Consider the following 115343-nt stretch of genomic DNA (forward strand, 5'->3'; position numbering starts at 1 on the left):
GATACTTGAGAAAAATGTGCCCGTGCCGATGCGGGACGGCATAAGGTTATACGCGGATATATACCGGCCCGATGACGGAAGGCGGCATCCGGTATTACTGCTTAGAACGCCGTATAATAAAGAGGATGCCCAGACGATGAATTATGCGCATCCGAGCTGGTATGCCCGCCACGGATACGTGGTGATCGTCCAGGATACAAGGGGCAGATGGGTATCCGAAGGGGACTTCCAACCTTATGCGGATGACGGACAGGACGGATATGACACGATCGAATGGGCGGCGTCTCTTCCGTACACGGTTCCAAAGGTGGGCATGTACGGATTTTCCTACGCCGGAGCCGTGCAGTGGCTCGCTGCGGCGAATCGCCCGCCTCACTTGACCTGCACAGGCTGGATATTACAAGTTCATTGTTTCCGACATATGATCGAAATCCAAATCGCGACGGCCGCCGACCTTCCAGGATTTGGCTGCCTATCTTGCGCGAATAAAAGTAAAGGCGGTGTAAAAAAGAATGCCCGTTTCCTTTGTTTGGTTCGATCTAGGCTATACGCTTGTGTACCAGGAAAGAGAAACCGTATACCGCCAGTTTTTGCTGGAGCAAGGCATCGATATCGGTTTGGAAAGCATTGAGCATGCCTATCATTTGACCGACAAGTTGTTCATGCGCGAATATCCGGGAGCCTTGGGTCAGGAGATGCATACTTTCTACCCATGGTACATCGGTGTGCTGAACTATACGCTGCAATTAAGTTTTCCTTTAAGCGATCAGTGCGAACGTCTCCGCCAAATCGAGAAGTGTCGCGGCTTATTCTGGAGGGCGTATCCCTTCGTTCCGAGCGTGCTGCAGCTGCTGAAGGAACGGTCTCTCGGGCTCGGTCTGATCAGCAATTGGGACCTGACCGCAAGGAAAGTGCTGGAGGAAAACGAATTGTCGGAATATTTCGATCACATTATCGTTTCATCCGAGGTTGGCGTGGCGAAGCCTGATGTAGAAATCTTCAAAAAAGCTTTACAAGTGTCAGGAGTTGGGCCCGAGCAAAGCTTGTACGTGGGTGACAACTACTACGACGATGTCATCGGCAGCTCGAAGGTGGGCATGGAATCCTGCCTGATTAACCGGTTCGGTAACGTTGGGATCGAGGAGATCGATTCGGTTCGTACGATTTCTTCCGTTGCGGATCTGCCCAGGCTGCTGGTCGCGGCAACGATGCATATTTCTTGAATTTTCAATGGGAGGCGGAAAAAAATGAAGAAATCCGTAATGAAATTCAGATTCACAAACTTACTTGCCATTGCAATGGTGACGTTATTTGTTTCGGCTTGCAGCGCCGGTACACAGACGTCTTCACCCCCTTCCGCCGATTCCGGGGCTAAAACAAGTCCTTCAGAGCCGGCAGGAACAGAGCAAAGCACAGAGCAAAGCGGGAAAAAGAAGGCGGGGGGGAATGTCGTCGTCATTATTCCACAGGATTTGGACTATTTGGACCCTCATCTTGCTGTGGCGGCGGGGACGGCGGAAGTGCTGTTTAATGTATTTGAAGGCTTGCTGAAACCTAATGAGAAGGGAGAACTGTATCCCGCCATCGCCGAATCGTATCAGGTATCGCAGGATGGATTGACTTATAGCTTCAAGCTTCGAAACGGGGTGAAGTTTCATAATGGCAATCCGGTTACGTCCGAAGATGTGAAGTTTTCGTATGAACGGCTGGCCGGAACGGCTACGGGGAAACCTTTGTCGTCGGCGTTTTCCAGCGTTCAATCGATCGAAGCTCCCGATGCGTCCACCATTGTTATTAAGTTGAAGGAAAACAACTCGTCGTTTCTGACCTCTCTGACGTCCGCAGTCATTCCAAACGGCTATGAGGACAGCAATAAAAAACCGATTGGAACCGGTCCGTTCAAGTTCAAGGAATATTTGCCCGGGCAGCGGTTATCCGTCGAGAAATTCGAGGATTATTACGTGCCGGATGTTCCCTCGCTTGACAGCGTTGAGTTCCGTATAATCACCGATGCCGAAGCCGCATTGATCGCCTTAAAATCGGGTGAGGCCGACATTTATCCAAGGATCGGCACGGAACGGCTGGAAGAGGTTGCGGATCGTTTTCATTCCGTCAGCGCCCCGCAAAATCTCGTGCAGCTCATGACATTTAATTTGGCCAAGAAGCCGTTTAGCGACATTAAAGTAAGACAAGCGATAAATTATGCGATCGATAAAGATGAGATTATCGCCGGCGTCGCCCTCGGTAAAGGAACGAAGCTGGGCTCCAACCTCAGTCCTGTTCTGGCCAAATATTATCAGCAAGGTCTTGAGCAAGCCTACGAAACCAACCTGGAGAAGGCAAAAAGCCTGCTGGCCGAGGCTGGCTACAAAGACGGATTTGAAACGACGCTTTCGGTTCCATCCAACTATCAATTCCACGTCGACACCGCACAAGTCATTGCCCAGCAGTTGGGGAAAATCGGCATTAAGGTGACGATCAAGCCGGTAGAGTGGGCGGTGTGGCTTGATCGTATCTATAAAGGAAGGGATTACGAGCTGACGATCATCGGTCTTGACGGGAAGCTTGATCCGTATCAAATCCTTAATAAATACTTGTCCGACGCGTCCAACAATTTCTTTAATTATAAAAATGCGGAGTTCGATGCTGCGCTAAAAGCGTCCGTCACGGAAATCGACGATGCGAAGCGGGTTGAGCTGTACAAGAAAGCCCAAACGATCCTCACGGAGGATGCGGCTGCCGTATACATTATGGATCCGAATTTGAATGTGGCTTTAAACAAAAAGCTTGCCGGGTATAAGCAGTATCCTTTATACGTGCAAGACTTGTCGGTCGTTTATTATACCGAGTAACGGGCGAAGGGGATAGATCGGATGGAATATCTCATACGCCGATTGCTGACTCTCCTGCTTACCGTGTTTTTTGTTGTCGTGATGACCTTTGCTGTCTTTCGCATCATTCCCGGCAACCCGGCTCTGGCTATATTGGGGGCGGAAGCGACCGATGAGCAAATCGAAATGCTGGAGGCCAAACTGGGCACGAACCGTCCGCTGCACGAGCAATTTGCGGATTGGCTCGGCGGTGTCTTTGTCCTGAATTTCGGAGAATCGCTGCGGTTCTCCGAACCGGTGCTGGATCTGATCGCGAGCAGGTTCCCCGTGACGCTCTCGTTGGCGCTTATGGCGTTAACGATTACCGTAGTTACGGCGGTTCCGCTGGGAATCATTGCTGCACGGTCGCGCGGGAAGGCGATGGACATGATCATATCGGTCGGGACGCAGTTCGGCCTGGCCGTACCTTCGTTCTGGATGGGGATCATGCTTATCCTGCTGTTCGGCCTCATCTTAAAATGGTTCTCGGTCAGTACCTATGTGCCTTGGTCCGAAAACCCGGGATTAGCCTTCAAGTCCATGATTCTGCCCTCGGTCGCATTGGCGATTCCGCAAATCGCGGTCGTCGTCCGGTATTTACGGACGACGATGCTTGAGCAGTTGAGCCTGGACTATGTTCGTACCGCAAGAAGCAAGGGTCTGTCGGAAACCGTCATTCAGTATAAGCATGTGCTGAAAAATGCGTTGCTTCCCGTTATTACCGTCGTGGGCATTAATTTCGGAGAAGTGCTGGCGGGAAGCCTGGTGATTGAGCAGGTTTTCACGCTTCCGGGATTCGGCAGCCTGCTCATTACGTCGATTGGAAACCGTGATTATCCGTTGGTCCAGGGGCTGGTCATGCTGATTGCTTTCATCGTCATCATCGTCAATTTTGTAGTCGACCTTTCGTACCGCTGGCTGGATCCCAAAATTCGTATCATGTAGAGGGCCATTTGCCATGAACACGAAATATAATTACAGTCTTATCCTCGGCCTCTCCTTCGTATCTTTTTTATTCCTGATGATGCTGATCAGCTTGGTATATACGCCTCATGAAGCCAATGCAATGAACATCGCCGCCAGGCTGCAGGCCCCGAATGTCACCTATTGGCTCGGTACGGATCATTTTGGAAGAGACATCCTGAGCCGGGTGATGATCGGAGCGCAGACGGCATTTACGGTCGGCGCCGTTTCTGTGGCCATCGGGCTCGCATGCGGGCTGGTGATAGGCACCCTCTCCGGATATATCGGCAAATGGGTCGATGAGCTCTTCATGCGGGCAACGGACGCGCTGCTGGCCTTTCCTGGAATTTTGCTTGCGCTGCTGCTCGTCACGATTTTTGAACCGAGCATGTTTCAAACGATGGTCGCGATAGGCATCCTGTCGATTCCGTCGTTTTCCCGGGTGATTCGAAGCGGGGTGCTGCAGCATAAGGAAGCGGAGTACGTGAAGGCGGCCAAAGGCATCGGGGCGGGGCATGCCAATATTATTTTCAAACAAATTTTGCCGAATATCGCCCCTACGATCGTTACGACGGCGGCATTAAACTTTTCAGCGGCCATACTGATCGAAGCTGCTCTCAGCTATTTGGGGCTTGGCGTTCAACCGCCCGATCCCAGCTGGGGCAGGATGCTCAACGAGTCCCAAAGCTATTTGGGCAAAGCTCCATGGTATACGTTGGCGCCCGGCATTTTCATTACATTGTCGGTATTGGGCTTTAATTTGCTGAGCGACGGGATCCGGGACATACGGGATAAAAGGGGGTAGAAGGCGTTGAACGACGGGGTCAAGACGGGAAAACAACAACCATTGCTTGAAATACGCAATTTGCGGGTGGAGCTAAACCAAGCCCGCGGCAAAGGGAGGTTATCCGTACTCGACGGCGTCTCTCTTTCCGTGTCAAAAGGGGAAATTGTAGGGATCGTTGGTGAATCGGGCTGCGGGAAAAGCGTATTGTCGCTTTCCGTGCTGGGTCTTCTGCCGAATGCCATGCAAATGACCGAAGGCGAAATCTGGTATAAAGGAAAGCACCCGCTTCATCAATTACGAGATAAGGAGCTTCGGGGATTCCGGGGAAAAGAGCTATCCATGGTGTTCCAGGATCCCATGAGCTCCTTAAATGACGGCTTAACCGTGGGGACGCAAGTCATAGAGACGTTCCGGCTTCATTTGGGCTGTTCGCGCAAGGAAGCGGTCGAACGTACGGTCCGACTGTTTCGTAAAGTGGGTCTTTCACGGCCGGAAGCGCTGTTATCCGAATATCCGCATCAGCTCTCCGGAGGCATGCGCCAACGGATCATGATTGCGATGGCTGTTTCCTGCAATCCCGGGCTGCTGATCGCGGATGAGCCGACGACAGCTTTGGACGTCACGATCCAAGCTCAAATCCTGGACCTCATGAAGAAAATCCGGGAAGAGGATGGAACGTCCATCATTCTCATTTCGCATGATTTGGGCGTCGTTGCCGATATGTGCGACCGTATTGCCGTCATGTATGCGGGAAATATCGTGGAAGAAGGGACGGTCGACGATATTTTCGAGCGGCCAAGGCATCCTTATACGATAGGGCTTCTTCATTCGATTCCGACACCCGCCAAGAAACAAAAGGCGCTTTACTCGATACCGGGAACCGTTCCCGCTTTGCAGGATCGGGGGACAGGCTGCCGCTTCGCTCCCAGGTGCGCGTATGCGACGGAACGCTGTACGGCGGAAGCGCCTGCTTTCTTGAGTATCGATGAAGCCCACAGGGCAAGGTGCATTTTGGCTGCCGGGGAAGGAGTGAAGGCCGATGCCGTCAGCTGATCGACTGATCGAGTTAAGGCATATTCAAAAGCATTATTTGCGGAAATCATGGCCGTGGAAAGCTCAAACTCTTCGCGCGGTAGACGGTGTATCTCTCTCCATCGGGAAGGGAAAAACGTTAGGGCTTGTGGGCGAAAGCGGCTGCGGGAAGTCGACCGTCGGCCAAATCGCGGCCAGATTATTGGAGCCAAGCGGCGGAAAACTCATCTATGACGGCACAGAGCTTGACGGCAGTCATTCCATGCACCCGCGGAAGATTCGCCAACGCATTCAGTACGTTTTTCAAGATCCTTATTCGTCGTTAAATCCCAGATTTACTATAGGCCGGTTATTAGAGGAACCCCTGGCGATCCATCGGCTGGGGGACAAAAAGGAGCGGAGACGCCGGGTTGACGAGATGCTTGAAACCATTGGATTAGACTCCTCCTTTGGGAGCCGTTATCCGCATGAATTAAGCGGCGGACAGCGCCAGCGAATCGGCATTGCAAGAGCGCTGATGCTCCGGCCGGAATTTGTCGTGCTCGATGAACCGGTATCGGCCCTGGATGTTTCGGTTCAGGCGCAGATCCTGAATTTGCTGCGATCCCTGCAGCGGGAGCTGTCGCTGACCTATTTGTTTATTTCACACGATCTGAATGTTGTTCATTATATGAGCGACCGGGTGGCCGTCATGTATTTGGGGAAAGTGGTGGAGATCACGGAGGTGGAGGAATTGTATGATCATCCTCTCCACCCCTATACGGAAGCTTTGGTATCTTCCATTCCAACGGATGCCCGGCATGCGAAACGGGAAAAAATAATATTAAAGGGCGACTTGCCCAATCCGTTGGAAGTTTCGTCGGGTTGTCCGTTTCAGTCACGTTGCCGGTATGCGTTCTCGCGCTGCGAGGCAGAAGCTCCGGTGCTAGCTCAGTGGAAGGAAGGGCATGCGGTAAGCTGCCACTTGTATATGAAGTAAATATGGCATAAGCCGATAAACGCAAAGAGCCCGGAGCATTCCGGGCGTTTATGATTTGACGGGTGCAAAATACATTCAGGCTTCAAGCGGATAATCGGCTCTTTTAATTTCAATCCTGTAGCCTTTGACCAAGGTGCTTCCGTTATGCGTATCGGTCTCATAGGCGCGTTGGAAGCCCAACCGTTCGTACAGTTTTATGGCAGCAGCCATCATGTCCGATGTGTGTAAATGCAGAGAGTCGGCTCCAAGCGATCTGGCGCGTTCAATGATTTCCTTGACCAGCAGTGCGGCAATGCCTTTTCCTCTGACGCGTGGCGACACGGCTAACAGGCGCATAACGGGTGAAGGAATGACGATATCGGGGTTACCGTAAGCAGAATCCGCCGAGTCATAGAGCAGGGCGCTGCCGATAATTTGTCCGTCGATCTCGGCTACAATTCGTACGAGAGCGCCATCCTGATAGACGGAATCGTATATATTTTGCCGGTAGGCTTCCCATTTATCAGGAATAACGTCTGCGTATTGCCGGTAGGCCTCGAGTAAAACCGCCCACAGCTGTTCTTTCTCCGAATCCTTCGCATCGCGTATGACAACCTTGGGTTGAAGTGTCATATACCTGCCTATCCTTTCTGTTTGGAATGTGTTCATTTCACGCCAAATGATGTCTGGTTGATGTCTGGTAACAAATTCATTATAAACGCAAAATATTACTATTCATATCGGGTTTATTAGAGAAATATTCTATTTTGATATAAAAGTTTTCAATATCACATGATTCCAGGAAGGACACACCTTCACCCGGAGACATTTGCCTGTCTGAACGGACAAACTAAAAATCTTCCTGATATAAAAGCAGAAGCGGGGAATGAACGTTAGATCCCCTATTTGTGCTGAAAGAACTAGATTGGAATCGTGAAGTATACCGCATTCATGCCAATTTGGGAAAAACTGAGATTTCCATTGACATACCTATTCATCCATCATATACTTCATACAAAACCCAGTATGTGCATCGGAAATATCGTAGAAATGACCTGATACATTCGAAGCATTCAACGATGGGTTACAGGAGGGATCAAGTATGGCAAAGCAATTCAATGTCAACGAACTGTGGAACGAGCGTATCGCTCAAAGCTTAAATGGTTTGGAATACGGATCCGTTCAAATTGTTGTTCATGACGGTCGTATTGTGCAGATTGAAAGAACGGAGCGCAAGCGTTTTGAAGCCGATTCAGACCGCAGCAGCGCGGTCATCCGGCACAGCAAGCCCATACAGGGCGTCGGCAGATAGATGCATTTCATATAAACTAAAGTGCAATTACATATCGACCGGATGACCGGAGACGAAGCCTTGTGTGCTATCGTCTTCTTTTTTTATGCTAAAGCATTCCTGTCTGCGGAGCAGCCGGCGACGTTTGCCGGCATTCGGCTGCGCCTTCTCGCTCCTGCTGCTTGCAGGCGCAGCGTCGGGAACCGTTCACTCTATTGTCTGCATTGGCTGCTGTAACCGAACGCATCGGACGGTTTAAATGTGATGCCCCCATATTTTCCCGGTGCATTGGAAGATTTCGTGGATAAGGTTGTGCCCGAGCTGCAGCGCAGAGGGTTATTCCGTACGGAATACGAGGGAACGACCTTACGGGAGCATTTCGGTTTGGCCAGGCCGTCAGGGCGAGGACAATACGCCAAAGCGGTTAACCGGTAGGAGGCTTATGAAGAGCGGCAGTCATCGTCGGCCGCAGCGGCGGCCGGGAAGCCGGATGAGGTTACATTGAAGCCGTGAGGAGGCGGGCTGATGAACAAAAGTGTAGAAGACGGCAAACAGCTCGCGGATGTTTTGGTTATCGGCGGGGGGCCGGCCGGTGCATGGGCGGCATGGAGCGCGGCTGCTCAAGGGGCGAGCGTTATCCTGGCGGATAAAGGCTATTTGGGCACAAGCGGCGCGACGGCACCGGGCGGGACGAATTTATTATACCTGCCGCCGGACCGCGAGCTTAGGGAGCAGGCTGTGCAGCAGAGGATGAAGGGGGGCGGCTTCTTATCCGAACCGGACTGGATTCATCGTGTACTGGACCTGGTATATCAAAGGCTGGAACTGGTCGAGTCCTGGGGATATCCGTTTCCCCGCGATGAGCACGGCACCCCGATGCGGGATCATCTGCAAGGTCCCGAATATATGCGGCTGATGCGCCGTGCGGTCAGCCGGGCGGGTGTTCGCATTCTCGATCAATCGCCGGCGCTGCAGCTGCTGGTCGATGAGCATGGCGTCGGTGGCGCCAGAGGCATCTCCAGGCTGGATGGCTGTACATGGGAGGTGCGGGCAAACGCCGTGGTCATCGCGACCGGCGGTTGCGCCTTTTTGAGCAAAGGGCTTGGCTGCAACGTCTTGACCGGCGACGGACTGCTGATGGCCGCCGAGCTCGGCGCCGAGCTTTCCGGCATGGAGTTCAGCAGGCAGTATGCGCCAAGCGCCGCCTTTGCCACCAATACGCGCGGACGGCTGTTAAACTGGGCTACCTTCAGCGCGGAGGACGGAACGATACTGCACACTCCGGGAACCCGGCGTCCTCATGATTTTTTGCCGAAGATGCTGAGCAAGGGTCCGGTATATGCCGTACTCGACCAGGCAGATACTGAAGAGAAACGGAACATGTTGCGAAGCTCGCACGCCATTTTCTTTCTTCCGCTCCTTCGCGCCGGCATCGATCCGTTCACGCAGCGGTTCCCGCTCACGCTTCGCTTTGAAGGTACGGTACGCGGAACAGGCGGGATCCGGATCGTCGGCGACGATTGCTCGACGACGGTGAACGGCTTGTATGCGGCAGGCGATGCGGCCACAAGGGAGCGGGTGACCGGGGGACAATCCGGCGGCGGAGCGTTCAACGCATCGTGGGCGATCTGCTCGGGCAGTTGGGCAGGGGAAGGCGCAGCGAGGCATGCGCTCACGCAAGGCAAGTCAGCGGCTGCGCGCCATCTGAAACCGGCGGGACGATCAGGGATTGAGCCCGACAGCGGTCCGATCCGTCCGGAAGCGGATACGTCCAATTTGGTGGAGGCGGTGCAGCGCGAAGTGTTTCCGCTCGAAATCAATTATTTCCGCAGCGTTCCCGTATTGCGCGAATCGCTGCAAAGGCTCCATAGGCTGTGGCGGCAGACGTATGCGCAAGCTCCGCAATCGATACAGGCGAAGGTGCGGGCGAGAGAAGCGTCGGCGATGATCGCCACCGCCCGCTGGATGTATACCGCAGCGTTGACCCGTACGGAAACCAGAGGAATGCACACGCTTGCGGAGTATCCCTTCGCTGATCCCCATCAGCAACGCCGGTTGATTGTGTCGGGGCTGGATGAAATTCAGACCCGGTTTGACCAGGTGCCCGGGTCATATGCCCAGCCGGCTGCGGACAGCGGTCTGTTCGGAGCGGCAAGGGAGGTGCAGATCCGATGATTGAATGGGTCAGTGCCGACCGCTGCGTGCAGTGCGGTATATGCGTCAAAGTCTGCCCGACCCATGTGTTTGACCTGGGCCCGGACGATACCCCCGTTATTGCCCGGCAGGAGGACTGCCAGACGTGCTATATTTGTGAAGCGTATTGCCCGGCCGATGCGCTGTACGTTGCCCCATATGCCGATGAGAAGGTGAAGGTGGAGGAGCAGGAACTGATCGCTTCCGGCATATTGGGAAGCTGGAGAAAGACGATCGGCTGGGGGCCCGGACGAACGAAGCTGGCCGCCATGGACCAAACGCCGTTTATCGACCGAATACTTCCGGCAAATTTTAATGACAAACCGTAAGAGAGGAGAAAACAGAAGATGAGCATCCCGCTGCTGAACATTTCGAAGCTGAATAAAACATTTCAGACGAATAAAGGCCCCGTCCATGCGCTTCATCAAATCGACCTGAACATTAAAGAGGGCGAATTGATCACCGTCATCGGGCCGAGCGGCTGCGGCAAGAGCACGCTGCTCAAAATTATCGCCGGCCTTGATCTTCAATACGACGGAGAGGTCGCGCTGGATGGAGAGCCGATTAGCAGGCCGGGTATTGATAAAGGCTTTATATTCCAGGAGCCCCGCTTGTTCCCTTGGCTGACGGTCGAAAAAAATATCGCCGCTGACCTGTCGTTAAAAAATCCGGAAGTGCGCCGCAAGGTAGATGAACTCATTGAACTGGTCCGGCTGACAGGCTTTGAAAAGTCGTATCCGCGGGAGCTGTCCGGAGGGATGGCCCAGCGGGTTGCTATTGCCAGAGCGCTGCTGCGCAAGCCGAAAGTATTGCTGCTCGATGAGCCCTTCGGGGCGCTCGACGCGTTCACCCGGGCTCACATGCAAGAGGTGCTGCTCGACATCTGGCAAAAGAACAGGACGACGATGATTTTTGTTACGCACGATATCGACGAAGCGGTTTTTCTTGCGAATCGGATCGTTATTTTAAAGCCGAGGCCGGGTTCGATCCGCAGCGTCGTTACGGTGGATCTGCCGTTTCCGCGTAAGAAATCGAGCATCTCGTTTCAGGAAATCCGTTTCAAAGTAATGAATGAGTTTGAACAGATCGAGGAGCTTGAACTGATCGACAGCTCCGGCATTTAAAACAGGTAAAGGAGTCAGGCTATGAGTCGCACGACCGAAGTATTACCGTCAAAAACAGGCTGGTGGCGCAATAAAATACGGCTTGGACATAGCGGCAGAAGCAGGCTGCTGGTCGGCGCGCTGCTCCCCGCGCTGGTGCTTGTGATTTGGCAGCTGCTCGGACAGATTGGACTCATTTCCCGGCTGCTGTTTCCAACCCCGCTGACGATTGCGGATTCATTCATTGCACTGATCGCTTCCGGCGCGCTGTGGGAGCATCTGCGCATCAGCATGATCCGGGCCGCGGCCGGCTTCGCCTTGGGCGGCAGCCTCGGGCTGCTGTTCGGTATCGCGGTAGGTCTGATGCGCAGCGTGGAAAAAACCTTGGACCCGACTGTACAGATGATTCGGATGATTCCTCATCTGGCTGTCGCTCCGTTATTCGTCCTCTGGTTCGGTCTCGGAGAAACATCCAAAATACTCATTATCGCCAAGGGCGCGTTTTTTCCGATTTACATTAATGCTTTTCTAGGTATCCGCAATGTGGACAATAAGCTGTTTGAAGTGGCGAAGGTGCTCTCATTCAGCAAATTGAAGCAAATCATCCGTCTCGTCATACCGGCAGCGATGCCGAATCTGCTGCTTGGCGTTCGTCTTTCGCTCGGTGTCGCCTGGCTTGGTCTGGTGGTGGCGGAACTGATGGGCTCTACGTCCGGCATAGGCTACTTGATGTCGGATGCACGACAATTTTCACGAACGTCGGTCGTTTTTGTGTGTATCATTATTTTTGCTCTGGTCGGTTATTTGGCGGATGCACTGGTACGTTTTTTGGAGAGGCGATTGCTGCAGTGGCGCGATAGTTTTCAAGGCAAATAACGTATTGCATTTTTTAGTCAGGAGGTTGCTGGTATGAGTCATCAGGCGGAGGCGCTTTCCAAGCCGGTCAGCGGCGTCGGCAAGACCGACAGAGGGCTGATCCACGCCAAATGGAAAGAACGATGGAACCGGATGATCGTCGGAGCGATTCTGCCCGTAACGATCGTGGTGGCTTGGCAACTGCTCGGGGATTTAGGTCTGATCTCGACGTTTTTTTTGCCGACGCCGCTTATGATTGCCGAGGCATTTAGAACATTGGCTGTTACGGGGGAATTAACCGAGCATTTGGCCATCAGTCTGGGGAGGGCGGCGACAGGCTTTGCGATTGGAGGAAGCATCGGCTTGCTGCTTGGCATCATAACCGGGCTGTCGAGGAATGCGGAGAACGTGCTGGATCCATCGATGCAAATGTTCCGAATGATTCCTCATTTGGCGATTGCTCCGCTGGTTATTTTGTGGTTTGGCTTCGGGGAGACATCGAAAATATTGATTATTGCCAAGGGGGCGCTGTTTCCGCTCTATGTAAACACCCTTCTCGGCATCCGCAGTGTGGACAATAAAATGTTTGACGTAGCGCATGTATTGGAATTTAGCCGGTTCAAACAAATTGTCCGGCTGATCCTGCCGGCATCGCTGCCGCATATTTTGCTGGGTCTTCGGCTGTCTTTGGCCATTTCCTGGCTCAGTCTCGTCGTGGCCGAGCTGATCGGATCGCAGTCGGGTGTCGGATTCCTGATCAACTTTGGCAAGCAAACGTCGAGTACAGAGCTCATTTTTGTCGGCATCATCATTTTTGCGATCGTCGGCAAGCTCGTGGATTCATTTGTGCGGTTATTGGAACGGTCGCTGCTGCAGTGGCGCGACAGCTTTCAGGGCTGACCGGCTTGAAGGCCGGACAAGACGGCAAACAACTTTCAATTCTATTTTCGGGGAGGGCAACACATTGAGCGAAGCATGGAAAAGCACGGATTTGCAATTGGAGACGGATGTGCTGGTGATCGGCGGAGGTCCCTCCGGAACGTGGGCGGCACTGACCGCAGCGGTATCCGGCTCAAAGGTGATCCTGGCGGATAAAGGGTACTGCGGCACGAGCGGGGCGACGGCACCGTCCGGAACAGGTGTATGGTATGTCAGTCCTGACGCCAAGCTGAGGGAAGAGGCCAAACAGAGCCGTTATGGCCTGGGCGGGCAACTGGCGGAATCCGATTGGATGGACCGGGTGCTGGATCAAACCTACGAAAATATGAACAAGCTTTCCGAATGGGGCTATCCATTTCCGACCGACGATGAAGGCAACCCTTACCGCAGAGGCTTGCAGGGGCCGGAATACATGAAGCTGATGCGCAAGCTCGTCAAGAAGGCCGGCGTGCGCATTCTGGATCATAGCCCGGCGCTGGAGCTGCTGGCCGATGAGCACGGCGTCGGCGGCGCGGTCGGAGTAAGAACGCAAACCGGGGAATCGTGGAGCGTCAGGGCAGGAGCCGTCATCATAGCGACAGGAGGCTGTGCTTTCCTGAGCAAGGCGCTGGGCTGCAACGTACTGACCGGCGACGGTTACTTGATGGCTGCCGAGGCGGGGGCCGAACTGTCCGGCATGGAATTCTCCAATGCATATGCGATTGCCCCGACCTTCTCATCGGTGACCAAGACAGCGTATTACCGGTATGCCACCTTTTATTATGAGGACGGTACGGTAGTGGAGGGGGCCGGTTCGACACGCGGTCGCTCGGTGATTGCCCGCAATTTGCTGCAAAATCGTCAAGTGTACGCGCGTCTCGATCAGGCGCCGGAGGATGTTAAGCCGCTGCTGCGCGTGGGACAGACGAACTTCTTCCTGCCGTTTGACCGGAGGGGCATCGACCCGTTCACTGAACGGTTTCCCGTCACACTGCGGCTGGAAGGAACCGTACGGGGAACAGGAGGCATCGAAATCGTCGATGAATATTGCGCCACGAAAGCGCCGGGCTTGTATGCAGCGGGTGACGCGGCAACGCGCCAGCTCATTTGCGGAGGGTTTACCGGCGGAGGCAGCCACAATGCGGCATGGGCCATGTCATCAGGCACATTCGCCGGCAAGGGAGCGGCAGACTATGTACGGCGCACGGGTACGCATGCGCTTCGCCGCAATTTGAAGGGGTTGTCCTCTTCGCCGTTATCGGCACACGGCCATGCGGCGAAACCATCGGAGACGGCCGGGCATATTCGCGCCGTGCAGGAGGAGGTAACTCCGTACGACCGCAATTTGTTCCGTACGGATGCGGGGCTGGGCGATTCCCTTGGACGTCTTGATCAATTGTGGAAAGAAATCAACAAGGATAGCCTTGCTTTGAACATCGATGCAGTCAAAGCCCGCGAAGCTGCGGCTATGACGGCTACTGCCCGGTGGATGTACGAGTCGGCCAGGGTCCGCACCGAAACGCGGGGGATGCATAAGCGCGAGGATTTCCCGGAGCTGGACAGCAATCAGCGCTACCGGCTCGTCAGCGGAGGACTGGATCAGGTGTGGGTAAGAACGTCGCCGGTGAATAAGGAGGCTGTATTGCATTGATTGAAATAATCAGCGAATCCCGGTGCATTGAATGCAATCAGTGCGTATCGGTGTGCCCGACCAACGTATTTGACCGCGTGGAGGGCGGCATCCCGGTCATTGCCCGACAGGACGATTGCCAAACTTGCTTTATGTGCGAACTGTACTGCCCGGCCGATGCCATCTATGTCGATCCCGAGTTTGATAAGCCGGTCAGCGCGAGCGAGGAGGCACTGGAGCAGGGTGGTATACTGGGAAGCTATCGCGAGAAGGTGGGCTGGGGGCCGGGCCGCAAACCGGTGTCAGCGCACGAGTATATGTATCAATTGGCGAAAAGGGCGATACCTTAACGCACATTGAAGAAGGATGGCGGAGAGGGCCATGATTCGTTTAGTGGGTCGGGCGATTGCACCATCTATAAGGATATAAAAAGGGGGAGCTTCAATGATACGCGCCAGGAAAATCAAAACAGGCCGCAAAATGCGGCATTCCGGTCTATTGTTCATGATCGTCGCTTCCTTGATCTGGCTGCAAGCTTGCGGTACGGTCAGTGACGACAGCGCCTCGGGCGAGCCGGGGGCATCCGGGATTCCGGCCACATTAAATTATGGCTATATCGGCAGCAACAAGCTCAATTTGCCGGGCGGCGCCGAAGGCTGGGGCTTCTATACGGGCATTATTCAGGAAGAGTTGAAGAAGCATGGCATTACCGAAGTGACCTTTACCGGCTTTCCGAATGGGCCTGACCAGACGGAATCGTTAATTAGCGGCCGCTTGGATTTCGGCAGTTTGGGCGATACGCCCGCGATTATCGCCCGTTCGACAGATGCTCCGACAAGGCTGATCTCTCAAGGAACCGTCGGCAGCATTGGTTACTTGATTGCCAAAAAGGGCGGTCCTGCCAAGCTGGAGGATTTGAAAGGCAAGACAGTGGCTACGCAAAAAGGGTCATTCCATCACCGTTTTTTGGCCGGTTTGTTGAAAAAGCATAACATTACCGATGTCAATATCGTTCATTTGCTCCGTCCGGACGGTGAAGCGGCATTAGCCCGGGGTGAGATTGATGCGATGACCAATACCGGGGTGTATGCATTAAAACAGATCGAACAAGGCTACCCGCTGCTTGACGATGCGGTGAAAAATCCCGAGCTTCTTGGAACAAGTGCTACGGTTGTGACGGAGAAGTATCTGCAAAAGTTCCCCGAATTCCCTAAAGTCTGGAATGAAGCCCGTCAGAAGGCGTATGAGGACTTGCTGGCGAATGAAGAAAAATACTATGAATTTGTCGCTCAAGTGTACAACAGCACCGTTGAATTGGTAAAGCAGGTACATCCGATCAGCCAAATTCAAGCCGAGGCCTTTACGGAAGAAGGCTTAAAGCTGATGGAAGGGACGAAGCAGTTTTTGGTCGAGGAGCAACTGGCGGCCCGGGACTTTGATTTAAACGACTGGATCATTAAATGAATAAGGGGATGGATGACGATGAGCATAAAAGCGGATTGGAAGAACAACGAGCTGTTGGAGGAAGTGAAGGCAAACCGAACGGCGGATTATCCCGTTCACCCGTTATTTTTAAACCGTTGGTCGGCCCGCTCCTATTTGAGTAAACCGGTTTCCGATGAAACCCTGTATACGGTGCTGGAAGCGGCCCGGTGGGCACCGTCGTCCAGCAATTTGCAGCCATGGAGATTTATTGTGGCTAATACGGAGGAGAAGCTGGAGCAAATTCGATCGTTTCTTTTTCCGAATAACCGGCTTTGGGCCGACCAGGCTCCTGTGCTTATTGTCATTGCTTCCACCAGGGTGAAAGAAAACGGGGATCCGCAACCGATTCATTCGTTCGATACAGGGGCGGCTTGGGCAGCTCTCTCGCTGCAAGCGTCCCTGCTCGGTTTATCGACCCGCGCTATGGGCGGCTTCGACAAGGAGGCGGCCCGCAGGGAACTGCAGGTTCCCGACACCTTCGAGCTGCATGCGGTCATTGCGCTGGGATATCCGGGAGGAAAAGAGACGCTTCACGAAAGCTTCCGCGACCGGGAGCTGCCTAATGGACGCCGGCCTTTAAGCGAGAGCATCGTGGGCGACACCTGGAGTTAATGCGCTATTAAACCGGAAAGGAACATCATTTATGAAACCATCGCCGATCGAAGTGTTGCTAACAGATAAGCTGCGGCTGCTGCCTTTGCCGGATCAAGAGCAACTGCCGCTCGTTGGTCTGTTTCAGCCCGAAAAGTCCGGTCATTTGTCCAAGCGTCCGATGAAGATTCGCACCAGCTTTTAGACGATGACACGCCGGCAGCTACTGTTAATTTCCGCCGTTGCCCTTGGCACACTTCTTAACCCATTGAATACAACGATGATTTCCGTCGCGCTCAGCCGGATTCAGGCTGATTTCGATTTAACCTTTTCCGAGCTGTCCTGGTTAATCTCTACCTATTATATAGCAAGCGCAGTCGGTCAGCCGGTGATGGGGAAATTAAGCGATATGTACGGGCGCAAACGTATATTTATGCTTGGATTGTTCATGGTGACGGCAGCTTCTTTGCTGGCGCCTTTCTCCCCCAGTTATGGCTGGCTGCTCGGCTTTCGGATCATTCAAGCTTGGGGAAGCGCCTCTCTTCATCCGGCCGGCATGGGCTTGATCCGTAACGAAATTACCGGCAATCAGGCCAGGGCGCTCAGCGTGCTATCCATCTTTGCAACGACATCGGCCGCAATTGGCCCCACCCTTAGCGGGTATTTGCTTTATTATGGGGACTGGAATTTGATCTTTTTCGTCAATTTTCCGGTGATCGTTGTATCGTTCCTGCTGGCTCTTCGATATATGCCGGGCGATCCTCCCAACAAAAGGGAGGCGCTGCGACTGGATGGCTGGGGAATCGCCCTTTTTTCTTCGCTGATTCTCGTCTTGCTGCTGTTTTTACTGTCTTTGCCGGAGCGCATTGGCTGGCATTGGCTGGTATTGTGGACGATTGGATCGGTCTTTTTTTACCGGTTTGAAGCACGGCATCAGCAGCCGTTCATCGATGTCAAATTTTTGCGGAGTCATCCGGCTGTATGCCAGATATATATTCACTTTATTTTGGTCAATGCGATTTACTATGCGATCATGTTTGGCTTTCCTTCCTATTTACAGCAGGTCAGGCATTTCGACAGTCAGCAAGTCGGCACGATCATGCTCGGGCTGGCTGCCTTCGGCATTCTCGTCAATCCGCTGGCGGCGCGATGGATTGATCGAAGCGGTTCCCGCTCTCCCTTGATCTTTGGCGCTATTTTGGTCATTGCGGCCACCTTATTCATGCAGACGGTGGGTGATGAAGCCGATTCGGGGTGGATTTTTTTCGTTCTGTCGCTTTTCGGCATGAGCGGCAGCTTCCATAATCTCGGCCTGCAGACGGCGCTTTATTTATATATAGACCGTGCGAATACGGGGATTGCTTCCGGGCTGTTCATGACTTCCCGGTTTATCGGTACAATCTTGTCATCGAGCATACTGGCGGCCTTCTTCGGCATCCGGATGGCTACGGATTCGTTGCATGCAATGGCCTGGGTGTGTTCGGCACTTGCCGTGATCATGCTGCTTTTGTCCGTAAAAACGGAGAAAAGGGAGAGGCACCAGGACGGGCACAGCAGGCATTCGGAGGTGAAGGGCGCGATGGAGAAGCAGTCGTGAGGCGGCTTTAAGGCTGATTTTCACACTTTACTGTTAGCGTCCTATGCGCCGGTTCTACTATTTGACGATCGGTACAACCCGATAGACCGTTTTCCCTTTTTCTTTTTTGCGTTGGACCACCGTGGGCAAACGATCGACTCTGGAGAGATCCGTTACTCCTCTGTTATTTTTCGTTAAAGTCATGGTCAGGATCACTCCCCGGGTTGTATTCGCATTGTTTTTCAATCGGGTTGAGATGAAATTGCCTAATGACGATGCGGCGACCCGCTTTCTGACACGACCGTCGATATCTTTTACTTTGTAAATCACTATAGGATGCTGCACATGGGGATGCGCCCCTAAAACCGCATTCGCACCTTGTTTAAATAAGGCATGCATCAATTGTTTTTGATTTTTATTGGGGGAAGGCCGGTACTCCTGCCCGAAATGAAGGTATACAATAAGAAAATCGGTTTTATTTTTCAATTTGCGGATATCCGTAATGATCTTCTTTAAGGCGATTCGGTTGACAAGCCACGGTTTCGGTACGGTGATGGAGTTTGTCCCTTTGGCATAGTTCAAAATTCCAATTTTTACGCCCTTCACCCGTAAAATCAGATGCCGTCTGGATTCTGCGGGGGAACGGAAAGTTCCGGTATGCTTTAAACCATGTTTGTCGAGGACGTTTAATGTTCTTTTTAAACCAGCTGCTCCCCCGTCCATACAATGATTGTTTGCGGTGGTCAACACTTGAAAGCCGATGTTTTTAAGGGTCGATGCCAGTTCGTCAGGACAGTTGAATAGGGGAAAGCCCGTTCTCGGATTCCTTCGCTCTTGTGGGGCACGGCCCTTCGGCTGTTTTCCGCCAGCTCCCGGGCGCCTATTCCCGGAAAACGTCGTTTCCAGATTCCCAATCGTAATGTCGGGCTTTGTTAAATAAGGTTTAACGTGTTTAAAGATAGGATCGAACGCATAGCCGCCAGCTTGTTTGGCCGAGGCAATGATTCTGCTTTTCATTAACAGATCTCCTACTGCGGCAATGGTGATTTGAATCAACGCACTCACTCCTTCATGAGTACACTTTATTCAAGAGAACGGGTTAGTGCTTGCAAAATGGGCGAAGTCCCAAAACAGAAAAAGGAGTGCATCTCTTAATGAGTGCCTCCATTTTCCGGAACATTATGATTTTCCCGGCCTGTTCAGATCAATGATCATCACAATGAGCAAGAGCAATTGGATAAGCTCTGAAAGACTCATACCAATCTCCTCCATCTTTAAATAGATGGCTCTTCCGTCCGGGTACTCCTCTCCCAAGGAGAATCATTACGCTCTATACAACGTATGCCATGGGAGATCATATAATGACAAAGCATGGGGGCAGGGATGCATAAACACCCCTGCTTTTTTTATTGATTCGCATCGTGTGTCCGTATGGGTCAGGCGTTTTTCTTGGCTGTGCCGAACCGCTGCGTGCGAAGCATGAACGCAAGCGGCAGCCCAATAAACGAAAATGCGGCCGCGAACAAAAATGCATCATCAATGCTCATCGTATAGGCGGTCAGATGTATCCATCTGCTGCTTTCGTCGGCAGCCGTATGCTGCAAAACATGCGTATGGGTATTCATCCGGGCATAGAAGATGGAGGTGAACAGTCCCAGCGCCAACGCCCCGAAAATTTGTCTTAACCAATTGATCAATGCCGAAGCATGGCCATACAGCTCCGGCGGCACGGCTTGCATTCCGGCGTTCATCGCAGGGGTCAGCGAAAGGCCGATGCCTATGTAACGGACGGCCATCCAAACCGCAACGTACGTGTAGCTGGTATCGAGCTGCAGAAAACTAAACATCCACGAGGCGAACACCACCAGGAAACCGCCTGCGAGCACCAGTCGAAGCGGTCCGACCCGATCATACCAGCGTCCGGCCGCAATGGTTGCGACACCGAGAGTCAGCGCCGGCAGCAGAAGCAGCAGACCCACATGGGAAGGACTCATCTGATGAATTTCCTGAAGATATAACGGAATAAAATAAATTCCCGAGTACAAGCCCACGATGAGCACGGCGGAAACGGTGATGCTTGCCGTGAAGATCCGGTTGCGGAACAGCCGCAGCTGCAGCAGAGGCTCCTTCGTTCTCAGTTCAAGAATAACAAACAAAAGTATCGCCGATAAGCCAATACTCAGAAACAATACGGAAGCTCCGGAGGCGAAGCCCCAGCTGTACACATTCGTGAAGAATGTCAGCAGCGCAAGACTCCCTGCCACAGCATAAGCCAACCCCCAGCCGTCCAAACGCTTGGGCACGTTCCCGCGTTGGAAAGGAATCGTCCTCCAGCCGAGCAGCAGCGTCAACAGGCATAGCGGGATGAGCACCAGAAACATCCATGGCCATTGATGCTCCATCAGCCACCCGCTGATCGTGGGCGCAAGGGCAGGACCCAGAATGGTGGATGCCGACCAAAGGCTGACGGCCATCGTCTGTTTCGGTTTCGGTGTGACCTGGAAAATAATCGTAAGCGTTACAGGTTGAATTAATCCGCAAAAGATGCCCTGCAGCATCCGGAATACGATCAGGGCATAAATATTCCAAGAAATCGAACAAAGAATGGAACTCACAAGAAGCCCGGCAATCGAGAACAAAAACAAATTTTTGTTGCTGAACTTCTCGCCAAGGTATCCGGTAATGGGAGTGATGACCCCTGCCGTCAGCGTAAATCCGGTCATTAGCCATTGGGCAGTCGCAAGGTCAGAGTTGAAAATACGAATGAAGGAGGGGATGCCGACGTTCATAGAGCAAATATTGTAAATCGAGATGAACGATCCGAGGATCACAACGACCAGTACAGGAACATAGGAAGATGATGCCGTTTGTTTCACAGGACGGGCTGCGGTATTCATATAAACCACTCCTTTGCTTTAAAAACAAAAAAGAGACATGACTGCTTGCCCTGCACATGTCTCCGGAGGTCCGGTTGATTTTGTTTTAACCCTATCGTCTGACGTTGGATTCTATCTTATCAATGATTTTTTTGGGAGTCAATCCAATTTTTCCCTACATTAGAGCGAGGAATAAAGGCCTTGAATTCATCGGCTCAGCTGCCATTTTTGCAAAAAAACCTGTTGACATGGGTAAACATCAAGGGTAATATTGCGTTAAATCAAAGTAAGTCTATAGGTATTACCGGTTAATCGACCGGACTTCCGGAGACACCATCATCTTGAGATGAATGTGTGTCTTTTTTTATCGACAAAATACGGGGCGTACTGAAATGAACAAAACAAAAAAGCGGAGGTTTGAACCATGAAAAAACATTGGGTAAAAAAATGGATCAGCGCGGCGGTATTTCTTTTACTCGCTTCTTCCATCCTGCTTACAGGCTGCGGTCAAACCAAAACTTCCGCGGCCGACGGGTCCAACGATGCTGACAAAGGCTCCAAAGGTGACGAACTGGAAGTGACCGAGCTTAGATACCAAGGTTCGGTCGGTGCGGTAACGTTTCCTGAATTAGCTGCCGACCTGGGATATTTGGCGCCTCTGAAGCTGAATCACATCGGCAATACGATCAGCGGCCCGCAGGATATCCAAGCCGTTGTGACCGGGGATACCGATTTTGGCGGAGCCTTTAACGGGGCGATCGTGAAGCTGATTGCCGCGGGAGCGCCCATTAAGCCGGTGATCGGATATTACGGTGTCGATGATGAAACATGGACCGGTTATTACGTCTTGGACGGCAGTCCGATCAAGACGGCCAAAGATTTAATCGGGAAAAAAATCGCCGTAAATACGCTCGGTGCCCATCATGAATTTGTTATTAAAGAATATTTGCACCGGGAAGGACTGACGAAGGAAGAGATTGAGAAAGTGACACTCGTCGTTATCCCGCCGGTCACTTCGGAGCAAACGCTGCGGGCAAATCAGGTAGACGTTGCCACGCTCGGCGGAATACTGCGCGACAAAGCATTGGAGCGCGGCGGCATTCATCCGCTGTTTACGGATCGGGAACTGTTCGGCAATTTTACGGCCGGAAGCTACGTGCTGACGGAAAAGTTTATCAAAGAGAATCCCAACACGGCCCGCAAATTTGTGGAAGCCACCGCGAAAGCCATCGAGTGGGCGCGCACGACACCGCGTGACGAAGTCGTTGCCCGTTTCGAAAATATCATTAATACACGGGGCCGTAAAGAAGATACAAGTGCCATTAAGTATTGGAAGAGCACAGGCGTTGCCGGGGCCGGCGGGCTCATCTCGGATCAGGAGTTCGATACATGGATCAAATGGCTTGAAAAAGAAGAGGTGTTGAAAAAAGGACAATTAAAGGTCGAGGGATTATACACGAATGAATTTAATCCATACGCAAACGAAAAGAAATAAACGGTGAGAGGAGTATGCAAATGTCAGCCAAAATCAGCATTCAGCATGTGCACAAGTCGTTTCAGATCCAGCGGAATCTCGGACACCTGAAGGCAAGCGCCCAGCCTGTCTACGCTCTGCAGGACATTAGCTTGGACGTGAGGCCCGGGGAATTTATGGTGATTGTCGGCCCGAGCGGCTGCGGCAAATCGACGCTGCTCGATCTGCTTGCCGGCTTAACGAAACCGAGCAGCGGTCAGATTTTGCTCGACGGCAAACCGATTGCGGGCCCCGACTTATCACGCGGTATCGTCTTCCAGCAATATGCGCTGTTCCCTTGGAAAACGGCTCTTGCGAATGTCGAGTTCGGATTGGAGACCAAAGGCGTAGGGCGGAAGGAGCGCAAGAAAACCGCACGCGAATTCATTCAACTGGTCGGCCTCGGCGGCTTCGAAAACCGTTATCCGCATGAGCTTTCAGGCGGGATGAAGCAGCGGATTGCGATCGCCAGAAGCTTGGCCTATGATCCTGAAGTGCTTCTGATGGACGAACCCTTCGCCGCACTGGACGCACAGACAAGAGAAACGCTCCAAAGTGAGCTGCTTCGCATTTGGGAAGCTACGGGGAAGACGATTATTTTCATCACGCACGGGATTGAAGAAGCCGTTTATCTTGGCCAGCGGGTAGCCGTCATGTCGTCGCGTCCGGGCCGCATTAAAGCGGTCATCGATATTCCTTTTAACGCCAGAACATCGGGGGAAGATCTGCGCTCCCATCCGGAATTTGTGGCGATCCGCCATCAAATTTGGGGTTTGCTGAAGGATGAGGTTCACAAATCGCAGGAACAGGAAATGGAGAAAAGCCTGCATGGGGCAGGCGCGAAACCGAATTCGAAAGGAGCTGCAGCCAATGAGTAATGCAACTGCGGCAGAACTGCAGACGGGACTGAAACAGGAGAAAGCGATCACGGAGCGCAAACGGGGGTTGTACGCGCTGCGGTGGTCATTAAAGAATCTGTATTCGTTGTTTAAAAGCTCAATGGCCATTATCGCATTTCTTGCTTTATGGGAGCTGGCGCCGCGGTTAGGCATAACCAACGAGACCTTTCTGCCCCCTTTTTCCCTAGTGGTTAGTTCATGGTGGGAACTGCTGATATCCGGAGATTTGGCCGAGCATACCGAAGCGAGCCTGACGCGCTCGTTTAGCGGATTTTTTCTGGCGATTGCCATCAGCATTCCGCTCGGCCTGGCCATCGGCTGGTGGAGGCCGGTTGCGGAATTTCTTAACCCGCTGCTGGAGCTGTTCCGCAATACGGCGGCGCTTGCGATTCTCCCTGTATTTATTTTGCTGCTTGGTCTTGGTGAAACATCGAAGATTGCAATCGTGTTCTACGCCTGCGTGTTCCCTCTGCTGCTGAATACGATCAGCGGTGTCCGCAACGTAGACCCGCTTTTAATTAAATCGGCCCGATCGATGGGGCTGTCCTCGATCAGCCTGTTCCGCAAAGTCATTATTCCCGCCTCAGTACCTACCATTTTTGTTGGCATTAGACAAGCCGGCGCCAGCTCCATTCTTGTATTGGTTGCTGCGGAGATGGTTGGAGCGAAATCCGGCCTGGGTTATTTGGTCCAATATACGCAGTTTAGTTTTCAAATCCCTCAAATGTACTCGGGTATCATTTCTATCTCTTTAATTGGTCTTGTGATCAACTATGTCCTGGTGTTTACAGAGAAAAAGTTGACTTCCTGGAAGCAATCCATAAACGAATAATGATCATTTGATTGGGAAAGGTGTAGATGACATGAGCAGAGCGCAAAGACAAATGAACTTAAATGTGTTTCTTATGAACGCGGGACATCACGAGGCGGCATGGCGCCGCCCGGATACGGAGCCGCACCATATTACCGATATCAAGTACTTTCAGCGTCTCGCGCAAACAGCGGAAAATGCGAAATTTGACTCGCTGTTCTTAGCTGATGGACTTGCGGTAAGCCCTAATATTAAGCACGGCGCTTTTATCGGATTGGAGCCGTTCACTCTGTTGTCCGCGCTGGCTGCCGTTACTGAACGGATCGGCTTGATCGGAACGGTATCGACGACCTATAACGAGCCGTTTCATGTGGCCCGCAAGTTCGCTTCGCTGGATCATATCAGCAAAGGCCGTGCAGGCTGGAACATCGTCACGTCCGGAAGTGAATTCGAAGCGTACAACTTCAACAGGGACACGCATTTGGAACACGGCAAACGGTATGCGCGGGCCAGAGAATTTCTGCAGGTGGCCACCAGCTTATGGGACAGTTGGGAAGATGATGCGATTGTTATCGACCGGGAGTCGGGTACTTTTGCCGACAGCCGTAAAGTCCGCCCCATTCACCATACGGGAGACACGTTCAAAGTACGGGGGCCGCTGAATGTCCCCAGACCGCCGCAGGGATACCCGGTGCTTGTGCAGGCGGGTTCCTCCGAGGACGGCAAAGAGTTTGCCGCCCAGTATGCCGAAGCCATCTTTACCGCGCAGCAAACATTGGCGGACGGGCAACAGTTTTATTCCGATGTGAAAAGCAGGCTGGTGAAATACGGACGAGATCCGGATCAGTTGAAAATATTGCCGGGCATTTGCCCGATCATCGGCGCCACGGAATCGGAAGCGAAGGAAAAGGAGCAGGAGATCAATGAATTGACAGTGCCGGCTTACGGGCTGCAGCAGCTGTCAAACATGCTGGGCGTGGAGTTATATACATATCCTCTTGACGGTCCGCTGCCCGAATTGCCTGATATTGACAAGATTAACGGCAATAAGAGCCGTTTCCAACTGGTCGCCGATCTCGCCAAACGGGAACAGCTAACCATCCGCCAATTGATTCATAAGCTTGCGGGCGCCAGAGGGCACCGTGTATTTGCCGGTACGGCGCTGCAAGTCGCTGACCAGTTGGAAGAATGGTTCACGTTGGGGGCCGGCGACGGGTTTAACGTCATGCCTCCCTATTTGCCTGGCGGACTGGAGGAGTTTGCGCAGCAAGTTGTACCGGAGCTTCAGCGCAGAGGATTATTCCGCACAGAATACAGCGGCTCGACACTCCGCGAGCACTACGGCTTAAGAAGACCGGTCAATTCATTTACCGCAGCCGCAGTCCTTGACGGATGAAGATTTTACCGACGCATGGAATTTGAAGCTGCTTGGTTATATACGCACGATCAGAGCGGTTTTGCCGCATTATCAGGAAAGACGGCAAGGCAGCATCGTCAATATCGTCGGCGGTGCCGGACGGACGCCTCTCCTTTGTTCCTTCCCGGTGGAACGACCAACGCCGCGCTGTTAAATTTCAGCAAAGGCTTTTCCAAGGAGCTTGCGAAATACGGGATTCGGATCAACTCGGTGTCTCCGGGGCTTACGGCTACGGAAAGAGCGGAAGTGCTTGCCCTGCAGCAAGCTGAGGCGAAAGGAATTTCCGTTGAGCAGTATAAGGCGGAGAGCACAGCAGCGATCCCGCTGGGCGGGCTTGTGGATCCGCAGGAAATTGCGGATATTGTGTTATTTCTGGCATCCGATCGGGCTAAGTCCATTACGGGTGCTGAAATATTGGTAGACGGCGGCCAGCAGCCGGGTGTGTAACAGAAGATCAGGGCAGTGGAGCTGGAAGCTGCCCGGATACAACCATATTCTTGAGGAGGTTTTGGAATGAGTAACGTAGGCAACGACAATGCGGTGGAGTTGAAGGCAAAGGTGCACCCGATCGCCGGGCGGATCGGTGCAGAGATAACGGGTGTGAAGCTTTCCGCGGATCTGGATCCGGAGACTGATGCAGTAATTAAGGAGGCTTTATTGAAATATAAAGTCATCTTCTTCCGCGGCCAGCATCATCTGGATGATGCAGGACAGGAGGCGTTGGCTGGATTGTTCGGCGACCCGGTTGCACATCCGACCGTGCCCAAGAAGGAGGGAACGGGTTACATTCTGGAGCTCAATGCCGCACATGGACGCCGCGCGGACTCGTGGCATACCGACGTCACTTTCGTCGATGCTTATCCGAAGATTTCGATCCTGAGAGCAGTAACTGTTCCGAAATCGGGCGGCGATACCGTTTGGGCCAACACTGCGGCTGCCTATGAGCATCTGCCTGAAGAGCTGCGCAAGCTGGTTGATAGGCTGTGGGCCTTGCATACGAATGAATACGACTATGCCGCAAATCGAAGCAAAGTGTCGGACGAGGCGCTTCGCTATCATCGGGAAGTGTTCACATCCACGCTGTATGAGACGGAGCACCCGATCGTAAGGGTGCATCCGGAGACAGGCGAGCGTTCACTGCTGCTGGGGCATTTTGTAAAGAAAATTATCGGCCTGTCGTCCGCCGATTCCGCTTATCTGCTGAGCCTGCTGCAAAACCATGTGATTCGCTTGGAAAATACGGTGCGCTGGCGCTGGTCCGCCGGCGACGTGGCGATCTGGGATAACCGCGCAACTCAGCATTATGCCATCAACGATTACGGCGACCAGCAGCGTATTGTACGCAGAGTGACGGTGGATGGCGATATTCCTGTCGGTGTGGACGGAAGACAAAGTGTAACGCGCAAGAAGCTGCCGAATGATGGCTTATCGGACGAGGCGACGGCATAACAACGGGTCTATGGAAGCCCGTAAGAGAGCGGCGGCATGGTGCTGCTGCGATCTTGCGGGTTTTGTTATGGATAAACCGAATAAAAATAATCAAACAAGGAGTCATGATGCGATGAACCGGATGAGCATTTCCATTTTATACAATGAAGTTCCCGTAGTCGTGAATTTGATCGGAACCGATCTTAAGCTGATTCCATCCTTATTATCCGCACTAAAGCAGAACAAAATTACGTTATCGTCCATTCAGGAGCCGCCCTGGCAAATTGACTTGTTTAGCTCGGAGGCGGTACTTTACTTCAATGCGGGAGATAAATACAGGATACCTATCTTTTAATGGCCGGCGATTCGCCGAACCTGCCAGGAACACGGCGCACAACGTTTGGCAAGCGGCAAGCTCTTGAGCGGCGGGCCGTATTTCGTTATGGTTCATCCCTCCAAATTCATGGAGGGATTTTTCAAATTCATACTTGACACATCGGAATTATCGATATAAAATTTCCTTATCCAAAAGTATCTTTCTATTCATTTATTAACTGAATTAATAAAATCGACGCCGATTGGACATGCCAAAGGCTCCTGAATTTCCTTTCATTTGCGAAAGGACAGGGGTCTTTTTGCGTTTTTTAGCAGATAACGTAAATGGACTCCGGCACAATACCTGATTTAAAAAATGGAGGGAAATCATGGAACATCATCACGATCATTTATTGGAGGAATTGGACTACTACTTTCGCAAAATGGTCCGGAAGTTTGTCGTCGAACGGGACAAAATTGCGATCGAAGGCCTGGTCAGCCTTCCCCAAATTTTGATTCTGAGGCTGCTGGATCAAAAAGGGCCGCACAAAGCAGGCGAATTGGCGGATGAACTGGATTTTACTACCGGCGCGATCACGGCGCTGTGCGACAAGTTGGTAAAGGCGGGGTTGATAGAGCGCGCAAGAACCGATCTAGACCGCAGAATCGTCATTGTACGCATTACGGAAGCGGGTAAAGCGTTTCTCAAGCGCAATGAAGGCATAAAGGGGAAAGTGCCCGGGGTTCTCTTTGATGGATTTACGGAAGAAGAAAAAAGAATTCATCTGGATTTTTGTCTACGAATTTTGGCCAACTTGCCGAGAATGTCCGAAGCGGTGAAGCCATTTACCACACCGAGAAACGAATAACGTTACATCAACTATCATTTAGGGGAGGAAAAACCATATGAAAATCAATGCATTGAAAACGGCAGTTCTTACATTTAGTGTGTTTACGCTGGCTTTAACAGCCGCTTGCTCTACGTCGACTACGGAAAATAACGCGGCAGGCGCCCAAACGGGTGCAGCCGGCGCGAAGCAGACAACGCCGGTCAAGGTCAGATTAGCGATCGATACGGCGGCAGGAGGCTCCTTTCAATTCCGTATCGCAAAGGAAAAAGGTTTTTTTCAAAAGCATGGCATTGAACCGGAAATATCCAATTTCGCTTACGGGATCGATACGGTCAACGCTTTGCTGATCAGCCAAGCGGATACGGCGCTTGCGGCAGACTATGCTTTGGTCAACTCGCTGGGGAAAGGGGATATGACGGTTGTCAGTGCGCTTACTCGCACAAACGAGCAATCCGCCGCCAAGACGCTGCTATTCGCGAGAGACCATATCAATACGCCGGAAGATTTTAAAGGGAAGAAGCTCGGCGTGGCCAAAGGAACCGTGTATGAATACGTCTGGGCCAAGTATCTGGAAAAGAACAATATCGACGAAAAAGAAGTGACCTATGTGCCTTACAGTACGCCGGATGAAGCGATCGTTTCTTTGCAAAAAGGAGACATGGATGCCGTGTGGATCGGAGGCGCGCTGGTCGATAAATTTAAGGCTATCAAGGGCGTCAAAGCGTTAATCGACGTATCCGGCTCCGGTGTAAACATCAGTTCATATTTGCTGGTCGATACGGCGTTCGTCAAAAACAACCCGGATGCCGTCAGCTCGGTGCTCAAAGCGTTGGATGAGGGGATTCGCTATATTCCGGATCATAAAGAAGAAACGGCGGAGGTGGCGTTCAAGGAGCTGAAGCTGCCGAAAGACCGCGTTTTGGAAGACTTGCAATCGACGAACTATACGCTTGGATTTACCCAAGAGGATTATCTTCATCTGCAGGATGTCAAGAAATGGGTCGAAAGCAAAGGCATATTAAAAGACAAGTACGAACTGAAGGATAAAATTAATATCGAGCCGTTGAAAAAAGCGCTGCCTGAAACGGTAAGCTACGAGCCGTAAGGAGATGGGTTGATATGGCTTTATCTGCAACACCGAAGACCATTCATATCGAAAACGTCAATAAAGCGTTCCCTGATGCTTCCGGGACCAATGTCCACTATGTGCTGCGAGATGTGAATCTGGTCGTTCAGGAAGGAGAGTTTTTCGTTCTTCTCGGGCCGAGCGGCTGCGGGAAATCGACTCTGCTGAATATGATCGCAGGCTTTATCTCGAAAACGGAGGGGCGTCTTGCTCTCGGCGATGAAGAAATTAACAAGCCGGGCAGCGACCGGGCCATGGTATTTCAAAGCGCGGACGCTTCTTTGTTTCCGTGGCTCACCGTCCGGGAAAATGTGGAGTTTGGCCTGCGCATGAAGAAAGTTCCGAAGGCGGAGCGGAACCGGATTTCCGACGAATTTATTCGGCTCGTCGGGCTTACAGGGCACGAAGACAAATTTCCCAAAGCGCTGTCCGGGGGAATGAAGCAGCGGGTGCAGCTGGCAAGGGTGCTGGCGAACGATCCGGCCATTCTTCTCATGGACGAGCCGTTTGGCGCATTGGACGCCATGACGCGCCGTACGATGCAGAAAGAACTGATACGTATTTGGCAGCAGACGAACAAGACCGTTGTGTTTGTGACGCACGATATTCAGGAGGCGCTCCTTCTGGGTGAAAGAATCGGCATTATGTCTATCGGTCCGAATTCGCGGATCTCCGAAGTGTATGACGTTCCGCTGCCGTATCCCAGAGACATGGCGGATGCGAGATTCCTTGAGCTCTTGCAAGCCATTGAGAGCCATTTTGAAGAATAGAGGGGGGCGCCAAACTTGGCTTTTTATAAAAAACTGCTGAATACGGGCGTAGTAACCTGGATCATCGTATTGATCGGTTGGCAGCTCCTGTCGGTGAGTTCCCATCCGGATTTTCTGCCCGGTCCTGTGCATACGTTTCGGGGAATGGTGGAATTAGCCCAGGACGGATCGCTTTTTCGTTACATCGGGATCAGTTTCGCGCGGGTGCTTACAGGCTGGGTGCTCGGCTGTGCTGTAGCCGTACCGATCGGGCTGCTGATGGGCAGGGTGACCATCATCCGCACGTTGACGGAACCATTCCTTAACTTCATCCGGTTTATTCCGCCTCTGGCCTTCATCACCTTATTTCTGCTGTGGTTCGGGATTGGGGAAACGTCCAAGATTGTTTTGATTATGTACGCCACATTATTTATCGTCATCCTGAATACGATGACCGGCGTGCTGTCGGTCGAGGAGGATAAGGTTCGTTCGGCCAGAAGCATGGGGGCTTCCGAGTGGCAAATCCTGCTCCATGTGATCATTCCTTCGACGGTGCCTTATATATTCACGGGCATGAGGCTTGCGATGGGCACATCGTTTATGGCGATTATTGGCGCAGAGATGGTGGCTTCCAATGAAGGCGTCGGATTCATGATCTGGAGCTCCAGACTGTACTTCAAGACGGATTGGATTTTTGTAGGCTTGTTCTCTTTGGGCGTGATGGGATTTGTCACGGACCGTCTGCTCGGCTGGTTCGGGAGCGTCGCGCTGTCGCGTTACGGTATTGTAGGCGGGGCCGTATTTCGCGGGAAATTAAAGTAATTTCAATCTAAAGGAGGGCTTGGCATGTCTGCATGGAAAGAGGAAACGTTTCAAGGCGTGATCGGCCGAACCGTGGAAGAATCGGTGCCTTGGTGGCCAAAACCGGATAAACCGTCCGAAGGACGCCCCAATATCGTGATCATCCTGTTGGACGATCTTGGTTTCGCCCATCTGGGCTGTTACGGTTCCGATATTCACACGCCCCATATGGATGCGCTGGCAGCGGGGGGGCTCCGCTACAATAATTTTCATACGACGGCGATTTGCTCACCGACGAGGGCATCGCTTCTGACCGGGAGAAATCCGCATAGCGCCGGGGTGTCGTTCGTCTCCGAATATGACAGCGGTTTTCCTCATAGCCGCGGAAAAGTACGCAAAGATACGGCATTGATCAGTGAGATTTTGCTGGAACATGGTTACAGTACCTATGCCGTAGGAAAGTGGCACCTGACGCCGGGCAAAGAGCAAAGCAATGTGGGGCCTTTCGACAATTGGCCTTTAGGAAGAGGATTTGAGCATTACTACGGCTTTTTGTCCGGCGCGACAAGCCAGTGGTATCCTGACCTGGTGGAGGACAACCGCAGGGTGCCCCAGCCCAAAACACCGGAGGAAGGCTATCATTTAACGGAGGATTTGACGGATAAAGCGATCGAATATATTCGTGACCACCACAGCGCCGCGCCGGACAAGCCGTTTTTCTGTTATCTGGCCTACGGTGCCACGCACGCGCCTCATCATGCTCCCAAGGAGTTTATCGATAAGTACAAAGGGAAATATGACAAAGGCTGGGATTGTACCCGCGAAGAGTGGTTTGCCAGACAGCAGGCGCTGGGCATTATCCCTGCGGATGCGAAACTGCCGCCCCGCAATCCAGGCGTGAAGGCGTGGGATGAATTAAGCGCCGACGAACAGAGGCTGTATGCCCGGATGCAGGAAGCATTTGCAGGCTTTCTGGAACATACGGACTATCATATCGGACGCTTTATCGATTTTCTGAAGACCATCGGACAACTGGACAATACCTTGATTCTCCTGCTTTCCGATAATGGGGCTTGCGCTATGGGCGGAAAAGAAGGAACGGTAAATTCCTGGAACGGGCTGGGGACTCAAGAGTCGTTTGAAAGTAAATTGAAACGAATAGACGAAATAGGCAGCCCTTTGGCCAATAATCATTATCCTGCCGGTTGGGCGCAAGTCGGGAATACGCCTTTAAAGTGGTATAAATCGTTCGTTCATGCGGGAGGAGTCAAGGATCCGCTGATTATCCATTATCCTGAGAAGATCAAAGATGCCGGCGCTATTCGCAACCAGTATCACCACGTCATCGATATCGTACCGACCATTCTGGAACTGCTTCATATCGAAGCTCCATCCGTATTGAAGGGTGTGCCGCAGAAGCCGATCGAGGGAGTCAGCCTGGCGTACACGTTTGATGATGGATCGTTGCCGACACGCAAAGAGATTCAATATTACGAAATGGTGGGCAATCGGGCCATTTACTATAAAGGTTGGAAAGCCGTGGCGGCCCATAAGCCGGATACCCCGTTTGAAGAAGATTCCTGGGAACTGTACCGGGTGGATGAGGATTACTCGGAAATGAACGATTTGGCCGGGCAAAAGCCCGAAATATTGCGTGATTTGATCGACCGCTGGTGGGTGGAGGCCGGCAAATATGGCGTGCTTCCGCTGGACGGGCGTTCGCTGGCCGGGAAAATCCGTGCCCGGAAATCGGTCATCACCCAACCCGCCGGACCGGTGCGGAGGAAGTATTATCCGTCTCCGTCCCGTTTCCATGCCTCGGTCGCCCCGGATCTTCGCAATAAATCCTTTGAGATCCGTGTGCCGTTATCCCGTCATACCTCCGAGGAAGAAGGAGTGTTGATTTCCCAGGGGGACGGTTCCGGCGGTTATGCACTGTATATCCAAAACAACCGGCTTGTATTTTACTACAACTATTCCGGTATCGGGAAATACACGGTCATCTCGGATCAGGAGCTTCCTGCCGGTTCGATCGTTCTCCGTTTGTTGATGCTGAACACAGGTGACAATGAAGGGACAGTCAAAATGTTCATTGAGAATCGGCAGATCGGGGAAGGAACCGTCGGTCATACCGGGTTTCTCGGATTTGCCGGCGGAGCTTTTCAAATTGGGCGTGACGATCAAAGCGCCGTCAGTCCTGCCTACGCGGCGCCGTTTGCCTTCACCGGCACGATCGACCATGTAGCCATTACGCTAGGCGCCTACGATTTTGATGTTGAAGCGGCTGTGATCCGTGAATTGGCAACGGAGTAGCCTAATGCAGAGAAGGCAAATACCTCCGGGCGAGAACCGGGGAATTTTGGACAACCGATGAATTTGATATGGAAAGACCGCATAAAGGGTGTCACCCATAGGTGACACCCTTTATGCGCAGCAGGCAGTCGCATGCTGCGCGAAATTTCATTGACATGTGTACAAAACAGTAAGGAATACAAATACAATGTAGTGATCTATGGAGCACATTCTTAAATTATACCGAACGAATTCATTCCTGTGTCAGTACATTATTTCAAATGGAGGTTGACAGACGATGACGGAAAACCCGAAAACGCTAAAGAGTGGTTCGATTACAAAAGAATGCAGCACAATGGATGGATTATGCCAAATATTGGAAGAAATTGATGCGGAATATGTCTTTGGCATTCCCGGCGGTTATATGGGGAAATTGTATGATGCATTGTACGAGTCCCCAAAAGTAAAACCGATTCTTGTCCGGCATGAACAAATTGCAAGTATTATGGCGGAAGTATTCGGCAGGTTGACGGGCAAGCCGGGGGTTTTCACAGCACAGGGTGCCTGGACCCTTTCGAATGGATTGATGGGGCCTTTGGAAGCCGTTCAGGGTAGTTCACCTATGTTGATTTTAACGGATATGACGGATAATTTCCCGTATTCCCATCATGGTTCATATCAAGCGGGTACAGGAGAATATGGAGGTTATGACATAAAGAAAGTTTTGGATGCGGTTACAAAATATGCGACGGCGGTATATGGTCCGGAGCAAGCTTTGCAAAGTGTTCAGTTGGCGGTAAAACATGCCGTTTCGGGAAATCCGGGACCTGTGGGCGTGGTGTTCCACAGCTCGGCCATTAACGGAAAAATCAAACCCGACAGCTCCCCTATCATTTATCACTCCCGGCGCTATCTTGTGAATGATAAAAAGGGAGAAACCCATGACAAGATCAAACAGGCATGCCAAGTACTGTCCGGCGCCAAAAGACCGTTTATTATTGCCGGAAACGGGGTTCACGGTTCGAAAGCTTATGCCGAGCTGCAAACCTTTGCCGAAATGATCGGAGCGCCCGTCGGAACGACGGCGCAAGGGAAAAGCGCTATTGCCGAAACGCATCCGAACGCTGTAGGCGTGCTCGGCAATTGGGGACAGGATGCCGCGAATGAGCTTTTATCAGAAGCCGATGTGATTCTTGCCGTCGGTTCCAGGCTAGCGCCTACGGATACATGCAACGAAACGACGAAACTCATTGATCCGTCGAGACAAACGATAATCCAAATTGATATTGAGGCCAAACATGCCAGTTGGGTATATCCTGTCGATATTCCGCTGATTGGCGATGCCAAAATCATCCTGAATCAATTGATAGACACGATCACGCCTTTGGATGCAGGGGAACTTCAAGCAAGAACAGAAAAAATAAAAGCTTGTAAATTGGCAAACCGGTACATGGTTTGCGATGAGATGGAATCGGATGCGATCCCGATTCTTCCCCAGAGGTTGGTGAAGGAGCTGCAGGAAGCCGTTGACGAAGACACGGTGATTACGTTGGACGCAGGGGAAAACCGCGTGTTTATGACTCACTTCTTTAAATCGAAAGCGGCAGGAAGCATTATACCGCCCGCCTCGGCCGGGGGAATGGGATATGCCATGCCGGCTGCGCTGGCCGTTAAATTGGTAAAACCGCAAAGTAAAGTCGTGGCCGTTACGGGCGACGGAGGTTTCGCGATGACCATGAATGCGCTGATTACTTCCGTCCAGTACACGATTCCGTTCGTCACCATTATTTTTAATAATTCTGCGTTAGGTTGGGTCAAAAATGCTCAACACGGCCGGATTATCGCTTCCGAATATGACAACTGCAACTTTGCCGATATGGCCAAAGCGATGGGGTGCGACGGCATCAGAGTGGAGAATCCCGATGAATTGGTCGGCGTCATCAAGCGTGCATTGGCCTCCGGGCGTACGACAGTGATTGATGTAGCAACAACAGACCGGGAAAGTTATAAGAAGGTCATGTCCGCCATGGCCGTGTCCCTGGAGGATTGAGATTTGCCCATCATGGAAGAAGGGGGTAGTCAGATGATGAAACATTTCCAACCGAAGCTTATAGCCTTGCTTCTTATTCTCATCATGGTGACGGTGTCGGCATGCAGCCCGGGCCATCCGTCCGGTACCTCAAACCACGCCGATTCCGGTGAGAACAAAGAAACGCTCTATATAGGCGCGCTGTTCCCCCGAAGCGGAAATCTGGCTCCACTTGGAATTGAAAGCTTCAGGGGTGCGGAATTGGCCCGTCTCGAGCAAAATCAGGCCGGCGGTTTGCTGGGCAAAACAGTCGCATTCAAGGAAGCGGATGCCCCTAGCCCCAACGCCGCACAAGCGGAAGCCGAACGTTTAATCAACAAGGAAAAAATAACAGCGATCTTGGGGAGCTATTCCAGTTCCATCTCGATGGCGGCAAGCCAGGTTGCTGAAAAGAATAGGGTGATCTATTGGGAGGGAGGAGCGGTTTCTACAGCAATCACCTCCAGAGGCTTTAAATATGTGTTTAGAACCCAACCCAACGACACGATGTCGTCAAGGGATCAAGCCCAATTTGTAGCGGATGAACTGACGAAGAGTCTCAATAAACCAATCGGCGATCTGAAGATTATGATTGTACATGAAGATTCCGAGTTTGGAACGAGCGGGGCGGACCGATTCAAGAAAGCGATTCAGGCTGTAGGAGCCAAAGCACCTCCCGTTTATCCTTATAACGCCCAAGCCAAAGATTTGACATCGATCGTTCTCAAGATCAAGGATGCCCAACCGGATATCCTGTTTGCGGTCTCTTATGTGACCGACGGTATTTTGTTGACTCGCCAGATGCTTGAAAATAAAGTCGAGGTTCCCGTATTCCTCGGCGCCGGCGCCGGTTATTCCCTTACGGATTATGCGAAAGCGCTGGGCAACGATAAAGTAGAAGGCAACATTAGTTTTGATGTGCCGCAGTTTACGACTAATCCGAAATATACACCGGGAATGGATCATTTTATCGAAGCCTATAAGAAGCAATATGGCGAAGAGCCGCACAGCGCTCACTCTCTGATTCATTATTGGTCTGCTAAACTGCTCTTCCAAACGATTGAAAAAGCGGAGTCTGTTGAACCGGATAAAATTCGCGAGGCTGTATTTACATGGGATCAGCCGGAGGGGCAAAGCCCGACGGGCTGGGGCATTAAGTTCGGGGAGGACGGACAAAATCAACGCGGCAATTTGTTTGCCCACCAATGGAGAGACGGCAAAATGATCGTCGTATGGCCGAGAGCGGCCGCTTTGAGTGAATTTACATTAGAGTAATGAATCGCATAAAAAGGAGGGGATGATGCAAATGCTGCTGCAGGTTATCGTATCAGGCATATTATTGGGCGGTATGTATTCCCTCATTACCATAGGGCTGACGTTAATTTTCGGCGTGGTTCGCATCGTTAACTTTGCTCATGGCGAGTTTCTCATGCTGGGCATGTTTCTTTGCTATTTCTTGGTAACTTCTTTGGGTATCGACCCTTATCTAACCATGCTGCCGGTTGCTGCAGTGTTATTTGCCCTCGGGGCTTTTACTCAAAAGGTGTTTATACAGCCCTTGCTTGGCGACGAAAATTCCCAGCTCATCATTACGGTAGGCATGATGTATTTTCTGCAAAACGCAGCGCTGTTTTTATTCGGCGGAGAGTACCGAACCATTAGCGTGACTATCAGAATACCGTCATGAATATAGGAAGCTTGAATGTAAGCTTGACGAAAGCCGTTTCCTTTGCGATCACCATTTTCATTATTGCGGCGTTGTTTCTTTTTCTAAAGAAAACGTTCTATGGAAGAGCGATTCGCGCGGTGGCTCAGGATCGAAATGCCTCGCTGTTGATGGGCATCCCTGTGAATCAGGTATTTCAAGTTACTTTTGGCATTGGCGCAGCGATCGTTGGGGTAGCTTCTTGTTTGTTGATGCCCATATTTTACGTATATCCTACGGTCGGTATGAACTTTGTGCTCATCAGCTTTGTCGTAGCGGTTCTTGGCGGGTTAGGCGATATTCGAGGCGCTCTGGTTGGGGGACTTTTGATCGGTGTCATCGAATCGGCGAGCGGTTATTATGTGAGTCCGGGATTGAAGGAAGCGTTTTGTTTTGTCATCTTCTTCCTCGTATTGATATTTAAACCTGCCGGAATGTTAAGCAGCAGAAATAAAGACCTGGTGGTTGAATGATATGAGATTACAAAAATATTACGTTGCCATGACACTCGGGTTTGTGTTGCTCATTTTGCCGGTTTTTTTAACGGATAAGCACCATTTGAATATCGCAGTGATGACCTTAATGTATGCCGCCCTCGCTTTATTTTGGAATTGGGTGGGGGGATATACCGGCCAGTTATCATTTGCCCATATTGTCTTTTTTGGGATCGGAGCGTATACCTCGACCTTGTTATTTCTTCATTTTAACGTCTCTCCCTGGCTCGGAATGCTTGTTGGGGGAATCCTTTCCTCTGTGATTGCAGGTTTTTTAAGTTATTGGACCGTAAGGCTAAAAGGCCCCTTTTTTGCTCTGGCTACCCTCGCTTTATCCCAAGTGAGTTTAATTGTGGCCGTATTCTGGAAAGATTTAACGGGAGGTTCCCAGGGCTTGAGCCTCCCGCTCGCCATGTCGTTCCAAAACATGCTCTTCGATTCCAAAGCCGCCTATTATTTTATCATATGCGTACTTGTACTCATCGGGCTGTCCGTTTCTGTTCGAATTGAAAATTCCCGGACGGGATACTTATTGAAAGCGTTGAAATTGTCGGAGGCGGCTGCGGAGGCCGTAGGAATTAACTCCTTGAAGCTCAAAGTAAGAATCATGTGCTTAAGCGCTTTTTTCACTTCTTTAGCGGGAACCTTTTACGCACAGTACATTATGTATATTGACCCTTACAGCGTTTTTAATCTCGAACTGAATATTCTCATGATTCTGATCGTCATGATCGGAGGCCAGGCCGCTTATTTGGGACCTATGATCGGGGCTCTTCTTCTGGTGCCGGTGAATGAGGTCTTACGTTCGGAATTGGCGCAATTCGGCGACGGTATACACGGGATGTTATACGGCGCCATTCTCATGCTGATTATCATCCTTGCACCTCAAGGCGTGATTGGAATGCTGCGCAAATGGAATACGAGACGGCTGTCGAAATATCAGTCTGAATAAGGAATGATGGATATGGAAGTATTGCGGGTCGAGCATGTGACGAAAAGATTCAAAGGTGTCATTGCCGTTCATGATATCAGCTTTGCTGCGGAAGCGGGGGAGATACTCGGGATTATCGGTCCGAACGGAGCAGGAAAAACGACTTTATTCGATCTGTTGAGCGGTTTTTTGAGGCCGAATGAGGGGAGGATATTGTACCGGGGCAGGGATGTGGCGGACTGGAAAAGACCTAGTGATTTTACGCAGAATGGCATTGCCAAAACCTTTCAAAAGGTAAAGCCGTTCCAGGATATGACGGTAAAAGAAAACGTTATGGTTTCCGCTTTCAGTAAGGTGAAGACGATAGAAGAAGCCGGAAAAACGGCGGAAGAAATTCTCGAAAAAGCTCTGTTGTCCCACCGCACCCATGTGTTGGCCGGCACATTGACGATAGGGGAAAGAAAAAAACTGGAATTGGCCAAAGCACTGGCAACAAGACCGGCGCTCCTTCTGCTGGATGAGGTAATGGGCGGTCTTTCGGAGAGTGAAATGAATCAAGTGATCGATGTCATTAAGTCCCTTCGAAGCAAGGAGCTTACCATCGTTATCATCGAACATATCATGAAGGCGATCATGACCTTAAGCGACCGGATCATCGTCATCAACTTCGGCCAAAAAATTGCCGAAGGCACTCCGGACGAGGTGAAAAGAAATCCCGAAGTGATTAAAGCTTATCTGGGAGGGGGTGTGGCGTTTGCTGAAACTTGAGAAGGTCACAGTATATCACGGGGATGTTTTGGCTCTAAAGGAAGCTTCTATTGAAGTAGCAAAGGGAAAGATCGTCGCATTGCTGGGCAGCAATGGCGCCGGCAAAAGCACAACCATCAATTCGATTTCCGGTATTTACCGTCCCCGGGAGGGGGCTATCCTGTTAGGGGAGGAGAAGATCCATCAGCTTACGCCCAAAGAGATCGTGGAACGGGGAATCGTTCAAGTTCCTGAAGGAAGGAAGCTTTTCCCCGATTTAACGGTTATCGAAAACATTCAGCTCGGAGCCTTTTGCAAGAGGGCAAGAGCTTCCATGAAAGAGCGGTTGGAGATGATTTATGCGTATATGCCACGGCTCTATGAAAGAAGAAAACAAATCGCAGGAACGCTTAGCGGGGGTGAACAGCAAATGTGTGCGATCGCACGCGGATTGATGGCGCAGCCGGATCTCTTAATGCTGGATGAACCTTCATTAGGCTTGGCCCCTTCCATGGTCGAGCAAGTATTCGAAATTATTGCGAAGGTCAATAAGGACGGGACAACGGTACTGCTGGTCGAGCAAAGCGTTCATCGGGCCCTTTCGATATGTCATTACGCCTATGTGCTGGAAAACGGTAAAATCACATTATCCGGAAGCGGAGAAGAACTTCTTCATAACGACGAGCTTCTTTCGGCTTACTTGGGCATATAGCGAGGGGAAGCGGAGGAATGAATATGGAACATAAACCGCTGAAGGACAAAGCAGCTGTCGTTACGGGAGCCGCGCGGGGACTTGGAAGAGGCTATGCCCTCAGATTGGCGGATTTGGGGGCCCATGTCGTTGTGGCGGATCTCGATTTACACTCGTTTACCGATTTTGAAATGGAAAAAAATCAGATGACGGGAGAAACGGTAGTAGAAGAAGTAAGGCAGCGTGGGGTACGATCATCAGGCTATGAAATCGATGTAACCGATGCAAAAGCTTGTACTGCTTTGATGGAAAAAGCCATGGATGAATTCGGACGGATCGACATTGTGATTTGTAATGCGGGCGGAGGCGCGGGAGGGCTTACGGAAAGCTTTGCCTCAAGGCTCGATATGGTCCAGACGCGAAGGATAATGGAAAGGAATTTGTACGGTACGATTCACACCTGCATGTCGGCATCCCCTTTTATGAAACAACAAAAGTCGGGAAAAATCGTAACCGTATCGTCTATTGCCGGCCTCCAGGGCAATGTTGACGGCAGTTACGCACATTATGGCGCAGCCAAAGCCGGCATCGTCGGCTACACCCGATATCTTGCACAGGAATTGGGACCGTATGGGATACAAGTGAACTGTATCGCTCCCGGGTATATTGCGACCGGCAGATTAAACGTGCAATTTGAAAAGATCGGCAAAGAAAAGCTGGAATCCGACACGGCGTTAAAACGGCTCGGTACCGTTGAAGATTGTGCCAATGTCATTCAATTTTTAACGACGGGTTTATCGGATTATGTGACCGGACAGGTGATCCCGGTATGCGGCGGTCTCATCAGGGGGTAGGAAGGAACCGCCTCACTCCCTGACGACGGACTGGAGGCGGTTTTCGTTTGGGCCGTTAACTGGCTGTGATGGGGTGTCTGACAATTTTTACGTCATAAAACGATATTTTGTTCGAAATAATATACTCCGGTAATCCCTCGCGGTGGGAGTGGGCTTCGCGGAACGCTTCGCTCCGGGTCCAGGCCTGGAAGTCTTCCTTGCGATTCCACCGCGTGCTGACCGTAACCTCATCGTATTCGGGCGTATTTTCGGTCAGCAGGACTTCCAATCCGAGAAAGCCTTCCATGTACTCCACTTTTCCTACTTTATCGAATCGTTCGATTAATTTATGCGCATTTCCTTTTGTAATTTGAGAAGTATTTGTCACAATGACCATGGTCTATTCCTCCTATATCGATTCTAAAGTTTTAACAGGTATAATCATCGGATATTCGTCTGCAAAGGTTACTTTGGCTTCAATTTGATAGACCTCCTTTAAAAAAGCGGGGTTAATGATATCCTTTGGTTTTCCCGTTGTCATGATTTTCCCGTTTTTTACGGCGATCATGTAATGACAGTAACGGGCAGCCTGCTGCAGATCATGAAGCACCATGACGATTGTGATGCGGTATTCCCGATTAATTTTCTGCAGCATTTCCATAACGTCCAGCTGATGTGCGATATCCAAAAACGTTGTAGGTTCATCCAGCAGGATGATGCTCGTTTTTTGGGCCAACGCCATAGCAATACGCGCTTTTTGCTGCTCACCTCCAGATAAAGTATGAAACATCCGCTGCTCATGTCTTTTTGTGCCCGTGACTTCCATGGCCCAATCCACGATGCGTTCGTCGTCGGCTGTCATACGATCGAAGAGTCTTTTGTAGGGAGAGCGTCCGTACGAAACAAGCTCTCTTACCGTCATATCGGGAAGCGAATGCTTGGACTGGGTCAGCATGGAGACGATTTTGGCAAGGGCGATGGCCGGATAGGTTTTCGCCTGCTTTCCTCTAATATAGATTTCCCCCTGATCCGGCAGCAGTAATTGACTCATGAGTTTTAGCAAGGTCGACTTGCCGGAGCCGTTGGGACCCACAATGGCCGTCATACACTCACTGGGGATCGAAAGGGAGATATCATGCAGTCGGAATGCGCCTGCATGGAATGCCATATGGTTGGTTTGAATAGCGGTCATCGCATGATTCCCCGTTTCTTCAGTAAAAATAAAAAGAACGGCGCACCTAAGGCGGCCAGCAATATACCGACAGGCAGCTCAATCGGATCAAACCACGAGCGCGCTATCGTATCCGCCAGAACGACCAGTGCCGCTCCCCCCACAATGGAAAGAGGCAGCAAGAAACGGTAATCATCGCCGACAAGCAGCCGGATGGCGTGAGGGACGACCAGGCCGACAAAGCCGATTAAACCGGCTACGCTGACGGCAGTCCCGGCCAACAAAGAGGCCAGTAAAATAATCAGGAATCGCTGCAGCTCCACTTTTTGGCCGAGCAGTTTGGCCGAATCATCCCCCAAAAGCAGCAGATTTGACGGTTTAATCGCGAATAGGGTTAAAATGAGCCCTGTGATGGCATAAGGAGCCATGAATTCGAGATGATGCCAGCTCCGCCCGCTTAATCCTCCCGCCAGCCAGGGCAGGACGGCTTGAACCCGTTCGCTGTATAAAACCATAAACCCGTTGGTGATAGCCCCTAATAAGGCATTGATGGCCACGCCCGCCAAAATGATTTTGAGCGGCGACGCTCCCTTATCCCAAGCCATCATGTAAATCATGAGGGATGTGATCAAGGCGCCCAGGAATGCCAGAACGGGGAGCAGGTAGCTCAGCTGCGGAAAAACGATCATGGAAATAATCGCAGCCAGACCGCCTCCTGCGGAAACCCCGATAATGCCGGGATCGGCCAAAGGATTCTTCATCACACCTTGCAAAAGAGCTCCGGAAGCGGCTAAACAAGCTCCCACCAAAAGGCCGATCAGCACTCGGGGCAATCTTAAATTCATAATGATTTTTTCGTGTACAGGCTGGCCGTCGGCATGAAACACAGCCCATATCTCCTGCAGGGATATCGTGACGGAACCGTAGGTTAAACCGTAAAAAGATACAATGATAAGAAACATAGGGACAACGGTAATCACAAGCTTTCTTCTCAAGCGGCGTTGTGTAATATTCATCAGATGTCACTTCACGTCTTGCAGCCGTTTATGCAGCAGATCAAGCGCCTCAATCACTCTGGTGCCGGGATTGGTGCCAAAAAGATCCGCCGGCAAAACGTCTACGCGATTTTCTTTGACGGCGTCCAAGCTGTGCCAGGCCGCGTTTTGCTGCATTTCTTTTAAAAATCCATCCTTCACTTGTTCGGGGTTGCCATGACTCATGAGAAGTATAAGCTGAGGATTCGATTGGATTATTTTTTCCGTATTTAGCTGGGCATATTGAGGATAGTTTTCCAGCTTCGGATAATCGGCTGCAATATTTTCTCCTCCGGCCTTGACCAGGATATCGCCACTTAAGGAATTGTTCAAAGCGGCCATATAGGTGCCGGGGGCTCCATAGACTAATAACACTCTCGGTTTTACGGTATTCTCCTCCGGGTTGATTTCCTTCACTTTCTGATCGATGGCAAGAATCAGCTCGTTTGCTTTGGATTCCTTCTGCAAAAGTTGACCGAAAAGCTGTATTTGTTTTTGGATATCGCTGATCGAATTGGCTGAGGTCAACATTATTTTAGAGCCGATGCCTTCGACGGAGGGGATGTCCTTCGTATTCATCGGATAGTTCCCAAGTACGACATCGGGACTTAGATACGCGATTTTCTCCAAATCAATGCCATGCGTAGTTCCGATTTGTTCCGCTTGGGCAGCATCCTTGATTGGAACGGGGCCGTTGGATGTAGGTCTTCCGACCACCTCGCCTCCCAGAGCATATACAATATCCATATCTCCGTTGCTTAGAACCGCTATTTTGCGGGGAACGGACGGAAAGTCAATGCTGCGTCCGGCAAAATCTTGAATGGATACGGCCTTCGGAGCAGATGCTGCAAGAGCGCCGGTACCGTCAGGTTGCGTTTGGCTGCAGCCTGAAGCCAGCAATAGCGCTATAGCCATGAAGATAAAGCCCCCGTATTTCTTCATAAAAATCCTCCTGTTCCTTGTACTGGGCGCTATGTGATTATTGAGAATCATAAATGATAATGAATATCAATGTCAACAGCTTTTTATGGAATCATTAGCCAAATTTATTGCTATTAACCCAATTTTTTGTGACTTGAGGCCGAAAAAGGATGGCCGCGAGGGTAAATAAAATGGTTGACAATATTTAGGAAGCTGAGATAATATCAAATCGAAAGCTTGGATAACAACCATTTTTTTCTCAAAGAAGGCAGGGGTGTTGTACAGATGAGCTAGAAAAACGACAGTAGTCAAAAGTACCATAGTCGCACAACGAAAGTCATTTTTTTTAAGCTCCAACTGAGAATGATAATCATTTTCTTGGGGGGTACCATAACAATGGAGGACATCAACGTGAAAAGGTTTTTTGCCGCCCCGTTTCTTGCACTGTCGCTGGTGCTCGCTTTCGCCTTGTTAGTTTTACCGCAAACAGCCGGTGCCGCCCCCTCCCTTTCCGACGGCACTTACACCATTGACTATGTCATCACAAAAGCGGAGAACGATTCGGTATCGATGGCGAATGATTATTTTGAAAAGCCGGCTATCCTGACGGTCAAGAACGGTACTGTAACTGCACAGATTCAAATGAATCACAGCAAATGGATCACGGTTTTCAAAACGCCTGTCAACGACAGCTTTGTCGATGCCAAAGTGGTAGGCAGTGACAGCGCTGCCGACAAAAGAACGGTTGAATTCGTAGTGGACGACTTGTCCAAGCCGTTAATTTCAAAAATACATGTCACGGTAGAGTCGATTGATTACGATCACGATTACACCATTCGTTTTATTTTTGATGAAAAAAGTATAAAAAGTGTCGGCACCGGAAAGGATGCGGCACCTGCCGAAGTAAGCGGGCAGGCCAAAAGCGGGACCTCCGCTGCTTCCGTCCGTTCGTCCGATGCAGCAGCGGTTTCCGGAAAATCTCAACCGGCGACTCGGCATAAGTCCGATGCTGCCACAGCGGATGCGTCCGCCGGGAAGCAGACCGTTGAAAATCCCCAAACGGGAGATACGGCGCCGATCGCGGGGTTGGTCGTTTTGCTGCTGATTTCGTCTGCATTTGTGATGGTTAGAATCAAATCCGCATTTTAAAAATTCAACACGGAACACAATGGGGGCTGGTAGTGAGTAGAAAACGGTCCGTTGAAACAACTCCCGTACCATGAATAGGATGTTGACATTGATTAGATCACATTGTAGCTGTGCCAAAAGAACGCATCGGCCTGGCGGAGAAACAGAGTGAGCGCCTGCTGCCCGGCTTGATTGGAGAGTGCAGACTACCGTTTCAAAGGAGCGTATCATTTTGAACAGATCATTCAGGAAACATGTTTCCCTTTTTCTTATGCTGTTTGTTTTTTTGGCCACCATACATATCCCGGTTCCGGTCGCTCATGCGGTTGACAGTCCTGAAGCGAGACTGGACTCGAGACCTGCCGGGGCTGTTCAATTCGTTTTCGGCAATGAGATCGAGGTGGCCGTTAAGATTAGCGGCGTGACAGATGCGGTTTATGAGCAGGTGCATGAGCATGAAGCGACGGTCCATTTCGATCCGAATGAGCTGGAGCTCGTCCGGATTCCGACGATAGACGACAGTTATTTCCATGCTCCCGAATCAACCGAGCTATCGCCGGGGGTCGTTAAAACTACCCACACGGTCAAAAGCGCCGGCAACCCTTATGCCTTCAGTGGCGGCGCAGAAAAAAGCTTCTCGGTATTTGTTTTTAAGTCTAAAATCCCTACAGCCAGTAACCCTGTAGTTACCGTGTCCGACATTTACATTACGAACGGACAAGGGGATAAGCTGAAATTAAACGATGTGTCGTACACGGTTCATGTGGTGCCTGCTGGAGATAAAACGGCATTGAGGGCTTTGGTGTCACAGGCTCAGAGCGTACATAACGAGGCCGTGGAAGGAAGCGCACCCGGTCAATATCCGACAGGGTCGAAAAATACGCTGCAGGCTGCGATTACCCAAGCCGATCATTTCGTCAAAGAAGGATCCGCAGAGTATTCCGAGCAGGAGCTGAATACGGCGCAAGCGGAACTTCAAACGGCGCTTTCGGCGTTTACGGCGTCAGTCATTGGCCAGCCGGAAAGCGCCTCGCTTCAGGACGGAGAGTACAATATCGGCTTTACGATTTATAAAAAGGGCACGGATGAACCGTCGGTAATGTATGATTATGTGGATCGAAACAGCGGGAAGCTGAAGGTCCAGGGCGGGAAAAAGCTGGTTTCCTTTACCTTGAAGCAAAGTGCGGAAACGCTGTCGTTCAAGACGGAGCGGGACGGCATTTTGGTGGAAACGACCACGGTAAGCCGTGACGAGGCGGCGAACACCAGGGTCGTGCAATTCGAGGTGGACGATTTGTCGGCCAGGTTAGCCGGTTGGGTAAAGGTGTATTGGGTGCTGCCTCCCCCGATCGGTGTTTACGACCACGAGTACGAGGTGGATTTAGGCTTTAGCGATATTGCCGCCATCGTGAACAAAACGCAGCTGAATGCGTTAATCGCGGATGCCCAATCGAAGCATGACGCAGCGGTGGAAGGAAGCGCAGCCGGACAATATCCGGCGGGAGCAAAGAGCGCGCTGCAGGCTGCGATCAATCAGGCTAAAGCGACGGCTGAGAATCCGGCAGCAGCCCAGCAGCAGGTGGATCAGGCCGTAACCGCGCTGCAAACGGCGCTTTCGGCGTTTACGTCCTCGGTCATTAGCCATCCGGGAGGCGGTTCGCTTCCAGACGGAGAGTACAATATCGGCTTTACGATTTATAAAAAGGGCACGGATGAACCGTCGGTAATGTATGATTATGTGGATCGAAACAGCGGGAAGCTGAAGGTCCAGGGCGGGAAAAAGCTGGTTTCCTTTACCTTGAAGCAAAGTGCGGAAACGCTGTCGTTCAAGACGGAGCGGGACGGCATTTTGGTGGAAACGACCACGGTAAGCCGTGACGAGGCGGCGAACACCAGGGTCGTGCAATTCGAGGTGGACGATTTGTCGGCCAGGTTAGCCGGTTGGGTAAAGGTGTATTGGGTGCTGCCTCCCCCGATCGGTGTTTACGACCACGAGTACGAGGTGGATTTAGGCTTTAGCGATATTGCCGCCATCGTGAACAAAACGCAGCTGAATGCGTTAATCGCGGATGCCCAATCGAAGCATGACGCAGCGGTGGAAGGAAGCGCAGCCGGACAATATCCGGCGGGAGCAAAGAGCGCGCTGCAGGCTGCGATCAATCAGGCTAAAGCGACGACTGAGAATCCGGCAGCGACCCAGCAGCAGGTGGATCAGGCCGTAACCGCGCTGCAAACGGCGCTTTCGGCGTTTACGGCCTCGGTCATTGGCCATCCGGGAAGCGGCTCGCTTCCAGACGGAGTGTATACGTTCGAGATTGTCGGAACCTCTGAGGATGAGTCGGACATTCCGTTGAGCTCCTATATGGAGAATACCGGGGAAATCAAAGTTGAAAACGGAAAAAATATCGTTTCGTTTAAACTGAAAAACGGTGCTGCGATAACGAAATTGCAAATGCTGAAATCCGATGGGTCAACACAAGATATTTTACCGAAAGTTGCTTTAAAGCAATCCGGAGTCGTAAGCGTGTTAAGCGCCGGAGAAAGCACTACAGAGGCTCAGTTTGAATTGGAAGACTTGTCGGCGAGCTACAGGCTTATTCTTGAGGTGCCACAGGGCGAAGATAAGGCAACGCGCACATTCCGGATTGCGTTGGGTCAAATCAATCCCGTTACCTCAAATCCAGGAACAAATCCGGGAGGCGGGACGATCCCGTCCAATATTCATGGAATTGAAGATGGCACTTACAGCATCAATTACAAAATATTGAAGTATAATACCGAACAGAAGTCGGTCATGCAGGATTACGTCATAACCCCCGGAACGTTGACGGTAACCAACGGACAGATGTATGCGTCGATCACGCTCAAGCAAAGTAAAGAAGTGACCGGGTTTCGGGTCGCGGACGGGGACAGTCTCGTGGATACCGAAGTCGTGAGCGTCGATGAGGCGAAAAATACGCGCGTCGTTCGATTCAAGGTCGCGGATTTGACGGCCAAGCTTAAAGCTTGGGTGAAAATCGAATGGCCGGAGTTCAAATATTTCCACGATTATGATATTCACATTACCTTCGATAAGTCCAGCCTGATCCCTATCGACGCGAACGGGGCCAAGACGACTGTCAAGCCGTTTACGGAAGAGCTGGAGCCCGGCGAATACGCGATTGACTTCGTCATAAACAGGCGGGGGACAGATCAGGCGTCGGTCGCGAACGATTATGTGAAGCATCCCGCGAAATTGACGGTGAAAGACGGAAAAAGCTATGTCGCCCTCATTCTGAACCAAAGCAAAGAAGTGCCCGGCTTCAAGGTAGAGGTGGACGGCAAGCTGGTCAATGCAGAGGTCATTGCGTCGAGCAAGGAAGACAATTCAAGAACGGTTCAATTCGACGTAGTAGACGCTGAGACGAAGATTTATGCGCAAATCCGCATGGCTGTTCCGGACAAATATGTTGGCGATTATGATGTTGAAATCCTGTTTGACAAGGACAGCATCAAGACCTATGTCGAGGAAAAGAAGGAACCAAAGGAACCAAAGGATCCAAAGGATTCGGACAATGCCGATCACCCTTCCGGCTCTAGCCCCATCATTGAGCAGGTACGCTTGAAGGATATCGAGGACCATTGGGCGAAGGCTTTGATCGAGCGGGCCGTGGGACTCGGCATCGTCAACGGCTATGAGGACGGTACCTTCCGTCCGGAGCGCCAGGTAAACCGTGCCGAATTTATGGTGATGATCAACCGGGCGCTCAAGCCGAAAGCCGCTGCAGCCGAACCGACCCTTGCCGATTTCGAGAACATCCCGGAATGGATCAGACCGGGCCTGGCACAAATGGTGGGCTCGGAAGTGGTTAGAGGCTATGAAGACGGAACCTTCCGTTTAGATCACACCATTAACCGCGCCGAGTTGGCGGTGATGATGATTCGGGCGTCACGAATTCCATTGGCTTCGAATGCAGAGCTTACTTTCGCGGATGCGGATCAAATTCCGGAGTGGGCGAAAGCCGAAGTGGCCACAGCGCTCAGCCTTGGGATAATGAATGTAAGAGACGATCAGCATTTTGCGCCGAAGGCAAGTGCGACCCGCGTAGAAGCAGTAGCCTACATTCTTGCGATGATGAACCAAATCAAGTAAGAAACGAATGGATAACCGATAGTAGATGCATACAGGGGGAGGCCGGGAGACCGGCGTCCTCCGTATTTTTGGAATACCTGACAGGCCGCTTCGATCCGACGAAAGGAGGCAATAGCAAGATGAACAAAGTAATAAGCGCGATAATGACTATTCTTCTGTTAGCTGTGATTACAGGCTGCTCATCGGAAGCTGACGCGAATTCGAATGCGAAGGTCGATACGGCTGCAGCGGAAGAGAATACCGGGCATCGAATCGTGGCGACGACAGTAGCAGCCACGGAAATCATGGATGCATTGGAACTTGATTTGGTAGGCATCCCGACCAGCTATAAGCAGCTGCCCAAACGATACGAAGGAATTACGAAGGTAGGCAATCCGATGAGTCCGAATATGGAAATTTTGAAATCGCTCGACCCGACGGAAGTGCTTTCCGTGACCACACTGGAGTACGATCTGGCACCGGTATTTGAAAACGCGGCTGTTCCGGCGAACTTTCTGGACCTGACCAGCATCGGCAGGATGAACGACGCGATTCGGTCGCTCGGCGACAAATACGGCCGGGAAAAGCAAGCGGAAGCGATCATTCATCGGTTTAACGACAAAATGGAACAAATCCGAAAAGAAACGGAGGGCAAAAAAAGACCTAGCGTTCTTATATTGCTCGGCGTGCCGGGGAGTTATCTTGTGGCTACCGAACATTCGTACATTGGAGATCTCGTGAAGCTGGCCGGTGGGATAAATATTGTGCAGGGCGAAACCGTCGAATATTTGGCTTCCAACACCGAATATTTACAGCAGGCTAATCCCGACGTCATTCTTAGGGCGGCGCATGGCATGCCGGACGAGGTCGTCAAAATGTTTGATCAAGAGTTTAAGAAAAATGATATTTGGAAGCATTTTGACGCTGTGAAAAACAACAGAGTTTACGACCTGAAAGAAGAGTTGTTTGGAACAACAGGTAATCTTGCTGCGGTTGAAGCTTTGAATGAACTCGTCAAGATGCTGTATCCTTAACTACGAAACGATAGAGGGCAATGGTTATGAATAAAATCGTTTTAAGCTTTACCGGTATCGTCGTTTTGCTCCTTGCCGTGACTGTCTTTTCCGTAACTACAGGAAGTATAAAGGTTGGCGGCTTGGAGCTGATTCAAGGTCTGTTTACCGGTACGAATAAAAATGTGGAAGTCATTAAAGATTTGCGCTTGCCAAGGATTATCGTAGCTCTGTTTGTCGGGGCATCGTTGGCGGTATCCGGTGTGCTGCTGCAAGCCGTCATGAGAAGCTCTCTGGCGGATGCCGGCGTCATCGGCATCTCTTCGGGAGCCGGATTCATATCCGTCCTCTTTGTAACGATTTTTCCGACCTTTTTTTTCTGGCTGCCGCTGTTCGCTTTTATCGGCGGCGCTTTGGCATGCTTTCTGGTCTATTCGCTCTCCTGGAAGTCGGGTCTTAGTCCCATACGGATCATTCTGGTCGGGATTGCCATTAACGCTACGTTTACGGGTTTAGGACAATCGTTCAATTACAGAGGCAGCTATGCGGTGACAACCGTGAATCAGGCGACGACTTCCATTTTTACGATGAAAACATGGAGCGACGTCCAATCGATTGCCATTTACGGTTCGATCGGACTGCTCCTTTCCTTGTTCTTATGCTCGTGGTGCAACCTGCTGTCGCTTCAGGACAAATCGGCAAAAAATCTGGGCTTAAACGTATCGCGGGCCAGGCTGCTCATTTCCGCGGTCGCCGTACTTTTGGCCGCCGTATCCACCGCGATCGGGGGACTCATCGCTTTTGTCGGCTTGCTGGTGCCTCATATTGCACGGCTGCTGGTTGGCTCGGACCATAGGGTTCTCATTCCGTTCTCCGCCCTTGCAGGAGCGCTGCTTATTTTGACGGCTGATACACTCGGCCGCACTCTGCTTGCACCTGCGGAAATACCGGCATCCATTATTATGACCGTGATCGGCGGCCCTTTTTTAATATTCCTGCTGAGAAAGAGTGACCGCGTCTATGGAAATTAATCAAGTAAGCTTTTCGTATGATCGAAGAGTGGATCATCTGAAATCAGTAAACGGTGAAATCGAACTTGGCAAAATCACGACCATTATTGGTCCGAACGGCTGCGGCAAGTCGACGCTTCTTGGGGTCATGTCGCAGCATTATGCTCCTCATAGCGGTCAAGTGATATTGGACGGCAAATCGATTTACAGCTACACACCGAAAGAACTCGCTAAAAAATTGGCGGTTGTCCATCAGCATAACGATGCGCCTGCCGATATGACCGTTGAAATGCTGACCGGCTTTGGCCGATTGGCGCATAAAAGCATGTTTGCTTCCCGGAGGGATGAGGATGCTGAAGCCATCGATTGGGCTTTAGCTTGCACGAATCTTCAAACCAAGCGCCATACAACGATAAATCAACTGTCCGGGGGGGAACGGCAGCGGGTTTGGATCGCCATGGCTTTGGCCCAAAAAACGCCGATCTTGTTTTTGGACGAACCGACCACTTTTCTGGACATTTATTACCAGTTTGAACTGTTGGAGTTGATTAAAAGCCTGAATGTAAATTATGGATTGACGATTGTCATGGTGCTGCACGACATTAATCAAGCGATCCGTTATAGCGACAACGTCCTGGTGATGAAGAATGGGGTCATCGAACTGAAAGGCAAACCGGATGAAGTGATTACGGAGAAGACGATTCATTCGATCTATGGGGTTCAAGTGGTCGTGAAGCATGACGACGCTGCGGGATTATACGTGGTTCCGGTGGGTATTTAAAAATGAAAGCCAGTAGGCTTGTAAACGTCCTGATGACTGTGTTGTTTTTTTTCTCGCTGTTCCAATTAAGCGGCATCTTCATCGATTATTATAGAAATTCGCAAGCATTGGCCGAAGCCCGTGCGCTTTATGAGGGCTCCGCAGATGAGGATAACCCTCAGGCTGCCCTTAGCCGGACTGGGGACACGGTTTCCGGCGTTAGCTTTAACGCTGCTCAAGCCGAAGCCGTGCCCGATGTGCGTTCGCCGTTTATCGACTTGCTTCAAGTGAACCGGGATGTGGTCGGATGGATTAAAATCGATGACACCCGTATCTCTTACCCGATCCTGCAAACGATGAATAATGACTATTACTTAAACCGGAATTACAAGCGGGAGAACGCGAGGTCAGGAAGTATTTTTATGGACTTTCGCAACGCGATCATTGCACCCGATCCGAATACCGTTATTTACGGGCATCGAATGAAAGACGGTTCCATGTTTGGCGACCTGAAGAAGTTTCTTAACAAAGATTTTTACAATCGTCATCGGACCTTCACTTTCGATACCTTATATCAAAGCTATCGGGCTGAAATTTTTTCGGTCTACTATACGACGACGGACTTTAACTATATTCAAACGGAGTTCGATAGCGAAGATGAATACAGATCGTTCCTGCAAACCATTCAAGAAAAATCGCTGTACAAGTCGGATACGGCTTTGACGGCTGAAGACCGAATCGTCACCTTGTCCACGTGCGATTATACGCTTGATCAGGTCGATGGGAGATTAGTAGTGCATGCGAAGCTCGTTGAAAAAGACGATGATGAAGCCCCGATTTACCGCCAAGACGAGTAATCCGCACCATCCCCACGATCTTTCTCGTCAGTTTACCCCCTAATAAATATGTTTAATAAGATGCACCATTCCGGCCCGTACGCTGGAATGGTTTTTATACATAATTTTACATAAAATACACTTGACACCAAATGAAATCAGGAATATATTGGTTATGAAACGTTTCATTTCTCTTGTCAAGGAGGGAAGCATGGAGGTTGTATAAGTATTATGAAACCAACCATTAAAGATGTCTCGAAGCGAGCCGGTGTTTCTGTTGGAACCGCTTCCAAAGTGATTAACAGAGAAGGCAAAGTGAAACCCGAGCTCCAGGAAAAGGTTTGGAAGGCAGTGCATGAGCTGAATTACCACCCGAATGCCGTTGCCAGAAGCTTGAAATCATCCACTACCAATACATTGGCCGTTCTTTTGGGCGATATCACCAATCCGTTTCAAATGACATTGGCCAAGGCCATCGAAGATGTGATGAATGAACATGATTACCAATTGCTGATCAGCTCGACCAAGGAAAATCCTGAGATTGAACGAAAAAAATTAAAAATGCTGTATGAAAAAAGAGTGGATGGCATTATCGTCTGCACGACGGGAAAAGTCAATGATGAAATACGTACACTCATAGACCGCCAAATTCCGATCGTTCTTGTCGATCGTCCCGTGTTGTCAGTGCCGGCTGATATCGTGGCCGATAATAATATGCTGGGCATGGAATTATTGACCCGGCATTTGGTTGAACTGGGGCATTGGAGAATTGGGGTCGTGCACGGTGATATCCATACGGTGCATGGAAAAATCCGTCACGATGGTATAATCAGTGCATTTTCCGCTTATGGGATTCCGCTTTCAGAAGAAAATCAATTCTATGGAAACTTTCAATATATCGGGGGATATGAGGCAGTCGCCTATTTTTTCTCGCAGGATGAGCCGCCAACGGCGATTTTATCGGTTAATAACAACATGACGGCCGGCATCGTCATGGCTTGCCGCGAAAAAGGAATTCGGATTCCCGAAGACCTTACTCTCGTTACGTTCGGTCAATTGGAATATCAATGGAATCTGATCACCCCCTCCGTGACCTATGTCAGCCAGTCACCTTTAACGATCGGGCGCAAAGCGGCCGAGATCATTCTCAGGCGTTTGAACGACCGGGATCAAAACGAGGTATCCCATGTATTCATTAAGCCCGAGTTGTTCGTCAGGGAATCGTCAGGTGCTATCTCTTGAAGTGGATAGATAACGCATATATTACGTAAAGCAGGGGAGAGACCGGACTATTTTCACATTAAACATGAAACGTTTCATTCAAATCCACAGAAAAGGAGCAACCTGGATGAGTCTACAAGACGGGCCTAAAATCTCGGTTTTTCCCAAGGGCTATATGGACGAATTGTCCGATGGCAGAATGACGTTGTTTGAGTGGATCGAAATGGCAGGGACCTTAGGCGCTGACGGATTGGAATTGTACCCGCTTTTCCTGAAACAGCAGGATGCGGAGTATTTGACCCAAGTGAAAGAATCAGCACAAGAACAAGGTTTGGAAATTCCCATGATGTGCTCCTCCCCGGATTTTACCCACCCTGACCCATCCTTTCGCAAGCAAGAAATCGAGAAAATGAGACAAATCATCGATATCATGGCATTCCTGGGACCTGACCGGTTCCGCAGCTGCCGGGTATTGTCCGGTCAAAAGCGCCCGGAGGTATCCAGGGAAGACGGCATTCGCTGGACTGTCGAATCCATACAAGAGCTGCTGCCGTATGCCGAACGCCAAAATGTTCATTTGGTGATGGAAAATCACTACAAAGACGGGTTTTGGATTCATCCCGAGTTTGCCCAGCCATCCGATATTTATTTGGAAATCGTCGAACAGATCGCATCGCCATGGTTTGGGGTCAACTTTGATCCGTCCAATGCCATTTTTGCCGGAGAGGATCCGCTGAAACTGCTCGCCCAGGTCAAGCACCGCCTGATCACCATGCATGCGAGCGATCGATACTTGAAAGAAGGATACACGCTGGACGATTTAAAAGAATATTCATTGCAAGGATATTCGCAAGCGCTGGCCCATGGCGTGATCGGTAAAGGCATTAACGATTACGATCGAATTTTTGAGCAGCTTCACTCCATCCGCTTCCGCAGCTGGATCTCGATAGAAGATGGAGTGAACGGTCTTGGCGATTTGCGGGAGTCGGTTCAATTTTTGAAAGGCAAAGTAACCCAATATTTTTCTTAATGCGGGATGCCCCGCAAATATAAAACAAAGAGGTGCAGCGATGACTGACATGGACCTGTCGGGAAAGATAGCATTGGTAACCGGATCCAGCCGGGGGCTGGGCCGTTATTATGCCTTGTATTTGGCTTGGGCCGGCGCGGACGTCATTATTCATGATGTGAGTCCGACAGCGGCCGCTCAATTCGGCGAGGCCGCCTCGGGAGAAGCGGTGGCAGACGAGATCCGTGCATTGGGCCGGCGTTCGGCCTTTCTGGCTGCCGATTTGACGGATCCTGTGCAAATAGAGACGTTTGTCGAGCAGGCGATCAATCAATTTGGGCATATCGATATTCTTGTTAATAACGCAGGAGGGGATATAGGTGCCAGCACTCCCCGTCCCGATCCTAACAATGCAATCGATATTAAGGTAGAAGATATTCAGGCTGTGCTTAATCTCAATCTGTTGAATGTGATGTGCATGTGTAAATATGTCGGAGCCCATATGAGGGAACGCCGTTCCGGTAAAATTGTGAACGTCGGTTCAGCTGCAGGTCACGTGGCAACAACGGTCGGTGTGATTTATGCGGCCGCTAAAGCCGGCATTTCCCATTACACGCTCTGTTTAGGCGAGCAGCTTCGCCCCTACGATGTGAATGTCAATTGTATTGCCCCTGCGGCGACGTACACGGGCAGATTTAGGGCTACCCGCGTCGCGGGTGACCAGATCAAAACGGAGGGGTCCCGCCTGCAGCAGGTTGCCCAACCCGATGATATGGCTAAAATCGTCTTATTTTTGGCCAGCTCCCAATCCGACTACCTTACCGGAGAAACCATAGTCTGCCATTAGAGGTGTATTTGTATTTGAAAGCGGTATTATTTTTCTTTGGGGGACGTGTGAGGTGAAACTGTTAAGGGAATCTCAAAAGCTTTTTCGCTTAACTCCATAATCAAGGGAGAGATGACGTGTGCTTATCGATTTGCGTGGAAAAGTAGCCATTGTAACGGGGGCGGGCCGGGGGATAGGCCGCGAAATTCTTGTGACTTTAGCCGCGGAAGGCGTAACGACCGTCGCATTGGATGTGAATCCGTCCGAATTGGATGACTTGGCCAAGGAACTGGCCGCAAGTAACTGTACGGGACGCCAGTATGTTTGTGACGTGCGAGACTATCACCGCATCCAGGAAATTGTGCAGGAAGTAACGGCCGCATACGGCCGCATCGACATTCTCGTTAACAATGCTGGCGTCACGGGTGACGGCTGGGTGGATGAGATATCGGAAGAGGAATGGGATTTGTGCCACGATATCAATATGAAGGGCACCTTTCAGATGTGCAAGGCGGTCATTCCGGTCATGAAAAAACAGAAATACGGGCGAATCCTTAACGCGGCTTCGTTTGCGGCGATGATCCCGAGTATCGGAAGTGCGGCCTATGCATCGGCCAAGGCAGGAGTCGGGCAGTTTACTCGCGTCCTTGCCGGTGAATTGGGGCCGTGGGATATTACGGTGAATGCGTACGCCCCGGGAATGATCCCGACAACGCTGAACCATTTTACCGAGCTGCCCAAGGAGAAGCAGGAGCGGTTGCTGGATACATTGACACTGCGCAAATGGGGGGAGAAGAAGGATGTGGCCTGCCTGATCTGCTTCTTGGCCTCCGATTATGCCTCTTACATCACCGGGACGATGATCGACGTGAGCGGCGGAAAGTTGGCGACCCAGGTACCTCGCGCCGCTTATGAAAAAGCGGCGGATGAAGGTTTGTGAGGTATTAATTATCGAAGTTATTACGATAAGTATTACTTATGTAACTATACATATAATGTATTGTACAAAATGATAGCGATTACATATCATGAGCATCCAGCCGCTATAAAGACATTCGGATTCGAGATAAGGGGCCGGCGTCTGCGGAAGCGATCTCCACATTTGTATCCAGTGTATGGGTTCACGCCTAATCGCTTATTTTGGCCAGTCCGCAACGCTCGAAGCACCAATCACAGGAGGTCTTGTCATTTATGAAGCCGATTTTACAAATCTCTTTAGATTTACCTCATATTGAAGCCGCTCTCGAGATGGCGAAGGTGGCTGTGGAAGCCGGGGTGGATTGGATCGAAGCCGGCACGCCCCTGCTCCTGGGTGAAGGGCTGCATGCCGTAAAAAGGCTGCGGGAGGCCTTTCCGGATCATCCGATCGTGGCGGATTTAAAAACGATGGACGGCGGTTATTTGGAAGCGGAAATGATGGCCAGAGCGGGGGCGACGCACGTTGTCGTTATGGGGGTAGCCCATCCCGCTACGATCCGTGCGGTAGTGAAAGCCGCCAGAGATTTCAACATCCAGGTCATGGGCGATATTATGGCGTCTCCCGATCCGGTAGCCTGCGCCAAAATGCTGGAGGCTAACGGAGTGGATTATATTATCGTCCATACCGGCTACGATGAGAGAGCGGAAGACCCTGCCAGGACGCCATACGATCATCTGCATGATGTTGTGAAAGCGGTTAACATTCCGGTTCAGGCCGTTGGCGGGCTGTCCATCGATCAGGCGGCGGACATGCCGAAACATGGTGCCCCGTTGGTTGTAGTAGGCGCTCCGCTGGTCATTGACAAAAAAGAGTTCAGTCCGAGCGCCAACCCGGAAGAACTCAAGACGATTCTTGAAGAGCTGGTGGCAAGAGTAAAAAGAAGCGTGTAAAGGGCAATACGGAGTTCTTTTATACCTACTTTTATAAGAAAAGGTGATGATTTGGGTGAAAAAGGCGAATAAATTGGCAGTACTGTCGATGTCAGCAGTCATGCTTGCCGGCCTCATCGGCTGCAGCGGCAATTCAGGCTCCGGTTCGGGTCCTGCTCCTTCCGGAGGAGCGGCAGCCAACGATGCGAATTCAGCCGCCCCGGCCAAAAAATTCGACGGCGTCAGCTTAAGGGTTGTGACGGCCAACCATCCTTGGACCGAAGCTTTGAAGCCCATGATTCCGGAATTTGAACAGGCAACGGGAATGAAAGTCAACTTGGAGCAATTCTTTGAAGATCAGCTGACGCAGAAACTGACCGTTGAGCTTACGGCAGGCTCTTCAAGCCTGGATGTGTTCATGATACGTCCATTGCAGGATGCGAAGCTGTATATGAAAAACGGCTGGGTGGCCGACCTTACCGAAAAATCAAAGGACACCGAGTGGGATTTTAACGATTTCAGCGAAGGCTCCGTCAGCACCTTGATGCAGGACGGAAAATTATACGGCGTTCCGCTGATCACCGAACGCGAAATTCTTTACTACCGCAAAGATATTTTTGAAAAGAATAACATCCAGCTCCCCCAAACATTGGATGAACTGAAAGCGGCGGCGGAAAAACTGAACGATCCGAAAAACGAGTTCTACGGCTTTGTCGCCCGCGGACAGCGTTCGCCGGCCGTGACCCAGTTTTCGAGCTTCCTCTACAGCTCCGGCGGCGATTTCATAAAGGACGGCAAAGCGACGATCGATACGCCGGAAGCGATTCAAGCGTTTAAGCTTTACGGCGACCTGCTGAAAAGCTACGGACCTCCGGGCGTATTGAACATGAGCTGGCCGCAAGCGTTGGGCGTATTCGCTCAAGGCAAAGCCGCTATGTACACGGATGCCGATAGTCTTTATCCGAACATGCTGGATCCGCAAAAATCGAAAGTTCCGGCTGATCAAATCGGCTTTGCCGTTTTTCCGGCCGGCGCCACAGGACAGAAACCGTACAATGTGACGTCCTGGGGGCTTTCGATGAACTCCAAATCCAAGCAGCAGGATGCTGCCTGGGAGTTTGTGAAGTGGGCAACGAATAAAGAAAACTCCACGAAGATTCAAGGCGCAGGCAACCCGGGGGCACGCAAATCGGTCTGGTCGAAGCCCGAAGGCACGAAGGCGTTCCCTCAGCAGCTGGCCGAGGTGATGGACAAATCCAGCCAAATCGGTGTAGGTCATGACCGTCCGCTGGTCATCAATGTAGGTGCTGCGCGCGACTTGGTCGGTACGGTGATCGTGACGGCCATTACCGGCGGGGACGTGGACAAAACGGCGAAAGAAGAAAACGCCAAGTTCCAGGCTTTAATCGACAAAGAGAAATAATCATATCCTGCGGCACAATTCGGGAGCTTTGCATCTAGCGTGAAACCGGGTTGAATGTTCAACCTGGTTTCACATCTCAGCGTGGAGGGAGAGGGTGAGACCTATCGAACGGTTCATTGAAAAAAACATCAAATATATTTTCGTCCTGCCTGCTGTGTTATTTGTAGGCATCATGATTGTTTTTCCCATCGGCTATACGTTATATCTGAGTTTTTTTGAGTGGAGCATGTCCGGTGTACAAAAACCGGTTTGGGTATTTATGGATAATTACAAGCATCTGCTGTTCGATGACGAGCGTTTCTGGGCGGCCTTTGGGCGCACGTTTTATTTCACCATCGCTGCGATGATGTTCGAACTGGTTTTGGGAATCGCCATTGCGGTGCTGTTTAACCGTAAGTTTAGAGGGAAAAATCTGGTGAAAACATTATTTCTTCTTCCCATGGTATCCACACCGGTCGCCATCGGTTTGGTCTGGTTGTTGATCTTCGAGCCGACGATCGGGTTCGGCAACCAATTTTTGAAGTTTTTGGGTTTGGAGCCGCTGTTATGGATCGCTTCTCCTGATCAGGCTATCCCGTCGCTTGTGCTCGTTGACGTTTGGCAGTGGACACCGATGATTTCTTTAATCTTGTTAGCCGGTTTGGCGACGCTGCCGCAAGAAAATTATGAGGCGGCGGAAATTGACGGCGCGAATGTCTGGCAAATGTTTTGGAGGATCACGCTGCCTTTGCTTATGCCCACCATTTTTGCGGCGGGTCTGCTGCGGGCGATCGATGCGTTGAAAACGTTCGACATTATTTACGCTATGACTCAGGGGGGACCCGGCTTCGCTACGGAAACGCTGAACATCTACGGCTTTCAGCTCGGATTCCAGTATTTCCAACTGGGCATGACCTCGGCGATGCTAATGCTCTTCTTCCTTCTGGTGCTCGGCATCAGTCTGCTGATCATTCAATGGCGCAGACGCTTGGAGGTGCTCAATTGAAAACGAAACAGCTTTGGTTCGGGCGGTTTTACATGCTGCTGGTTCTATTGATCATAGTCAGTTTTTTGTTTCCGTTTTTCTGGATGATTTTGGCCTCTTTCAAAACGCAGGTGCAAATTATGTCTACCGGGAGCATACTCCTGTTTAAACCTACGCTGAATAACTATTTATCGGTGTTCGAGGAGCACAATTTTACGAAGTTTATTATGAACAGCTTTATCGTCGGCTTCTTTTCCACGCTGTTCGGATTGCTTTTGGGTTTACCTGCGGCATACTCCATCGCCAAATATAAACAGCATGGCTTGGGATTATTGATCCTGATTGCGAGAATTATTCCCGGGATCTCGTTTATGATCCCGTGGTTTATCATTTTCAGCAAAATCGGACTGGTGGATTCTTATACGTCATTGATTTTGGGCCACATGCTGGTCGGGATGCCGTTTATCATCTGGGTTATGATCTCGTTTTATGAAGGGCTGCCGGGTGAACTGGAAGAGGCGGCCAGGGTGGACGGATGCACGATTCAGGGCGCTTTCCTCCGTATTATGCTTCCGCTATCGATGCCGGGCGTGGTGACGGCTTCCATTCTGTCTTTCATTTTCTCATGGAACAATTTTATGTTCTCTCTGGTTTTGTCAGGGGATAAAACAAAGACGCTGCCGATTGCCGTATTTAACTTTTTGTCGTATTCGGAAATCAATTGGGGCGGCTTAATGGCCGCAGCGGTCATCATTACCATGCCGATTCTGATTATCGCGCTGGTGCTGCAGAGATATATTATAAGCGGTGTTACGATGGGGGCAGTGAAAGGATAGGCGGCTAAACTAACGGATGGGGGTGAATCACATCATGTTTGATCTCAAAGGGAAAAACGCCATGGTGACGGGTTCCAGCCGCGGTCTGGGACGCGGAATGGCGGAAGCGCTGCTCGAGGCGGGAGCCCGTGTCGTCCTGGTCGACAAATCGGAGGAGGTCAATGCGGCTAGGGATGAATTGAAGGCCAAGGGGCTTTGCGTACACAGCGTGAGGGCGGATTTATCCAGCCACGAGGGTAGAGTGGAGGCTTTCCGGCAAACGCTTGAAATGACAGAGGGAAAAATGAACATCTTGGTAAACGCCGCCGGCATCCACGATCGCAGGGCCTGCTTGGATCTTCCGCTTGAAGCTTGGAATACCGTGATCGAGATCAACTTGACCGCGGTTTTCGATTTGTGCAAAATGGCCGGTGAACAGATGGTGCAGCAGAAGACGGGCAAAATCATCAACATTGGCTCCATGCTGAGTTTTATCGGCGGCTTCAACGCTTCGGCCTATGCCGTCAGCAAAGGGGGCGTGGCGCAGTTAACCAAATCGCTGTCGAACGAATGGGCCATGCACGGTATTCAGGTGAACGCCATCGCGCCCGGCTACATGGCCACGACAATGAATCATGACCTGCTTCAGGACGAAGCTCGCTACCCGCAAATCACGGCCCGCATCCCGGCGGGCAAATGGGGGACGCCGAAGGATTTGGCGGGCATCACCGTGTTTTTGGCGTCCGAGGCTTCCGATTATGTAACGGGTACCATCATACCTGTGGACGGCGGTTATATTGCCAGATAGGGAATAAACCCTTAAATTAATGATTTAACTTCAGGCTCTTGGCAATGTTCATCATGGTTTGTTCATCTATATACGCTTGGTTAAAGTACAAATCATATGCCAGTTTTTGATCTTCGATATAACCTTCAATTTCTAATCCGCCGATTTCTTTCCCCTCTATGGAGAAACGAACGCTATCATTCCAATTTTCCAAGCATAAAAAAGGGGCTTCACCCCGATGTGCAGATATAGACATACAAAATGGGCTGAAGCTGAAACAGCTCCACCCCATTCTGCAAGCCCTTATTAAAACACGCTTTCGGCCGGTTCAAAAATTTCCAAGTTATTAACTCAACTTTCGCAATACGAACGACCTCGGCATCTGTCAACGCCAAGTCGGTACTGAGCAGTACCAGCCAATCCCGCCGCCGATTGCGATTTTGAACAAAGACCAGTTTGATCGGCAGACCGCAGGCGGTTTGAACGATGATCGAGCCCAGAATCTCCTTGTTTTTATGCTTTGGCAAAAGGGCATAAAGTTCCTGGAGCGTCAGGCTTTTTCCGTCGAAACGGTATCGCTGCTTCATCGCCTTTACCATACCATTAGCCCCTTTTCGTTCGAACTAGGGGACTTACAGCCAGGGAACGCCGATCATCGTTCTGCCGATCCATTCCCGTAAAACTTCATTGGTGGGGCCCATGATGGCACCCGCTCTTCCATCACGCATAAATCGTTCAATATTTCCTTTTAAATAGCCTCGGCCTCCCGAGATCTGCAGCGCCTTATTCGTTACCTCAATCACAATATCCGCAGCATGGGTTTTCAGTTCCCAAAGCGGGTACAGGCAGGAACTCAGAAGCTCGCCTTTCCGGGTGGCTTCATCCATTTTTTCGGCAACTCGATACAGCATGCTTCTTGCACTGTCAACAAGGATTTGAGCTTTGGCCATCTCATGGCGGATGACTTGATAGTTGGCGACAGACTGACCGGTGTCGGCATGAATCTTTTTCTTGGCATTGTCCACCGCCGTGCTGATCGCTCCTTGGGCAATGCCAATCCAGCATGCACTTGAACCCAGAAGAAAGAAGGGGTCTATGACCGTGTCATTATAGAAGCCGGCGCCTCCTTCTTCACCGAGGCGGTTATGTTCGGGAACGAACACATCGTTAAATTTCATAGGGCCACTGTTGTTCCCTCTCAATCCGAGCGCGTCAAATGGAAAGGCTACGACGCCTTCCTGATTATTTTCAACAATCAAAAACATCAAGGGATCGGACAGCGGACTGTCCGGGGAATTGGTTTCTACGATGTACCAATCGGCCTCTCCCGCACTGGTTACGAAGGATTTGTGCGCATTCAGCAGATAGCCGTCGCCATGACGCGGAGCTTTACTGACCACATTCCAAAAATGGCCGCCGGTCGCAGGCTCGCTAAATGCCAGTCCTCCGATCTGACCGCGAACGACATGAGGAATATAACGCTGCCGCTGTTCCTCGGAGCCGGCCATAAAAAGGGTCTGGACAGCCGCGGTATGCATGACCCATACCATGGTCGTAGAAGCGCAGTAGCCGGCAAAGATTTCAGCCAGGATAGCAAAACCCGAACATCCTGCCCCAAGCCCCCCGTACTCCTTTGGAATCGTAACCGCACCAAAACCGGCATCCGCCAAGGCCTGCAAACTGGCTCGGGGATATGTGCCTTCCCGATCTGAGATTTCCGCATTGGGGCGAAGCACTTGTTCGCTGACGAGTCTGGCTTTGTCGCGCATCTCTTCAAATCCCGTCATACAGTTCCACCAGGCAGGGACTTTCATCAATAAACTTTCGTCTGCCATCGTAGTTGGGTTGGCTGGCATTACACACATCACTCCTCAGTAAAAGATTCCAAACACCTTTTATGTCATATTACATAACAATAATATTTCATATATTTACGGATGCATCAACTTTTCTTTCTCGACTATTGGGATTCTAAACAATTGGTCTTATATTTCATTTTTATTTTGCTGTTCTCCCAAATAGATGTAAAGTTATCTTTCATAAAAAACAGCTGTTGATAAAATTTGTTCTAACGTGATGGAAAGGAGCTTTGCCTGATGCATACGACTGATCTCATTCGAACGTCTGATTTTGCTTTTGAGCTGGACGGCCAACCGGTATCCTTTGAGCAGATATTCCCGGGCTTTCATGCGGCGGACCGCGTCGGTATCGTGGTCCGTGATTCCGGGGGCAGCATCGGAGCCAGCGGCCTCCTTGCCGCTTCCATAGCCAAATTTTATGATTTTTACCGGGAGCATCTGGGGAATGGGCCCGACAAGCTCAGAATTTATCCGGATTACTATGTATTTCACGTGGGCATCCGGCATTTGGATCATTATTGGATGGACATTTGGCCGCCGCATAAGGAAGTGGTAGTCGGGGACGAACCGGAACTCGTTCTGGAAGCGATCAATGATCGGGGCATTACGCGTCTGCTCGTTCAGGATGCCGTTCCCTACCAAGCCGCAGCGCTTTATGAACCTATCCCGGAAGAGTCCATCGATCCTGAATGTGCCCTGTTCCTACAGGAAACCATCAGCAGTGCGGAGAAGCGGATTCTTACCTCTCTTGCCTATTCTCCATCGGGTCGGACGCGAGACGGGGATATTCGGGTGAGAAGCACGCAGGCGGCCGAAAACCTGGTGGCCGCTTCCATAAGAGGTACGGAAAACTTAAGCACGGAATGTAAGGAGCGGCTTCTTGCAAGCCGGCTGGCCATGGCAGAAGACCGGCGTATAACGGAAACTTACCGCCGGATCGCTCTAGGCAGCGCTCTATGTATGCTCGCTAATTCCATCCGGACTGGCGTGGTTACGAGAGGATATATGGCCAAGATGTAAAACCGCAGCTTTCTTTGCTGCGATGCGAAAGCAGGGGATCATATTTCACTGTTTCTCACTATATGAGAGAGAAGTGTTTCATGAATTCAATGTATATGTAATGATCAAGTCATGAAATATAACATATTTTTTTAAGGAGGATATTCAAAGTGGCGCTGAAGTATGTAAATCAAGCAATCAAAACAGATTTGGCTTCCATGGGAGTTCCGGAGACGAATGCCTTTTTGGGGGATGTCCTGTCTTCTAATGATCAGGAAAAAACCATGACAAGCGGTTTTTTCCGGTTAGAAAAGTCCAAACCGCTGTCCTATACCTATACTTACGATGAGATGAAAATCATTGTAGAAGGGGAAATGCACATTTCGGATGAAACGGGCAATACGGTAAAAGCGGTTCAAGGAGATGTCCTGTTTTTTGAGAAAGGCAGCCGAATCACGTTTGATTCGCCGGATTACGGAATCGGTTTTTTCTGCGGCCTGCGTAAACCGGGCGAAGCATAAGTTTCATTCACGGCGATTGAACCGACAGCAGCATTGCACATGATACGCAATCAAAGGGTTATTTGCAGAGGGCCCCGGTCATGACAAGAAGCTTGTCTTCTTGGGTGCTCCGGAGCCCGATTCTATTATGGGCTCTGAGGAGGTATAAGAAATGACGGATGCTTTCAAAGTGAAAATCAAGGATCGATCGCTGCTGGAAAGGTTTCCGTTTCCGTTTCAAGGCGATTCCTACCGGTATTCAAACAATTCAAGAGCTCTGGTGCCGCCCGTTTGCATTGATGTCACTCCGGAATACCGGGAAGAAGTGCTTGAAAAGAGAAGGCTTTTGGAACAATACCCCGAGCGGACCTTCCGGTCGTTTCCGCACACGCTTGCAGCCCAATGGGAAATTGCTGGCATGCTGATGCATGAAATGTCCCATGTATATCCCCGGTATTTCAGATTGGAGAAAGAGGGGCGGCTGTGGACATTTCAAAACAAGCTCATCCATGAAGAACACAAGTTTATTTTTGGAGAATCCTCCACACTGCCTTATGAACCGCTTGATTTTATCGGCCGTCATGTGCAGGAGGATCTGATCTATTTGCAGCAGCGGGACGGTGATCTGTACATGGATGCCGGTCAGCTCTGTTTTCCCGCCAATTGGTCCCTTGCCTTTGATCTCGGAATGACCTATCTGCAGTTTCATTCTCCTGTTCCCATCTATTCGGAGAGCGGATTGGCGCAAAAAGTGCTCGGGTTTCTGCTGCGAATGGAAGCGGGAAAGCCGTGGACCCGTTTGAACTGGACGATCAATGTAGGGGACAGGCTGGACACATCGCCCGAGGAATTCGGTGATTGGGGGAAAAACAAATACTTGCTCCATCTAGGTAATGTGGGTCAAGAGGTGCGCTTGCGCACAGAGGATCAGAGATTGTTCCGGTTATCGGGCAATAACGGCATTTTATTCAGCATTCATACCCATCTGCTCCCTTTGGAAATGCTGGTGCAAAATCAAGTGTGGGCCGAACGGTTTTACAAGGTTTTAGAAGATCTTCCTGATCCTTTGGCGGAATATAAAGGGTTCATTTCATTTAAGCCGCTGCTGCTGGAATATCTGCAAGATCATATCGGCGCCCGGAAATAGATCAAGGAGGGACTACCGTGGACAACGTATATCATATTTTACAATCAGGAACTTTTCTTGCACGATATTGCTGCGTTCATGCCGAACGGGTCCAGGGGGAGTGCAGCCATACTGCAGGATGGATTCAGGGAGTAGAGCTAAATGGTATATATGTTGATGTGCCGGTCACGTTTCTCCGTTTGAATGGAGGGCAAACGCCTCAAGTCCGGTATTATTTCGACTTGGAGAGCTGCACGATGGAGGAAAGGATGCATCTTCTGTATCACTCCAAGTCAGGGACTCTCCAATGCCCATCACCAAAGAAGGCCGTCACCATGAATAATCATAAACATAAATATATCCTGTTTGTGGACGAAACAAGCATACTTCACGCGATTCCGATACTGCTTGCTTTAGGCAGACAAGGAAAGCAGGCGGAGGTGCATTATTTGCAGAAGGTACGCGGAGAATCCCACAAAGCATTCAAGAGATTTACGAGAAGCATCGATGTTCCTGTACGCTGGTTGGGAGTATGGGATCAATCTGCAATATCCCGGACGCTTGAGAATCAGACGATGGAAGTTCAGCTAATCGTGATTTGCGATATGGAGATGTATCATCCTTTGTTAACATTGTCACGGGGACTAGGTTTCGCTAAAGATGAAATCGACGGGTATCCTACCGGAGAAACACGGGAGACCGTGTTTTGCGTGGGTTGTTACCGGCTTCAAAAAAAGACGGCCGAAGCTGAAATGGAGTGTGAGCACTGCGGGGCGCCGCTTTTGGTGTCCAGCCATTATTCTGAACGAATGAATGCCTATTTGGGGTATATATCCGTATAATCCGTGCTGTTCTTGGAGGTGAAACAATCATGTACAGTCCGAAACTGAAAGTCGTCGTGACGGAAATCATGCAGGAAACGCCGATTGTGAAAAGTTTCAAGCTGTCTGCCGCCGAAGGAATGCTTCCCGGGTTCTCGCCAGGGGCGCACATTACAACCTATCTCGAGACAGATGGAGGGTTGTTGGAAAGGCACTATTCCTTGGCAGGAAATCCGCTGCAGGACGAATATTATAAGATTGCCGTTCGGCGAAGCGAAACTTCCAGGGGCGGATCGGTGCATTGGCATGACCGTATGAAAGAAGGAGATACCCTTGAAATTAGTCATCCCCAAAATCATTTGCCGCTGAGCTTCGAAGGGCGGCATCATGTGTTTATTGCCGCAGGAATCGGAATAACTCCATTTATGGCGATGATGCCGCAACTCGCTGCCGAAGGGAAGTCCTTTGAACTGCATTATGCTGCGGCTTCCGAAGAATATTGTCCCTTCTATTCAGAAATCGGAACCGCTTATGGGAAACGCGTACGCTTCTATTTTTCAAGCCAGCGGGAACGGATGCCAACCAGGGTGATGTGGAAGCAGCGGATCGGGACCCATGTGTATTTTTGCGGTCCGGAGGCTATGATCAGACAGTTTAAACATGCGGCATTGGATTACGGTTATCCGCCATCGAGCATCCATTACGAGTTGTTCAGTCCGCCTGACACAGGACCATGTCTGCCCTTTGAAGCCGTCCTGACGAAAAGCAATATAAGACTGCGGATTCCGGAGGACAAAAGCTTGCTTGATGTGATGTTGGAACATGGGATCGATGCGCCTTATTCTTGCAAGATGGGCGGATGCGGCAGCTGTGAGATCGAAGTGGAACAGGGGGAGGTCGATCACAGGGACTTTTTCTTGTCAGACCATGAGAAGAACTCGCGGAACGTGATGATGCCCTGCATCTCCAGAGCCAAGAGTAATCTCTTGATCATTCATGCGTAGCGTGGGTTTATGCCGTTAGGGCACAAAAGCGGGTTGATGCCGAGGAAACGGCGTCAACCCGTTTTTGTTGCAGTGGAAAGCCCTCCCTGAAAAAGACGACAAGCCCCTCCAATTCCGCCATTGGCAAGGCTGGATTTGGAGGGGTTGAACATTTACTGGTCCAGAGCGGCTTGGCCGTGTTCGCCGGTACGGATTCTTATGGCATCGGTAATCTCGGTAACAAAAATTTTCCCGTCGCCGACTTTGCCGGTTCTTGCAGCCTCCAACACCGATTCGATGGCTTTCTCGTAAATTTCATTGCTCACGACGGTTTCGATTTTGTTTTTGAGGACGAAATTGGTTTGATATTCGACTCCGCGATAAATGGTGGTAACGCCCTTCTGAATTCCTTGTCCTCTTACATCGCTTATTGTCATTCCTGTTACACCGATATGGTGAAGCGCTGCGGTAACGCTGCTAAGTTTCTCCGGCCTTACAATGATTGTAAGCTGCTTCATAGATCAGACTCCCTTCAAAGAAGTTTGGTTGGCGTTATATGAATCCTTTTCATAAACGGACAACGGGGTATCGTGCGGTTCACTGCTGTTTAGTTCGAAGGTGTTATAAGCATTTTCTCCATGAAGGCTGAGGTCGAGCCCGGTGCTTTCCTGATCGTCGCTTACCCGCAGCGGAGTGAACAAGCTGATGGCTTTGAGGATGACATAGGTTCCGGCGAAGGCCAGGGTAACGGCGACAAGCACATCCTCCAGTTGGATGAGCACCTGCATCGGATTGCCTGCTAAGAGGCCGTCAGCACCGGCGGCGTTGACTTCTTTTGTACTGAAAATCCCGGTTGCCATGGCGCCCCAGATGCCTCCAACGCCGTGAAGACCGAACACATCGAGGGAATCGTCATACTGGAATTTGGCTTTGAGAGCATTCAGGGACCAATAACAAACGAGACTGGCTACTCCGCCGATGACGATGGAGGACAGGACGGTTACGTATCCTGCAGCCGGAGTGATGGCTACCAAGCCTCCGATGACCCCGGTGACTCCGCCAACCAGGGTAGGCTTATTTCGAAGCCTCCATTCCAAAAAGATCCAAAATATCCCGCCGGCGCAGCCGGCCATGAGCGTTGTGGCAAAAGCCTGGCTCGCTAGGGCGCCGGATGCCAATGCACTGCCGGCATTGAATCCAAACCATCCAAAAAACAGGCACATGCCTCCGATAAAGAAAAATACCAGATTGTGAGGAGGATGGGTTTGGTTGGGGAACGTTCTGCGCTTGCCGACAACGATGGCCGCCACCAGCGCACTGACGCCGGACAGGATGTGAACCACCGTACCTCCCGCGAAGTCCAGACCGCCCAATTTGGACAACCAGCCGCCGCCCCACGTCCAATGCGCCATTGGAGCATAGACCAAGGTAACCCAGGCGATCGAGAAGAGAAGCCAAACGGGAAACCGGATGCGTTCCGCAACGCCTCCCGAAATCAGGGCTGTAGTGATTGCCGCGAATAACCCCTGATACAAGGCGAACAGCAGGTGGGGGATGGTTAACCCCTCTTTAGGGCTTTGGCCGACATCATGAAATCCCAAATAGGAGAATCCTCCGAAGACCCCGTTGTCCCCGGGGCCAAAAGCAAAGCTGTACCCCCAAAGCACCCATACGATGCTGACAACGGAAAGAGCGCTTAAGCAGTGCATCATCGTGGCGAGAATGTTTCTTTGGCTTACCAAGCCTCCATAAAATAAAGCCAAACCCGGAACGAACATAAATAGTACCAAGGTCGCCGAGACGAGGATCCAGGTGGTATCGCCGGTATCGATGGCGGTCTCGGCTTCTGCGGCGAAGACCGAGAAAGGAAAGGACAATAACAAGATAAAACAAAGAGAAAGAATCTTCAGGGTTGGTTTTGGCAGCATTTCATTTCCTCCTTTTATGCTAACTAAGGCGATTGATTATTTTGTGAAAAATACCGTTATGGGGCCGATTGGGTGACCTTGGTTGTCTCTATTCCGAGCGCGGGGAAAGAGGGAGGGCGCATTTCGCTTGTGCCGGATTCCTGTTCGTTGTAGGCCTGCTCTCCGTGGAAGCTCAGATCGAGCCCCAAGCTTTCTTCCTCGGAGCTAACCCGAAGCGGTGTGAAAAGAGCAATGATCTTCAGGACGACGAAGGTGCCGGCCGCGGCCCAGCCTACGGCGATGGCGACATCCAATACCTGTGCAAGCAATTGATTGGGATTGCCGTGCAGCAATCCGTTGTTTCCGGCAGGGTTGATACGGATGTCTGCGAAAATACCGGTGAGCAAAGCTCCCCAGATTCCCCCGATCCCATGCAGGCCGAACACATCGAGGGTATCATCATATTTGAATTTCGTTTTTAGGATGTTGACTCCCCAATAACAGACGAAGCTGGCGCTTCCTCCAATAAGAATCGAAGACAGGACGGATACGTAGCCTGCGGCCGGTGTAATGGCGATCAGTCCGGCTATGATGCCTGTAACGGTTCCGACCAGGGTCGGTTTTTTGTGAATGAGCCATTCTATGGCAGCCCAAGCGATCGCTCCCGAGCAGGCGGCTGCGTGGGTTGTGGCAAATACCAAGCCTGTCAGCCCCCCGGCTGCCAATACGCTTCCTCCGTTGAAGCCCATCCACCCGAACCAGAGGGACATGGCTCCAATAAAAAAGAAGACAAGATTATGCGGGGGGAGGGTTCGCCCTGGAAATCCTTTTCTCGGACCGAGGACGATGACGGCCGTGAGGGCTCCGACGCCGGCGAGGATGTGAACTACGGTGCCTCCCGCAAAATCGAGGCCGCCCAATTTGGACAGCCAGCCTCCACCCCAAACCCAGTGGGCCATAGGCGCGTACACGAAGGTTGCCCAGGCGGCGGAAAACAAGATCCAGACGGAGAAACGGATTCTTTCGGCGACAGCGCCCGCAATCAGAGCAACAGTAATGGCTGCAAACAAGGCCTGGAAAACAGCGAAAAGTACATGGGGAATCGTGAGTGTTCCGAGCGGCTCCTGGCCTATGCCGGCAAAGCCCAAGTAATCCATACCGCCAATGATCCCAAAAAGATCCGTTCCGAAGGTAAGGGTGTGACCCCAAAGGACCCAAACGATGCTGACCACGACCAGGCTGCTCATATTAAGCATAAGGATGGAAAGAATGTTCTTCCGGCTGACCATTCCTCCATAGAACAAGGCGAGACCGGGGACGAACATAAACAAAACGATAGCCGTCGAGACCAAAAGCCAGGCGGTGTCGCCGGTGTCAATTTGTGGCACAGCGGTGTCTGCGGCGAAGGCGCCGAGAGGGAATACGAGACACAGCATGGACAGCAGGCTGAAACAGAACAAAACGAATCGCGATTTCGATAGCATGGATGAGCCTCCTAATGTTAAATAATTTAACGATATATTCACATAAGATGAAGAGGAGTTCATAGACAATTATCCCGCATGGTGATAAAACGAAAAAAAATAAATGCCGCAAGGAAGAGAAGAAGCGGGAATATATAACGAAAGACAGTGATTCAAGCGACACTTCAAGCTTTTTAACCTCTTTCCCGAATCGTGGGAAACTGTATTTCAAAGCTGTAGTTTATATGGTATGATCACGTCATATAATATAACAAATGTTCGACTTGGAGGTGCAATCAATGTCTGGAGTTATTTCAAAAGCTATTTATATTCTAAATCTGCTTGTGCCGCAAGGCAGTGAAAAGGAAATGAGCGCAACTGAAATCAGCAGGGAGCTCGCCATGCCCGTTCAGAGCGTTCATCGGATTCTTCACTCCTTATCCGAACACGGATTTGTATCGCAAGATAAAAAGTCGAAAAAGTACAAACTGGGATTATCGGTCATGAAATATGGCTTTTTGATGTGGGACAGTCTTATGTTGAGATCCTTGGCTCGTCCGATCATGGCGGAGCTTTCGCAAAAAACGAAGGAAACCGTTTATCTGGCAACCAGGGAAAACCGGGAAGGGGTTTATATTGATGCCATAGACTCCCCGCAGATTCTCAAAATTTCCGAACCGATCGGATTAAGACTTCCGCTTTATATAGGGGCTTCCAATCGTGCCATACTTGCCTATCTGCCGCAAAAAGTGCAGGAGGCCATCCTGACAAACGTAAATTGGGATTCCATTCCATCCTTAATTCCACTCACAAAGGAATACATACAAAAAGATATTGAAATCATTCGCTCCAGAGGATATGCGGTGACGTCAGGGGAGGCGACAGATGGCACTACCGGCATCGGTGCCCCTATTTTTTCGTTTGACAACACTGTTATCGGCTCCCTTAACGTCGCCGGCCCCTCTATTCGTTTTACCCCCGAAAAAATAGAAATCTTCAGCCAGCAAGCCAAGAAGTATGCAAATATGATCTCGAAGGAGTTGGGATACAGAAACCGAATGAAACGGAGTCAATAATACGGAATGCAGATACTGGACACCTTTTCACCCATTCGGGCGATTGTCAATTATAAACAGATTATCCGGCAAAATTGTTAATATAAATTCATATTACAAGGATGGTGGGATTCATGTCTGTGATATCCAAAGCGATCAGTATCTTAAACATTCTTGTGCCGCAGGGAAATGAAAAGGAGGTAAGTGTGACCGAAATCAGCAGAGAACTGGAAATGCCGGTTCAAAGCGTTCATCGGATTTTAGGCTGTTTGTCGCAGCACGGCTTTGTCTCGCAGAACAGCAAGACGAGAAAATATAAATTGGGCTTTACCATCATGAAATACAGCTTTCTGATGTGGGATAGTTTAATGCTCCGGTCAGTCGCCAGATCCTATATGGAGGAGCTTTCAAGGCAAACGAAAGAAACGGTATATCTGACCATGAGAGAAAATATGGAAGGTGTTTACATCGATAGGATTGATTCTTCACAGATCCTCAACATTTCCGAACCGATCGGATTAAGGCTGCCCCTATATATCGGTGCCTCAAACCGCGCCATGCTCGCTTACCTATCGCAAAAAACAAGGGATAACATGTTGAAAAATGTGGACTGGTCTTCCGTTCCGTCTTTGAGACGGTTGACTCAAGAATCCGTAGAATACGAACTTGAGAAGATTCGTGAAAAAGGCTTTGCGGTGTCAGTTGGAGAAGTTACGGACGGAACAACAGGCATTGGAGCTCCGATTTTCTCCCGTGAGAATACGGTGATCGGCTCGCTGAATTGCGCCGGACCGTCAACCCGCTTTACACCTCAACATATCGAGAAGTACAGTTCTTATACCAAAAAATATGCTTATTACATCTCCAGGGAGCTCGGTTTCCGTAATCTTTATCGATTTAAATAAAGGTTTGTTTCCCAAAAGAACCAAAAGTTCTTTCTTAGCATCTCATTATTCGGTAATCATCGCTTTAAGAAAATAAAATTGCGTCATATGATTGTGATATAACGTAACACGGTTTGGTGAATACAAAACCAACCGGCAAAGATGCAGTACAATAACCTTACAGAGAGGAAGATCGGAATGGCCGAAAATACCGTACAAGTTGAGAATCATCCGTTGGAGCCGTTGAGCAAGGAGGAGATCGGGATCGCCGTCTCCATCCTGAAAGGACAAAAAGGACTTGGAGCATACCACCGATTCGTGTCGGTTCAATTGAAGGAACCGAAAAAAGAACTGGTGCAGGCTTATGACGGAAGCAATCCGATAGAGAGGGAAGCATTGATCATTATTCTTAACAATTTGGACAATGCCTGCTACGAGGCGGTAGTATCCTTGACGAAGCAGCAAGTAACCTCCTGGAAACTTATCCCGGGCGTACATCCGATGATCATGCTGGATGAACACCTGGAGTGCGAGAAGGTGGTGCAAAGAAGCCCGTTATTCCAAGAGGCGCTGAAGCGTCTTGGGATTGATGACCCGAGTCTGGTTATGGTGGATTTGTGGTCGGCGGGACATTTCGGGGCGGAGGAGGATTCCTTGGTACGCCTGGCGCGTCCGCTCTGCTTCCTGCGCAGTGATGAGAAGGATAACGGATATGCCCGGCCGCTTCCTTTGATTCCGATCGTAGATCTCAATAAGATGGAAATTCTCCGGGTAGAAGAATACGAATATACGAAGATCCCGGCTCAAGAAGCGAATTACACGCCTGATCGGGTGGGGCCGCTTCGTACAGGGATCAAGCCGATAGAGATTATCCAGCCTGAAGGACCGAGTTTTACAGTAAATGGCCATGAAGTCGAATGGCAAAATTGGAATTTCCGCATCGGCTTTAACCCGCGAGAAGGGCTGACGCTTCACACAGTGACATACGAGGATGGGGGGCGTAAGCGTCCGATCCTGTACCGTGCCGCATTGTCGGAGATGGTGGTTCCATATGGCGATCCGGGAGCGATTCAGAATCGCAAGAACGCGTTCGACAGCGGGGAATACGGAATCGGGCAGTTGGCGAATTCTCTGGAGCTTGGCTGCGACTGCGTGGGCTATATCAAGTACTTTGATGCTCCGATGACGAACAGCAAGGGCGAATTGGTCGTTATTAAGAATGCGATTTGTATGCATGAGGAGGACTACGGCATTCTTTGGAAGCATACGGATTGGCGGACCAATGACGTGGAAGTAAGACGCTCCCGCCGACTTGTGATATCCTCGATATCAACGGTTGCCAACTATGAGTATGGTTTCTTCTGGTACTTCTATCAGGATGGCAACATTCAGTTCGAAGTGAAACTGACCGGCATTCTGTCTACAGCCGGCCTGCATCCGGGCGATACGCCGAAATACGGTACGATGATAGGCCCTGATTTGTATGCTCCGAACCATCAGCACTTCTTCAACGTAAGGATGGATATGCAGATTGACGGAAATGAGAACTCCGTATATGAAGTCAATGTCGTGGCCGAGGAACCGGGAGAGCATAACCCGAGAGAGAACGCCTTCTATGCGAAGTCTACGCTGCTTGCGACGGAACTTGAGGCCAGAAGAAATATTTGCCTGGAGACGGCGAGATACTGGAAAATCGTGAACGACAATGTGAAAAACGAGTACGGGCAGTCCGTAGGCTATAAGATGGTAACTGGAGAAAACTGCTTCCCGTTCGCCTCGGAAAACTCCAGCCTGATGAAGCGCGCAGGTTTCATCAAACAGCATTTGTGGGTGACGCCTTATCATGAGGACGAAATCTATGCGTCCGGAAATTATCCGAACCAGCACGCCGGCGGAGACGGCCTTGAATTTTGGACGAGTCAGAACCGGGAGATCAGCAATAAAGATATCGTCGTATGGTACACGATGGGGCATACGCATGTGCCCCGGCCCGAGGATTGGCCGGTTATGCCGGCAGCCTACATCGGCTTCTCATTAAAGCCGGTCAGCTTTTTCAACCAGAGCCCGGCGATCAATCTCCCGCCGTCCCCAAAGAAAAATTACTGCAGCAGCGCGGTTACAGCGAACGGTTGCCAGAGTTAAGGGGTGAACGCAATTGATGCAGAAACGAAGACAAATGGGTGCGGAGATGAAATATACCACGGTGTCCGGTCTTTCGGTACTCCTGGTCCTGCTTCTGCATCTGATTCATTGGTTCTCCGCACCGCTGCTCATGGGTGCGATGGAGATGCATGGGCAGCACCATCACGGGATGATGCATGATGCTTCCGCATCGATGGAACTGTTAACCTGGGTACTTCTCATCATCAACGGAACGGGCATGTTTTTTGCCGTCAGGCAGCTTGCCATGGCATGGAAAAAGCGAAAGGGCGGCCTGCATACTTACCTGTGCTGTACTGTTTCTGTGGCTATGCTTGGGATTGGAATCTACAGCTTTATGTCCATATAAGCCCCAAAAGATAAATGAAATGAGGTGAAAAATAGACCGGTCTGTGGTATAGTTATACTTTACATTCAAGCATTACGATCACAGACGAATCGAAGGGAGATTGAATATATGAAACGATATCATTTTGAATATGAGATTCCCTCAGCCCAAAAAACAGGCACATTCAGTTGGGTAGCTAACTCGGAGGATGAGGCAAGGAAAGGCGTTCAAGCTAAAATAGCCGATTTCGAGTTTATTGCAGCGGAAGATGTTGTGGTAGGCAAACTGATTGAAATAAAGGAAACGACCGGAAACCAGTATTATGAATGTGAAGGCTGCAGCGCGTGAGATGGACTTGGACCGACTTGGAAGACGAAAAGAGGGCTGTGGATGCGAATTAAAGTCCAATTGTCTTTGGGTGGCCAAGCGGTAAAGGAAGACGAGCTCGTGATCGAGGAAAGCAAGCTCGGGGAACTTACAGATGAAGAGATCGAACAAGCGATCGAAATCAATATCCGCAGCTGGGCAGACAAGATGATCAGCATACATTGGGAAATAGTGGAAGAAGACCAAGCGCAGTAACTTGATACTGACCCCCCGGGACACCGTTCTCGGGGGGTTTGCATTGCCAAGCATGATATCAGATATGTTTCAACAGTAGATGCGAAGAGGCATCCTGAACTCATCGGCAGAGTCCGCCGCCGCATGCCGGTCGACCGGACCGGCGCCGTCGTCCAAGCTTATATCTGCGATTTTCAGGATCACAGGGCAATGATCGCTGCCTGTAACATGGGCATCGATCTGTGCGTCCAATAAAAAGGGAGCAAGTCTTGATGAGGCAAGAAAATAATCGATTCGCCATCCGATGTTCCGCTCTCTCACCTTGGGCATAAGGGACCACCAGGTATAGGCATCAGTCCGGTCGGGGTAGAAATGTCTGAAGGTGTCGATAAAACCGGCTTCTAATAATTGGGTCATTTGGTATCGTTCTTCCGGGGTGAATCCGGAGTTGTTACGGTTGGATTTCGCATTTTTGAGGTCGATCTCTTGGTGCGCCACATTGAGATCGCCGCAAACAATAACGGGTTTATGGGCGTCCAGCCGCTGAAGAAAGCTTCGGAACCGATCTTCCCATGCCAGTCTAAATTCCAGCCTTGACAGATCACGCCGCGCATTCGGGGTGTATACATTAACAAGATAGAAGGCGTCGTACTCCAGAGTGATGATCCGTCCCTCCGGCTCCTGCTCCTCCTCCATGCCGTATCGTACGGAAACCGGTTCGATCCTTGTAAATACTGCGGTTCCCGAGTACCCTTTCTTCTCTGCATAATTCCAATATTGAACATATTCCGCATCCAATTCCAGACGAATCTGTCCTTCCTGCAGCTTCGTTTCTTGAATGCAGAAAATGTCTGCGTCAGCTGTTTTAAAGTAATCGTAAAATCCTTTATTCACACATGACCTTAAGCCGTTAACATTCCACGATACCAGCTTCATTGAAAACCATCTCCTTGCAGTGCTCGTAAGGTTCTTTCCAGTAGTATATCATATTTATACATGCCTCCTTTTCAGTGCAGGTTCCCCGTCATGGAAAAAAATTCATTTATTCTATCATTTTCCAAGCGTTTTCTGTTAAGATAAACAAAAGCGGCTTATAGATTTGGAGTGATTGAGGAAATGAGATATCATTTCTGTCCTAAGTGTGGAGGAAGGCTAAGTTTAAATGAAAAAAAGGAAATCTCCAGACCCTACTGTATTTCATGCGGCTTTGTCTTCTATCAAAATCCGGTGGTAGGTGTAGCGGCGATCATCATCAGGGATAAAAAGGTATTGCTGGGCAAAAGAAAGGGAAGCTATGAGGGACAATGGTGTATTCCGTGTGGTTACGTCGAGTGGGATGAGGATGTGTATGAGGCGGCCCGACGGGAATTTATTGAAGAAACGGGTTTAAAGATAGAGATTACAGCGGTATATACCGTTCTTTCAAACTTCCACAATCCTGAACAACAAACCGTTGGCATCTGGTTTTTGGCCAATGAGATAGAGGGCGAGCTTGCCGCGGGCGATGATCTAGAGGAAGTGGGATTCTTCTCTTATGAGGAACTGCCGGTTTTGGCGTTCCCGACAGACCGCGTGGTATTGAAAAAATTAAAGGACGAACAGCTTCTTTCGTAACCGGGAAGCTATGGTCGATTGGAAAGAAGTAAGTAACGCAAGCCTTTCAGGGCTGCTTTCTGTACAGCCTTCTGCCATCATCTCCAAAGTACAAAGCTTTGAAAGCCGAAGCAAACGAAATCATGTAAGCAAAGATTAGCCGTCCTTTCACTAGAGAGAGGACGGTTTTTGTTTTGTGAAAAAGAGCATAAATAGCAAAGTTTTATGGATCATGACAAAATCCGTCCAAGATTTCATCTTCGATTTGTTCTACAATGCAATGGAAATGAAAAAAGACTGACGGGGGATGAGCCAGGTGAAAAAGTATGTCATTTGTGGAGTAAGCGGCAGAGCGATGAATATGTTTATCGGTCCTATGCTTCAAACATTCTCAACGCATGCGGAAATTGCGGGACTGCTTGATGTGGATCCAAGGCGGTTTGAAGTATGCTTTGAGAAATATCCCCAGCTCAAAGGAGTTCCCGTGTACAGCCCGGAACAATTCGAAGACATGGTTCGCGGGACCGGGCCGGATGCGGTCATCGTTGCCGGAGCGGACCATACGCATGAAACTTACATTGTCAAAGCGCTCGAGCATGATCTGGATGTGATTACGGAAAAGCCTATGGCAGTGACCGGCGAAGAATGCCGGAAAATTCTGGAGGCTGAAGCAAAGTCCAAAGGCAGGGTGAGCGTAACGTTCAATTACCGGTATATGCCGATTCATGCCAGGATCAAAGAGCTTATTCTGGAAGGGAAAATCGGGCGTGTGACTTCCGTTGATTTGAACTGGTACATCGACACCTACCATGGTGCCAGCTATTTCAAACGCTGGAACCGGAAAAGAAGCAACTCGGGAGGCTTGTCCATTCACAAAAGCACGCATCACTTCGATTTGGTGAGCTGGTGGATCGATCAGACTCCTGTAGAAGCCTTTGCTTACGGGGCATTGAATTATTACGGTCCTGAAGGAGAGCTGAATCCGAGGAAGGAGGATAGGAGATATTGCGGGACCTGTAATGTGAAACAGGATTGCGCTTATTACATGAGATGGTTCGGCAGAAGCAGGGAGGCGGTTCCGAAAGACGACCATATCGGCGAGGCTGCGTTCGGCAAGGGTCCGGGCAGCTACACGAATTACCGTCCGGACGCCTGTATTTTCGATTCGGAGATCGATATCGAGGATACCTATACGGCAGCCGTCAAATTTGACAAAGGTGCGCTGCTCAGCTACTCGGTCAATTTCTCCGTACCTTATGAAGGCTATCGGTTGGCCATTAACGGGACAAGGGGCCGTTTGGAGACTCAGGAATTCCATGCGCCCGGCCGCATTCCTTTTCCCGTACCTGTACAGACGATCGATTATTTCCCTTTATTCGGCTCGAAGGAAACCATTCATGTTGTGTTTACCGAGGGAGGACACGGGGGAGGAGACCCGCTCATTCTGGAGGACTTGTTTCTTGGCCCCGATCCCCGCAAACCGTACGAAATCTTAACGGGAGCCCGAGCGGGAGCGAATTCCGTATTGGCCGGCGAGGCCATTTGGAAATCGGTTAAATCCGGTGCGCCGGTGCGTATTCAAGAGTTGTTATACCAGGAATCGGCAAGCCGATAAAAGGTTCGCAAAGGGAGTGAACCCGATGGATGGATTACAATGGGCAGTCCAAACGGCGGAAACGTTCATGTCCGCCTCCGATTTGCAAGGCTATCATCCGGAGTTGGCCAAGCGATGGGCTTATGTGCCGGGGATGATGCTTTTGTCGATCGGGAGGGTGTGGGAACAAACCGGCGAGGCAAAATATTTTGACTACATGAAGAAACATATGGATTTGTTCGTAGAGCCTGGCGGAGCCATCAGAACGTATGTGCTGGAAGAGTATAATCTCGATCAAATTAATCAAGGCAAGGTGCTTTTCCCGCTGCTTCGTCAAACCGGGGAGACGCGGTATGAGAAGGCGGCGCATTTGCTTGCGGCCCAGCTGAGGGGACACCCGAGAACAAGCGAGGGCGGATTTTGGCACAAAAAGATTTATCCGTTCCAAATGTGGCTCGATGGACTGTATATGTCTTCCCCCTTCCTTGCGCAGTATGCCCAAACGTTCGGACAGCCGGAATGGCTTGACGAAGTTTCCCGGCAGCTCCTGCTGGTGGAGAAACAAACGCGAGATCCCGTAACCGGGCTGCTGGTTCATGCCTGGGATGAAAGCAGGGAACAGCGCTGGTGTAATCCAGACACGGGAAAGTCCTTGCATTTTTGGAGCCGGGCTATGGGCTGGTATACGATGGCGATCGTGGATGCGCTGGAGCATTTTCCGGCGGATCATCCCAAGAGAGGAACGATTGTCGGCATTTTTGAACGTATGGCCGGTGCCTTGGTGCGGGTGCAGGAAGCGGAGAGCGGTTTATGGTATCAAGTGCTGGATATGGGGCAAAAGGAAGGAAATTACCTGGAGGCCTCCGGTACAGGGATGTTCACCTATGCGATCGCCAAAGGGGTGCGTTTAGGATATTTGTCGCCTAAATTCAAGCCCGCCGCTGTCAAAAGCTATCAGGGAATGCTTGAACGGCTCGTAGAGACGGATGAAACCGGCGTTCACTTGAATCAGATCTGCCATGGCGCGGGGCTGGGCGGAACTCCTTATCGTGACGGAAGCTATTCATACTATATCGGTGAAAAGGTTGTCCGGGATGCGATGATGGGGCTTGCCCCGTTCATATTGGCCGGTGTGGAGATTCATAGGCTGCGGGAGACGGAGTCCCGGACGCAGCTGCAGCATCGGTCGTAAATATACCCGAGGATTTAATCATTTTTTTGTACTCCATCGGCGACATCATGGCGATTTGTTTAAATTTGCGATTGAAGTGGGCGATATTGACGTATCCAACCTGCCCGGCGATTTCAATCACTTTATGCGGTGTTTCCCGGAGCAGCTTCTGGGCCTCGCGGATGCGCAGCGTATGAATGTATTGCGTAAAATTAAAGCCGGTATACCGCTTGAATAAACGGCTGAAATGAAACGGACTGATAAAAAAGCGGGCGGCTACCCCTTCCATCGTAAGCGATTTCACAAAATTGGCGTTGCAGTATTCAATGACCTCCGAAATTTTAGGATGCATTGGAATATGGGCCGCCTCCGCGGTTTCTTTCATTTTGCGGGAAGCGAACAACAGCAATTGAACGAGCAGCGTTTCGCAGTATAAGGAGCGTCCTTGACGGCCGCGATCGGAGTATTCGTTATTCATTTGGAAGATCAGATTTTCGATATAGTTTTGCTCGAGGTTGTTTAGTTCAACGATTCTGTTGGCGCTCATGAAAGAGGACAGCAGCATATCCATATGCTGCCCGTGATACTGGTCGACAAAGCGGTCGGTAAAATAAACGACCGCCCTCTCATGCAGCTTGCCGCCCGCTATGGTCTTATGGATTTCATTCTTCTTAATGAAAATCATCGAGCCCTTTTGTACATAGTAAGTCCGGTTCTCAATGTAATAATAACGTTCTCCCGCGAACAAGTAGTAAATTTCATAATGATCATGATAGTGAAATTTTCGCATAGCGAAATTTTCGCCTTTTGCAAAATGAATTTGAAAATCTTCATCCATCGCAGTCCCACTCCCTATCCCAAGAATAGCAAATCACTGTAAACGTATGCAACCAAAAGCTGAAAGGGGATTCATGTCCATACGAAACCGATTCAACGATTCGTTGTAGAACGTTAATTTGCGATTTGTAACACAGAACAAATCTATTGCCATGAATACGGTTGCATGGTAGAATGAGGAAGTCTAATATTTGTCGAAATTGTTAACATGTTAACGAAATAATTAACGAGAATATTAACGAGAATATTAACGAAATGGTAATCGGAATTTATTCCGGAAGCGCTTGATTCGTGAGCAGCGATCCTGTTCCACGTTAAGCTGTTCCCGGAAACATACGAAATAATCACAATATGCTGGTTTGACGTAGCGCTCCTGCGGGTATACTAGCGTCACAAATCCTGTCCACTGCTCTCATGCGATCCAAGGACAGGCGTTTGTGATGCTTTTTATTTCTCTGCATAAGAGAATTTTGATGAAGAGGTGTAATGTATGGAGAAAATTAAAAACCGTTGGTTGATTGCTGCATCAGCAGTAGGGATCCATATTTCTATCGGATCTGTTTATGCATGGAGCAATTTTACCAACCCGCTGATCCAACAGTTCGGCTGGACAGCAAGTCAAGTTCAGTTTACGTTTAGTTTGGCCATTCTGTTTCTAGGGTTGTCAGCGGCTTTCATGGGTCATTTTGTGGAAAAACACGGTCCCCGCAAGTCCGGTTTGGTTGCCGCCGTCTTTTTCGGTATAGGGACATTCGGCTCCGGTTTTGCGGTGAACCTGGAATCGCTCAATCTGCTTTACCTGTGTTATGGAGTGCTTGGCGGAATTGGCCTGGGTGTTGGTTATATTGCGCCCGTGTCCACATTGGTCAAGTGGTTCCCGGATCGCCGCGGGTTGGCTACGGGTCTTGCGATTATGGGCTTTGGATTTGCCGCCGCGATCAGCAGTCCGATTATGAATTCCTTAATCCAGTCGGTGGGAACAGCCAAGACGTTTTATATTCTGGGCGCGGCTTACTTTCTATTGATGCTGGTGTCGTCCTTGTACCTTGAGAAGCCGCCTGCCGGTTGGATGCCTGCTGGATTTCAGGAGAAAGTCAAGGCTTCCAAATCGCGGTATACCGATCTCTCTCAGCTTACGGCCAATGAAGCGATCAAGACATCCCGCTTTTATTACCTTTGGATTATGCTGTTCATTAATATCACTTGCGGGATTGCTATCCTATCGGCGGCAAAGCCGCTTGCTCAGGAGAGCATCGGGCTGTCTGTGACGGAAGCCGCCGCCCTGGTTGGCGTACTGGGGCTGTTCAACGGTCTCGGACGTATCGGTTGGGCATCCGTCTCGGATTACATTGGCCGTCCCAACACTTACACGACGTTCTTTGTGCTTCAGATCATCCTGTTTGCACTTCTGCCCTATACAACAACGGTTATATTATTCCAAATTATGCTTGCCGTGATATACACTTGTTATGGAGGAGGCTTTGCGGCCATCCCCGCGTATATCGGCGACCTATTCGGAACCAAGCAGCTTGGTGCGATTCATGGGTATATTTTAACCGCCTGGGCGGCCGCCGGCTTGGCCGGTCCAATGTTTGCCGCATGGATCAAAGATACAACAGGAAGCTATGCGAACAGCTTGAGCTTCTTTGCCGGCCTGTTCGTTATCGCACTTATTGTTTCCTTGTTGATTCGCAGAGACATCCGCAAGCTGAAGGAGCAAGCCGTTTTTAATCAAGAGAAACATGCTTATTAAAAGAACAAACAAAGGGGGTGTCCCACTTATGGGACGGCCCCTTTTTTGTGTACGCCCGACATGATCCAAGGCGGGGAAATATTTTGTTATATAAAAAATCATCTTTTTTTTATCTGTTGCATATAATTAATTTCTGTTATATAATAAATTAAAATTATATATGCTGTAGTATTATAATATTACATTCGAAGGGAGCGGTAATGATGAATAGCACGGCATTGTCGGCTGAATGTAATACTGGCAGGATTGGGAAAATACATGTGCTGGAAGCGAGCAAGGAAGAAACAAGAGCGGTGGCGCGCACGGAACATGATGAAATGGGAGAAACGGTTTTTTATGATTTATCTCCTGTTCATATGTCCTTGTATTATGCAGCATTTGATCCTGATATGGATATTTCATAAAGAACGAATACACGGCTCTGCAGTCCGCCAAACCAATGGCGGACTTTTTAATGGTCTAAATATTATATAACAAATAAAAAATTAAAAAACAGTATTGAACAATTTTATTTTATATGTTATAAAATAAATATAAAATATAATCTGTATTATAACAAATGAAAAGGAGCTGGTTGTGATGGACTGTCCCAAGTGTTATGGAACAGGGGAATGGGAAGGGATAAACTACAGCGATGAGGAACAGCATTCGAAAGAAGATCAGCATGCTGGAACTAATCGGGATAGAACGTCCTTGCCGTACACTTGCCCGATTTGCGGAGGCAGCGGGTATTTGGAAGAATCGATTTAATTTCCATTCGCAAGGCTAGCAACCGTGTATTTTATTTTAAAATAGGGAGAGCTGATACAAATGAGTAACCGCCGGCTTCAAGAGGAGCAATTGCAATCCAGTTGGAATTCGAAGAGATTTGAAGGAGTTAAGCGGCCGTATACCGCAGAGGACGTTATTCGCCTTCGCGGTTCCGTGCAAATTGAACATACGCTGGCCGCCCGGGGAGCAAAGAAGCTGTGGGAACTGGTCAATACGGAAGATTTCGTCCCGGCACTCGGAGCGCTTACCGGAAATCAGGCTGTCCAACAAGCCAAAGCAGGACTTAAAGCCATTTATTTAAGCGGTTGGCAGGTGGCCGCCGATGCGAACTTATCAGGTCATATGTATCCCGATCAAAGCTTATATCCGGCCAACAGCGTTCCCCACGTGGTAAAACGGATTAATCAGGCGCTTCAGCGGGCGGATCAGATCCAGTACTCGGAGGGCAAAGAAGACATTGATTTCTTTTTGCCTATCGTGGCCGATGCGGAAGCCGGCTTTGGCGGACCTTTGAACGTATTCGAATTAATGAAGGCTATGATCGAAGCAGGAGCTGCGGCTGTCCACTTTGAAGATCAGCTCTCCTCGGAGAAGAAATGCGGCCATTTGGGCGGGAAGGTGCTGCTTCCTACACAGCAAGCGGTCAAGAACTTAATCGCTGCCAGACTTGCTGCCGATGTCCTGGGTGTGGAGACGGTCCTGATCGCAAGAACAGATGCGAATGCCGCCCGTTTGATCACGAGCGACATCGATGAGTACGACCGTCCTTTCTTTACAGGGGAACGTTCACCGGAGGGCTTCTACTACGTCAAGGAAGGGCTGGATCAAGCGATTGCCCGTGGTCTTGCATATGCTCCATACGCCGATATGATCTGGTGCGAGACATCCGAGCCGAACCTCGATGAGGCCCGGCGGTTCGCGGAAGCTATCCATGCGAAATTTCCGGGGAAATTACTTGCCTATAACTGCTCCCCGTCCTTCAACTGGAAAAAGAAATTGGATGACAAAACAACAGCCGAATTCCAGAGAGAGCTTGGAAAATTGGGATACAAATTCCAGTTTGTCACTTTAGCCGGGTTCCATGCGCTCAATCACAGCATGTTTGAACTGGCTTACGACTACAAAGACCGTGGCATGGCCGCTTATTCCGAATTCCAGCAGCGTGAATTTGCCAGCGAGTCCAAGGGCTATGAGGCGACTCGCCATCAGCGCGAGGTTGGTACGGGATACTTCGATGAAGTATCACAGGTCATTTCGGGCGGGACCTCTTCCACTACGGCACTGACGGGCTCGACCGAGGAAGAGCAGTTCGCTCATTAAATAAAAAGCGGACAGCACCTTCATTGAACTGCACCCCAATGGTTAGACATAACTAGCCATTGGAGGTGCTGTTCAAATCGGGTGCTGTTTTTTTTTGCTGAGCTATTATATAATTGTCTAAATATTATAGAACAGTTCAGCGAGGTGCGGAAGATGAGCTCGGACAATTCGGAACTCAATACAAAGCATGAACAAATAACCAAATACATTGAGTCATTAAGCGTAGGGACGAAGCTGTCCGTTCGGAAAATCGCTCAAGAGCTGGACGTTAGTGAAGGCACCGCGTACCGTGCTATTAAGGAAGCTGAAAATAGCGGACTGGTCAGCACCAAAAGACGAATCGGCACCATCCGGGTGGAGAAGAAAGAGGAGCACCAGATTGATAAGCTTACCTTTGCGGAAATCGTCAAAGTGGTGGAAGGGGTTGTGCTTGGCGGATCCGCGGGAATCCATAAAACGTTGAACAAATTTGTTATCGGCGCGATGCAGCTTGAAGCGATGCTGAAGTATATTGAGCCGGGAAATCTCCTTATTGTCGGAAATCGTGTACAAGCCCATATGTGTGCGCTCAGCCAAGGCTCGGGCGTATTGATTACGGGAGGTTTTGACACAACCCCCGAGGTCAAGAAGCTTGCTGACGATCTGGAGCTGCCGATTATCGGAAGCAGCTATGATACGTTTACCGTTGCCGCCATGATTAACCGGGCCATTGAGGATCGATTAATCAAGAAGCAGATCCTGATCGTGGAAGATATCATTCGCAAAGACACGCCGGTTTATTCCTTACTGCCGACAAATACGGTGAAAGAAATGGAAAAACTGGTGGAGCAAACGTCACATACCCGTTATCCTGTGGTGGATGAAGACCAAAAGCCGATCGGCATTATTACGACCAAAGACATTATCGGCGCCAAACCTGACCAGCCGATCGGAGAATTGATGACGTTGAATCCGCTCGTGATCAGCAGCAAAGCGTCTGTAGCTTCCGCAGGCCATACGATGGTTTGGGAAGGCATCGAGCTGCTTCCGGTCATTGACCAGGATCGGAAAATGGTTGGAGTCATCAGCCGTAAAGACGTCATGAAAGCGATGCAATACATGCAAAAACAGCCTCAAAATGCGGAAACCTTTGAAGTTCAAATCAGCGCGGGATTTGAAGAGCTGCGGAATTCGGAAGGGAAGCTGTATTTTAGAGGCTCGGTGACACCCCAAATGACCAATTATGAAGGCATGGTGTCGGAGGGAGTCTTATCGACCCTGATGATTCGAGCCGCGTACCGTACGGTACAGGAGCATAAAAAAGGCGATTTGATCATAGACAGCTGCTCCAGTTATTTTCTCGTGGCGCTGCAAATCGACGATGTGATCGAAATCGTGCCCACGATTATTGAATTAAGCCGAAGATTTTGCAAGATCGATTTGGAAATGATGTGCAATGGCGTTCGTGTGGCGAGATCCATGGTAACGGCGCGAATACTGCAATAACGATGATTCGTCGTTGATCTTGCTCCCGGTTAAAACATTGGCTCTGCGCCGCGGCGTACATCAGCCAATGTTTTTTAGATGGGCCGGGTGACCGTGTGAAGTGTGTGGCCTATGTTGGACTACAGGATGAAGATGTTCGAAGGTGCGTGAACCGATGCTGCAGTTGTCTGTCGACATGCTGGAAAGAGTTGGATTTTTGATCGCATTGGCTTTTGTTTTCTCACGCAGCCGTTGGATGAGAAGCTATATGAATTATCAGGGGGACAAGTCGTATCAGTGGCGGTTCCTTGTCTTTTTTAGCGCCTATGCGATGCTAGGCACATATTCCGGTGTAAGCGTTTCAAATTACACCTACCAGCCGGCCCCGTGGATCGGTGAGGTAACCCCGACGGCAGCCATAGCGAATTCCAGAACCGTTGGCGTTGTTATTGCCGGTTTGCTTGGCGGAGTGAAAAGCGGGCTGGTGGTCGGAACGGTGGCCGGTTTGCACAGATACAGCTTGGGCGGCTTTGTAGCGGTGGCTTGTATGGTTGCCCCTATCCTTCAAGGCATCTTGGCCGGACTTTGCAGAAATGCGTTGAAAAGGCGTTTCCGTAAATTTTCATCGATGCAGCTTGCGTTTGTCGTCGGTTTTTTTGCCGAGCTACTGCAAATGGCGCTCATTCTGATGCTGGCCAAGCCATGGGATGAAGCAGTAGAGTTAGTATCGCTCATCGGCTTTCCTCAGGTATTCGCTAACAGCGTTGGCGTCGCTCTTTATTTTGTCTTGTATAACTCCATGGTACGCGAGGAAGAACGAATCGGTATGGAGCATGCCCATAAAGCTTTGCAAATCGCCGACATGACGATGCCGCTGTGGCGGCTGGAATTCGATCAGGCGGTTCGTGAAATCGCCAAGGTGCTTAACGAGGAGACGAAGGCTGTAGGTGTGTTTTTCAGCAAAAACGGTTCGGAATGGATTGCGGAGGGAAGAAAAACCGGCTTTTGGATAGATATGAATATTGAAATCCAGAATAAGAAACCGATAGGACAATTTCGTTTGTTTTTCGAACGTTTGGACCAGGATGATCATCCTTCCCGGAGGAGAATGCTGGCCTCTCTGGCGGGGCTGCTTTCCCAGCAGTATGCCTTTGTGGAAACCCAGAGGCAGGCACAGCTTCTTGCAGACGCCGAAATCCGTTCTCTGCAGGCGCAGATGAATCCGCATTTTTTGTTTAACGTACTCAATACGGTCAAATCGTTTATTCGAACGAAGCCGGAAGAAGCTCGCCAGATGGTCATGCATTTGTCCCGATTTTTGCGCAAAAATATGAGCAACGGCAATCAAAGGCTGGTTCCGATCCGTGATGAAATCGAGCTGGTGATGTCCTACCTGAACTTAATCAAAGCGCGGCTGGGAGATCAACTGGATTTTTTTATCGATATCGATGAACATGTTTTAGATCGTCAGATTCCTCCTTTTACGATTCAGCCTCTCGTAGAAAACGCCATCGTTCACGGGATTGCCAACGCAGGCAGACCGGGAGTGATTCAAGTTCGGGTCAAGGAAGAGCAGAACGGCGAGGAGCTGCAGACGAGAATTTCCGTTGAAGATGACGGGGTAGGTCTGAAAGCCGGCGGATTAAAACGTCAGGAGGAACACGCGGGTATGGCGCTGCGCAATATTGAGCAGCGTCTAAGCTACCATTACGGAAATGAACGTCCTCTTGAAATTGACAGCAAACCGGGAGAAGGCACAAAAATCAGCTTTTGGGTGAGGTGAAGGCAGATGGGTTGGAATATCGTGATTGCGGACGATGAGGCTCCGGCAAGGGAAGAGCTTGTCTATTTATTGGAGCAGATCGATGATGTGGAAAGTGTGATACAGGCCAACTGCGGTATGGATGCCATCAAAAAGGTAAAAGAACATGCCCCGGATGTGCTGTTTCTGGATATGAACATGCCCGATTTGAACGGGCTTCAAGTGGCCGAAATCGTCGGCGGGATGAATCCGCAGATGAAGATCGTCTTTTCTACCGCTTATGATCAATATGCGGTCGATGCATTCAAGCTGAGGGCTTTCCATTATATGCTCAAGCCCTATGACGAAGAAGATGTGAACATGGTTTTCCGGGAGCTGCGCAAAAAACGCACGGAGATCGGATCGCCAAGCCTGGCCGCCCCTGCCCCCGTTAAGCTGGCGCTTGAAGTGGATGAAGGCATCAAGTATGTATTTCCCAAAGATATTGTGTTTATCAGCAAAGAGGGGAAATATGTACAGGTTCACACGCATGACAAGGCTTACGGGGGGGCCTATACCTTGTCGGAGCTGGAACAAAAGCTGGAGCCGTTCGGCTTCTTTCGCTGCCACAAAAGCTTTCTCGTGAACCTGGCTTCGATTGTCGAAATGAAAACGTGGGTTAACGGCGCCTACGATCTGCTGATGGACGACGCGGCGGAAAGCCGTATACCGGTCAGCCGGAATTATGTGAAGGGCTTACGTTTGAAGCTTGAAATTTAACATCATGCTTCGGTAATCATGCATGTTGCGTTCCAGGCGTTTCGCGCAAATTCCAAACGGTTTATACTGATTGCAAGCGTTGCCAATCTTAAGCCGTTTGGGGGGTATCACATGGGTACGATAAGCTGAGAGATGATGGCTTCCGCATCGCATATGATGGTTTGCGCATAATAAGAAAACGCTTACAATGGAGTGATGACATGATGAAAAACAAATTCGTTTCGTATGTTGTATGGGCAGCTATTGCGGTGTTAGGTGCGGCGGGCTTTGCCATGATCGCGCTGGCGAGCGGAGAGAGCATTTCGGCGGCGTGGTTGATCATAGCGGCGATTTGTACCTATGCGTTCGGTTATCGCTTTTACAGCCGTTTTATCGCCAAGAAGATTTATGAATTAAACGACGATCGGGCAACGCCCGCTCAAGTTCATAACGATGGTAAAGACTTTGTCCCGACGAATAAATATGTACTCTTCGGCCACCATTTTGCGGCCATTGCAGGCGCGGGACCGTTAGTCGGTCCGATTCTGGCCGCACAAATGGGTTATCTGCCCAGCATTTTGTGGATTATCATCGGGGCCGTTCTTGCGGGATGCGTACAAGACTTTGTGACGCTTGTCGGCTCCATGCGCAGAGACGGGAAGTCGCTCGGTCAAATGGCCAAAGACGAAGTGGGGCGATTCGCCGGAACCCTGGCCTCCATCGCCACCCTCGCGATCCTGATCATTATTGTCGCCGTGCTCGGACTTGTCGTCGTCAAAGCATTGGCGGAGTCTCCGTGGGGAATGTTTACGATTGCCATGACGATGCCGATCGCCATTTTTATGGGCTTCTATATGCGCTTTATTCGGCCGGGAAAAGTGATCGAAGGGTCGATTATCGGGTTTGTTTTATTAATGTTCGCTTTATGGGCAGGACAGTATGTAGCGCAAAGCGAGACGCTGTCCCAAATGTTTACCTTCACCGCTCCGCAAATCGCCATCATGATGGTGGTGTACGGATTGATTGCCTCGGTTCTGCCGGTGTGGGTGCTTCTTGCGCCGCGGGATTACTTAAGCTCTTTCTTGAAAATCGGCGTGATCATTCTGCTGGCCGGCGGGATCCTGGTCACCCTGCCGGAACTGCAAATGCCGGCGGTAACCCAATTTATCGACGGTACCGGACCCGTATTCTCCGGCAATTTATTCCCGTTCTTATTCATCACCATTGCTTGCGGTGCCGTATCCGGATTCCACTCCCTGATATCGTCCGGTACGACCCCGAAGCTGATCGAAAGAGAAAGCCATGCGCCTTTTATCGGATATGCAGGGATGGCTGCAGAGTCCTTCGTTGCCGTTATGGCATTGATTGCGGCATGCGCCCTGGAGCCGGGCATTTATTTCGCAATGAACTCCTCCCCGGCCGTAATCGGCACGGACGCGGCGGCAGCGGCGGCCAAAATTTCGTCATGGGGCTTCACGGTAACACCGGAGCAAATTACGAGTACCGCGAAGGAAATCGGGGAGAACACCATTCTTTCCAGAACGGGCGGAGCGCCGACGCTCGCCGTCGGGATGGCCGAAATCTTCTCCACGTTCCTGGCCGGCGCCAAAGCGTTCTGGTATCATTTTGCGATTTTGTTTGAAGCCGTATTTATTTTGACGGCGGTTGACGCGGGTACCCGGGTGGGCCGGTTTATGCTGCAGGATTTGGTCGGCAACTTCTATAAGCCGTTCGCTCAAACCCAGGTGTTTAAATACAATGTTCTCGCCTCTTTTGTGGTTTGCGTCGCCTGGGGATATTTCTTGTATCAGGGAGCCGTCGATCCGTTTGGAGGCATCAACTCCTTGTGGGCTCTATTCGGAATCGCGAATCAAATGCTGGCGGCCATCGCTTTGGCTTTAGCGGCAACGATTATGATTAAAATGGGCAAGGCCCGTTACGCCTGGGTAGGCATCGTTCCGTTTGTTTTTCTGTCGGTGACGACATTGACTGCCGGATTCCAAAAAGTGTTCTCCGAACAGGCGAGCATCGGATTTTTGGCGGCGGCGAAAAAATATCAAGAGGGGATCAACAGCGGGCAAGTGATCGCTCCGGCCAAAAATATGGAAGTCATGCAGCAAATTGTGACCAATAACTATGTCGATGCGATTCTTACTCTCTTTTTCGGTATCGTGGTCATTCTGATGATTATCGAATCTTTGCGGGTATGGTACAAAATTCTGGTTCAAAAACAAGAGCTGAAGCTGCAGGAAGCACCGTATGTCAAATCTACATTTGGAGCGTGATGCCGATGGTAAACCTAACGGGATTTGCGAACAAAGCCAAGGCGACGATCAAGGTTATTTTCAACATTCCGGATTATGAGAAATATATAAAGCATCAACAGGACCACCACCCGGATCAAACGCCCTTGACGGAAAAAGAGTTCTATATGCTGTCCCTGAAGGAGCGATACGAAAGCGGGAAAGTCAATCGCTGTTGTTAAAAAACAAAAAATCGGAGCAGTGCGGAGTATCATGCCGTGCTGCTCTTTTTTCGTGCTTATGATTGTTTGCGGTTTCATTCAAAAAATGAACGGAAACATTCAGATCATGTAATTTTATCCCCAGTTCCCTTCTTTCACCCTATTATTGACATGAAATGGATTTGACGAGTAATATTAGTAAAACGTATTAGGTTCATCGGCAATAACCGCTAATATACAGGTAACGGGGTGTTAACCGAATGGCCAGCATAAGAGAAATCGCCCGGTTGGCTAACGTATCGCAGAGCACGGCTTCCATGGTGCTCAACGGCAAGGGAGAGCAGTATCGGATTTCTGCAGTAACGCAGCAAAGAATTTGGGAAGCGGCCAGACAATTGAATTACCAGCCGAATATTTCCGCAAGACGTCTGCGCAGCGGAGGCGAAACTGTACTGCCGATCATTGCCTTGTTTTGGGCGCTGGATACCCGGACGGTGCTGATCAGCCGCTTTTTGAAGGGGTTTCAGCAAAAGCTTTTGGATATTGAAGGTGAATACGAAATGCTGATTCAGCCTTATGTGGGAACAAAGCTGCACGAAGTGCAAAGCCTGGCCACAGGCACACGGTTCAACGGCGCGATCATCGCAAACCCGACGGAGCAAGACGAGGCATTTCTGGAGCAGACACAGTTCAACGTCCCGATTGTCTTATACCAAAGAAGCTCCACCCGGTATTCTTCGGTTTATGTCGACAGCTATAAATCTGGAGAGGAAGTCGCCCGCCTGTTTGCCGGCCGGGGACACCGGACCGTCGGGGCTATTGTGCCCGATGTCTCTTCCAAAGCCATCCGGCTACGCAAGGAAGGTTTTTTGGCGAAGGCTTCCGAATTAGGTTTGGAGGCAGCGCCGGAGCATATCGTATTCTCGGAATTTTCCGAGCATGGAGGATACGAGGCGGTCCGGCGGCTTCTGTCCTCTGGTAAAGAGCCGCCAACGGCCTTGTTTGTGATTAGCGACCAGATGGCCGTCGGCACGTTATCGGCATTGAACGAATTCGGCAGGAGAGTACCGGAAGAGATCGAAATCGTCGGTTATGACAATGATGAGGTGACGCAATATACGATCCCGGCGTTATCCACGGTCCATTTGCCGGTTGAAGAGATGGCGGGCGAGTGTGTGAGCATGCTGACGGATTTGATGCACCACAAAGCGGTCGGGCCGTTAACGAAAATTTTTGAAACGCACATGGTTATCCGCAGCTCCTGCGGCGGGTTTAAATAAAGAAGCGGGGAAAGGGCTTTCGCTCAAGTCGTTAAGACATGAGGGAAAGCTTTTTTTAACGGTACTAAGTTCACTAAAACGTTAAAGGGAACTGAGAAATTCTCCGATCGGAGTTTTTTTATTTTAGGGACTTGCCAATCGAAAAAGTCGTTGACATGAAAACGCTTATTAAATATACTAAAAACGTATTAGCAAAACGTATTAGCAAAACGTATTAGCAGTTTGTGGATACTACGGCAACGAGGTGAGAGGTATAGCCAGCATAAAGGAAATTGCACAGCTTGCGAATGTGTCCCAAGGCACCGCTTCCATGGTGCTTAACGGCAAAGGCGATCAATACCGGATCTCGGCCCTTACGCAGCAAAAAGTGTGGGAGGCTGCCAAAAGCTTGAATTACCAGCCGAATATTTCCGCAAGACGGCTGCGCAGTGGCGGTGAAACCGTTCTGCCGATCATCGCTTTGTTTTGGTCGATCGACACCCGTGCAGCCCTGATCAACCGGTTTTTGAAAGGGCTTCAACATTCATTTGCCCTTTTGGACCAAGAGTATGAACTACTGATCCAACCGTTTGTAGGCACAAGACTGCATGAAGTACGCAGCCTGATTACAGGAACCCGGTTTAACGGAGCGATTATTGCCAATGCCACCGAGGATGATGAAGAATATTTGGAGCAAGCAAACCCTATGGTTCCCATCGTGCTTTATCAGCGAAGCTCAAGCAAGTATTCCTGGGTGAATGTCGACAGCCAAAAGACGGGCGAGGAAGTGGCCATGCTGTTTGCTAGTCGTGATCATCGACAAGTTGGGCTTATTGTTCCGGATGTGTCCTCTTCGGCGATTCGCCTCCGAATGGAAGGCTTTTTGTCGAAGGCCCGCGAGCTGGGTATGGAGATTGCAGACCGGCATATCGTGTATTCGGATTTCTCGGAAAAAGGCGGTTATCAAGCGATCCGGCAGATGCTGGCAAGCGGAGACCTGCCTACGGCGCTGTTTTCCATCAGCGATCAAATGTCCGTCGGAGCTTTGATGGCATTAACGGAAGCCGGCAAGAGAATTCCCGAAGACATGGAGATTGTAGGCCATGACGATGACGAAGTGACGCGGTTTACGATTCCGACGCTGTCCACGGTCCATTTGCCTGTTGAAGAGATGGCGGCGGAGTGTGTCAAGGTGCTGACCGATTTGATGCAGTATAAATCCCATGAATCGGTTCACAAATTGTTCGAATCACATTTGGTGATCCGCAAATCTTGCGGAGGGAATGGAAAACGCTAATGTTCTGTTGAGAAGGTGAACCCGCCTTCTCGCATTTTGAAGTAAACGCTTTATCATACAGGGCTTAAAAGCAGCTTTGATTTCATATTCTCATTTCCGGATCAAAGCTCTTTAAGATATATAAATTCATGACTGGAGGAACTTGTATGAAGCTCAAAAGGGTGTCTTTAGTTCTTGCCTCAGCCGCATTGATGACGACCGTATTTACGGCATGCCAAAGCAATGGCGGGCAGCCAGCGGGGGAAAATAACGCAGCAGGCGGTACCTCGCAGCAAAGCGGTCCGATCAGGATCGATTATTGGGGCGGTTGGACCGGTCCCGACCTGGAGACGATGAAGGGTCTGGTCGAAAAATTTAATGCTGAACAGAATAAAATTCATGTTGAATTTTCATCCATGCAATGGACTCCGCTGTTTACAAAATTTTTGACGGAGATGAGAGGCGGACATCCTCCGGATGTACTGGCTATGCACCCGTTCGAGCTCGGACAATTTGTGGAGATGGGCGTCTTGGATCCCAAGCCCGTGGAAACGGCGAAGCTGAACAAATCGGATTATTCGGAGTTCGCATGGGAAGGAACGTTCTATAAAGAGAAGCAATACGCCGTACCTTTGGATGTTCACATGCACGGTCTTTTCTATAACACGGAATTGTTAGCCAAAGCCGGAATTACGGCTCCGCCGAAAACAGGGGAAGAGCTGATTGCCATCGGCCAGAAGCTGACCGTGGACAAAAACGGCAAGCATCCTAACGAAAGCGGTTTCGATGAAAATAATATTGTGCAGTACGGTTTGGGCTTTGGCATGAATCATCATTCTTTCTACCAGGTGTATGCTCTGATTAACCAACAGGGCGGCAACCCGTTTACGGAGAGCATGACGAAATTGGAGCTGGATGAACAGAAAGCCGCTAAAGCCTTCGGCTTCCTGCAGGATCTGATCTTCAAGCACAAAATCGTTCCGAAGGGGCAAAAGTCTCCTGTAGACGATTTCACTACGGGGAAAGTAGCGATGTTCATAGACGGTCCTTGGCAAATGCCTAAGCTGGAAGCCTCTAACATCAAATGGGGCAGCGCTCCGTATCCGCAAGTCTTCGAGAAACCGGCGGCGTGGGGGGCAGCAGAGATTCTGACCTTCCCGGTTAACGACAAAGCCGATCCAAGCCAAAAAGCAGCCGCTGTCGAATTCGTCCAGTGGTTGGATAAAAACATCAATGATTGGGCTAAATCGGGTCAGCTGCCTTCCAATAACAATGGAATGGAAGCGGCCAAGAAGCTCCCTGGAAGAGAGGCCTTCGTACAAAGCTTGGATCATTCGGTGCTCCTGCCGTCCCATCCTAAGGCAACCCAATTGTTCTCCAGCACGGCACCGAGCCCGATTTTGACTGCAGCTCAAGACGCCGTACTGAATAACAAAGATCCGCTTGAAATTGCGAGAAAGCTGCAAGCAGACATGAATGCCATTTTGGCTGACAGGTAAACCTGGTTACATGGATGCGGCCGGCAGTATGCTGGCTGTATCCCTTCTACGTAAGCTGATATTATTTGCGGAAGGGTTGTAGACTTTATGAAAAGACAAGGAAAGGTTGCCGCGTTGTTTTTATTGCCTTACTTGTTGATATTCGTTGTCTTTCGTTTCGGACCGAGCGTAGCCGGGCTGTTTGTCGGTTTTCTGAAATGGAATATCGTAGGCGACGCGACGTTTGCCGGTTTGGACAATTTCACGAAGCTTTTTCGTGACCCTATTTTTTATGTTGCTTTAAAGAACACCTTGTTTTTTTTGCTCATGACTTTGCCTCCGCTGGTGATCTTCAGTCTGCTGCTGGCCGTGCTGCTTAACCAAAAGCTGCGGTTCCGCAATGCCGTCAGAACCATATCCATTGTTCCGTATATTCTGATCCCGGCGGTGGTGGGAATTATCTGGAACTGGTTGTACGATAACAATTTCGGGATTTTGAATTATTATTTGAAATGGTTGGGCATGGCGCCGGTAGAATGGTTAACGAATGAAAAATATGCGCTTTTCTCCGTAGCGATTGTTACCGTATGGTCTTATCTCGGCTACAATATGATCTTGTACTTGGCGGGCCTGCAGGACATTTCAAAGGATTTGTATGAGGCATCCACCATTGACGGGGCCAACAAATACCAGACGTTTATGAAAATTACACTGCCGCTTTTAAAGCCGATTACCTCGATGATCATTACTTTAACGTTGATTAACACCATTCAAATCTTTGACCAGATTTTTGTCATGACCAACGGCGGACCTGGAACGGCAACGCTTACGCTTGTTCAGTATTTGTATGGAACCGCATTCCAGAACTATAACCTTGGCTACGGTTCCGCCATCGGCATCGCCATTCTTGCGATGTTGGTCCTGATGGTTCAATTGCAATCGAAATTGCTGAAGCTGGATGACTAGGAGTGAATGAAAGCATGAATGTAAAAAAGATTCCCGTATACATCATCATGTTGCTTGCCAGCGTCGTATTCTTGTTTCCTTTGCTCTGGTCATTGATCTCATCACTGAAGCCGGAAGCCAATATCGTAAGCTATCCTCCCAAATGGATACCCGATAAAATGACGCTGGATAATTATTTAATGGTATTGCAAAATTATCCTTATTTAAGCTGGATGAAGAACAGCGTATATATGACTGTCGCCTCTACGATATTTGTTCTGGTTTTGACCACACCGGCGGCGTATGCTTTCGGGCGGCTGCATTTCAGAGGCAAAAAAATTCTCTTTACCCTGGTCGTTTCGATGCTGCTCATTCCGATTCAAGCGTATATTGTTCCACTGTTTCTGCTTGTATCCAAGCTGGGTATTTTGAATACCTATTCTTCCATTATCCTGGTAGCCGGCGCAAACGTAACCAGCGTGTTTATTTTAACGAGCTTCTTCAAAAGCATCCCGAACGAGCTTGAAGAAGCGGCGCGCATCGACGGCTGTCAAGATTTCGGCATTTTTGCAAGAATCATGCTGCCGCTCTGTAAACCTGCCATATCTACGGTTACGATTCTGATGTTTATTACGAACTGGAATAACTTCCTGTGGCCGTTGATTGCCATCAGGGAAAACAGCCTGAAGCCGTTAACCGTCGGGATCGCCCAGTTTATGGGCGGCGCCAATTCCACCGCCCAGTTTCAATACGGTACTTCTCTTGCGGGAGCCTGCATGGCGATTATTCCTTCCGTCATCGTATTCCTGTCGCTGCAGCGGTACTTCGTAGAAGGCATATCCAATACCGGGATCAAGGGATAGAATCTTGAAAAGGAGGAATAGGGGATGTTCACATCCTTAGTCCATGAGCTCATTTTTGATCACGATCGTCCTTTTGTCAGCTGTCATGCCTCTCATTTGGCATTGCTTCCTAATGGAGACGTGCTGGCCGCATGGTTTGGCGGAAGCAGGGAAGGCGCTGACGATGTGGCCATCTGGTGCTCTCGCCGGCAGGGAGAAAGCTGGTCGGCTCCGTTTCAACTGGCCGATGAGGAAGGACTGCCTCATTGGAATCCTGTTTTTCACATGAAGGACAACGGGGAACTCATCCTTTTTTACAAAGTGGGACGGTTATTGAAAGACTGGTACACCCTGTTCAAGGTTTCTCAGGATCAAGGACGGACCTGGTCGGAGCCGGTTGAGCTGGTTGCGGGGGACCGGGGCGGCCGGGGGCCGGTCCGCAACAAGCTGATCGTATTGGCGGACGGAACATGGCTTGCGCCGGGGTCCACGGAAGACGGGATTTGGCAGGCTTTTGTCGACCGGTCTGAGGATCAGGGAGGCCATTGGACGAAGAGCGGCGGCATTCGGATACCGGATATCGATTACAGCAGCATCCAAGCCGTCACAGACAGCGATATTCCGGTTTCGGAGCAATCGTTTGCGGGCAGAGGCGTGATTCAGCCGGCGCTATGGGAGTCCGAACCGGGCAAAGTTCATATGCTGCTCCGCAGTACGGAAGGCTTTATTTATCGCAGCGATTCCGCAGATGGTGGACGAACCTGGTGCGATGCTTATCCCACTTCGCTGCCGAATAATAACAGTGGAATCGATCTAGTAAAGCTGGATAATGGGATGCTCGTATTGGTATGCAACCCGGTTGGGATCAACTGGGGTCCGAGGACACCGCTTGTATTCATGGTATCTAAGGATAACGGCCGCTCATGGAGCTGCGAATTCATTCTGGAAGATGAAGAGGGGGAATTTTCTTATCCTGCCATGATTGCGCAGGGGAACCATCTGTACCTGACGTACACTTGGAAAAGAGAAAGCATCGCATTCAGGAAAATATCGGTATCCTTATAGCGGCACACGTACAGATAACCTTCCTAAATATCGGACAGTGAGGGAGAAACCTATGAAGAAACAAATTTCCGCGGGCGTTTGGCCGACGATGGTCACCCCTTTTACAACATCCAACGAAATTGACTACCATGCTCTGGAACGGGCGATCGAATGGTATATCCAAAACGGGGTGGACGGTCTCTTTGCCGTTTGCCAATCCAGTGAAATGTTTTTTTTAAGCCTGGAGGAAAGAGTGAAGCTCGCGGCGTTCGTCAAAGAAAAGGCAGCGGGGCGCGTGCCTGTCATTGCTTCAGGCCATATTTCGGACCGTTACGAAGATCAGGTAACCGAACTCAACGCGATGGCTGCAACAGGCATTGATGCGCTGGTTTTGATTACGAATCGGCTGGCTCGGCAGGATGAATCAGACGAGGTCTGGAAAACCAATCTGGAAAAACTGCTGAACGAAATACCGGAGGATATCGCGCTTGGGTTGTATGAATGTCCTTTTCCGTACAAACGCCTGATTTCACCTGAATTGTTAAAATGGTGTGCGGATACGGGACGGTTCCTGTTCCTCAAAGATACCAGCTGCGATTTGGATAAGATGAAAGCGAAAATGGAAGCCGTTCAAGGCACCGGCTTGAATATATACAACGCGAACTCGGCGACGCTGCTTGAAACCATGAAGCTCGGCATTACAGGCTACAGCGGTGTCATGGCCAATTTCCATCCGGATTTGTATGTTTGGTTGATGCGCAACTGGTCCGATAAACCGGAGGAAGCCGACGAACTGAGCAATTTTCTGAGCATCGCCTCTTTGATTGAAAAGCAGCTTTATCCGGTGAACGCCAAATACTATCTTATGCTGGAAGGCATCTTTACCAATTACAACTGCCGGTCTAAAAATCATCTGGAGTTCACGGCCACCAACCGGCTGGAAGTAGAACAGCTGTATCGGCTGACCAAAGCCTATGCCAAACCATCCGCTGCAGTAAAGCGGGCTGACGATGGGATATCCTTATGATGATTGGCGACATGCATAAGTATAATGAAGAAAAGCATTTATACCCCCCAGCGATTCAACAAGGGCTGGAACAGATTGTAAGCCGAAACCTTGCCGCACAGAAACCGGGGAGATATGAGCTCGACGGGCAAATGATGTATGCGTTGGTGCAGGAAATGTCAACGAAGCCTGCGGAGGAGCAGCGGGCGGAATCCCATATGACGTACGCAGATATCCAATTGTTAGTCAGCGGGGAAGAAAAAATCGGATTCAGCCGGTTATCGGCGGAACTGGAGATGGCGGACAACCAGCTTGCTGCACGTGATGTCGCTTATTACAAGCATAGTCATGATGAGTCCGAGATTGTGCTTAAGCCCGGCATGTTCGCCGTGTTTTTCCCGGAGGATGTTCACCGTCCGTGCTGTCATGTCAATGGGGAGAAGCATAGCATCAAAAAGATTGTGGTAAAGGTTCACAGGGATCTGTGGGGATGATATTGAACGCTACAAGCCAGCTGTTTAAGCTGGCTTTTTTGCTGCCGAACCGGCAGGTTAAACCGGTACGATGCGGTTGAAAAAAATGATAATACACCAGGCTCAACAGCCGGAAACCCTTGCTCCGGCGGCATGTTTACCTCTAAAGCGAAATGGTTGAAACAGTACTATTGCCAGTCATGATACCCGAACCTATGATATGAAATGTAAGCGCTATTACAAATGCGGACTTGCGTACTAATCCAGTCAGGAGGTCGTCGGATGAAGCAGGGATATGATGCACAGCCATCCATGATATTGGCCGACAGGGCCAAACGGTCGCCGCTTATGCGGGACATCATCAGAGACCGATGGCTGTATTTTCTTTTATTCCCGGGGGTACTGTATTTTCTGGTATTTAAATATGTGCCGATGTGGGGCCTGATCATGGCGTTTCAGGACTACAAGCCTCATTTGGGCTTCCTGGGGAGCCCGTGGGTAGGACTGAAGCATTTCGAACGATTTTTCTCGGAACCGCAGTTTTGGATGCTGCTTCGAAATACGCTGCTGCTCGCGATTTACAATCTGGTGTTCTTTTTTCCGCTTCCGATTGTTTTGGCCCTGATGTTAAATGAGGTACGCAAGGAAATGTTTAAACGGTTTGCGCAGACGCTGCTGTATTTGCCGCACTTTGTTTCGTGGGTCGTTGCCGTAGGCATATTCTATGTGCTGTTTACAACAGAGGGCGGAATCATTAACGAGATGATCGCACAGATGGGTATGGAGAAAATACCGTTCCTGCTCAGCGAAGAATGGTTTCGGACGATGATCATCAGCCAATCCATTTGGAAAGAGGCAGGCTGGGGGACGATCATTTTTCTCGCTGCTCTCTCGGGAGTCGATCTGCAGCTGTACGAAGCGGCACGTATCGACGGAGCCGGCCGTTGGCGGCAGCTCTGGCATATCACGCTACCCGCTATACGGAGTACCATCGTCATCTTGTTTATCCTGCGGCTGGGAAGCTTTTTGGATACCGGTTTTGAGCACATTTTCCTGATGCTGAATTCGATGAACCGGGAAGTTGGGGAAGTGTTCGACACCTATGTGTATGTGAAGGGCTTGACGCAGGCTCAGTACAGCTACAGTGCGGCTGTCGGTATGTTCAAATCGCTTGTCGGACTAGTGCTGGTGGTCGGGGCCAACTGGCTGGCGAAGAAATTCGGCGAAGAGGGCGTCTACTAAAACATCGGGGAGGCTCAATGCCATGGAAGACAAATCTTTAAGCAGCAGGGTATTCAATGCGGTGAACTATTCGCTCCTGTTTATCGTTTCTATCGCTGCCGTCATTCCGTTCGTTTATATTGTGGCCGTTTCATTTGCCGCACCGGAGGAGGTATCCAAGGGAGGGCTGCTGTTGTTTCCTTCCGAATTCACCTTGTCCGCCTATAAATACATATTTTCCACCGACACCATGGCTCGCAGCATTGTTGTATCGATTTATGTAGCCGTATTCGGAACGTTCATCAATCTGCTGTTCACTTCGTTTATGGCCTATCCGTTAGCTCGTACGACGTTGCGGGGACGCCGTCCGATTCTTTTGATGGTGCTGCTTACGATGCTGTTCAGCGGGGGCATGATTCCGACCTATTTCGTCGTCAGATCTTTAGGAATGATCGACACCTACTGGTCTCTTATGATCCCGACGGCTATCAGTGCGTTTAACTTAATCGTTCTCAAAAACTTTTTTCAACAGATTCCCGACGGCTTGGAAGACTCGGCGAAAATGGACGGCTGCAATGATTTGGGGATCTTGTTTCGGATCGTCATCCCCTTATCGATGCCGGCTATGGCGACCTTCGGATTATTTTATGCTGTGGGGCACTGGAATACGTTTTTTAATGCGGTCATGTATATCAACGATTCCGAGAAATGGCCGGTGCAAATCGTATTAAGGCAGATCGTTTTGATGTCCCAGGACCGCATTGGAGATTCCACTGCCCAGCAGGATCCGATGGATTATTTGCCGCAAACGGTACGGATGGCTTCTATTGTCGTCGCGACGTTTCCCATTGTCATGGTCTATCCGTTTTTGCAAAAGCATTTTGCCAAAGGCGTCCTGTTAGGCTCGGTCAAAGGATGATCTGAAAGATCTGCAGGTCTGACTCCGCAGAATGACTTCGATAAGAAGTTTTTCTTCTAAAAGTTATGCTACTTTATATCCGGGAGGGGTAAACATGGAAAGAAAACGTTGTGCAGCTTTGCTTTTGTCGTTGGCGTTAACCGCAGGAACGCTTGCAGCGTGCGCAGAAAAAAGTGAACCGCGGCAAGGGGCGGAAGGACAGCCCGACAGCACACCTCTTGAGGTGACCATCGCCACGCCGCAAGTAGGGGAAGCGCCCAAAAAAGACAGTGAAGTCGAGCTGGCTATCGAGAAATATACGAATGCCAAAGTAGACATTCAATGGATTCCGGCGGCTGCATTTGAAGATAAAAAGAATATTATGATTGCGTCTGACGAAATGCCGAAAGCGTTTAAATTGACGTATAACGCCACAACTCTCAATGCCATTCAATCCGGATTGTTTTGGGAGATCGGACCCTACTTAAATGAATACAAGAATTTATCGGATGCCAATCCGATGTATTACGACAATATCAAGGTGGAAGGAAAACTGTACGGATTGCCGTTGTACCGGGATATCGGACGAGCCGGAATCGTTTACCGGAAGGATTGGTTTGACGCCTTAGGCCTGAAACCGCCGGTAACGCTGGATGATTGGTATAACATTGCAAAAACGATTGCTGAAAAGGATCCTGACCAAAACGGTCAAAATGATACGTATGGTTTGTTTATGGACAGATCGTATAACGACACGGCCCTTAGCAGCAGCTTCTTGACTCGTCTCTCGGTTTCGCAAGGGGCTCCCAATAAATGGGGGATCGAAAACGGGAAAGTCGTAGCTGAATTTATGACGAAACCGTATCAGGATTCGATGAAGCTGCTCAGAAGATTGTATGCCGAAAAATTAATCAATCAGGATTTCTCCGTTGTTCAGACAGCGGATGCCGATAACAAATGGAATTCGGGAAAAGCCGGCATCCGTATTAATACGGTGGCTTCGGCGGCAGCCACCTCTTATGATAACGTGTCCAAATCCGTTCCGAATGCTGCCGTAGATATCGCGCCTTATATGGGACCTTCCGGCAATCGCGTGCCTGCCGAGCCGGGGAATAACGGGTTTTTCGTATTCCCGAAATCCAGCGTAAAGGATGAAATGGAGCTGAAACGTCTGCTGGGCTTCTTCGATCAACTTCTGGAGCCGGAAATGTCCACGCTGCTGACCAGAGGATTTGAAGGGAAGCACTTTGAGAAGACGCCTGACGGCAAAGCCAAGTTTAAAGATTTGACACTGTTTAACCTCGAGGTGAAGCCGTACCGCGACAGCCTTCCGTCGTTTGAGGTTACAGGCACCGGTCTTCCATTGCAATTAAACGAACTGCAGGCCAAAGGCTGGAAGGTGGTTGCGGATAACCTGCAAAATGCGGTTCCGAATGTGGCGTTGACGCTTACATCGAAGACCTATATGGAAAAGGGCGCAGAGCTGGATACCCTGATTCGCGACGCCCAGACCAAATATATTATGGGCAAAATCGACGACGCCGGTTGGGAAGCTGAACTCGAACGATGGAAAAAAGCGGGCGGCGATCAGGTCATGGAAGAATTTACGGCGGAGTACGGCAAACAGAAAAAGTAGGAGAGCCCTTCATAAAGGGAGGAGGAATAAGATGGATTACGCAGCATTCGGCAAGAAGCTTGAAACGATTACGGCGATCCATATTACGCCTTTTGACGAGGAGACACGCCAAATCGACTGGGAAGGCTTGGAGGCCAACATTGAGTTTTTGATGGCCAACGGCACGGAAGTCATTGTCCCGTGCGGGAATACCGGCGAATTTTATGCGCTCACCCTCGAAGAAGCGAAGGCGGTCATGAAGCGTGTGATCGATACGGTAAACAAACGGGCAATCGTCATGGCAGGAATCGGGTATGCGGCGGATACGGCGGTCGAATTGGGCAGGTATGCCCAGGAAGCGGGCGCCGATTGCGTCATGATTCACCAGCCGGTTCATCCTTACATCACAACTCCCGGCGCGGTCTCTTATTACCGTAAGGTGATCGAAAGCCTTGATATCCCGTCGGTTCTTTATTTTAAGGATGCGCATCTTTCGGACGATATCCTATTGGAGCTGGCCCCGCTGGACAAATGCGTCGGCGTGAAATACGCCATCAACGATTTACCGCGGTTTACCCGGACGGTTCGCCAGGTTTCGGCGAAGCACCATGTGACCTGGATTTGCGGCACGGCGGAGAAATGGGCGCCGTATTTCTACAACGCAGGCGCCAAAGGCTTTACCTCGGGATTAATCAACGTACACCCGGACCTGTCCAAAGGGATGCTGAAGGCTCTGCAAACCCATGATTGGGAAACCGTATGGAAGCTGTGGGAGGATGCGTTGCCTTTTGAAAACTTGCGGGCTAAATATCATGCAGGAAACAACGTGGCTGTCGTGAAAGAAGCCATGGAACAGCGGGGACTTCGTGCGGGCATCACGCGCGAGCCTGTCGATCCGCTGAATGAAGCGGATAAGAAAGAAGTGACGGCCATCCTTCATCAATGGGGCCTGCTTCCTCTAGTAAAGGAGATCAAACGATGAACCATTTGGATTTGTTAAAGCTCACGGCAGCCCGCACACTGGATTTGACCTTTGAACACTCGGATCAGCCCGGAGGCATTCGCTGGCGCAGGTGGGATTGGTCCATCGGCGTCGCTTTTTATGGACTATGGAAAACGTATGAAATGACCAGGGATGAGGAGATTCCCATTAAGATGAAGCAGTGGATCGATCAGCGGATCGACGCCATTGAGAAAATATGCGTAAATTCGAATTCTCTTTTAATGACCATGTTAGAGCTGAACGAACGTGATCCGGATGAAAAATATGAAAAAGTGTTCCAGACGTTTGATCGCTATCTGATGATAGAGGGCCGACGTACCCCATCCGGCGCATTGGAGCATACGGTATTGGATAACAACTGGGCTCATCAGGTATGGGCGGACACGATATTTATGAGCTTGCTTTATTTGGCGCAGAGAGGACTGGCTTTGCGCAATGAAGAGTACAGGCGGGAAGCGTATAAGCAGCTTGACATTCATTGCAAGCTGTTGTTTGATCCGCAGGTGAATTTATTTGTGCATGGCTGGCACGACGTGGAGCGTAAACCGATCGGTGTGCATTGGGGGCGCGGTAATGCCTGGATGACGGCGGGGATTGTCGAACTGCTGGAGATCGCACCTGAAGATTTGCCCCAACGCCGGGAGCTGACGGATACCCTGCACAAGCAGCTGCAGGCTTTGTCCGGGCTGCAGGATCCGTCCGGATTATGGAGGACGGTATTGAATCACGAAGAAACATATCTGGAGACCTCGGTAACGGCAGGGGTCGCATATGGCGTGATGAAGGGAATCCGGCTTGGCCTGATCGATCCGAAATTCCGTGGCATGGGCGAGCGGGCTTTATCGGCTGTGGCGGACAACATCGATCAAGAAGGCTATGTAACGGGAGGTTCTACGGGAACGCCGGTGAAAGCTAACGCTTTGGAATATAACCGCATTGCATTTGGTATTACCCCATTTACCCAAGGATTGGCTTTGCTGGCTTTATGCGAAGCCGTACGAGGAGAGTAGCCCATGAAAATTTCGGATATTAGGTTAACTGTCGTTGGAATGCCCAGACATACGGGCTTTGTCAGCAAGCATGTGATCGTCGAAATCGAAATGGACGAAGGTCTGACAGGAATTGGAGAGATGTCGGATTTTTCCCACCTGCCTCATTATTCACTCGATACTCGGGATATGAAGGCTGTATTGAAGTCCATATTAGTAGGTCAAAATCCGTTTGATATCACTTTGATCAATCAAGAGCTCCTTAGTCATTTCCCGGAAACGATGTTTTATTATGAGAAGGGCAATTTTATCCGCAACGGGGTTGACGCGGCATTGCATGATCTTTGCGCCAAAGCGCTTCAGATTTCCGTGGCCGATTTCATCGGCGGAAGAATGAAGGAAAAAATAAAAGTCTGCTATCCGATTTTCAGACACCGTTTCATGGAAGAGGTGGAAGAGAATCTGAAGGTGGTCCGCGAGCGGTTTCGGCAGGGCTTCGATGTGTTCCGGTTGTATGCCGGAAAAAATCTGGATGCGGATGAAGCGTTCCTCGATGGGGTAAGAACGGAATTCGGCTCGAAGGTCACCATCAAGTCGCTGGATTTTAGCCACCTCTTGGACTGGAAATCCGCTGTACAGGTGACACAACGTTTCTCGTCATATGATGTTCAGCTGATTGAAAGTCCTGCCGTACAGAACGATTTTGAAGGGCTGCGCCATTTCCGTATGAAAGTGGATCATCCGGTAAGCGAACACGTATGGAGCTATCGTCAGCAGTACGAAATGATCAAGCATGATTCGGTCGATATCTTTAATATTTCTCCCATCTTTATCGGCGGTCTAACGAACGCCAGGAAGGCGGCGGCGGCAGCGGAGGTTGCGGGGAAATCCTGCCTGATCGGCACGACGCAAGAGCTGTCGGTCGGAACGGCCGCCATGGCGCACTTAGGCAGCTCCCTGGCCAATTTAAATCATACATCGGATCCGATAGGCCCTGAGTTGTATGCAGGAGACATTGTTAAAAATCCGGTCATCTATGAGAACGGATATCTCCTTGTGCCCGGCCGTGAACGGCATGGTCTGGGGGTCGAATTGGATTGGGAACAAATAGAGAAATATAAAGCGGATGATTTAAGCTGGGGGAATGTTTCAGCTCACCAGCTCCAGGATCGAACCTCTCAAGCCAGGAAGTAGAAATAGACGGAAACCAAAACGATGGTGCGCGGGAAATCCGGCGCCATCGTTTTTATTGGTTGAAAACGCTTATAAAATTGAAATTAACGTGTGATAACCCTTTTCTATCACGGGTAGACATGCTTTCTGATATAATGATAATCAAAAATCTGGTTGGGCTGTTTATCCTTTCCCCGTTTTCTTGTATTTTGATACTTTCTATAGGGTAGGAGAGATTATCTATTGCCTAAGTACTTCTATCGATTGATTCTGTTCACGTTGTTGTTGGTAGCCGCACCCGTTGTATCCATCGGGATGATTTCCTATCACATCGCTTCTCAGGATATCGAAAGAAAGGTCAATGAGGGCAATGCGCAAATTCTGTTGCAAAACCAAATGCGAATCGAGGAAGTATTAAAAAATGTAGAGATGGCGGCGGTACAATATTTAAATTCGTCTCTGGTGATGGATTCGATTCACGATCCTTTGACGCCTGAGGATTTTCAGACGATAGCGAATCTGGGCAGAGGTCTGTACAATCTGCATTCGTTATCGGGGGTAGCCGACACCTATCTGGTGAATATGGAAATGGATTGGATGATCAGCAAACTCGGGTTTACAACGATCAAGGAATTTTCTGACCGGAATGTCCTGGATGAATATGCGGATTATCCGCAAAATTTGTTTTGGCTTGCTTCCGGTTCCGGTCAAGGAAAGCAGGATAACGGCGTTCGAGAAAAGGAGGGGGACCGGATTCGCCTGATCGTCAAGCTGCCGATGATTGCCACGTCGACGGCACCCAAGGCCTTGCTGCTCATAGATATGTCCCATAGCGAGCTGGAACAAGATTTGGCACAGGACAAAACCTTGGGAGATATTTATATTTTGAATCGCGAACGGGTTCCTTTTTTGTCCAATCCGGGTTCTGTTCCTATACAGGATGTGGTCATGGAGAAGCTGAGGACCGTGACCGATGCCAGCGGTTATTTTGAAGGAGACGCTATGGCGGTTAACTATAAGGTGTCTCCCTATAATAATTGGACATATGCTTCCGTCGTATCCATTGAGGGAATGACCAGGGAGTCCAAAAAAATTGCTATGTTAACGTTAAACGTATGTTTGGTTATCTTTGTCGTGATCGCCGCCATTGCTTTTTACGGGAGCCGGCGAATGTATTCGCCTATCCGAAGACTGTTTGTCATTATGGAACAGATCGGAGGAGAACCCGCCGATTCAAAGAAGAAAGATGAGTTCGCTTTTATCGAGGACCGGTTCCATGCTTTATTCAGTACGCGAAAACAGCTGCAGCAGCAGCTTCATGGGCAGCTTTCGCAGATGAAAGAGTTTTTTTTGCTTAAGCTGTTTATGGGGCAAATTACGGAAAGTGAATTTTTGTTTAAAAGCGAGACTTATGGTTTCGCCGGCAAGGGGAAGGCTTTGGGGGTGCTGGCGCTGCAAATCGATTCCCTGCAGGAAACCCGATATATGGAAAGCGATAAGGAACTGCTTCTTTTTGCGATCAATAATATCGTAGGCGAACTGCTGCCCGGCCATCGTTTGGTTGGCGCCTTGCTTTTCGACCAGTCTCAGGTATCGCTGTTGACCGGGGACACGGACGAGCCCGCTGAGAACAAGGCGTATTTTCATCAAACGGCCGAACAGATTAAATCGAAGGTTCATGAGCTGCTGCAGCTTAAAACAAGCATCGGGATCAGCCGTTCGTTTTTCCGGTACACCGATGCAATGAACGCTTACTCCGAAGCCTTGGATGCGCTGAAACGAAGAATTAGACTTGGAAGCGATATCATTCTCCATTATGACGATTTCGTCCCGGCGCATGGAGATGTCAAAAGCCTGATTCCTCCATTACATCATCTGGAAGACTACATAGTGAATGCGTTTACATCCGGAGATGCCGAATCGGCGATGGAGCATTTTGATCATTATGTGGCTTCGATCACGGAGAGAGACATCCAGTTTAACGACTATCAGGTTTTCATGCTTCAATTGGTTGCACGCATCTATCAATTGGTTCGGAATGAAGGAGGGAGGCTGGACGGTCTGATCGGTTCTAATTCCGCCGTAACGCAATTCGTGAAGTTGAATACGGTGCAAGAGGTGTCGGTATGGTTTAAGACGGAACTGCTGCCGCCGACCATTGCGTTTTTTAAAAAACGTGCGGATTCGGAATATATTAATACCGCACATCAAATGGTTCAAATGATTCATGAGCAATATGATGAGGATATATCGCTCGAGTCGTGCGCAGCGGCGCTCAAATTTCATCCGGTGTATTTAAGCCGGGTGTTCAAGAAGGAGATCGGCGTTACGTTCATTGAATATTTGACGGATTACCGGATGACGATGGCAAAAATGATGTTAGAACATACCGATCTGAAGATTACGGAAATCGCGGACCGTCTCAATTATACGAATTCAACCGGCTTTATCCGGACATTCCGGAAGCTGACGGGGATGACGCCGGGACAATACCGGCAAACCCTTTCCAAATTAAAGTAGACGCAGGCACGGCATGCGGATTTGCCTCGTATGTTAAGACGTATCGTATGAAATAAAATTTGCAGCATGACTTGATGAGGTGGTACATCATGTTAAAACAGGCAGCGGTCGCGGTTTGTTTTCTGTTTGTATTGTTGTCGCCGGTATTACCGCAATCTTCAACGATGGGCAGCGAGGGCTGGAGCGCTATAGCGATTCTGGTCTTGGCGGTCGTCCTTTGGTTAACCAACGTCATTCCAGCCTCCGTCACCAGTATGATGGTCGTCGTTCTCGTCTCGCTGCTGGGCATCCTGCCGTTCGAACAGGCTGCGCAGGCGCTGGGCGAAGAAGAAATATGGCTGATCTTATCCATGCTCATCATGGGAGTGGCGGTGGAGAAGTATGCTTTAGACAAGCGTCTTGCCTATAATATGCTGCTGTTGGCGGGAGGCAGCGTCAAATCGATTATCTTGTACCTGATTGTGATCGCATTTTTGCTTACGTTTTTCATGCCGAACGCATTGGGCCGGTTAACTGTGCTTTTGCCGGTAAGCATAGGGATGATTGAAACCATGAAAGAACAAGGTGGCGCCCATTTCGGGAAATTAGTGCTCCTCACCGTCACTTTCGTACCCTATGTCAGCACGATCGGTCTGCTTACGGGAGCCGGGGGCTCCATTTATGCCGTAGGATTATTTGACTCCATGTTAGGTCATCGGTGGAGTTATGTAGACTGGATGCTGTTGATGATGCCGATTGTCGTCGTTGTTCTCGCCGCTATGTGGATGCTGCTCCTTTATTTATTTCCGCCCGAAACAGCCGTATTGACCGGGAGCGATCGGTTTTTCAGACAGGAAAAAGAGAAGCTCGGCCCTATGACTGCAGCGGAGAAGAAACTGATTGCACTCTATCTGCTGCTTGCGCTTCTTTGGATGACCAGCAGTTTGCACCATCTTCCGATAGCCCTGACCGGCGTTCTGGTGGTCACGCTGTTGTTCATTCCAGGCATTCAATTATTAACCTGGAAAGAAGCGATGGGCAAGGTGGATTGGGGAGTTCCGCTGTTGTTTGCCGCCGGCTTTGCGCTGGCGGATGCTCTCAATGAAAGCGGCGTGGTAAGATGGGCCTCCGGTTTGGCCACGAGCTTATTGGCGGATCTGCCGGCAGCCATTCTCGCCGCTGCCATGATGACGGCCTTTATTCTTATTCGAATCGGATTTACCAACTATACCGCCATGGTGGCTTCCTTGCTTCCCGTGGCATTGACGTTCGCCGCCGGAAGCGAACTGAATCCGCTCTGGCTCGGGATGCTCTGCGTAGCGGCCAGCAGCATCGGTTATTTTATCCCGACCCAATCTGCCGGCAGCATGACTACCTTTGCTATGGGTTATTACACGGGGAAGGATTATCTGGTCGTCGGCAGTTGGATCACCCTGCTTCTTTTCCTGGTTACGATGCTTGCCGCTTTCTTCTATTGGCCGCTGCTCGGCCTGAGCGTATATCCCGGATAATTCAGATAGTTTAAGCGATTCGGCACCCGAGCCAATGGAGTCAATCAAAGAAGAAGGCTGCACCGCACTTGCCCAAGCCGGTTAGCAGCCTTCTCGTTTGTTTTATAACGATTTGCGGTAAATCGCAAGGACATCTTCACGGTCGAGGGATTTAAAGTGTCCGAACACGCCCCTGGCCATCGCTTTGTCCGCCATCAGCTCCAACTTCTCTGCGTTGATGCCATAGTCCGCCAGCCGACTGGGTGCGCCGATGGAGGACCAGAAGGAACGAAGTGCCCGAATGCCTTCCAAAGCCGTTTCGCGGTCGCTCTTGCCCTGGGGATCAATCCCGAATACATTAACGGCGAATTGCTTGAACCGTGAGACGCCTTCATCCAGCACATGTTCCATCCAGTTAGGGAAAAGAATCGCCAATCCTCCGCCGTGCGGAATGTCGTAGACGGCGCTCACGGCGTGCTCAATGTTATGGGTAGCCCAGTCACCGCGGATTCCCATGGCAAGCGTGCCGTTTAAAGCCATCGTCCCGCAGTACAGAATCGTTTCGCGGTGTTCGTACTGCTTCAGATTTTCCAGCAGCTTGGGCGCTGTGGCGATCACGGTACGGAGAATGGTTTCACAAAACCCGTCCTGGACCGGGGTATTTCCGGTATGGTTGAAATACTGTTCTATCACATGCGACATGATATCGACGATCCCGTAAACCGTTTGGTCTTTGGGCACCGTATAAGTAAACTCGGGATTGAGGATGGAGAATTTGGGGAACACCAGCGGACTGCTCCAACCGTACTTTTCCTGCGTTTCCCAATTGGTGATAACGGAACCCGAATTCATCTCCGATCCGGTGGCCGCCAAAGTAAGCACCGTACCGAGAGGCAGGGCTTCTTCAGCCGTCGCCTTGCGTGTAATAATATCCCATACATCGCCTTTAAACTTGGCGCCAATGGCAATGGCTTTAGCACAATCGATGACGCTGCCCCCGCCAACGGCGAGAATGAAATCAATCCCTTCTTTTCGGCAGAGGTCGATCCCTCTTTGTACAGTGGTCAATCGGGGATTTGGTTCGACGCCGCTTAATTCATGCACGTGAGCATCAAAACCGTTCAACCGGCGCATGACTTCATCGTAAACCCCGTTTTTCTTGATGCTGCCTCCCCCGTAAACAAGCAGAATCTTCCTGCCGATGGGCGGGATTTGCGTACCGAGATGCTCCATTGTATCTTTACCGAAATAAAGTCGGGTCGGATTATAGTACATAAACGTATCCATAAGTTTCCTCCGATTGATTAGAATTTTGGATAGCAGGATCAAACCATTTCCTGGCTCCCCCCCATTATACCAAATGACTTCATCGCAACCAAAAAAATTAAGCCGGAGCAAGCTCCAAAAAGAATAAATTGTGCTATACTATTGCATGGAATTTACAAAACATTAATATTTCCAAAAGAGTGGGGAAAACATGGGAGAACTGCAACTTTCACTTCGTCGATACGGGCTTGTTACGGTGCGCCGTCTGCCCCTGCTTTTATGTTCTCTTTGGATTGTATTTTTGGTAGAGCTATTAAGCCGCGGCCAATGGCTGGATGCCTTCGGATGGACTTTCGATGCGGTCCCGGAGCTGCTTCTCAATACCTTGATTGTTTTAGGCTTATTGCTATTTCTAACGGCGCTCACGGGCAGCATACGTCTTTCGTTTTGGCTCATAGCCGCATTATGCTTAGCTTTCGGGCTGATCAGCGGAATTAAACTGGAAATTTTGGGCGTGCCTTTTTTGCCATGGGATTTGCTGTTGGCCAGCGAAACGAAAGATATGACACCGTATCTCGGCGGTCTGCTGAGCTTTACGGTCATGTCCGGGTTCATTCTATTCTTTGTGATCAGCATTCTGCTGCTTTACAAGCTTTCGAAGACAGCGCTTCAGATAGGCAGAAAGCAGCGGGTTGCGATGGGGCTGATTTCCGCCTTGCTGCTGGTTTCTATCTATAACGACGGAGAGCTCTCGTTAACCAGGCTGGCAAAGATCAAAAATATCGCATACGACCAAACGCTGAATGTAAAAACCAACGGCTTTTTGTTAACGACCATGATGAATTTAAAATATCTTTTCCTGAAAGCGCCGAAGGGGTACGATGAGTCCTCCATTCGGTCGATTGCCTCGGGCGTCACTCCTGCGGTAACGCAGGCGGGGGACGTCAAGCCTAATATTATTATCGTTTTGAGCGAATCGTTCTGGGACATCACCCGGGTTGAGGGATTGAAGTTTAGTCGGGATCCTCTGCCGTTCTACCATTCGTTAGTCGAAAAGTATACAAGCGGCACCCTGCTGTCCCCACAGTATGGCGGCGGGACCGCAAATGTGGAATTTGAAGTGCTGACGGGCAATTCGATGCGCTTTTTGCCGCAGGGCTCGATTCCGTATAACCAATATATCCATAAAGCAACCGATTCGCTTGCGAGCATTTTGAGGCGTCAGGGGTATGAAGCTACGGCGATCAACCCGTTTCACAGCTGGTTTTACAACAGCAAGAACGTATACAACCATTTCGGCTTCTCCAAATATATTTCGCAGGAATTTTTTGAACCGGATTACGAGGGACCTTATATAGCCGACCGGGCTGTGGCCAAATATATCATTCAATCAAGCGATGAGACGCCGGGACCCGATTTTGTTTTTGCCAATACGATGGAGAACCATTACCACTATTCCCCCGGGAAGTTCAAGGAAAATACGATTCAGGTGACCGGAGTGACCGGAGAGTCCAAGGGTCTTATTGAAACGTATGCGCAAGGGCTCTTGGGTGCGGACGATATGCTTAAGCGTTTGGTGACGCACTATGAGCAAAAGGGAGAGCCGACGATCATTGTTTTCTTCGGCGATCATCTGCCAAGTCTCGGGGATAACTACAAAGCGTATAAAGACTGCGGCTATTTGCAGGAGAACGACCCGAATTTTCTTGACAAAATGTATCGTGTTCCGGTTCTTGTATGGAACAATTATTTGCCGGAGCACAAGGAACAGTTAAATATGAGTCCATCATTTCTGGGGCCTTATGTGCTGAAGCTGGCGCAAAGACCCGGCAGCTATTATACCGATTATTTGTATCGGCTCGCTCAGCACACTCCCGTGATTCCTCCCAAAAATTACTATCCGCAAATGGGAATCGACGAGGAGGCGTTAAAGGAATATGAAAAGCTGCAGTACGATATTCTGTTCGGAAAACAATACGGCTATGGCGATTGGAAAAACACCATTAAAGACCCGGCTTATGTTTTAGGCTTTGGCGATCTGCAGATTGATCATGTTCATGTGAATGAAACCGGCCGGGAACGGATTGTCAAAATCACCGGCAGAGATCTGCCGCATAATAGTATCTTGCATATCAATGATAAACCGGTGAAGACAGCATGGACCGATAAACATGAATTGACGGCTATTGTCGAGCCGGAGACGGAGGCGGAGTTTCCCTGGAAGCTGGAGATTGTGGTCGAGGATTCCAAGGGTCATATCGTAGCCAAATCGAATGCTTATGTTCAAACCCGGATGACAGCAGCGGATATGCCATAAAAAGACCTTCAATACCTAACAGGAGTCTTCCATTCCGCGAGAAGCGCCTGGAAGCCGATATTTCCGGAACGGACTTCGGAACTGTCGGCTTTTTTCAATTTGGACAATACCCAGCGGCGATTATAATTGAACGTTGGCTGAAAAAATCGGATCCGCCGTGCCGCGGTCATTTCGATAATCTATTGACAGACGGTGGTATTCGGTGAAACAATAACATAAAGCGGAGGGAAGAAGCTGTCATGGCATTGGCATACCTTTCGTACACGATTGGGCAGACCGCGGCAGGAGGAGGACAGGCCCGTTTCGGCCCCGGTTTCCGGAGCGGACTGAAAAATAAGTCTTGCTGGTGAACGCTCCATCCGATATAGTAGAATAAACCTGAGTTACAACTCCAAAGAAGTGGGGGTGTCCATCCTTTGCCGATCATTCAGTCGGTCGAGAGAGCGCTGCGCATTCTGGATCTGTTCGACGAATACCATAAAGAATTGAAGATCACAGAAATCAGCAGCCGGATGGACTTGCATAAAAGCACGGTTCATTCTTTGTTAAAAACATTACAGGAATATCATTATATCGAACAAAATCCGGATAACGGCAAATACCGGTTAGGGATGAAGCTGCTGGAGCGAAGCAGCCGGCTGGTCCAAAGCCTGGATATTCGGCAGGCGGCCAATCCTTTCTTGCAGAAGCTTTCCAAAACGACAGGGCAAACCGCCCATCTGGTTATTCTGGACGGGAAAGAAGGCGTTTACATCGATAA

General features: G+C 50.1%; 111 protein-coding genes and 2 pseudogenes (1 of these 113 only partly in view). 97 read left to right on the forward strand and 16 right to left on the reverse strand.

Features of this window, described 5'->3' with window-relative positions; translation table 11 throughout:
* Nucleotides 1-28 precede the first annotated feature (28 nt).
* The 7 genes from IJ22_RS25955 to IJ22_RS03650 are packed head-to-tail and all read left to right on the forward strand — an operon-like array spanning nt 29 to nt 6631.
* Complete coding sequence (locus tag IJ22_RS25955) at nt 29-631, forward strand: CocE/NonD family hydrolase (protein ID WP_235594326.1); 603 nt, start codon at nt 29-31, stop codon at nt 629-631.
* Nucleotides 513-1223 carry an HAD family hydrolase gene (locus tag IJ22_RS03625; RefSeq protein WP_062407313.1) on the forward strand — a complete coding sequence of 237 codons (711 nt, stop codon included), beginning with the start codon at nt 513-515 and terminating at the stop codon, nt 1221-1223. Before IJ22_RS25955 ends, IJ22_RS03625 begins: the two co-directional genes overlap by 119 nt.
* 24 nt (nt 1224-1247) lie before the next feature.
* The gene (locus IJ22_RS03630; RefSeq protein ID WP_062407315.1) at nt 1248-2852 is read left to right on the forward strand and encodes an ABC transporter substrate-binding protein; all 1605 of its coding nucleotides are present in this window, start codon (nt 1248-1250) and stop codon (nt 2850-2852) included.
* A gap of 21 nt (nt 2853-2873) precedes the next feature.
* Entirely contained in the window at nt 2874-3815 is a 942-nt protein-coding gene (locus IJ22_RS03635; protein ID WP_062407316.1) for an ABC transporter permease, read from the forward strand.
* Between the two features lie 13 nt (nt 3816-3828).
* The gene (locus IJ22_RS03640) at nt 3829-4638 is read left to right on the forward strand and encodes an ABC transporter permease (protein ID WP_062407317.1); all 810 of its coding nucleotides are present in this window, start codon (nt 3829-3831) and stop codon (nt 4636-4638) included.
* A 6-nt stretch (nt 4639-4644) separates the two neighbouring features.
* Complete coding sequence (locus IJ22_RS03645) at nt 4645-5673, forward strand: ABC transporter ATP-binding protein (protein ID WP_054817973.1); 1029 nt, start codon at nt 4645-4647, stop codon at nt 5671-5673.
* On the forward strand, nt 5660-6631 hold the full coding sequence (locus tag IJ22_RS03650; protein WP_062407319.1) for an ABC transporter ATP-binding protein: 972 nt from the start codon (nt 5660-5662) through the stop codon (nt 6629-6631). The genes IJ22_RS03645 and IJ22_RS03650 overlap by 14 nt, the downstream gene beginning before the upstream one ends.
* A gap of 75 nt (nt 6632-6706) precedes the next feature.
* Here the strand turns inward: IJ22_RS03650 and IJ22_RS03655 are convergent, their stop codons facing one another.
* A complete protein-coding gene (locus IJ22_RS03655; protein ID WP_062407321.1) occupies nt 6707-7243 on the reverse strand; it encodes a GNAT family N-acetyltransferase in 537 nt (178 codons plus the stop codon).
* 469 nt (nt 7244-7712) lie between these two features.
* Between IJ22_RS03655 and IJ22_RS03660 the strand changes: the two genes are divergently transcribed.
* The 14 genes and pseudogenes from IJ22_RS03660 (at nt 7713) to IJ22_RS03710 (ending at nt 18273) form a co-directional block, all read left to right on the forward strand.
* Nucleotides 7713-7922 (forward strand): YezD family protein, encoded by a 210-nt coding sequence (locus IJ22_RS03660; protein WP_054817971.1) that lies wholly within the window; start codon nt 7713-7715, stop codon nt 7920-7922.
* A 60-nt stretch (nt 7923-7982) separates the two neighbouring features.
* Nucleotides 7983-8138 carry a hypothetical protein gene (locus IJ22_RS26230; RefSeq protein WP_160327340.1) on the forward strand — a complete coding sequence of 52 codons (156 nt, stop codon included), beginning with the start codon at nt 7983-7985 and terminating at the stop codon, nt 8136-8138.
* A gap of 6 nt (nt 8139-8144) precedes the next feature.
* Nucleotides 8145-8336 (forward strand): annotated as a pseudogene (locus IJ22_RS25595) (LLM class flavin-dependent oxidoreductase); the annotation flags it as partial.
* A 90-nt stretch (nt 8337-8426) separates the two neighbouring features.
* On the forward strand, nt 8427-10076 hold the full coding sequence (locus IJ22_RS03665; RefSeq protein ID WP_062407323.1) for an FAD-dependent oxidoreductase: 1650 nt from the start codon (nt 8427-8429) through the stop codon (nt 10074-10076).
* A complete protein-coding gene (locus tag IJ22_RS03670) occupies nt 10073-10423 on the forward strand; it encodes a 4Fe-4S dicluster domain-containing protein (protein WP_054817970.1) in 351 nt (116 codons plus the stop codon). The genes IJ22_RS03665 and IJ22_RS03670 overlap by 4 nt, the downstream gene beginning before the upstream one ends.
* 18 nt (nt 10424-10441) lie before the next feature.
* Complete coding sequence (locus tag IJ22_RS03675; protein WP_062407325.1) at nt 10442-11218, forward strand: ABC transporter ATP-binding protein; 777 nt, start codon at nt 10442-10444, stop codon at nt 11216-11218.
* 21 nt (nt 11219-11239) lie between these two features.
* On the forward strand, nt 11240-12073 hold the full coding sequence (locus tag IJ22_RS03680) for an ABC transporter permease (RefSeq protein WP_062407327.1): 834 nt from the start codon (nt 11240-11242) through the stop codon (nt 12071-12073).
* A gap of 33 nt (nt 12074-12106) precedes the next feature.
* Nucleotides 12107-12952: an ABC transporter permease gene (locus tag IJ22_RS03685; protein ID WP_062407329.1), complete on the forward strand. Its 846-nt coding sequence runs from the start codon at nt 12107-12109 to the stop codon at nt 12950-12952.
* Nucleotides 12953-13016: 64 nt separating this feature from the next.
* Entirely contained in the window at nt 13017-14621 is a 1605-nt protein-coding gene (locus IJ22_RS03690) for an FAD-dependent oxidoreductase (protein WP_054817969.1), read from the forward strand.
* Complete coding sequence (locus IJ22_RS03695; RefSeq protein ID WP_062407331.1) at nt 14618-14950, forward strand: 4Fe-4S dicluster domain-containing protein; 333 nt, start codon at nt 14618-14620, stop codon at nt 14948-14950. The genes IJ22_RS03690 and IJ22_RS03695 overlap by 4 nt, the downstream gene beginning before the upstream one ends.
* A gap of 94 nt (nt 14951-15044) precedes the next feature.
* The gene (locus IJ22_RS03700) at nt 15045-16064 is read left to right on the forward strand and encodes an ABC transporter substrate-binding protein (RefSeq protein WP_062407332.1); all 1020 of its coding nucleotides are present in this window, start codon (nt 15045-15047) and stop codon (nt 16062-16064) included.
* Nucleotides 16065-16082: 18 nt separating this feature from the next.
* A complete protein-coding gene (locus IJ22_RS03705) occupies nt 16083-16697 on the forward strand; it encodes a nitroreductase family protein (RefSeq protein ID WP_074727032.1) in 615 nt (204 codons plus the stop codon).
* A 31-nt stretch (nt 16698-16728) separates the two neighbouring features.
* Nucleotides 16729-16881: a hypothetical protein gene (locus IJ22_RS26235; RefSeq protein WP_160327341.1), complete on the forward strand. Its 153-nt coding sequence runs from the start codon at nt 16729-16731 to the stop codon at nt 16879-16881.
* A gap of 3 nt (nt 16882-16884) precedes the next feature.
* Entirely contained in the window at nt 16885-18273 is a 1389-nt protein-coding gene (locus IJ22_RS03710; RefSeq protein ID WP_074727031.1) for an MFS transporter, read from the forward strand.
* Between the two features lie 57 nt (nt 18274-18330).
* Here IJ22_RS03710 and IJ22_RS03715 read toward each other — a convergent pair whose 3' ends face one another.
* Complete coding sequence (locus tag IJ22_RS03715; RefSeq protein WP_082660656.1) at nt 18331-19308, reverse strand: CapA family protein; 978 nt, start codon at nt 19306-19308, stop codon at nt 18331-18333.
* A 380-nt stretch (nt 19309-19688) separates the two neighbouring features.
* Nucleotides 19689-21149, reverse strand: a complete 1461-nt coding sequence (locus IJ22_RS03720; protein ID WP_062407338.1) for a DHA2 family efflux MFS transporter permease subunit — start codon at nt 21147-21149, stop codon at nt 19689-19691.
* A gap of 403 nt (nt 21150-21552) precedes the next feature.
* Between IJ22_RS03720 and IJ22_RS03725 the strand changes: the two genes are divergently transcribed.
* The 21 genes from IJ22_RS03725 (at nt 21553) to IJ22_RS03820 (ending at nt 40820) form a co-directional block, all read left to right on the forward strand.
* Nucleotides 21553-22623: an ABC transporter substrate-binding protein gene (locus IJ22_RS03725; RefSeq protein WP_062407340.1), complete on the forward strand. Its 1071-nt coding sequence runs from the start codon at nt 21553-21555 to the stop codon at nt 22621-22623.
* Between the two features lie 20 nt (nt 22624-22643).
* Nucleotides 22644-23519: an ABC transporter ATP-binding protein gene (locus IJ22_RS03730; RefSeq protein WP_054817964.1), complete on the forward strand. Its 876-nt coding sequence runs from the start codon at nt 22644-22646 to the stop codon at nt 23517-23519.
* Nucleotides 23512-24372: an ABC transporter permease gene (locus IJ22_RS03735; RefSeq protein ID WP_082660658.1), complete on the forward strand. Its 861-nt coding sequence runs from the start codon at nt 23512-23514 to the stop codon at nt 24370-24372. The genes IJ22_RS03730 and IJ22_RS03735 overlap by 8 nt, the downstream gene beginning before the upstream one ends.
* Nucleotides 24373-24403: 31 nt before the next feature.
* Complete coding sequence (locus IJ22_RS03740; RefSeq protein ID WP_062407343.1) at nt 24404-25747, forward strand: LLM class flavin-dependent oxidoreductase; 1344 nt, start codon at nt 24404-24406, stop codon at nt 25745-25747.
* Nucleotides 25748-25769: 22 nt separating this feature from the next.
* Nucleotides 25770-25922: a hypothetical protein gene (locus IJ22_RS27135; protein ID WP_418007112.1), complete on the forward strand. Its 153-nt coding sequence runs from the start codon at nt 25770-25772 to the stop codon at nt 25920-25922.
* The gene (locus IJ22_RS03745; RefSeq protein ID WP_201023588.1) at nt 25883-26215 is read left to right on the forward strand and encodes an SDR family oxidoreductase; all 333 of its coding nucleotides are present in this window, start codon (nt 25883-25885) and stop codon (nt 26213-26215) included. Before IJ22_RS27135 ends, IJ22_RS03745 begins: the two co-directional genes overlap by 40 nt.
* A gap of 66 nt (nt 26216-26281) precedes the next feature.
* A complete protein-coding gene (locus IJ22_RS03750) occupies nt 26282-27217 on the forward strand; it encodes a TauD/TfdA dioxygenase family protein (protein ID WP_062407345.1) in 936 nt (311 codons plus the stop codon).
* Between the two features lie 112 nt (nt 27218-27329).
* A complete protein-coding gene (locus IJ22_RS03755; protein WP_054818012.1) occupies nt 27330-27551 on the forward strand; it encodes a hypothetical protein in 222 nt (73 codons plus the stop codon).
* A gap of 349 nt (nt 27552-27900) precedes the next feature.
* Nucleotides 27901-28380: a MarR family winged helix-turn-helix transcriptional regulator gene (locus tag IJ22_RS03760; protein ID WP_054817960.1), complete on the forward strand. Its 480-nt coding sequence runs from the start codon at nt 27901-27903 to the stop codon at nt 28378-28380.
* Nucleotides 28381-28417: 37 nt separating this feature from the next.
* The gene (locus tag IJ22_RS03765; protein ID WP_062407347.1) at nt 28418-29467 is read left to right on the forward strand and encodes an ABC transporter substrate-binding protein; all 1050 of its coding nucleotides are present in this window, start codon (nt 28418-28420) and stop codon (nt 29465-29467) included.
* Between the two features lie 14 nt (nt 29468-29481).
* Nucleotides 29482-30258 (forward strand): ABC transporter ATP-binding protein, encoded by a 777-nt coding sequence (locus tag IJ22_RS03770; RefSeq protein WP_062407348.1) that lies wholly within the window; start codon nt 29482-29484, stop codon nt 30256-30258.
* A gap of 15 nt (nt 30259-30273) precedes the next feature.
* Nucleotides 30274-31059, forward strand: coding sequence for an ABC transporter permease (locus IJ22_RS03775; RefSeq protein WP_062407351.1), 786 nt, complete (start codon nt 30274-30276; stop codon nt 31057-31059).
* A 24-nt stretch (nt 31060-31083) separates the two neighbouring features.
* A complete protein-coding gene (locus IJ22_RS03780) occupies nt 31084-33351 on the forward strand; it encodes an arylsulfatase (protein ID WP_062407352.1) in 2268 nt (755 codons plus the stop codon).
* Nucleotides 33352-33628: 277 nt separating this feature from the next.
* The gene (locus IJ22_RS03785; RefSeq protein WP_062407354.1) at nt 33629-35380 is read left to right on the forward strand and encodes a thiamine pyrophosphate-binding protein; all 1752 of its coding nucleotides are present in this window, start codon (nt 33629-33631) and stop codon (nt 35378-35380) included.
* Between the two features lie 33 nt (nt 35381-35413).
* Nucleotides 35414-36673, forward strand: a complete 1260-nt coding sequence (locus tag IJ22_RS03790) for an ABC transporter substrate-binding protein (RefSeq protein ID WP_062407356.1) — start codon at nt 35414-35416, stop codon at nt 36671-36673.
* Between the two features lie 31 nt (nt 36674-36704).
* Nucleotides 36705-37085: a branched-chain amino acid ABC transporter permease gene (locus IJ22_RS26925; protein ID WP_160327342.1), complete on the forward strand. Its 381-nt coding sequence runs from the start codon at nt 36705-36707 to the stop codon at nt 37083-37085.
* Nucleotides 37082-37576 (forward strand): branched-chain amino acid ABC transporter permease, encoded by a 495-nt coding sequence (locus IJ22_RS26930; RefSeq protein ID WP_062407359.1) that lies wholly within the window; start codon nt 37082-37084, stop codon nt 37574-37576. Before IJ22_RS26925 ends, IJ22_RS26930 begins: the two co-directional genes overlap by 4 nt.
* Nucleotide 37577: 1 nt before the next feature.
* Nucleotides 37578-38549, forward strand: coding sequence for a branched-chain amino acid ABC transporter permease (locus IJ22_RS03805; protein WP_062407361.1), 972 nt, complete (start codon nt 37578-37580; stop codon nt 38547-38549).
* Between the two features lie 12 nt (nt 38550-38561).
* The gene (locus IJ22_RS03810; RefSeq protein ID WP_054818011.1) at nt 38562-39296 is read left to right on the forward strand and encodes an ABC transporter ATP-binding protein; all 735 of its coding nucleotides are present in this window, start codon (nt 38562-38564) and stop codon (nt 39294-39296) included.
* Complete coding sequence (locus IJ22_RS03815; protein WP_307722567.1) at nt 39274-39987, forward strand: ABC transporter ATP-binding protein; 714 nt, start codon at nt 39274-39276, stop codon at nt 39985-39987. The genes IJ22_RS03810 and IJ22_RS03815 overlap by 23 nt, the downstream gene beginning before the upstream one ends.
* A 23-nt stretch (nt 39988-40010) precedes the next feature.
* On the forward strand, nt 40011-40820 hold the full coding sequence (locus IJ22_RS03820; RefSeq protein WP_062407365.1) for an SDR family NAD(P)-dependent oxidoreductase: 810 nt from the start codon (nt 40011-40013) through the stop codon (nt 40818-40820).
* A gap of 55 nt (nt 40821-40875) precedes the next feature.
* Here the strand turns inward: IJ22_RS03820 and isdG are convergent, their stop codons facing one another.
* Genes isdG through IJ22_RS03840 form a run of 4 tightly spaced genes read right to left on the reverse strand, consistent with a single transcriptional unit; the run spans nt 40876 to nt 43946 of the window.
* Nucleotides 40876-41196, reverse strand: coding sequence for a heme oxygenase (gene isdG, locus IJ22_RS26660; protein ID WP_054817948.1), 321 nt, complete (start codon nt 41194-41196; stop codon nt 40876-40878).
* A gap of 12 nt (nt 41197-41208) precedes the next feature.
* A complete protein-coding gene (locus tag IJ22_RS03830; RefSeq protein ID WP_062407366.1) occupies nt 41209-41991 on the reverse strand; it encodes an ABC transporter ATP-binding protein in 783 nt (260 codons plus the stop codon).
* Nucleotides 41988-42986, reverse strand: coding sequence for a FecCD family ABC transporter permease (locus IJ22_RS03835; RefSeq protein WP_062407368.1), 999 nt, complete (start codon nt 42984-42986; stop codon nt 41988-41990). The genes IJ22_RS03830 and IJ22_RS03835 overlap by 4 nt, the downstream gene beginning before the upstream one ends.
* Nucleotides 42987-42992: 6 nt before the next feature.
* A complete protein-coding gene (locus IJ22_RS03840; RefSeq protein WP_062407370.1) occupies nt 42993-43946 on the reverse strand; it encodes an ABC transporter substrate-binding protein in 954 nt (317 codons plus the stop codon).
* Between the two features lie 375 nt (nt 43947-44321).
* On the opposite strand from IJ22_RS03840, the gene isdC reads away from it, so the two are divergent.
* The 15 genes from isdC (at nt 44322) to IJ22_RS03915 (ending at nt 61697) form a co-directional block, all read left to right on the forward strand.
* Nucleotides 44322-45074: a heme uptake protein IsdC gene (isdC, locus tag IJ22_RS03845; protein ID WP_062407372.1), complete on the forward strand. Its 753-nt coding sequence runs from the start codon at nt 44322-44324 to the stop codon at nt 45072-45074.
* 211 nt (nt 45075-45285) lie between these two features.
* Nucleotides 45286-49185, forward strand: coding sequence for an NEAT domain-containing protein (locus tag IJ22_RS03850; RefSeq protein ID WP_062407374.1), 3900 nt, complete (start codon nt 45286-45288; stop codon nt 49183-49185).
* A 119-nt stretch (nt 49186-49304) separates the two neighbouring features.
* Nucleotides 49305-50198: a heme ABC transporter substrate-binding protein IsdE gene (gene isdE / locus IJ22_RS03855; protein WP_062407376.1), complete on the forward strand. Its 894-nt coding sequence runs from the start codon at nt 49305-49307 to the stop codon at nt 50196-50198.
* Nucleotides 50199-50224: 26 nt separating this feature from the next.
* Nucleotides 50225-51208, forward strand: coding sequence for a FecCD family ABC transporter permease (locus IJ22_RS03860; RefSeq protein WP_062407378.1), 984 nt, complete (start codon nt 50225-50227; stop codon nt 51206-51208).
* A complete protein-coding gene (locus IJ22_RS03865; RefSeq protein ID WP_054818743.1) occupies nt 51198-51968 on the forward strand; it encodes an ABC transporter ATP-binding protein in 771 nt (256 codons plus the stop codon). The genes IJ22_RS03860 and IJ22_RS03865 overlap by 11 nt, the downstream gene beginning before the upstream one ends.
* Before the next feature lie 2 nt (nt 51969-51970).
* Nucleotides 51971-52804, forward strand: a complete 834-nt coding sequence (gene srtB, locus IJ22_RS03870) for a class B sortase (RefSeq protein ID WP_062407381.1) — start codon at nt 51971-51973, stop codon at nt 52802-52804.
* 210 nt (nt 52805-53014) lie between these two features.
* Nucleotides 53015-54025 (forward strand): LacI family DNA-binding transcriptional regulator, encoded by a 1011-nt coding sequence (locus IJ22_RS03875; protein WP_062407383.1) that lies wholly within the window; start codon nt 53015-53017, stop codon nt 54023-54025.
* A gap of 106 nt (nt 54026-54131) precedes the next feature.
* The gene (locus tag IJ22_RS03880; protein ID WP_054818746.1) at nt 54132-55034 is read left to right on the forward strand and encodes a sugar phosphate isomerase/epimerase family protein; all 903 of its coding nucleotides are present in this window, start codon (nt 54132-54134) and stop codon (nt 55032-55034) included.
* A 40-nt stretch (nt 55035-55074) separates the two neighbouring features.
* On the forward strand, nt 55075-55860 hold the full coding sequence (locus IJ22_RS03885; RefSeq protein ID WP_062407385.1) for an SDR family NAD(P)-dependent oxidoreductase: 786 nt from the start codon (nt 55075-55077) through the stop codon (nt 55858-55860).
* A 118-nt stretch (nt 55861-55978) separates the two neighbouring features.
* On the forward strand, nt 55979-56779 hold the full coding sequence (locus IJ22_RS03890; protein ID WP_062407387.1) for an SDR family NAD(P)-dependent oxidoreductase: 801 nt from the start codon (nt 55979-55981) through the stop codon (nt 56777-56779).
* Nucleotides 56780-57030: 251 nt separating this feature from the next.
* On the forward strand, nt 57031-57708 hold the full coding sequence (locus IJ22_RS03895; protein ID WP_062407389.1) for an orotidine 5'-phosphate decarboxylase / HUMPS family protein: 678 nt from the start codon (nt 57031-57033) through the stop codon (nt 57706-57708).
* A 46-nt stretch (nt 57709-57754) separates the two neighbouring features.
* A complete protein-coding gene (locus IJ22_RS03900) occupies nt 57755-59110 on the forward strand; it encodes an ABC transporter substrate-binding protein (protein ID WP_082660664.1) in 1356 nt (451 codons plus the stop codon).
* A gap of 94 nt (nt 59111-59204) precedes the next feature.
* On the forward strand, nt 59205-60095 hold the full coding sequence (locus IJ22_RS03905; RefSeq protein ID WP_062407391.1) for a carbohydrate ABC transporter permease: 891 nt from the start codon (nt 59205-59207) through the stop codon (nt 60093-60095).
* A gap of 32 nt (nt 60096-60127) precedes the next feature.
* Nucleotides 60128-60910, forward strand: coding sequence for a carbohydrate ABC transporter permease (locus tag IJ22_RS03910; protein ID WP_235594328.1), 783 nt, complete (start codon nt 60128-60130; stop codon nt 60908-60910).
* A 34-nt stretch (nt 60911-60944) separates the two neighbouring features.
* Entirely contained in the window at nt 60945-61697 is a 753-nt protein-coding gene (locus IJ22_RS03915) for an SDR family oxidoreductase (RefSeq protein ID WP_062410845.1), read from the forward strand.
* Between the two features lie 16 nt (nt 61698-61713).
* On the opposite strand, the gene IJ22_RS26240 is transcribed toward IJ22_RS03915, so the two are convergent.
* The 3 genes and pseudogenes from IJ22_RS26240 to IJ22_RS03925 all read right to left on the reverse strand — a co-directional run bounded on the left by IJ22_RS26240 (nt 61714) and on the right by IJ22_RS03925 (nt 63532).
* Complete coding sequence (locus tag IJ22_RS26240) at nt 61714-61890, reverse strand: hypothetical protein (RefSeq protein WP_160327343.1); 177 nt, start codon at nt 61888-61890, stop codon at nt 61714-61716.
* Between the two features lie 148 nt (nt 61891-62038).
* Nucleotides 62039-62278 (reverse strand): annotated as a pseudogene (locus IJ22_RS25600) (IS4 family transposase); the annotation flags it as partial.
* A 30-nt stretch (nt 62279-62308) separates the two neighbouring features.
* Nucleotides 62309-63532, reverse strand: coding sequence for an acyl-CoA dehydrogenase family protein (locus IJ22_RS03925; RefSeq protein WP_062407395.1), 1224 nt, complete (start codon nt 63530-63532; stop codon nt 62309-62311).
* Nucleotides 63533-63772: 240 nt separating this feature from the next.
* Here IJ22_RS03925 and IJ22_RS03930 point away from each other — a divergent pair, with 240 nt between their 5' ends.
* The 5 genes from IJ22_RS03930 to IJ22_RS03950 all read left to right on the forward strand — a co-directional run bounded on the left by IJ22_RS03930 (nt 63773) and on the right by IJ22_RS03950 (nt 67985).
* Entirely contained in the window at nt 63773-64555 is a 783-nt protein-coding gene (locus IJ22_RS03930) for a hypothetical protein (protein ID WP_062407397.1), read from the forward strand.
* 149 nt (nt 64556-64704) lie between these two features.
* Nucleotides 64705-65055: a cupin domain-containing protein gene (locus IJ22_RS03935; protein WP_201023589.1), complete on the forward strand. Its 351-nt coding sequence runs from the start codon at nt 64705-64707 to the stop codon at nt 65053-65055.
* A 151-nt stretch (nt 65056-65206) separates the two neighbouring features.
* Nucleotides 65207-66181: a heme-dependent oxidative N-demethylase family protein gene (locus IJ22_RS03940; RefSeq protein WP_054818753.1), complete on the forward strand. Its 975-nt coding sequence runs from the start codon at nt 65207-65209 to the stop codon at nt 66179-66181.
* Between the two features lie 314 nt (nt 66182-66495).
* A complete protein-coding gene (locus IJ22_RS03945) occupies nt 66496-67002 on the forward strand; it encodes a dimethylamine monooxygenase subunit DmmA family protein (protein WP_062407399.1) in 507 nt (168 codons plus the stop codon).
* 29 nt (nt 67003-67031) lie between these two features.
* Nucleotides 67032-67985 carry a PDR/VanB family oxidoreductase gene (locus IJ22_RS03950; protein WP_062407401.1) on the forward strand — a complete coding sequence of 318 codons (954 nt, stop codon included), beginning with the start codon at nt 67032-67034 and terminating at the stop codon, nt 67983-67985.
* Between the two features lie 152 nt (nt 67986-68137).
* On the opposite strand, the gene IJ22_RS03955 is transcribed toward IJ22_RS03950, so the two are convergent.
* The 3 genes from IJ22_RS03955 to IJ22_RS03965 all read right to left on the reverse strand — a co-directional run bounded on the left by IJ22_RS03955 (nt 68138) and on the right by IJ22_RS03965 (nt 71250).
* The gene (locus IJ22_RS03955) at nt 68138-68482 is read right to left on the reverse strand and encodes a P-II family nitrogen regulator (RefSeq protein ID WP_062407403.1); all 345 of its coding nucleotides are present in this window, start codon (nt 68480-68482) and stop codon (nt 68138-68140) included.
* 3 nt (nt 68483-68485) lie between these two features.
* Nucleotides 68486-69796: an ammonium transporter gene (locus IJ22_RS03960; RefSeq protein ID WP_212741250.1), complete on the reverse strand. Its 1311-nt coding sequence runs from the start codon at nt 69794-69796 to the stop codon at nt 68486-68488.
* Between the two features lie 152 nt (nt 69797-69948).
* Nucleotides 69949-71250, reverse strand: a complete 1302-nt coding sequence (locus tag IJ22_RS03965; RefSeq protein WP_217634696.1) for an ammonium transporter — start codon at nt 71248-71250, stop codon at nt 69949-69951.
* 383 nt (nt 71251-71633) lie between these two features.
* Between IJ22_RS03965 and IJ22_RS03970 the strand changes: the two genes are divergently transcribed.
* From IJ22_RS03970 to IJ22_RS03995, 6 genes are all read left to right on the forward strand, one after another.
* The gene (locus tag IJ22_RS03970) at nt 71634-72410 is read left to right on the forward strand and encodes an IclR family transcriptional regulator (RefSeq protein WP_062407407.1); all 777 of its coding nucleotides are present in this window, start codon (nt 71634-71636) and stop codon (nt 72408-72410) included.
* 113 nt (nt 72411-72523) lie between these two features.
* Nucleotides 72524-73294, forward strand: a complete 771-nt coding sequence (locus IJ22_RS03975) for an IclR family transcriptional regulator (RefSeq protein WP_054818757.1) — start codon at nt 72524-72526, stop codon at nt 73292-73294.
* Between the two features lie 177 nt (nt 73295-73471).
* Nucleotides 73472-75415: a primary-amine oxidase gene (locus IJ22_RS03980; RefSeq protein ID WP_062407409.1), complete on the forward strand. Its 1944-nt coding sequence runs from the start codon at nt 73472-73474 to the stop codon at nt 75413-75415.
* Nucleotides 75416-75431: 16 nt separating this feature from the next.
* Entirely contained in the window at nt 75432-75782 is a 351-nt protein-coding gene (locus IJ22_RS03985; protein WP_062407411.1) for a hypothetical protein, read from the forward strand.
* A gap of 108 nt (nt 75783-75890) precedes the next feature.
* Nucleotides 75891-76109, forward strand: coding sequence for a hypothetical protein (locus IJ22_RS03990; RefSeq protein WP_054818760.1), 219 nt, complete (start codon nt 75891-75893; stop codon nt 76107-76109).
* Nucleotides 76110-76151: 42 nt separating this feature from the next.
* Entirely contained in the window at nt 76152-76343 is a 192-nt protein-coding gene (locus tag IJ22_RS03995) for a hypothetical protein (RefSeq protein ID WP_062407413.1), read from the forward strand.
* 69 nt (nt 76344-76412) lie between these two features.
* On the opposite strand, the gene IJ22_RS04000 is transcribed toward IJ22_RS03995, so the two are convergent.
* Nucleotides 76413-77258, reverse strand: a complete 846-nt coding sequence (locus IJ22_RS04000; RefSeq protein ID WP_082660666.1) for an exodeoxyribonuclease III — start codon at nt 77256-77258, stop codon at nt 76413-76415.
* Between the two features lie 180 nt (nt 77259-77438).
* On the opposite strand from IJ22_RS04000, the gene IJ22_RS04005 reads away from it, so the two are divergent.
* From IJ22_RS04005 to IJ22_RS04015, 3 genes are all read left to right on the forward strand, one after another.
* Nucleotides 77439-77936 (forward strand): nucleotide triphosphate diphosphatase NUDT15, encoded by a 498-nt coding sequence (locus tag IJ22_RS04005; protein ID WP_062407415.1) that lies wholly within the window; start codon nt 77439-77441, stop codon nt 77934-77936.
* A gap of 286 nt (nt 77937-78222) precedes the next feature.
* Nucleotides 78223-79530, forward strand: coding sequence for a Gfo/Idh/MocA family protein (locus IJ22_RS04010; RefSeq protein ID WP_062407417.1), 1308 nt, complete (start codon nt 78223-78225; stop codon nt 79528-79530).
* A 25-nt stretch (nt 79531-79555) separates the two neighbouring features.
* Complete coding sequence (locus tag IJ22_RS04015) at nt 79556-80701, forward strand: glycoside hydrolase family 88/105 protein (RefSeq protein WP_062407418.1); 1146 nt, start codon at nt 79556-79558, stop codon at nt 80699-80701.
* Here the strand turns inward: IJ22_RS04015 and IJ22_RS04020 are convergent.
* Complete coding sequence (locus IJ22_RS04020) at nt 80628-81518, reverse strand: AraC family transcriptional regulator (protein WP_062407420.1); 891 nt, start codon at nt 81516-81518, stop codon at nt 80628-80630. The genes IJ22_RS04015 and IJ22_RS04020 overlap by 74 nt on opposite strands.
* A 489-nt stretch (nt 81519-82007) precedes the next feature.
* On the opposite strand from IJ22_RS04020, the gene IJ22_RS04025 reads away from it, so the two are divergent.
* From IJ22_RS04025 to IJ22_RS04140, 24 genes are all read left to right on the forward strand, one after another.
* Nucleotides 82008-83270, forward strand: a complete 1263-nt coding sequence (locus IJ22_RS04025) for an L-lactate MFS transporter (protein WP_062407422.1) — start codon at nt 82008-82010, stop codon at nt 83268-83270.
* Nucleotides 83271-83470: 200 nt separating this feature from the next.
* Nucleotides 83471-83674 (forward strand): hypothetical protein, encoded by a 204-nt coding sequence (locus IJ22_RS04030; protein WP_145862494.1) that lies wholly within the window; start codon nt 83471-83473, stop codon nt 83672-83674.
* A 406-nt stretch (nt 83675-84080) separates the two neighbouring features.
* Nucleotides 84081-85361 (forward strand): isocitrate lyase, encoded by a 1281-nt coding sequence (gene aceA / locus IJ22_RS04035; RefSeq protein WP_062407426.1) that lies wholly within the window; start codon nt 84081-84083, stop codon nt 85359-85361.
* Between the two features lie 153 nt (nt 85362-85514).
* Entirely contained in the window at nt 85515-86846 is a 1332-nt protein-coding gene (locus IJ22_RS04040) for a DRTGG domain-containing protein (RefSeq protein ID WP_062410847.1), read from the forward strand.
* A gap of 142 nt (nt 86847-86988) precedes the next feature.
* The gene (locus IJ22_RS04045) at nt 86989-88608 is read left to right on the forward strand and encodes a LytS/YhcK type 5TM receptor domain-containing protein (protein ID WP_235594249.1); all 1620 of its coding nucleotides are present in this window, start codon (nt 86989-86991) and stop codon (nt 88606-88608) included.
* Nucleotides 88609-88614: 6 nt separating this feature from the next.
* On the forward strand, nt 88615-89346 hold the full coding sequence (locus IJ22_RS04050; protein WP_062407430.1) for a LytR/AlgR family response regulator transcription factor: 732 nt from the start codon (nt 88615-88617) through the stop codon (nt 89344-89346).
* Nucleotides 89347-89549: 203 nt separating this feature from the next.
* Nucleotides 89550-91610, forward strand: coding sequence for a carbon starvation CstA family protein (locus IJ22_RS04055; RefSeq protein WP_062410848.1), 2061 nt, complete (start codon nt 89550-89552; stop codon nt 91608-91610).
* Nucleotides 91611-91615: 5 nt separating this feature from the next.
* Nucleotides 91616-91810, forward strand: a complete 195-nt coding sequence (locus tag IJ22_RS04060; RefSeq protein WP_054818771.1) for a YbdD/YjiX family protein — start codon at nt 91616-91618, stop codon at nt 91808-91810.
* A gap of 239 nt (nt 91811-92049) precedes the next feature.
* The gene (locus IJ22_RS04065) at nt 92050-93069 is read left to right on the forward strand and encodes a LacI family DNA-binding transcriptional regulator (RefSeq protein ID WP_054818764.1); all 1020 of its coding nucleotides are present in this window, start codon (nt 92050-92052) and stop codon (nt 93067-93069) included.
* A 244-nt stretch (nt 93070-93313) separates the two neighbouring features.
* Complete coding sequence (locus IJ22_RS04070) at nt 93314-94345, forward strand: LacI family DNA-binding transcriptional regulator (RefSeq protein WP_235594250.1); 1032 nt, start codon at nt 93314-93316, stop codon at nt 94343-94345.
* A gap of 146 nt (nt 94346-94491) precedes the next feature.
* On the forward strand, nt 94492-95823 hold the full coding sequence (locus IJ22_RS04075) for an ABC transporter substrate-binding protein (RefSeq protein ID WP_062407432.1): 1332 nt from the start codon (nt 94492-94494) through the stop codon (nt 95821-95823).
* A gap of 87 nt (nt 95824-95910) precedes the next feature.
* Nucleotides 95911-96768, forward strand: coding sequence for a carbohydrate ABC transporter permease (locus tag IJ22_RS04080; RefSeq protein WP_062407434.1), 858 nt, complete (start codon nt 95911-95913; stop codon nt 96766-96768).
* 14 nt (nt 96769-96782) lie between these two features.
* The gene (locus IJ22_RS04085) at nt 96783-97610 is read left to right on the forward strand and encodes a carbohydrate ABC transporter permease (RefSeq protein WP_062407436.1); all 828 of its coding nucleotides are present in this window, start codon (nt 96783-96785) and stop codon (nt 97608-97610) included.
* Between the two features lie 24 nt (nt 97611-97634).
* Nucleotides 97635-98654: a sialidase family protein gene (locus IJ22_RS04090; protein ID WP_062407438.1), complete on the forward strand. Its 1020-nt coding sequence runs from the start codon at nt 97635-97637 to the stop codon at nt 98652-98654.
* Nucleotides 98655-98706: 52 nt separating this feature from the next.
* Entirely contained in the window at nt 98707-99660 is a 954-nt protein-coding gene (locus tag IJ22_RS04095) for a dihydrodipicolinate synthase family protein (protein ID WP_062407440.1), read from the forward strand.
* A complete protein-coding gene (locus IJ22_RS04100; RefSeq protein WP_082660668.1) occupies nt 99657-100133 on the forward strand; it encodes a NanQ anomerase/TabA/YiaL family protein in 477 nt (158 codons plus the stop codon). The genes IJ22_RS04095 and IJ22_RS04100 overlap by 4 nt, the downstream gene beginning before the upstream one ends.
* Nucleotides 100134-100424: 291 nt before the next feature.
* Nucleotides 100425-101354, forward strand: coding sequence for an ABC transporter permease (locus IJ22_RS04105; protein ID WP_235594329.1), 930 nt, complete (start codon nt 100425-100427; stop codon nt 101352-101354).
* A gap of 22 nt (nt 101355-101376) precedes the next feature.
* The gene (locus tag IJ22_RS04110) at nt 101377-102252 is read left to right on the forward strand and encodes a carbohydrate ABC transporter permease (RefSeq protein ID WP_062407447.1); all 876 of its coding nucleotides are present in this window, start codon (nt 101377-101379) and stop codon (nt 102250-102252) included.
* A 94-nt stretch (nt 102253-102346) separates the two neighbouring features.
* Nucleotides 102347-103867 (forward strand): extracellular solute-binding protein, encoded by a 1521-nt coding sequence (locus IJ22_RS04115; RefSeq protein WP_062407448.1) that lies wholly within the window; start codon nt 102347-102349, stop codon nt 103865-103867.
* Between the two features lie 31 nt (nt 103868-103898).
* Complete coding sequence (locus IJ22_RS04120; RefSeq protein ID WP_062407450.1) at nt 103899-104828, forward strand: dihydrodipicolinate synthase family protein; 930 nt, start codon at nt 103899-103901, stop codon at nt 104826-104828.
* On the forward strand, nt 104825-105859 hold the full coding sequence (locus IJ22_RS04125) for a glycoside hydrolase family 88/105 protein (RefSeq protein ID WP_062407452.1): 1035 nt from the start codon (nt 104825-104827) through the stop codon (nt 105857-105859). Before IJ22_RS04120 ends, IJ22_RS04125 begins: the two co-directional genes overlap by 4 nt.
* Before the next feature lie 3 nt (nt 105860-105862).
* The gene (locus tag IJ22_RS04130; RefSeq protein WP_062407454.1) at nt 105863-107032 is read left to right on the forward strand and encodes a mandelate racemase/muconate lactonizing enzyme family protein; all 1170 of its coding nucleotides are present in this window, start codon (nt 105863-105865) and stop codon (nt 107030-107032) included.
* Between the two features lie 222 nt (nt 107033-107254).
* On the forward strand, nt 107255-109531 hold the full coding sequence (locus tag IJ22_RS04135; protein ID WP_062407455.1) for a helix-turn-helix domain-containing protein: 2277 nt from the start codon (nt 107255-107257) through the stop codon (nt 109529-109531).
* An 89-nt stretch (nt 109532-109620) separates the two neighbouring features.
* A complete protein-coding gene (locus IJ22_RS04140) occupies nt 109621-111021 on the forward strand; it encodes an SLC13 family permease (RefSeq protein ID WP_062407457.1) in 1401 nt (466 codons plus the stop codon).
* Nucleotides 111022-111123: 102 nt separating this feature from the next.
* Here IJ22_RS04140 and IJ22_RS04145 read toward each other — a convergent pair whose 3' ends face one another.
* Nucleotides 111124-112287 carry an iron-containing alcohol dehydrogenase gene (locus tag IJ22_RS04145; RefSeq protein ID WP_054820146.1) on the reverse strand — a complete coding sequence of 388 codons (1164 nt, stop codon included), beginning with the start codon at nt 112285-112287 and terminating at the stop codon, nt 111124-111126.
* Between the two features lie 190 nt (nt 112288-112477).
* Here IJ22_RS04145 and IJ22_RS04150 point away from each other — a divergent pair, with 190 nt between their 5' ends.
* Both IJ22_RS04150 and IJ22_RS04155 read left to right on the forward strand, forming a co-directional pair.
* Nucleotides 112478-114583 carry an LTA synthase family protein gene (locus tag IJ22_RS04150; RefSeq protein WP_082660672.1) on the forward strand — a complete coding sequence of 702 codons (2106 nt, stop codon included), beginning with the start codon at nt 112478-112480 and terminating at the stop codon, nt 114581-114583.
* 416 nt (nt 114584-114999) lie between these two features.
* Nucleotides 115000-115343, forward strand: partial view of an IclR family transcriptional regulator gene (locus IJ22_RS04155; protein WP_062407459.1) — the start only. Its footprint extends 424 nt past the window's final position; only the first 344 of its 768 coding nucleotides appear in the window; it begins with the start codon at nt 115000-115002; its stop codon lies beyond the right edge, outside the window.

The sequence above is a fragment of the Paenibacillus naphthalenovorans genome, from assembly GCF_001465255.1.
Taxonomy (GTDB): Bacteria; Bacillota; Bacilli; order Paenibacillales; family NBRC-103111; genus Paenibacillus_G; species Paenibacillus_G naphthalenovorans.

Bases quoted from the DNA above. Each gene is read 5' to 3' on its own strand.
- IJ22_RS25955 (WP_235594326.1), top strand. From the start codon at position 29: ATGCGGGACGGCATAAGGTTATACGCGGATATATACCGGCCCGATGAC.
- IJ22_RS03625 (WP_062407313.1), top strand. From the start codon at position 513: ATGCCCGTTTCCTTTGTTTGGTTCGATCTAGGCTATACGCTTGTGTAC.
- IJ22_RS03630 (WP_062407315.1), top strand. From the start codon at position 1,248: ATGAAGAAATCCGTAATGAAATTCAGATTCACAAACTTACTTGCCATT.
- IJ22_RS03635 (WP_062407316.1), top strand. From the start codon at position 2,874: ATGGAATATCTCATACGCCGATTGCTGACTCTCCTGCTTACCGTGTTT.
- IJ22_RS03640 (WP_062407317.1), top strand. From the start codon at position 3,829: ATGAACACGAAATATAATTACAGTCTTATCCTCGGCCTCTCCTTCGTA.
- IJ22_RS03650 (WP_062407319.1), top strand. From the start codon at position 5,660: ATGCCGTCAGCTGATCGACTGATCGAGTTAAGGCATATTCAAAAGCAT.
- IJ22_RS03655 (WP_062407321.1), bottom strand. From the start codon at position 7,243: ATGACACTTCAACCCAAGGTTGTCATACGCGATGCGAAGGATTCGGAG.
- IJ22_RS03660 (WP_054817971.1), top strand. From the start codon at position 7,713: ATGGCAAAGCAATTCAATGTCAACGAACTGTGGAACGAGCGTATCGCT.
- IJ22_RS03665 (WP_062407323.1), top strand. From the start codon at position 8,427: ATGAACAAAAGTGTAGAAGACGGCAAACAGCTCGCGGATGTTTTGGTT.
- IJ22_RS03670 (WP_054817970.1), top strand. From the start codon at position 10,073: ATGATTGAATGGGTCAGTGCCGACCGCTGCGTGCAGTGCGGTATATGC.
- IJ22_RS03675 (WP_062407325.1), top strand. From the start codon at position 10,442: ATGAGCATCCCGCTGCTGAACATTTCGAAGCTGAATAAAACATTTCAG.
- IJ22_RS03680 (WP_062407327.1), top strand. From the start codon at position 11,240: ATGAGTCGCACGACCGAAGTATTACCGTCAAAAACAGGCTGGTGGCGC.
- IJ22_RS03685 (WP_062407329.1), top strand. From the start codon at position 12,107: ATGAGTCATCAGGCGGAGGCGCTTTCCAAGCCGGTCAGCGGCGTCGGC.
- IJ22_RS03700 (WP_062407332.1), top strand. From the start codon at position 15,045: ATGATACGCGCCAGGAAAATCAAAACAGGCCGCAAAATGCGGCATTCC.
- IJ22_RS03705 (WP_074727032.1), top strand. From the start codon at position 16,083: ATGAGCATAAAAGCGGATTGGAAGAACAACGAGCTGTTGGAGGAAGTG.
- IJ22_RS26235 (WP_160327341.1), top strand. From the start codon at position 16,729: ATGAAACCATCGCCGATCGAAGTGTTGCTAACAGATAAGCTGCGGCTG.
- IJ22_RS03710 (WP_074727031.1), top strand. From the start codon at position 16,885: ATGACACGCCGGCAGCTACTGTTAATTTCCGCCGTTGCCCTTGGCACA.
- IJ22_RS03720 (WP_062407338.1), bottom strand. From the start codon at position 21,149: ATGAATACCGCAGCCCGTCCTGTGAAACAAACGGCATCATCTTCCTAT.
- IJ22_RS03725 (WP_062407340.1), top strand. From the start codon at position 21,553: ATGAAAAAACATTGGGTAAAAAAATGGATCAGCGCGGCGGTATTTCTT.
- IJ22_RS03730 (WP_054817964.1), top strand. From the start codon at position 22,644: ATGTCAGCCAAAATCAGCATTCAGCATGTGCACAAGTCGTTTCAGATC.
- IJ22_RS03735 (WP_082660658.1), top strand. From the start codon at position 23,512: ATGAGTAATGCAACTGCGGCAGAACTGCAGACGGGACTGAAACAGGAG.
- IJ22_RS03740 (WP_062407343.1), top strand. From the start codon at position 24,404: ATGAGCAGAGCGCAAAGACAAATGAACTTAAATGTGTTTCTTATGAAC.
- IJ22_RS03750 (WP_062407345.1), top strand. From the start codon at position 26,282: ATGAGTAACGTAGGCAACGACAATGCGGTGGAGTTGAAGGCAAAGGTG.
- IJ22_RS03755 (WP_054818012.1), top strand. From the start codon at position 27,330: ATGAACCGGATGAGCATTTCCATTTTATACAATGAAGTTCCCGTAGTC.
- IJ22_RS03760 (WP_054817960.1), top strand. From the start codon at position 27,901: ATGGAACATCATCACGATCATTTATTGGAGGAATTGGACTACTACTTT.
- IJ22_RS03765 (WP_062407347.1), top strand. From the start codon at position 28,418: ATGAAAATCAATGCATTGAAAACGGCAGTTCTTACATTTAGTGTGTTT.
- IJ22_RS03770 (WP_062407348.1), top strand. From the start codon at position 29,482: ATGGCTTTATCTGCAACACCGAAGACCATTCATATCGAAAACGTCAAT.
- IJ22_RS03780 (WP_062407352.1), top strand. From the start codon at position 31,084: ATGTCTGCATGGAAAGAGGAAACGTTTCAAGGCGTGATCGGCCGAACC.
- IJ22_RS03785 (WP_062407354.1), top strand. From the start codon at position 33,629: ATGACGGAAAACCCGAAAACGCTAAAGAGTGGTTCGATTACAAAAGAA.
- IJ22_RS03790 (WP_062407356.1), top strand. From the start codon at position 35,414: ATGATGAAACATTTCCAACCGAAGCTTATAGCCTTGCTTCTTATTCTC.
- IJ22_RS26925 (WP_160327342.1), top strand. From the start codon at position 36,705: ATGCTGCTGCAGGTTATCGTATCAGGCATATTATTGGGCGGTATGTAT.
- IJ22_RS26930 (WP_062407359.1), top strand. From the start codon at position 37,082: ATGAATATAGGAAGCTTGAATGTAAGCTTGACGAAAGCCGTTTCCTTT.
- IJ22_RS03805 (WP_062407361.1), top strand. From the start codon at position 37,578: ATGAGATTACAAAAATATTACGTTGCCATGACACTCGGGTTTGTGTTG.
- IJ22_RS03810 (WP_054818011.1), top strand. From the start codon at position 38,562: ATGGAAGTATTGCGGGTCGAGCATGTGACGAAAAGATTCAAAGGTGTC.
- IJ22_RS03820 (WP_062407365.1), top strand. From the start codon at position 40,011: ATGGAACATAAACCGCTGAAGGACAAAGCAGCTGTCGTTACGGGAGCC.
- isdG (WP_054817948.1), bottom strand. From the start codon at position 41,196: ATGGTCATTGTGACAAATACTTCTCAAATTACAAAAGGAAATGCGCAT.
- IJ22_RS03830 (WP_062407366.1), bottom strand. From the start codon at position 41,991: ATGACCGCTATTCAAACCAACCATATGGCATTCCATGCAGGCGCATTC.
- IJ22_RS03835 (WP_062407368.1), bottom strand. From the start codon at position 42,986: ATGAATATTACACAACGCCGCTTGAGAAGAAAGCTTGTGATTACCGTT.
- IJ22_RS03840 (WP_062407370.1), bottom strand. From the start codon at position 43,946: ATGAAGAAATACGGGGGCTTTATCTTCATGGCTATAGCGCTATTGCTG.
- isdC (WP_062407372.1), top strand. From the start codon at position 44,322: ATGGAGGACATCAACGTGAAAAGGTTTTTTGCCGCCCCGTTTCTTGCA.
- isdE (WP_062407376.1), top strand. From the start codon at position 49,305: ATGAACAAAGTAATAAGCGCGATAATGACTATTCTTCTGTTAGCTGTG.
- IJ22_RS03860 (WP_062407378.1), top strand. From the start codon at position 50,225: ATGAATAAAATCGTTTTAAGCTTTACCGGTATCGTCGTTTTGCTCCTT.
- IJ22_RS03865 (WP_054818743.1), top strand. From the start codon at position 51,198: ATGGAAATTAATCAAGTAAGCTTTTCGTATGATCGAAGAGTGGATCAT.
- srtB (WP_062407381.1), top strand. From the start codon at position 51,971: ATGAAAGCCAGTAGGCTTGTAAACGTCCTGATGACTGTGTTGTTTTTT.
- IJ22_RS03875 (WP_062407383.1), top strand. From the start codon at position 53,015: ATGAAACCAACCATTAAAGATGTCTCGAAGCGAGCCGGTGTTTCTGTT.
- IJ22_RS03880 (WP_054818746.1), top strand. From the start codon at position 54,132: ATGAGTCTACAAGACGGGCCTAAAATCTCGGTTTTTCCCAAGGGCTAT.
- IJ22_RS03885 (WP_062407385.1), top strand. From the start codon at position 55,075: ATGACTGACATGGACCTGTCGGGAAAGATAGCATTGGTAACCGGATCC.
- IJ22_RS03895 (WP_062407389.1), top strand. From the start codon at position 57,031: ATGAAGCCGATTTTACAAATCTCTTTAGATTTACCTCATATTGAAGCC.
- IJ22_RS03900 (WP_082660664.1), top strand. From the start codon at position 57,755: ATGATTTGGGTGAAAAAGGCGAATAAATTGGCAGTACTGTCGATGTCA.
- IJ22_RS03910 (WP_235594328.1), top strand. From the start codon at position 60,128: ATGCTGCTGGTTCTATTGATCATAGTCAGTTTTTTGTTTCCGTTTTTC.
- IJ22_RS03915 (WP_062410845.1), top strand. From the start codon at position 60,945: ATGTTTGATCTCAAAGGGAAAAACGCCATGGTGACGGGTTCCAGCCGC.
- IJ22_RS03925 (WP_062407395.1), bottom strand. From the start codon at position 63,532: ATGCCAGCCAACCCAACTACGATGGCAGACGAAAGTTTATTGATGAAA.
- IJ22_RS03930 (WP_062407397.1), top strand. From the start codon at position 63,773: ATGCATACGACTGATCTCATTCGAACGTCTGATTTTGCTTTTGAGCTG.
- IJ22_RS03940 (WP_054818753.1), top strand. From the start codon at position 65,207: ATGACGGATGCTTTCAAAGTGAAAATCAAGGATCGATCGCTGCTGGAA.
- IJ22_RS03945 (WP_062407399.1), top strand. From the start codon at position 66,496: ATGAATAATCATAAACATAAATATATCCTGTTTGTGGACGAAACAAGC.
- IJ22_RS03950 (WP_062407401.1), top strand. From the start codon at position 67,032: ATGTACAGTCCGAAACTGAAAGTCGTCGTGACGGAAATCATGCAGGAA.
- IJ22_RS03955 (WP_062407403.1), bottom strand. From the start codon at position 68,482: ATGAAGCAGCTTACAATCATTGTAAGGCCGGAGAAACTTAGCAGCGTT.
- IJ22_RS03970 (WP_062407407.1), top strand. From the start codon at position 71,634: ATGTCTGGAGTTATTTCAAAAGCTATTTATATTCTAAATCTGCTTGTG.
- IJ22_RS03975 (WP_054818757.1), top strand. From the start codon at position 72,524: ATGTCTGTGATATCCAAAGCGATCAGTATCTTAAACATTCTTGTGCCG.
- IJ22_RS03980 (WP_062407409.1), top strand. From the start codon at position 73,472: ATGGCCGAAAATACCGTACAAGTTGAGAATCATCCGTTGGAGCCGTTG.
- IJ22_RS03985 (WP_062407411.1), top strand. From the start codon at position 75,432: ATGCAGAAACGAAGACAAATGGGTGCGGAGATGAAATATACCACGGTG.
- IJ22_RS03990 (WP_054818760.1), top strand. From the start codon at position 75,891: ATGAAACGATATCATTTTGAATATGAGATTCCCTCAGCCCAAAAAACA.
- IJ22_RS03995 (WP_062407413.1), top strand. From the start codon at position 76,152: ATGCGAATTAAAGTCCAATTGTCTTTGGGTGGCCAAGCGGTAAAGGAA.
- IJ22_RS04000 (WP_082660666.1), bottom strand. From the start codon at position 77,258: ATGAAGCTGGTATCGTGGAATGTTAACGGCTTAAGGTCATGTGTGAAT.
- IJ22_RS04005 (WP_062407415.1), top strand. From the start codon at position 77,439: ATGAGATATCATTTCTGTCCTAAGTGTGGAGGAAGGCTAAGTTTAAAT.
- IJ22_RS04010 (WP_062407417.1), top strand. From the start codon at position 78,223: ATGAGCCAGGTGAAAAAGTATGTCATTTGTGGAGTAAGCGGCAGAGCG.
- IJ22_RS04015 (WP_062407418.1), top strand. From the start codon at position 79,556: ATGGATGGATTACAATGGGCAGTCCAAACGGCGGAAACGTTCATGTCC.
- IJ22_RS04020 (WP_062407420.1), bottom strand. From the start codon at position 81,518: ATGGATGAAGATTTTCAAATTCATTTTGCAAAAGGCGAAAATTTCGCT.
- IJ22_RS04025 (WP_062407422.1), top strand. From the start codon at position 82,008: ATGGAGAAAATTAAAAACCGTTGGTTGATTGCTGCATCAGCAGTAGGG.
- IJ22_RS04030 (WP_145862494.1), top strand. From the start codon at position 83,471: ATGATGAATAGCACGGCATTGTCGGCTGAATGTAATACTGGCAGGATT.
- aceA (WP_062407426.1), top strand. From the start codon at position 84,081: ATGAGTAACCGCCGGCTTCAAGAGGAGCAATTGCAATCCAGTTGGAAT.
- IJ22_RS04040 (WP_062410847.1), top strand. From the start codon at position 85,515: ATGAGCTCGGACAATTCGGAACTCAATACAAAGCATGAACAAATAACC.
- IJ22_RS04050 (WP_062407430.1), top strand. From the start codon at position 88,615: ATGGGTTGGAATATCGTGATTGCGGACGATGAGGCTCCGGCAAGGGAA.
- IJ22_RS04055 (WP_062410848.1), top strand. From the start codon at position 89,550: ATGAAAAACAAATTCGTTTCGTATGTTGTATGGGCAGCTATTGCGGTG.
- IJ22_RS04060 (WP_054818771.1), top strand. From the start codon at position 91,616: ATGGTAAACCTAACGGGATTTGCGAACAAAGCCAAGGCGACGATCAAG.
- IJ22_RS04065 (WP_054818764.1), top strand. From the start codon at position 92,050: ATGGCCAGCATAAGAGAAATCGCCCGGTTGGCTAACGTATCGCAGAGC.
- IJ22_RS04075 (WP_062407432.1), top strand. From the start codon at position 94,492: ATGAAGCTCAAAAGGGTGTCTTTAGTTCTTGCCTCAGCCGCATTGATG.
- IJ22_RS04080 (WP_062407434.1), top strand. From the start codon at position 95,911: ATGAAAAGACAAGGAAAGGTTGCCGCGTTGTTTTTATTGCCTTACTTG.
- IJ22_RS04085 (WP_062407436.1), top strand. From the start codon at position 96,783: ATGAATGTAAAAAAGATTCCCGTATACATCATCATGTTGCTTGCCAGC.
- IJ22_RS04090 (WP_062407438.1), top strand. From the start codon at position 97,635: ATGTTCACATCCTTAGTCCATGAGCTCATTTTTGATCACGATCGTCCT.
- IJ22_RS04095 (WP_062407440.1), top strand. From the start codon at position 98,707: ATGAAGAAACAAATTTCCGCGGGCGTTTGGCCGACGATGGTCACCCCT.
- IJ22_RS04100 (WP_082660668.1), top strand. From the start codon at position 99,657: ATGATGATTGGCGACATGCATAAGTATAATGAAGAAAAGCATTTATAC.
- IJ22_RS04105 (WP_235594329.1), top strand. From the start codon at position 100,425: ATGATATTGGCCGACAGGGCCAAACGGTCGCCGCTTATGCGGGACATC.
- IJ22_RS04110 (WP_062407447.1), top strand. From the start codon at position 101,377: ATGGAAGACAAATCTTTAAGCAGCAGGGTATTCAATGCGGTGAACTAT.
- IJ22_RS04115 (WP_062407448.1), top strand. From the start codon at position 102,347: ATGGAAAGAAAACGTTGTGCAGCTTTGCTTTTGTCGTTGGCGTTAACC.
- IJ22_RS04120 (WP_062407450.1), top strand. From the start codon at position 103,899: ATGGATTACGCAGCATTCGGCAAGAAGCTTGAAACGATTACGGCGATC.
- IJ22_RS04125 (WP_062407452.1), top strand. From the start codon at position 104,825: ATGAACCATTTGGATTTGTTAAAGCTCACGGCAGCCCGCACACTGGAT.
- IJ22_RS04130 (WP_062407454.1), top strand. From the start codon at position 105,863: ATGAAAATTTCGGATATTAGGTTAACTGTCGTTGGAATGCCCAGACAT.
- IJ22_RS04140 (WP_062407457.1), top strand. From the start codon at position 109,621: ATGTTAAAACAGGCAGCGGTCGCGGTTTGTTTTCTGTTTGTATTGTTG.
- IJ22_RS04145 (WP_054820146.1), bottom strand. From the start codon at position 112,287: ATGGATACGTTTATGTACTATAATCCGACCCGACTTTATTTCGGTAAA.
- IJ22_RS04150 (WP_082660672.1), top strand. From the start codon at position 112,478: ATGGGAGAACTGCAACTTTCACTTCGTCGATACGGGCTTGTTACGGTG.